This is a genomic window from Pseudomonas sp. Z1-12 (assembly GCF_051132015.1).
Taxonomy (GTDB): domain Bacteria; phylum Pseudomonadota; class Gammaproteobacteria; order Pseudomonadales; family Pseudomonadaceae; genus Aquipseudomonas; species Aquipseudomonas zanjanensis.
Genome location: NZ_CP071647.1, coordinates 6706427 through 6821769, shown reverse-complemented (window position 1 = coordinate 6821769; position 115343 = coordinate 6706427). Strand labels below are relative to the sequence as shown.

Sequence of the window (115343 nt, the reverse complement as noted above, 5' to 3'; positions counted from 1 at the left end):
CGGAAACGGTGCTGTCGCGGCTGGGGTATTACGTGGTCTTGCCCCAGCGTAAACGGCGCGGTGTGTTGATCCGGCAATTCGTTGATTGGCTGATGGAAGAACAGGCCAACAGCGCCGAATCGCTCACGGGATTGCCGTTGCCGTCGATCGCTGTTTGAGTACGTGGCCGTCTTTTTGGGGCTGGGAGGCACAGGACCCAACCTGTGGGAGCGAGCTTGCTCGCGATAGCGGCCGACCAGTTGCATGGAGGCTTCGCAGCCCAGCGGGAGCAAGCTCCCTCGCCACAGGGTTTGCCTCTACATGGCGGGCACGAAGCTGACGTGCTCGCCCACGTGCAGGTTCAGGCGCAGCTCGTCGGCGATGCCGACCGCCACGCGGTTGAGCCGCTCCAAGGTTTCGGCCAGGCCGGGTTCGAGGCTGGTGCTGACCTGGCTGAAATGTTCGATACCCAGGCCAGGCGCGGCGTAGGGCGCGTTGATCAAGGTCCACTGCAAGGCACTGCTCTTCAGGGCATCGAGCATTTCTTCGGCGGCGTGGCGCTGCAAATCATCGTCGGCCTGTTCTTCGTCCAGCATCGCAAAATCACCCACCAGGAACAGCCGTGTAATGTTCACCGCCTGCATGCCGGCGATCAGGGCATCCACCGCCAAGACCTGTTCCACCGGACCGGGAACCAAGGTGCGCTCCACGTGTTCGCTGTTCATCGGCAACCCTGGTGCATTCAACAGGCACACCACGGCGCTGGCGCCGGCGACACTTTGCTTGACCCGCTCCGGGTCGAACAGATCGCCGGTCTTGGTTCGCAGGCCGGGGCGTGGGGCCAGGGCGGTGAGGTCGTCGAGAATGGCGATGACCTCATGCTGGCGTCGTAGCAGTTCAGCCATCAACGCACTGCCGAGGCTGCTCATGGCACCATAGAGCACCACTTTGATGACCGGGGTTTCGGCGTTTTTCATGGCTGTTTCCTCGTTGTCCCGCTTGTAAAGGCTCTGACCCGCGGCAAACGGCGAGGGTTCGCCTCTTTTCAAGGAGAAACAGATGCAGCGGATCAAGGGCTACCACGCCCACGTGTATTTCGATGCCAACACCCTCGACCAGGCGCGGGCGCTGTGTGAGGAAGCGGCGCAGTTGTTCCCGCTGAAAATGGGCCGCGTCCATCAACGCCCGGTCGGCCCGCATCCGGACTGGAGTTGTCAGTTGGCCTTCGATCCGCAGTATGTCGGCGTGGTCCTGCCGTGGCTGGCCCTGAATCGCAAGGGGTTGGTGATTTTCCTGCACCCGGAAACCGGCGATGACCTGGCCGATCACACCGACCATGCGATCTGGATGGGCGCGGTGCGGCCGTTGAATCTTTCAGCCTTCAAAGCAAAAACCTGACTGCTTTTGTGGCGAGGGAGCTTGCTCCCGCTCGGTTGCGCAGCGGCCGTCAGATTTTGGGGCCGCTTCGCAGCCCAGCGGGAGCAAGCTCCCTCGCCACAAAAGCACAGCAGCACAGCAACACAGCAACACAGCAACACAACAACACAACAACACAACAACACAGCAACACAACAACACAGCAACACAACAACACAGCTCGCTTGGCCGATGATCAGCCATTGCAGCGGCGAAAGGCTGCTGAAAGCTTGCGCGATTAGGATCGCCTCACCTACCGGCAACAGACCGGTGGCCTACAACGAGTCTTTCTGATGCTCGTTCGGCCTTTTTAACAACAACAATGGTGATTCTGATGTCCGCTGCTACCCGTCCCGCTGCACCCACTCCATCCGTCCGCCCCGTGCTTTGCATCCCGCGCTGACCTGTCCGGTTCGCCTTCCATAGCCGCGCCACGCCTGGAGTATTTCCCATGCTGACTTTCCTTGGCTTCGCCATGGTCATCACGTTCATGTTCCTGATCATGACCAAGCGCCTGTCCGCGCTGATTGCCCTGATCATCATCCCGATCCTGTTCGCCCTGTTCGGTGGCTTCGCGCCGAAAATCGGCCCGATGATGCTCGAAGGCATCACCAAGCTCGCCCCGACCGGGGTGATGCTGATGTTCGCGATTCTGTATTTTGCCCTGATGATCGACTCCGGCCTGTTCGACCCGGCCGTGCGCAAGATCCTCAAGCTGGTCAAGGGCGACCCGTTGAAAGTTTCGGTCGGTACCGCCGTCCTGGCGCTCGTCGTTTCCCTTGATGGTGACGGCGCGACCACTTACATGATCTGCGTGGCCGCGATGCTGCCGCTCTACAGCCGCATCGGCATGAGCCCGCGCATCATGGCTGGCCTGATCATCCTCGCCGGCGGCGTGATGAACATGACCCCGTGGGGCGGCCCGACCGCCCGGGCGGCCAGTGCGCTGCACGTGGACCCGTCCGACATCTTCGTGCCGATGATTCCCGCCATGCTGGCCGGTGTCGTGGCGATCCTGGCGATCTCCTACATGTACGGCAAACGCGAACGTGCGCGCCTGGGTGAATTGCACCTGGCGGGTGACGAGATCGACCACAGCGAAATCAGCGTGTCCCAGTTCCCGGACGCCCGCCGTCCGAAGCTGATCTGGTTCAACGGCGCGCTGACCCTGGCCCTGATGTGCACCCTGATCGCCGGCCTGTTGCCATTGCCGGTGCTGTTCATGGTGGCCTTCAGCATCGCGATGATCGTCAACTACCCGTGCCTGCAACAGCAGAAAGACCGCGTCGCGGCGCACGCCGGTAGTGTACTGGCGGTGGTCGGGCTGATTTTTGCGGCAGGGATTTTCACCGGCATCCTGTCCGGCACCGGCATGGTCGACGCCATGTCCAAGAGCCTGCTGGCGGTGATTCCGGAATTCCTCGGTCCTTACCTGGCGGTCATCACCGCACTGGTGAGCATGCCGTTCACGTTCTTCATGTCCAACGATGCATTTTATTACGGGGTGTTACCGGTTTTGGCCGAAGCCGCCAGTCATTACGGCATCACCGCCGTTGAAATGGCCCGTGCCTCCATCGTTGGCCAGCCCGTGCATCTGCTGAGTCCGCTGGTTCCGTCGACTTATCTGCTGGTGGCCCTGGCGGGAATCGAGTTCGGCGATCACCAACGCTTCACCTTGAAGTGGGCAGTACTGGTTTGCCTGTGCATAATGTTCGCCGCCTTGCTGATGGGGATTTTTCCGCTGTTCAGCACTCTATAAAAGCAACGCCCGCTGCGTCGCCCCTTTCGGGTAACCGAAGGCGCGGCGCGGCCTAACACTCGCTCAAAGGAACTCACATGGAATGGCTGACCAACCCGGAAATCTGGGTTGCCTTCTTTACCCTGACCGCCCTGGAAATCGTCCTGGGCATCGATAACATCATCATGATCTCGATCCTGGTCAGCCGCATGCCCAAGCACATGCAGGCGCGCACCCGGATTTTCGGTCTGGCCCTGGCCATGATCACGCGGATCCTGTTGCTGCTGTCCATCACCTGGGTCATGCGCCTGACGGCCGATTTGTTCGAAGTGTTCGGCCAGGGCATCTCCGGTCGCGACCTGATCCTGTTCTTCGGCGGCCTGTTCCTGCTGTGGAAAAGCTCCCAGGAGATGTACCACGCGCTGGAAGGCGAAGATGAAAGCAGCGACGCGCCTTCGGGCAAGGGCGGCAATTTCATCTACACCATCATCCAGATCGCGATCATCGACATCGTGTTCTCCCTGGATTCGGTCATTACCGCGGTCGGCATGGTTTCCCACGTGCCGGTCATGGTCGCGGCAATCGTCGTCGCCGTACTGGTGATGATGCTGGCTTCGGGCACCATCAGCACGTTCATCGACAAGCACCCGTCGCTGAAAATGCTGGCGCTGTCGTTCCTGCTGGTGGTCGGTACCGTGCTGATCGCCGAGTCGTTCGACGTGCACGTGCCAAAAGGCTACGTCTACTTCGCCATGGCGTTCTCCCTGGCGGTGGAAGCAGTCAACATCAAGATGCGCACCGCGATTGCGCGCAAGCGCAAGCAACAGGATCCGGTGAAACTGCGCAAGGACATGCCGGGTCAGTAAGGTAGAGGGCAGTGAATGAAAGGGGCTCTTGGAGCCCCTTTTTCATGCCTGCGGGAAAGCGGCCGGATGCAATACCTGTGGGAGCGAGCTTGCTCGCGATAGCGGCCTGACAGTCGAAGAAGATGTTGGATGTTATGGCCTCATCGCGAGCAAGCTCGCTCCCACAGGGGTGTTTGAGGAATATGTTTCATGACAGTTTTGTTTCAATCAATTCTTTAGCTGTGCAATGCTGGCGCCCGTACCGTTCGCCAACTACAGCTTAAGTACAAGAACGAAGAATGTCGCATCAGCCATTTGTTCCTTTGGGACGCTAACAGGGGGCCTCTCATGCTGACCCTGCTCAATTTGCTCTCCGCCGTGGCTCTGCTGATCTGGGGCACGCATATCGTGCGTACCGGCATCCTGCGGGTCTATGGTTCGAACCTGCGCCACGTCATCAGCCAGAACATGTCCCGGCGCTGGCTGGCGTTCATCGCCGGCATCATGGTCACGGCCATGGTTCAGAGCAGCAACGCCACGGCCATGCTCGTCACCTCGTTCGTCGGCCAGGGCCTGATGGCGCTGACCCCGGCCCTGGCGACCATGCTCGGCGCCGATGTCGGCACCGCGCTGATGGCACGGGTGCTGACCCTCGACCTGTCGTGGTTGTCACCACTACTGATTTTCCTCGGGGTGATTTTTTTCCTCTCGCGCAAACAGACGCGCGTCGGGCAAATGGGCCGGGTCAGCATCGGCCTGGGTCTGATCATCCTCGCCTTGCAGTTAATCGTCGAAGCCGCCGCGCCCATCACCCACGCCCAAGGCGTGAAAGTGATCTTCGCTTCACTGACCGGCGACATCCTGCTCGATGCGCTGGTCGGCGCGCTGTTCGCGATGGTTTCCTATTCCAGCCTCGCGGCCGTGCTGCTGACCGCGACACTGGCCGGCGCTGCGGTGATCAGCCTGCCGGTGGCCATCGGCCTGGTGATCGGCGCCAACATCGGCAGCGGCATCCTGGCGTTCCTCAGCACCAGCATGCAGAACACCGCCGGACGCCAGGTGGCGCTGGGCAGCCTGCTGTACAAGCTGATCGGGCTGGTGTTGATCATTCCGGTGCTCGATCCGCTGGTGGGCTGGCTCGATAGCCTGGATTTCAGCCCCCAGGAAACCGTGATCGGCTTCCATCTGCTCTACAACGCCGTGCGGTGCCTGGTGTTGCTGCCCAGCGTCGGCCCGATGGCCAGGCTTTGTGCCTGGCTGCTGCCGGAGCGGCCCGAGACCAACGGCACGGCCAAGCCCCGCCACCTGGACGCCACCGCCCTCGCCACTCCGAGCCTGGCCCTGGCGAACGCGGCCCGGGAAACCTTGCGCATCGGCGACCTGATCGAAAACATGCTCGAAGCCATGCTGGACGTGCTGCGCGGAGCGCAAACGGCGGTGACCCAGGACGTCCGGCGCATGAGCGATGACGTCGAAGCGCTGTGCAGTGCCATCAAGTTGTACATGGCGCAAATGCCCCGTGAGGACCTCAGCGAACAGGACAGCCGCCGCTGGGCGGAGATCATCGAACTGGCGATCAACCTCAAGCTGGCCAGCGACCTCATCGAGCGCATGTTGCGCAAGGTCCAGCAGCAGAAAACCTCGCAACGTCGTTCCTTTTCCGAGGTCGGCCTGGAGGAATTGGCGGGGCTGCACAGCCACTTGATCGCCAACCTGCGATTGGGCCTGTCGGTATTCCTCAGCGCCGACCGGGAAAGCGCCCGGCAGTTGCTGCGTGAGAAACGTCGCTTTCGGGCGCAGGAGCGGCGCATGGCCCATGCCCATGTCAGCCGTTTGCAACGTAAAGTCGTACAAAGCATGGAGACCAGTTCCCTGCACCTGGAGCTGATCGCTGACATGCGACGCCTCAATTCGCTGTTTTGCGGCAGTGCCTACGTGGTGCTGGAGACGTCCGAGATCGGCGCGCTGGCGGTCGATGAAATTTCCGACATCACCCATTCGCCGTGAACGACTGGCGCATTGGTCAGTCAGTAACAATGTCAGTCAAAAACAATGGCTAGGGCCTGAAACCGTTCACCGGCCCGCCTGCTCCCGTTGTCATGAACACCGCATAGATTCGATAGGGGGAGCGAGCCGACTCCGGGCGACACTCCGCCGTTGACGGCCCGCCCGGCACCATGGACCTCCACTCAGCCGCCAGGAAGCCTTTATGCGTTGTCTGTTGCTCGCCGTTCTTTTGCTCGGTTCACTGCCCGTGGTTGCCCTGGACCGGTTCCAGGTCGAAGGCTATACGCTGCCCAACGGCCTGCAACTGCTGCTCAAGCCGGGCACCGAGCGCGGGCATGTGGCGATCCGGCTGGTGGTGGGCGTGGGCCTGGACGACTTCAGTTGCGCCGACAAGGAACTGCCGCACCTGCTCGAACACCTGCTGTTCAGCGGCGTCGACGAAAGCGGCGAAGGCGGCCTGGAAGAGCGCATGCAAGCCTTGGGTGGCGAGTGGAACGCGTTCACCAGCAACGCCGACACCACGTTCGTCATCGAGGCGCCGGCACGCAATCAACGCAAGATCCTGGACCTGCTGCTGGCGCTGTTGACCCGCACCCGCATCGATGAAAAAGCCCTGGAAGCGGCCAAGCGGGTGGTGGAGCGCGAAGACGGCGGCCACTACACCCACCTGCAACGCTGGCTCGATCGCCAAGACCTGGGCCACAAGGCCAGCAATCAGTTGGCGGTTGAGTTGGGCCTGCGCTGCGCGGAACGGCCCGAGGTCCAGCGCCATACCCTCGCCCGCCTCGAACAAGTGCGCAAGGACTGGTATGCGCCGAACAACATGACGCTGATCATGGTCGGCGATCTCGACCGACTGCTGCCGGCCTACCTGGAACGCGCCTTTGGCGAGCTCGAACCGGTGGAGCCCAGTGTCCACGAGGCGCTGCCGCAGATCCGCTACAAGGCGGTCACCAAGCGCAATCTGATCCGTGGCCTGGTCGGCGACAGCGCCAAGCTGCATTGGCTGTTCCCCGAGCCGGTGCTGGACGAGCAACATGACGAGACGTTCGACCTGCTCAAGGATTACCTGGATTGGGCGCTCTACCGCCAATTGCGCCTGGACCGCAGCCTGTCCTACGGGCCGTGGACCGAGCGCGAAGTGTTCGGCGGCGTTGGTTTCTTCAGCCTGAACGCCGACCTGTCCCGCGAGGACCTGCCCGAAGCCGAACAAGCCCTCGAAGAACTGCGCAAGACCTTGCTCAAGGATGGCCTGGACCCAGCCAGTTTCGTGCGCATCAAACGCGCGGCCATCGCCCATCAGTCCTGGGCGGTTCAAGGCAACAGCGCATTGGCCGACTACTACTGGAGCGCCCTGGGTGACTACGAAGACGGCCGCTTCGCCAACCCGGCGGTCCGCCTGCAGGGAGTGAGCCTGGAACAGGCCAACGCGGCCCTGCGCGAACTGCTCAAGGACCCGGGGTATTTGCGCATCGAGAAGCCGTTGCTCAGTGATGATGAGCTTGTCTGGGGGCTGGGCGGTTTGCTGGGGTTGCTGCTGGTGGGGATTGGGTGGCGATGGAGTCGCAGGGCGCGACCGACGTCTGATTGAGCGAGCTTGCTCGCGATGACCCTCGCTCAGGAGCACTCAAATCCCGTGGCGAGGGAGCTTGCTCCCGCTCGGCTGCGCAGCAGTCGCAACCCCGGGCAATGCGGTCTGTCTGAAGAAATGCAGGGGCCTGCTTCGCAGGCCAGCGGGAGCAAGCTCCCTCGCCACAAAAGATAGCCACGGTAGGCGTCGCGCTCCTCGCCTTGTCATCGTCCTGGCGATACTCTGTCAGGGATATTTCCTACGACTTACTGTGAAACCACTGAATGCAAAACCTGACGGTCTATCTCCAGCGCATCCTTGAATTGATGAAGCGCTATCCAGGGGTCATTGCGCTCGGTGGTTTCATCTCCGGGGTCGGCAGTTTCATGCTGGTGGACCGCCAGCAGGGCCTGGCGACCTGGATCGCCATCATGATGCTGGTGAGCTGGCTCTGGCTGATGGTGGAGAACAGCATGACCCGGCTGTTCACGCGGATTTTCAAGCGGGAAATCCCTCAGCCGCTGTTGCGCTATGCCACCCAAATGATTCACCAGGAAAGCCTGTTTTTTGTCCTGCCGTTCTTCTTTATCACCACCACTTGGAACAGCAGCCAGCTGCTTTTCACCGGGCTGCTGACCATCGCGGCGCTGATTTCGATCACCGATCCGCTGTACTACAAATGGCTGGCGCCCCGGCGCTGGGCGTTCCTGGCGCTGCACACGCTGACGCTGTTCGCCGCCCTGCTCACCGCGTTGCCGGTGATCCTGCACCTGACCACCGACCAGAGCTTCAAGCTGGCGCTGGGCACTGCCATGTTGCTGTCGTTTCCCAGCCTGGCCTCGATCTTCCCGATCCGCACCGTGCGCAACGCCCTGGCGATCCTCTGCATCACCGTGGGGATTGGGGCCGCTGGGTGGATGCTGCGCTCCTGGGTGCCACCGGCCACGCTGTGGATGACCGAAGTGGCCATCAGCACCCAGCTGGAGGACCGCACGCCGGGCGCCAGCCTCAAGCAGGTCAGCGCGGCGCAGATTCGCGGCAACGGCCTGTACGCCTACACGGCCATCAATGCGCCGCGGGGGCTCGACGAGCGGATTTATCACGTCTGGCAGTTCAACGGCAAAGAAGTCGACCGCATCGCCCTGGACATCCATGGCGGGCGCAAGGAAGGCTATCGCGCCTGGACCCACAAGCAGAACTTCCCGGAAAATTCGACCGGCAAGTGGCAAGTGCGAGTGCTCACGGAAAACGGCCAGATGATCGGCGTGCTGCGTTTCGAGGTGACGGACTGAAGGTCCTTCGGACCTTATCGCGAGCAAGCTCGCTCCCACAGGGATTCGCGGTGACCTGTGGGAGCCGAGCTTGCTCGCGATGGCATCGCCTGGATCTATCCGCTACACCGAGGTGTTTGCATCGCGGGCAAGCCTTGCTCCCACAAGCTCAGCTTCCACAGTGGTTCTGAGGGTGTAGCCAATATTTATGTCCAGCTCTGACCCCTGTGGGAGCCGAGCTTGCTCGCGATGGCATCGCCTGGATCTATCCGCTACACCGAGGTGTTTGCATCGCGGGCAAGCCTTGCTCCCACAAGCTCAGCTTCCACAGTGGTTCTGAGGGTGTAGCCAATATTTATGTCCGGCTCTGACCCCTGTGGGAGCCGAGCTTGCTCGCGATGACGGCGGCACATCCAGCAGCGCTGTCGACTGAACCACCGCTATCGCGAGCAAACTCACTCCCACCGCTTAGCCAAAGAACCAGTAGCACACACCAATCGCCGCCACGACCCCGGCCAATTCCGCCAGCAGCGCACACCCCACGGCATGGCGCGCCCGCTGGATGCCCACGGCGCCGAAATACACCGCCAGCACGTAGAACGTGGTCTCGGTGCTGCCCTGGATGGTCGCCGCCACCAAGGCCGGGAAGCTGTCCACGCCGGAGGTCTTCATGGTCTCGATCAACATGGCCCGGGCGGCGCTGCCAGAGAACGGCTTGACCATGGCGGTCGGCAAGGCATCGACGAACCGCGTGTCCAGGCCGGCCCACTGCACCAGGTGGCGGATACCGTCCAGGCCGAAATCCAGCGCGCCCGAAGCCCGCAGCACGCCGACGGCGCAGAGCATGGCCACCAGGTACGGCAACAGGCTCTTGGCAACGTCGAACCCTTCTTTCGCGCCTTCGACAAAGGCCTCATACACCTTGACCTTGCGCAGTGAGCCCACCACCAGGAACAAGATGATCAGGCCGAACAGCGTCAGGTTGCCGAGGATCGATGACAGCCCTGCCAGCGCCGTGGCCGAGAGCGTCGCCAACAGCGCCATGAAGCCGCCCAGCACCAGCGCACCCGGAATCAGGTAAGCCAGCACCACCGGGTCCCACAGGCGCAGGCGTTGCATGAACGCCACGGACAGTAGCCCCACCAGGGTCGAGGCGCTGGTGGCGAGCAGGATCGGCAGGAACACCAGGGTCGGATCCGGCGCGCCTTGCTGGGCGCGGTACATGAAGATGGTCACCGGCAGCAGGGTCAGCGACGAGGCATTGAGCACCAGAAACAGGATTTGCGCGTTGCTGGCGATGGTCGGGCTGGGGTTGAGGTCTTGCAGGGCGCGCATGGCCTTGAGGCCGATGGGGGTGGCCGCGTTGTCCAGCCCCAGGCCGTTGGCGGCAAAGTTGAGGGTGATCAGGCCGATCGCCGGATGGCCGGCAGGCACTTCCGGCATCAAGCGCAAGAACAGCGGGCCGAGGGCCTTGGCCAGCCAGTCGACGATGCCGGCCTTTTCGGCGATGCGCAGGAAGCCCAGCCACAGGGTCAGGGTGCCGAACAGCAGGACCATCACCTCCACCGACAGCTTGGCCATGGCGAAAATGCTTTCCACCATGGCGGCGAAGATCCCGGCGTTGCCGCCAATCAGCCACTGCGCCAGCGCCGATACGGCTGCCACGATAAAGAAGCCAAGCCACAGGCCATTGAGCATCGGTTAAGTCCCCCGGAAGATGCCGCGAATGATAGCGGGGCTGGCAGAAACGACAAACCCCGGATTGCTCCGGGGTTTGGTTGGCACTGCACAGGGATCACAAAGATCTTGTGGGAGGCATCGCTGTGTGAGGCATCCTGTGGGAGCCGAGCTTGCTCGCGATGGCGGCGGATCAGTCAATATTGAGGTTGGCTGACACACCGCAATCGCGAGCAAGCTCGGCTCCCACAGTGACCGGGGGTTGTTCAGGCACTTTGCTGCCGGCCCAACCTCCCTCAGCGATTAGCGGCTGGAAGTTTCCCCCGCCGGCAACGGCTCCTTGCTGCGCCAGTGCGGCAGGGAGTTCCAGTAGCGCTGGCCCTTGGCATCGTCGTACATGCCTTCCCAACGCGCGATGACCAACACCGCCAGGGCATTGCCAATAACGTTCAGCGCAGTACGGGCCATGTCCATGATGCGGTCGACACCGGCGATGAAGGCCAGGCCTTCCAGCGGAATGCCCACGCTGCCCAGGGTGGCCAGCAGCACCACGAACGACACGCCCGGCACGCCGGCAATGCCCTTGGACGTGACCATCAGGGTCAGTACCAGCAGCAATTGCTGGCTGATGGACAGGTCGATGCCGTACAGCTGGGCGATGAAAATCGCCGCGATGCTCTGGTACAGGGTCGAGCCATCAAGGTTGAACGAATAACCGGTCGGCACCACGAAGCTGCAGATGGCTTTCGGCGCACCGTAGGCTTCCATCTTCTCGATCACGCGCGGCAGCACGGTTTCGGAACTGGCGGTGGAGTAGGCCAGCACCAGCTCATCCTTGAAGATGCGCATCAGCTTGAGCACCGAGAAGCCGAACAGGCGAGCGATCAGGCCCAGCACCACGAAGGCGAAGAAGGCGATGGCGACGTAAACCAGGATCACCAGTTTCGCCAACGGCAGCAGGGAGGCGAAGCCGAAGTTGGCGACTGTCACCGCGATCAGGGCAAACACACCGATCGGGGCGTATTGCATGATCATGTGGGTGACTTTGAACATGCTTTCCGACACGCCCTGGAACATTTTCACCAGCGGCTCGCGCAGGTCCGATTGCAGGCTGGACAGGCCCAGGCCGAACAAGACGGAGAAGAAAATGATCGGCAGCATCTCGCCACGGGCGACGGCGGCAAAGATGTTCGACGGGATCAGGTTGAGGATGGTCTCGATGAACGCATGTTCATGCTGGACTTCCGCCGCCGTGGCCTGGTACTTGGAAATATCCACCGTACCCAGGGTGCTCATGTCGATGCCACTGCCCGGCTGGAAGAAGTTGGCCAACAGCAGGCCGACGACGATGGCGATGGTGGTGACGATTTCGAAGTAAAGGATGGTCTTGAGACCGATACGCCCGAGCTTCTTGGCATCACCCACCCCGGCGATGCCGACGATCAGCGAGGAAATCACGATCGGGATCACGATCATCTTGATCAGACGGATAAAGATATCGCCCGCCGGTTGCAGCACGTTGCTGATCCACCAGGCCTTCTCGGCACTGAAATGGTTGAGCAGCGCGCCCAATGCAATCCCTAGCACCAGACCGATGAGGATCTGCCAGGCGAGGCTTAGTCGTGCCTTCTTCATATCGTTACCCTTACTTCAGTTGGACTCGGACAGTGGCGCGAATGGCTCGTCGATGACGAAAACATTCGCGCCCCTGTCCCCGTATAAGGTCACCCCGAGCACGCGCGAGCGGCTTACTGGCAGGCGAAAAAAGGCGCAACTATTGCGATGCCAGGGGGGATCGTCTAATGCTGTAAACGCCTACCCCATGCCGAATCGGCATGAGATTTTCCAAACGAAACCCGCCTTGCAAGCGGCTCGAATGCGCCATTTGTGCAGGCATAAGTGCCGTGGAGCGGCCATTTCAGCGTAGCTGGGCTGAATCAGCCTGGGTCGGTAAACCGATGAAATGGCAACGCATCGAGGCGCAGCCCACGAGACAATTTATCTCGGCATTCTCCGATATACGGTCAGGGAAAGGGCAATAAATTCGTGGGAGGAGACAAAATGCCGCATCGCGGCCGGCGTATGACGCCAGAAGAACCCAATCGCTCTGGCTCACGCATTGTGCGACACGAAGCTCTACGCAAGTTCGCCAAGCCGTGAGGGCTTTGCGAACTTGCGTCGCAGCTTTTACCTGACCCGGCCCTTTCGCAGGCACCCCTTGTGCCCGTAGGTCACTCCGACGCTCATCCGTCAGAACGTCCCGGCCCCCTGGTCATGCACCGGCCCTCCTCGGGCTGTGCAGCAGGAAAAAGCAGGGCTGCTTTTCCCATTTTCAGAATCAGTACCAGTTCGGATCTTTCTTGAGTTGTTCCATCAACAGTTCTTGCATACCTTCATTGGGATTACCGAGGAAACGGTAATCGGCATGACGGGTTGGGGACTTGTCCGCCGGCAGTCCGGCAGGGACTTCCACCAACATGGCATAGGCCTCGTCCTTGTCGAAACTGAAGGCAACGATCAGACGCTGATTAAGACACGACGCCTCGAGCTCACAGAGCGGGCCCACCAGATACTTGTCGCCGTCTTCCTCGACCGCATTCATCTGTTGTTCCGACTTGCCTGAGAGGTTCATCACCCATTCCGGCAAGCGTTCTTCTTTTTTCACGACGTGCTGCCATGTCTCGCGGTATTGCGGGTCCGCCTGAAGCACTTGGTTGACGCGCATCTGTCCGTCATTGGCAGCCATTGCCATGGCACTGCCGCCCAGCAACAGGGCGGCGGCCAGTCCTTTGAATGAAACGCTCATGGTCAGCCTCGGCCACGACGGCCAAAGAAGAAGGAAGCAATGAACATCACCAGGAACACGACAAAGAGAATCTTGGCGATGCCCGTGGCGGTGCCTGCGATACCACCGAAGCCCAGTACGGCGGCGATGATGGCAATGATCAGGAAGGTAATTGCCCAGCTCAACATGGTGATTCTCCTTACGCTTTTCTATTTAGTGAGGGTCTGGCGGTGATGGTTCCGGCGCAGTGGACGACCGGTACATCGGGTTAAAACACCCAGCGCTCTTCACGCGGCATGTCGGCCACTGGCTGAACCTGATCGACATCCATCATGCGCATGGCGGAGGAAGCTTCCTTGAGGTTGCTGACGGCGCTGAAGTGGGTTTGTGGGGCGCGATGAATCGAAACTTGCGGCGCTTCTGGTTGCTGACGCTCCTGCCAGAGCAACCATTGCTGGCCAATCACGAGCGTGACCAACAGGGCCAGGGCTGCCCACAAGCCCTGCTGGAAGTGCAGAGAAGAGAGTCGAAATTGGGCAGCGCTTTTAAATTGGGCGGCACTTTGACGATTCATCCTGAAATTCCTCCCCACCCGGGTGTGGTGTCTGGTTGAGGCGCTTATACGCCAACGTTGACCAGAGCATTGCAGCCGCCGTGCCAGGATTTTATCCAGATAAATCTCTTTAAAATCAATATGTTGAAGAATCACCACAAAACGCAGGGAACGCATCCTGCACGATGGCCCGCGCGCCTGTCGTGCGTATTGCACGAGTGGAAAAAGAAAACGCGTCAAGTTGTTTTGGAACTGCCTGTCAGACGCAACCGTCGGAATCAGCGATACGAACCGTCCGACCCGTAGGAAGCAGAAAAAAAGGAACTCAAATCAGGCTTTTAGGAGTCAGACATCCACAGAGGCACGCTCGGTGGGTAATATCCCCTCAGAATCGACCATGCAACTTGCCCGATTTTTCTGACACTAACCAACATCATTCATTAAAGGAGCGTAGGAAAAATGGAATCCGCCACTGAGCACCAAGGCCGCATTCTGCTGGTAGACGACGAGTCCGCCATCCTGCGTACGTTCCGTTACTGCCTGGAAGACGAAGGCTATACCGTCGCCACGGCCAACAGCGCTGCCCAAGCCGACGCACTGCTGCAACGCCAGGTGTTCGACCTGTGTTTTCTCGACCTGCGTCTGGGGGAAGACAACGGCTTGGATGTCCTGGCACAAATGCGTATCCAGGCCCCGTGGATGCGAGTGGTGATCGTCACCGCCCACTCGGCCGTCGACACCGCGGTCGATGCCATCCAGGCCGGCGCCGCCGACTACCTGGTCAAGCCTTGCAGCCCGGATCAGCTGCGCCTGGCCACCGCCAAGCAACTGGAAGTGCGCCAACTGTCGGCAAGGCTCGAAGCCTTGGAAGGCGAGGTGCGCAAACCCAAGGACGGCCTCGACTCCCACAGTCCGGCGATGAAAGTCGTGCTGGAGACCGCGCGCCAAGTGGCCAGCACCGACGCCAACATCCTGATCCTCGGCGAATCCGGCACCGGTAAAGGCGAGCTGGCTCGAGCGATCCACGGCTGGAGCAAGCGCGCGAAGAAATCCTGCGTCACCATCAATTGCCCGTCACTGACCGCCGAATTGATGGAAAGCGAGTTGTTTGGCCATAGCCGAGGGGCGTTCACCGGCGCCAGCGAAAGTACCTTGGGACGGGTCAACCAGGCCGACGGCGGCACACTGTTTCTCGACGAGATCGGCGATTTTCCCCTGACTTTGCAACCCAAGTTGTTGCGTTTCATCCAAGACAAGGAGTATGAGCGGGTAGGGGACCCGGTCACTCGCCGCGCCGATGTGCGAATTCTCGCCGCCACCAATCTCAACCTCGAAGACATGGTGCGCGACGGGCGCTTTCGCGAAGACCTGCTGTATCGCCTGAACGTCATTACCCTGCACCTGCCGCCGCTGCGTGAGCGCGCCGAAGACATCCTGACCCTGGCCGATCGCTTCCTGGCCCGCTTCGTCAAGGAATACGCGCGCCCGGCCCGGGGCTTCAGCGACGAGGCGCGCGAAGCGCTGCTAGGCTATCGCTGGCCCGGCAACATCCGCGAACTGCGCAACGTGGTCGAGCGCGCCAGCATCATCTGCCCACAGGAAAAAGTCGAAATCAGTCACTTGGGCATGGCCGAGCAGCCGGTCAGCAATGCGCCGCGCATCGGTGCCGCTTTGAGCCTCGACGAACTGGAAAAGGCCCACATCGGTGCGGTGCTGGCCACGGCCGATACCCTCGACCAGGCGGCCAAGACCCTGGGTATCGATGCTTCCACGCTGTATCGCAAACGCAAGCAGTACAACCTGTGAGCGACACCTTATGAAACTGGCGATGAAGCTGCGCACGCGACTGTTTCTCAGCATCTCGGCGCTGATCACCGTGGCGTTGCTGGGGCTGGTGCTTGGCCTGGTCGGCGTGATGCAGATGGCCAACACCCAGGAACAATCGGTACGCGACAACTTCATCCTGCTGGACCTGGGCCTCAAGCTGCGCCAGACCCTGGGCGATCAGTTGATGATCATGCTCGACGACAAGCCCGACCTGGCTGCGCTGGAGGCATCCAAGCAGCAATACCTGGCGTTGATCGACGAGGGGATTGCCCACGAACGGAAACTGGACGATACCGCTGCCAGCTTCAGCCGGGCCAAGGCCGACTATGTCGAGTTTCTCGAGGCTTTCACCGCGTCTCGCCAGCAGGCGAGCCAGCTCACCGGTATCAAGGCGCTCACCGAAAAATTCAACGTGCTGCGTAACGGGTTGATCGAGGGTTATCGCGAGGCCTTGACCAACATCAGTGAAACCCAGGACCGCGCCCGGAAACGTGCGATGTGGATTTCCGGGCTGCTGGGCCTGGTGGGGCTGGCGGTGCTGATCATCGGCTTTATCACGGCCCACGGCATTGCCCGGCGTTTCGGCGCGCCGATCGAGGCGCTGGCCGCGGCGGCGGATGACATCGGCCAGGGCAATTTCGAGGTCACGCTGCCCATTTCTTCCGCCGCGGAGTTGAATCTGCTGACCCGTCGTTTCGGGGTCATGGCCCAGGCACTGCGCGAACACCAGGCCACCAATGTCGATGAACTGCTCGCCGGCCAGCAGCGTTTGCAAGCCGTGCTCGACAGCATCGACGACGGCTTGCTGATGATTGACCGCCAAGGCCAGTTGGAACACCTCAACCCGGTGGCCCAGCGCCAATTGGGCTGGGATGAGGCGCGCCTGGGCCAAGGGCTGGGCGAGGCCTTGGGACGCCTGGAACTGGATGAAGAATTGCACCTGGTATTGCGCGGTGGAACCCTGGAGCGCGCGCCGGAAGACCTGAGCATCGAGGTCGACGGCGAGTCGCGGGTGCTGACCTACAGCCTCACGCCGGTCAGTCATACCCAGGGCCACATCCTCGGCGCGGTCATGGTGCTGCATGACGTCACCGAACAGCGCGCCTTCGAACGGGTGCGCAGCGAGTTCGTCCTGCGTGCCTCCCACGAGCTGCGCACGCCGGTGACGGGCATGCACATGGCATTCGGCCTGTTGCAGGAACGCCTGCACTTCCCGCCGGAGTCCCGCGAGGCGGACCTGCTTAACACCGTCACGGAAGAAATGCAGCGGCTGATGCAACTGATCAATGACCTGCTGAATTTCTCTCGCTACCAGAACGGCCTGCAAAAGCTGACCCTGGCGCCTTGCTCCATCGACGACCTGCTGGAGGACGCCCGGTTGCGGTTCGCCGAACAGGCCCACGCCAAGGGTATCGAGCTGCTCGTGGCCATCCAGGGTCCGTTGCCACGGCTGCATGCCGACGCCGGGCAACTGGATCGCGTGCTCGACAACCTGATCGACAACGCCATGCGCCACACCGGCGAAGACGGCCAGATCCGCTTGCAGGCCCGACGCCATGGCGAGCGGGTGATCATCAGCGTGGAAGACAACGGTGAAGGCATTGCCTACGGCCAACAGGGACGGATCTTCGAGCCTTTCGTCCAAGTCGGACGCAAGAAGGGTGGCGCCGGCCTCGGCCTGGCCCTGTGCAAGGAAATCGTCCAGCTCCACGGCGGCCGCATGGGCGTGTATTCAAGGCCGGGGCAGGGCACGCAGTTCTACATGGCGCTGACGGTCTGACTCACGGCTTAGGCTTCATCATCAAGGCGACGTCCGCGCAGGCGTCGGCCGCGGGTAATCAATTCGATGAGCTGCACCGCGCTAAGGGCATGGGCGAACAGCCAGCCCTGGCCGAACCTCACCCCTTCGCTGCTCAAATAGGAGGCCTGGGCTTCATGCTCGATGCCTTCGGCGATCACCTTGAGTTGCAGGGCATGGGCCATGCGGATGATGTGCGGGGCCACACCGCTGCTGGCGGCGTCGTGGCCCAAGGCGTCGATGAAAGCCTTGTCGATTTTCAGGCAGTCCACCGGCAGGGTTTGCAGGTAGGCCAGGCTGCAATAACCGGTGCCAAAATCGTCGATCAGCACCTGGTGCCCGACATCACGCAGCGATTGCAGGTTATCCCGGGCGACCAACACATCGACCAGCCCGCGCTCGGTCACCTCGAAGGCAATCTGGTTCGCCGAAACCCGATGCAACGCCAGCAGGCGCGCGATGACTTCGCCTATACGCGGCACCATTACATCGCAGGCCGCCAGGTTCACCGAGATATACAGCTGCGGATTGGCTCGCAACAGCTGGCCCAATTGGTCGAACAGCCGCTGCAGCACGAAATCGGTGATCTGGCGGATCTGCCCGGTGTTCTCGGCCATCGGGATAAACAAGTCCGGGCTGGTCAGGGTGCCGTCCGGCCGGCGCCAGCGCAGCAAGGCTTCGGCACCGACGCAGTTGCGGCTGTCGAGGTCGAAAATCGGCTGGTACAACACCTGTAGTTCACCGCGCCGAATGGCCCCGTGCAGTTCGGCATCCATCGACTGGCGGTGGCGTGCCAGCAGAAACACCTGGAAACCAATCCCCAGGCCCAGCACCAGGCTGACGGGCAACATCCACCAAGCATAGGGCGGAACCTTGAAACCGTTGCGCTGGGCAATCAGCACTAGCTGATATTCCGGGCTGTCGGTGGGCATCCGATAGATCAGCCGGGTCTGCGTTACCTGCAAGGCATTTTGGCTTTTCGGCGGCCAAGGCTCCGCGGGCGGCCAGCGTTGTTGGGTGCCCAACACGGGAATGGCCCGCTCGCCATTATCCAGGACCACTAGCAGGCTGCTGCCGGGTGGCAGGTCGACCACGTCGGCCAAATGTCCACGGGAGGTCGCGACGCGGAAATTGCCACGCCCTAGCATCAACGCCGCGCGGTCTTCATCGGGTTCGGTGGTGGTATTGAGCCAATAACTGTAGGTCGGGCCCCGGAGGTCGGGTGGGCGGGTCACCGACAATCCACTCGGGCGCGGGCGATTGGTACAAACGCCGCTGCCATCGATGTACACCGCCTCATAAACGAAACGGTAGTTGAAGCTGACCTCGCGCAAGGTCGCGATCATGTCATCGTCGCAGCCGCGCAAGGGCTGGTTTTGCAGGTCGTCGAGGCTTTCACGCAGTTGCCCGAAGAGCTGTTCCAGCCGGAGCAGGAAGCGCTCGCCCTGGGCATTCATCTGGTCGCTTTCACGCTGCTGGATCTGCTGCACCACCACGAACAGACTGCCCGCCAGCAGCAGGACGGTACTCAGGGCAGCCGCTATCATCGCCAGGAAAAGGGGGCGATGGAGCCAGCTCTGTAGGTTTTCGCGGGCAGCCGTCATCATCGGTAATCCGAAAGTTACCAATGAGTTATAGCCTCTGATTTGGATTTGGCCCGATTCGTCGGACGGGCGTCATTATTTTGTCTGGTTGAGCACTTGCAGAATCGCCGCGCTTTGCGCGTCCGGTGTGCCGTCGAAGCGGGTCGGACGGTAGTGCATCTGGAAGGCGGCCAGCACCTGATGAGTGGCCACATCCCATTCGCCGGTCTGGGGCGTTGGGTAGCCCAGGCGGGCCAGTTCGGCCTGGAACCAACTGGCGGACGGTAGCTGCGCGGCGAAGAGTACCTGCTGGCGCGCGACTGCCTGCTCGTCCGGCCATACTCCCAAGCCCGCCTGCGCCAGGCGCTTCCATGGAAACAGCGGGCCTGGATCGAGCTTGCGCAGGGGCGCGATGTCGCTGTGGCCGATGATGCTGCGCGGGTTGAGCCCGTTGCGCTTCAGGATGTCCTTGAGCAACACGGTCAGCGCCTGGACCTGGGCTTCGCTGTAGGGATACCAGAGACGCCCGGTGGGCGTGTCGATGAAACCCGGATTGACGATTTCGATGCCGATGGAGCTGGAATTGAGCCAGGTCCGACCTTCCCATTCACTTTCCCCGGCGTGCCAGGCACGTCGGCTTTCATCTACCAACTTGTAGATGGTTGCGTCTTTATCGTCGCCAATCAGGTAATGGGCACTGACTTCGCCATGGGTCAGCAGGGCCAGGGAACGTTCCAGGGAGGCCGAGGTGTAATGCACCACCACGAATTGGATGCGGTTGTCATGGTTGACGGAAGGGTGACTGGTGTCGAACCGCGGGCCGCTGGCGCAGCCGGCGAGGACAATTAAAGCAACGATGAGCGAAAGAAATTTCATGGCGGAAGGCATTACGCGCTGGAAGTAATGCAACAGTGTAACGTATCGCCCCGCGATGATCCGGTGCGCGGGACGATAATAAACAAATTGGAACAATTAGCCCTCAGCCCAACTCCACGCGGTTGCGCCCGGCATTTTTCGCCCGGTAGAGCGCCTGATCGGCTCTTTTAAGCACTGAATCGCTGTGTTCGCCCGGCTTGAAGGCCGTCATGCCCACCGATACCGTCACGGTCACTGGCTCGCCCTTGAAATGGAATGGGCAAGCTTCGATGGCCAGGCGCAGCGCCTCGGCCAGCTTGGCGCCAGCGGCCAGGGGCGTATCCGGCACCAGCAGGACAAACTCTTCGCCACCGAAACGCGCGATGAAATCGCTGCCACGAAGGCGCTTGCGCAGGACTGAAGCGATCAGTTTCAACACCCGGTCGCCGGCCAGATGGCCGTAGTTGTCATTGATGCGTTTGAAATGATCGAGGTCGAGCATGGCCAGCAGCAAGCTGTTGCCGTGTTGCTGCCACTGGCCAACTTCATGTTCCAGCCGCTCGGACCAGGCAGCACGGTTGGGCAACCCGGTGAGCGGATCGACCAGCGCTTTTTGCCGTTGCTCTTCGAGATTTTCCCGCACGACCTGGGCATCCTGCTCCATCAGTGCGACCCGATCGGCCAGACTTTTCAGGCGCGTCGACACTTCCTGCTCGCGCTGATCCCGTTGCTGACGGTGTTGGTCCATTGTGCCGAGCAAGCCTTCGAGATGATTCTCCAGCACCTGCTTGAGGCCTTCCAGGTCATCGGCTTGTTGCACGCTGCTTTGCAGCCCGTCCACCTGTTCGCGAATCTGGGTGTCCATTTCCCGGGAGGCCGACAGGTTGTCGGCGTGGTCTTCACTGGCGGCTTGCAGGCTGCTCTGGAAGGACTCCAGCCGATCGTTGAGGCGCTGCAAGTACGCTTCGAATTCATGCTGGCCGGTGTCAGTGATGGCCAGCATCAATACCGCCAGATCATCGAGGATCGGCAGCAGTTCGTACCAATTCAGCCCATTTCGCAGCCGCTCGCGCATGGCTTCGGCTTGTGGGCGATGACGTTCGGGCAAGGTCAGGTCGCCCAACAGGCCCAACAAGGTGTCTTCAATGTGTTTGGCGACCGAGCTGTAGGACGGCTCCGGCGAGTCGGGCAGGGCGTACTGGGCGTCCACGATATCGGCGGCGGCCAGGGGGTCGTCGGGCTCGACTTCTGCTGGAGGCGGCGAGGAGGCGGGAAGGGCCTGAGGCTCCTCCTCGGGCATCAGTTCATCGGGATTCTCCGGGCTGGACGCCGCTACCGGGAGCTCGTGGGCGACCGGGGTTTGCGGCGGGGCGGGCTCGGTTGCTTCGTCCAGCTCGCTGGTTGGCTGAACCACTTCGGCGACAGGTGTCGGAGTGGGGGACGGCGCGACTTGGACCTGCGGCGCAATCGGGCCGACCGGTTCGGGCATCGCCTCGGGTGCTTGCTCCGCGACCAATGGCTGCGGTGCTGGCCCTGGTGCGACGGAGGCTGCATCATCTGCCGGCTCAACGGCTACCGGCAGAGTCGTTTCTGACGCAGGCGCCACGCTGGCCTGGGCGGGCTCGTGGGACTGGGGTGCCGCTTCCTCATGGCCTTGGCCGCCAAACAGCCGTTGCAGCAGACCGGGTCGATTCGGTTCGACAGGGGCGTCCAAGGCGCTCAGTGCCTTGCCTTGCAAACCGCTCAGTTCGCTGAGCAGCAGCGGAATCTCCCGGGCCTGGCCGGCCCGGTCCTCCAGTTGTTTGGCAAACTTCTTCAGCGGCCGGCTGACTTCTTTGGGTAACGGCAGCCTCTGCAACTGGGCGACCAGGGCCGTCAACGCAGCGCTCGTCTGCTCGACTCGGGTTTCGCGGCGTTGCTCGGAATCGAGTACGGCTTTCTCCAGGCGCGGCAGCAGGGCCGCGAGGCCGGCATCCATGTCATCGGTGCGCACCACCTCGCGCATCTCTTTCATGCATTGATCGACAGCCCGGTCAGTGCCCTCGGCGGCCAGGGTGCTGCGCACCAGGCCACGACGCAGCAAGTCGAGCCGGGCATCCCAACGGCGCTCGAGCTTTTCCTGCTGTTCGATGCTCTTGAGGTATTTCTCTCTCCAGCGTTCGGCGTCGTCGCTCATTCATTCGGATCCGCGAGGGGCAGTACTCAGCGCAGGGAATGCATCGGCCGTGAGCGAACCCGGCAAACGAATTTCTACCGCGACCGGCAGGTGATCGGAAATGGGTTGGGCCAGCACCTCGACGCGTTCGAGGGTCAGGGTCGGGCTCAATAGAATATGGTCCAGGCAGCGCTGGGGGCGCCAGCTGGGGAATGTCGCTTCCAGTTGCGGGGCGAGCAGGCCGAGATCGCGCAAGGGCGAGGTCTGCAGCAAGTCGGTGGCGTGAGTGTTCATGTCGCCCATCAGGATCTGATGTTTGTAGCCGCCGATCAGCTCGCGAATGTAGGCCAGCTGCATTGTCCGGGTACGCGCCCCGAGGGCCAGGTGCATCATGACCACGATCAGCGCCTCCGGACCTTCGCCGAAACGCGCCAGGATCGCCCCGCGGCCCTTGGGGCCCGGCAGCGGATGATCTTCGATCGCCCATGGGCGCAGGCGACTCAACACGCCATTGCTGTGCTGGCCGAGGCGTCCGAGGTTGCGATTGAGTTGCTGGTACCAATAGGGAAAAGCGCCCAGTTGGGCCAGGTGTTCCACCTGATTGACGTAGCCTGACCTCAAGCTCCCGCCGTCGGCCTCTTGCAGGGCCACCAGGTCGAAGTCCTTGAGCAGGTCGCCGATTTTCTGCAGGTTGCCGGCACGCCCGGTGTGCGGCAGCAAATGTTGCCAGCCGCGGGTCAGGTAATGCCGGTAGCGCTCGGTGCTGATGCCCACCTGGATATTGAAGCTGAGCAGCCGCAAGCGGCTGTCGCCAGGCAGGCCCGTGGACGTGACATGATGCTCGTTGACCCGTGGTTCATGCAGGCCAACGATGCGTTCGGTACTCCAGCGGGCCATGGGCGTGGGCCGCGCTTAGTTGGCGACAGCCTTGGTGGCCGCTCGCTCTTTGGCGATCAACTGGTCGGCCAGTTGCAGGGCTTGTTCGGCACCGCCGGCAGAGCCGATGTCAAAGCGGTACTTGCCGTTGACGACCATGGTCGGTACGCCGGTGATTTCGTATTTCTTCGCCAGCTCCTTGGCCTTGTTGATCTGGCCCTTGATGGCAAAGGAATCGAACGTGGCGAGGAACTTGTCCTTATCGACACCTTGGGTGGCGAGGAAGTCGGCCATGTCCTCTTTGTCGGTCAATTTCTTGCGTTCTTCCTGGATCGCCTTGAATACCGCGGCGTGAACCTTGTGCTCGACGCCCATGGCTTCGAGGGTCAGGAACATCTGGCCGTGGGCGTCCCATGGGCCACCGAACATGGCGGGAATGCGGACGAAATTGACGTCCGAAGGCAGTTTTTCAGCCCATGGGTTGATCACCGGTTCAAAAGCGTAGCAATGCGGGCAGCCGTACCAGAACAGCTCCACGACTTCGATCTTGCCAGGCGCTGCCACCGGAACGGGGTTGGCCAGTTCGACATAGGGGGCGGCGGGCTTTTCAGCCGCTTGGGCAGTCACGCCGAACAGGCTGGCGGCGACGAGCGCGGCGCTGATGATCAGATTACGCATGCTTTACTCCTGGACAATGAGGGGGCCCGGCAAGGCCTGTTTCTAAGACAGACCGTGGCGGGTTCAAGTTCTCTAGTGTAACGGCAGCGGCCACAAAAAAGGGCGGCCAAAGCCACCCTTTTGATGCTCGCATCGACAGATTAATCGAGCGTTAACGTTGCAAGAGGTGTATCCCCTCGCAACGGCCTTAGTGCAGGCCCTGGATGTAGCTGGAAACGGCGGCGATATCTTCGTCGCTCAACTTGCGGGCAATGGTGCGCATGGTCATCGCGTCACCGTCGTTGGCACGACCGCCTTCTTCCTTGCGGAAATCGGTCAGTTGCTTGGTGATGTACTGGGCATGCTGGCCGCCCAAGTGTGGGAAACCGGCAGCGGCGTTGCCCTTGCCGTCAGGGGAATGGCAGCCAGTGCAGGAGGGCAGGCCCTTGGCCAGGTCACCGCCGCGGAACAGCGCTTCACCGCGAGCCACGAGCTTTGGATCGGCGGCGCCGACGCTGCCCTTCTGGCTGGCGAAATAGGCTGCGATGTCCGCCAGGTCCTGATCGTTCAGGTTGGTCAGCAGGCCAGTCATTTCCAGCACGACACGCTTGCCGTCCTTGATTTCCTTCAGCTGCTTGGTCAAGTAGCGCTCGCCCTGGCCCGCCAGTTTCGGAAAGTTGGGCGCCATGCTATTGCCATCCGGGCCGTGGCAGGCCCCGCATACGGCCGCTTTCGCCTGACCGGCAGCGGCATCGCCAGCGGCGTGGGCTACGCCGGATATCCCCAAGGTCAACAGCAGACTCACGATCAGTTTGTTCATCAGCTAATCCAACTACGGCTAAGGGTTAAAGAGTTATGGACCGGGTTCACTCGCTCATCCACTGGATGATGGCTCGGTAATCCTCGGCACTGCAGTCCATGCACAAACCACGCGGCGGCATCGCCTTGAAACCCTGGGTCACGTGTTGCACCAGCGTCTCCATACCTTTCGCCAACCTCGGCGTCCAAGCTTCCTGATCGCCCTTGCGGGGCGCCATGGGGAGTTGGCCGGAATGACAGGCACCACAAACACGGTTGTACACAGCTTCCGGATCCTGTGTAGCCTGAGCGCTGTAAAGCGGCATCAAGACACCGGCAGCTAGCAGCCATTTCGTCATAAAACGACCTTTTCAGGGTTGGGAACGAGCTGCGTTCTAATGCGCAATTTCGGTCGGTCGCTCCCGTGAGCTTCATCCTACGCTGGGACAAAGCGCACACAAAATCTGCGGCATTATATACTGGCGTCACTGAAACGGAAACGACACAGCTTGCCGCGTCCATTCCCGACGCCGCCCACATCGGAAATCCCATGCAACTGAAGAACCCTATCCTTGGCCTGTGCCAACAGTCCACTTTCATGCTCAGCGCCGCCAAAGTCGATCAGTGCCCAGACGACGAAGGCTTCGAAGTGGCGTTTGCCGGCCGTTCCAACGCCGGCAAATCCAGCGCGCTGAACACCTTGACCCATGCGAGCCTGGCACGCACCTCGAAAACCCCGGGTCGCACGCAGCTCTTGAACTTCTTCAAGCTAGACGATGAACGGCGTTTGGTCGACCTGCCCGGCTACGGCTACGCCAAGGTACCGATCCCGCTCAAGCAACACTGGCAGCGTCACTTGGAAGCCTACCTGGGCAGCCGCGAGAGTCTGAAAGGTCTGATTCTGATGATGGATATTCGCCATCCGATGACCGACTTCGACCTGTTGATGCTCGATTGGGCGGTCGCCAGCGGCATGCCGATGCACATCCTGCTGACCAAGGCCGACAAGCTCACCTACGGCGCGGCGAAAAATACCTTGCTCAAAGTCCAGTCGGACATTCGCAAGGGCTGGGGCGACGCGATCACCATCCAACTGTTCTCGGCACCCAAGCGCATGGGCTTGGAAGAAGCCTATACCGTGCTGGCGGACTGGATGGAATTGGCGGACAAGGGCAGCGAAGAGGCCGAATAAGCCAAATCGCAGGCAAAAAAAAACCCCGGACTTCTTATGGGGAGGGGGAAGTTCGGGGTCCAAGTTCCGGACCGCTAGGGCGGGGTCCAGATATCTGCCAACACTTAACACAACATAGGAGCATTGAAGGGCTTCACCAGCCATTCAGAATCTCTGAGTGGCGATTCACGGGTTTAGTTCAGATTTTTTTGGAAATAACCGTAGGAATTTTCCGAGCTAACGAAGCCATACATGGGTTTGCGGTGATTCAATGCGGTATCGATTGCCGGGCTGACGCTATCGCGAGCAAGCTCGCTCCCACAGTGGGATGGGTGTTGGGCTCGATCTTCGGCTCGACACAAACCCCATGTGGGAGCGAGCTTGCTCGCGATGGCCATCTCCCTATCCTGACAACAATCCCCTGTGGCGAGGGAGCTTGCTCCCGCTGGCCTGCGCAGCAGGCCCCTGCATTTTTCCAGGCAGACCGCATCGCCCGGTTTACGACTGCTGCGCAGCCGAGCGGGAGCAAGCTCCCTCGCCACAAGAGCCCTAGGCCTCAGGACGTGGGAATCAGTGCGCCTCGTCCCAGTTATTGCCCACGCCCACTTCCACCAGCAGCGGCACGTCCAGCGTGGCGGCGGCGCTCATGTGCTGGCGGATCTCTTCGCGCACCTGGTCGACCAAGTCTTCACGCACTTCCAGCACCAGTTCGTCGTGGACCTGCAGGATGACTTTCGCATCCAGCCCTGACGCCGTCAGCCAGCCATCCACGGCAACCATGGCTTTCTTGATGATGTCAGCCGCCGTGCCTTGCATCGGCGCGTTGATGGCGGTGCGCTCGGCGCCTTTGCGCAGGGCCGGGTTTTTCGCGTTGATGTCCGGCAGGTACAGGCGACGACCGAAAATGGTTTCGACGAAACCTTGCTCGGCCGCCTGGGCGCGGGTGCGCTCCATGTAGGCCAGCACACCCGGGTAGCGGGCGAAGTAGCGGTCGATGTAGGCCTGGGATTGCTTGCGATCGACGCCAATCTGCTTGGCCAGGCCGAACGCGCTCATGCCGTAGATCAAGCCGAAGTTGATCGCCTTGGCGCTGCGGCGTTGGTCATGGGTGACGGATTCCAGGTCAACACCGAACACCTCGGCGGCCGTGGCCCGGTGCACGTCCAGGTCATTGCGAAAGGCGTGGAGCAACCCTTCATCCTTGGCCAGGTGCGCCATGATCCGCAGTTCGATCTGCGAATAGTCCGCTGCCAGCAGCTTGTAGCCTTTCGGCGCGACGAAAGCCTGGCGGATGCGCCGGCCTTCGGCGGTCCGAATCGGAATGTTCTGCAAGTTCGGGTCGATGGACGACAGGCGCCCGGTCGCGGCGACGGCTTGCTGGTAATTGGTATGGACGCGGCCGGTGCGGCTGTTGATCTGTTCCGGCAGGCGATCGGTGTAGGTGCTCTTGAGCTTGCTCAGGGAACGGTACTGCATCAGCACCTTGGGCAGTGGGTAATCCTGCTCCGCCAGTTCGGCGAGTACCGCTTCGGCGGTGGAGGCTTGGCCCTTGGCGGTTTTGCTGAGCACCGGCAAGCCGAGCTTTTCGTACAGGATCACGCCCAATTGCTTCGGCGAACCGAGGTTGAATTCCTCACCGGCGATGGCAAACGCCTCACGCTCCAGCGCCACCAACTTCTCGCCCAACTCGACACTTTGTACGCCCAGCAGGTTGGCATCCACCAGCGCGCCCTGGCGCTCGATGCGCGCCAGGACTGGCATCAGCGGCATCTCGATGTCGTTGAGCACCGGGCCCAGGCTTGGCGTGGCGGCCAGCTTTTCCTGCAAGGCCTGGTGCAGGCGGAAGGTTACATCGGCGTCTTCGGCGGCGTAAGGGCCTGCCAATTCCAGGGAGATCTGGTCGAAGGTCAGTTGCTTGACCCCTTTGCCGGCGATGTCCTGGAAATCGGTCTTGCTTTGGCCCAGGTATTTGAGCGCCAGGCTGTCCATGTCGTGACGGGTCGCAGTGGAGTCCAGCACGTAGGATTCCAGCATGGTGTCGAAGGCGATGCCCTGGACCAGAATGCCGTTGTTCTGGTCACCGCCAATGGCGCAGTTGGCCAGGATGTTGGTTTCGAACTTGGCGTGCTGGCCGACCTTGAGCTTGTCCGGGTTTTCCAGCAGCGGCTTGAGCGCCTTGAGCACCGTGTCGCGGTCCAGTTGCTCCGGCACGCCCATGTAGGAATGGGTCAGCGGGATGTAGGCCGCTTCGAACGGGGCCACGGCGAACGACAGGCCAACGAGTTGCGAATGCTGGGCATCGCCGCCGTTGGTTTCGGTGACGAAGGCAAACAGCGGCGCTTTTTCCAGTTTCGCCAGCCACGCGTCAAAGCGCGCCTGGTCGAGGATGACTTCGTACTTGGCCTCGGCAGCGCCGGGCTGTTCGTCGGCCACTTCGACGATCTCCTGGCCGGCACGCTTGGCGTCCCGCTGGTTTTCTTCGAACCAGCTCTTGAACTCCAGCAACGTATACAGCTCGGCCAGTTTCTCGTGGTCGGGCGTGCCCATTTGCAGATCGTCGAGGCCGACATCCAACGGCACGTCGGTCTTGATGGTCGCCAGTTCGTAGGACAGGAACGCCATTTCCTTGTGCTCTTCGAGCTTGGCGGCGAGGGTCTTGGCGCCACGGATCGGCAAGGTGGCGACGATGTCCAGTTGCGCGTACAGCTCGGTCAGGCCGCCGTTGACGCCCACCAGCAGGCCGGAAGCGGTCTTCGGTCCGATACCCGGGACGCCCGGGATGTTGTCGGACGAATCGCCCATCAACGCCAGGTAATCGATGATCTGCTCGGGAGCGACGCCAAACTTCTCCTTCACGCCAGCCACGTCCAGGGCGCTACCGGTCATGGTATTGACCAAGGTAATGTGCCCGTCAACCAACTGCGCCATGTCCTTGTCGCCCGTGGAGATCACCACCGGACGGTCGGCTGCCGCGCTGCTGCGGGCCAGTGTGCCGATCACGTCATCGGCCTCGACGTTGTCCACGCACAGCAACGGGAAGCCGAGGGCCTTGACGCTGGCGTGCAGCGGTTCGATCTGCACGCGCATGTCGTCGGGCATGCTCGGGCGGTTGGCCTTGTATTCGGCGTACAGTGCATCGCGAAACGTCCCACCCTTGGCGTCGAACACCACGGCGAACGGACTGTCCGGATACTGCTTGCGCAGGCTCTTGAGCATGTTCAGCACGCCCTTGACCGCACCGGTGGGCAGGCCTTTGGACGTGGTCAGCGGTGGCAGCGCGTGGAAGGCGCGGTACAGATAAGAAGAACCGTCCACCAGGACGAGGGGGGCTTGGCTCATGAGCAGGATCAACCTTTTCGGCGGGTCCGGGGCTAGAATAGCGGGACCGTTGACGACAAAGGGACAAGGTTATCATGCGTACACTAAATCGCCTGTTACTGGCTGGCTTGTTTGCATTCACCCCGCTGGCCGTCATGGCGGCGGATGACGCGCCCTCGGCGGACCCGGATGTCACCATCCGCACCGAAGGCGATAAAACCATTCAGGAATATCGGCAAAACGGCTTTTTGTACGCGATCAAGGTCACGCCCAAGAACGGCAAGCCTTATTTCCTGGTACGCGCCGACGGCACTGATGCAAACTTCATCCGCTCGGACCAGCCGGATATGCTGATCCCTTCGTGGAAAATCTTTGAGTGGTAATACCGCTCGCGACTTCAACCGGCGCCCGCTGAAGGGCGCCCGTACTGGCAGTTTAACCATGTCTGTGTTCACGCCCCTGGCTCGGCCCGAGCTGGAAACCTTTCTCGCCCCTTACGGGCTCGGCCGCTTGCTTGATTTCCAGGGGATCGCCGCTGGCAGCGAAAACACCAATTTCTTTATCAGCCTGGAGCAGGGCGAGTTCGTCTTGACCCTGGTCGAGCGCGGCCCGGTGCAGGAAATGCCGTTCTTCATCGAGCTGCTGGACGTGCTGCACGACGCCAACCTGCCGGTGCCTTACGCCTTGCGCACCACCGACGGCGTCGCGCTGCGGGAGCTGGCGGGCAAACCGGCGCTGCTGCAGCCGCGCCTGGCCGGCAAGCACATCAAGCAGGCCAACGCCCAGCATTGCGCCCAGGTCGGCGAATTGCTCGCCCATCTGCACCTGGCGACCAAAGGCAACATGATCAAGCGCAAGACCGATCGCGGCCTGGACTGGATGGAGGAGGAGGGCGGCAAACTGCTTTCGCACCTCGACGCCGAACCGCGTCAGCTGCTGGAGGCTGCGCTGGAGGAAATTTCGTTGAAGAGGGTCGGCATCCTGGCGCTGCCCCGGGCCAACATCCATGCCGATCTGTTCCGCGACAATGCGATGTTTGAAGGCACGCACCTGACCGGGCTGATCGACTTCTATAACGCCTGCTCCGGGCCGATGCTGTATGACGTCGCCATCGCCCTGAATGACTGGTGCTCGGATGACGACGGCGTGCTCGATGGCGCTCGGGCCCGGGCGTTGCTGGATGCTTATGCAGCGTTGCGGCCGTTCACGGCTGCCGAGGCCGAGCTATGGCCGACCCTGTTGCGCGTGGCATGCGTGCGGTTCTGGTTGTCGCGGTTGATCGCCGCCGAATCGTTTGCCGGGCAGGATGTATTGATCCATGACCCAAGGGAGTTCCAGCAGCGGTTGGCGCAGCGGCAGACGGTTCATACGATGTTGCCGTTCGCCCTATAACAGCAGGCCGGCGCGAAGGCTTTTGTGGCGAGGGAGCTTGCTCCCGCTCGGTTGCGCAGCGACCGCAAGATTTTAGGGCCGCTTCGCGGCCCAGCGGGAGCAAGCTCCCTCGCCACAAGAGCAGCGGGGTTATAACGACTCCAGGCACCCCGCCAAATCATTCCCCAACTTCTCCAACAACTGCTCATACCCCTGCGCCGTCGCCGGGGTATAGCCGCCCAGCGCATCCAGCTCCGCCAGTTTCACCGGCAACCCGGCCACCAGGGTTTCGGCCAGGCGCGGGCGCAGAGGCGGTTCGCTGAAGACGCAGGTCTTGCCCACCGCCTGCAAGCGCGTGCGCATCGCCGCCACATGCTGGGCGCCGGGCTGGACTTCGGCGGCCACGGCGAACACCCCGGCGTGCTTGAGGCCATAGTTGTCTTCGAAATAATCGAACGCCTCGTGGAAGACGAAGTACGGCTTGCCCGCGACCCCGGCCAGGCGCGTCTTGAGGCGCGTGTCCAAGGCATCGAGGCGCTGATTGAAGCCCTTGAGGTTGTTTTGATAGCGGGCCGCATTCGCTGGATCCGCCGCGCTCAGGTCAGCCGCCATCCTGGCGGCGATCACCCGCGCATTGTGCGGCGACAGCCACAGGTGGGCGTCCACGGTGCCGGGGCGATGGTCGTGATCGTGATCATCGCCCTCATCATGGTCATGATCCTCGTGGGACGCGCTGTCCTGGGCGAAGTGACGCAACTTGAGCCCGGGCAGCTCCTGCACCGCAATGGAGGGCAGGGTACGACCGTTCAACACGCGCGGTAGGAAACCTTCCATGTCCGGCCCAATCCAGTACAGCAGGTCCACCGACTGCACCTTGCGTACATCGGAGGGCCGCAATGCGTAATGATGCGGCGAAGCCCCCGGGGGCAGCAACACTTCCGGAACGGCCACGCCGTCCTGCACGGCGGCGGCGATCAGCTGCAGCGGCTTGATGCTGGTGAGGACCTTGACGTCGGCCTGGGCCGGGCCGATCAGTAGAAAACTTGCGACAAAAGCGACAAAGAGCGAAAAAAATCGGGACACGATGACCACTCGTAGAGGCGAGAACGGGTAACATAATAACGTCTCTCACTAAACTCGTCGCTGCCCATGCCTATTACACCCCTTGCCAGTCGTCCCCACGATCACTCCCACTGCGTGCACAGCGCGCTGTCCGAGGCCGACGCCATCTGCGCGCGCCAAGGGTTGCGCCTGACCGCCCTGCGGCGGCGCGTGCTGGAACTGGTCTGGCAAAGCCACAAGCCACTGGGCGCCTACGACATCCTCGCAGTGCTCAGCGAGCAGGACGGCCGCCGCGCCGCCCCGCCAACCGTCTATCGGGCGCTGGATTTCCTCCTGGAAAATGGTCTGGTGCATCGGATTTCGTCGCTCAACGCCTTCGTCGGCTGCAACCATCCGGAGCACGCCCACCAAGGCCAATTCCTGATTTGCCGCGAATGCCACGCCGCCATCGAGCTGGAACAGAAATCCATCAGCGATGCCATCGTCGCCAGCGCCAGGGAGGTCGGTTTCGTGGTCGACACCCAGACCGTCGAAGTCGTCGGCCTCTGCTCCGGCTGCCAGGGGGCCTGATGAGCAACGCGCTGATCCGCCTCGAGCAGGTGGCCGTGACGTTCGCCGGGCAGAACGTGCTGGACAACATCCACCTGAGCGTCGAGCCGGGGCAGATCGTGACCTTGATCGGCCCCAACGGCGCCGGCAAGACCACCCTGGTGCGCGCCGTGCTGGGTTTGCTCAAGCCCGACAGCGGCATCGTCTGGCGCAAGCCCAGGTTGCGCGTCGGCTACATGCCGCAAAAACTCCACGTCGACCCGACGCTGCCACTGTCGGTGCTGCGTTTCCTGCGCCTGGTGCCTGGGGTGGACCGCGCCCGGGCCTTGGCTGCGCTCAACGAGGTCGGCGCCGAACAGGTGATTGACAGCCCGGTGCAAAGTGTCTCCGGCGGCGAGATGCAACGCGTGCTGCTGGCCCGCGCCCTGCTGCGCGAACCTGAACTTTTGGTGCTCGATGAGCCGGTGCAAGGGGTCGATGTGGCGGGGCAGGCCGAGCTGTACAGCCTGATCACGCGCCTGCGCGACCGCCATGGCTGCGGCGTGTTGATGGTCTCCCACGATTTACACTTGGTGATGAGTACTACCGACCAGGTGGTCTGCCTCAACCGCCACGTCTGCTGCTCCGGGCATCCCGAGCAAGTCAGCGGCGATCCGGCCTTCGTCGAGTTGTTCGGAAAGAACGCACAAAGCCTGGCGATTTATCACCACCACCATGACCACGCCCATGACCTGCATGGCTCGGTGGTCAGCGCCCCTTCTGCTTCCAATCATGTTCATGGAGACGGCTGCAAGCATGGCTGATTTTCTGCTGTACGCCCTGCTCGCAGGCTTGGCACTCGCCCTGGTCGCCGGTCCGTTGGGTTCGTTCGTGGTCTGGCGGCGCATGGCCTATTTCGGCGACACCTTGTCCCACGCGGCACTGCTGGGCGTGGCCCTGGGTTTTCTGCTGGATGTCAGCCCGGCCATCGCGGTGACCGTCGGCTGCCTGTTGCTGGCGGTGGTGCTGGTCACCCTGCAACAGCGCCAGCCACTGGCGTCCGACACGCTGCTGGGCATCCTCGCGCCGAGCACGTTGTCCCTCGGGCTGGTGGTGCTGAGCTTCATGCGCGACGTGCGGATCGACCTGATGGCCTATCTGTTCGGCGACCTGCTGGCGATCAGTCCGACGGATCTTGCCTGGATCCTGGGCGGCAGCGCGGCGGTGTTGCTGTTGCTGGTGGCGCTGTGGCGACCGTTGCTGGCGGTCACCGTCCATGAAGAACTGGCGCGGGTCGAGGGTTTGCCCGTGGTCAGCCTGCGCTTGGCGCTGATGCTGCTGATTGCGGTGGTCATCGCCGTGGCGATGAAGATTGTCGGCGTGTTGCTGATTACTTCATTGCTGATCATTCCGGCGGCTGCGGCACAGCGTCACGCCCGCTCGCCCGAACAAATGGCCCTGGGCGCAAGCCTGCTGGGCATGCTCGCGGTGTGTGGCGGCCTGGCCCTTTCCTGGTTCAAGGACACCCCGGCCGGCCCGTCGATCGTGGTCAGCGCCGCTGCGTTGTTTCTGCTGAGTTTTGTCCTGCCCCGTCGAGGGGTGTAGACTTGCTCGCTTTTTGCGCAAATAGAGAGTCGCAGGAATGAAGCCGTTCGCCTCCCGTTATCTGCTCCTTGTCGCATTTTCCCTGCTGCTGGGCGCGTGCCAGAGTACTCCGCCGGTCACCCAGGCCCCCGATACGCGGGGCCCGGCCATCGCGCAGCTCGAACAAAGCCTGGCCAGCAATGAGCTGGCCACCGCTGAAGGCCAGTTGGCCGCCTTGCAAGCCCAGTCGCCCGAAGACCCGACGCTGGAACCCTACCAGCGGCAATTGGCCGAGGCGTATCTACGCCGCAGCCAGATCGACCTGCAAAAAGGCGATGTCAACGCCGCCGCCACCGCCCTGAGCCGTGCCCGAGCGTTGATGCCCAAGGCCCCAGCGCTCACTGGCGAGGTCAACAGCGCCATCGCCGAAGCCCGCAAGGCCGACCTGGAAAAAGCCGAGGCCGACCTCAAGGCCGCCGAAGCCAAACCGGTCGCCAAGGTGATCGACCCGAGCGCACCCAGCACTACCGTTGCGCTCAACATAGCCGATATTCAGCAAATGCGTCGGCAATTGGACGCCATCGCCGCCGATGTGGTGAACTATCAATGCGACGTCAGCATCCAGGCGCCGCGTACCGATGATTATCCGTGGTTGGCGACGTTGCTGAGCAAGCGGGTCAAGAAGCTGGATCCGGGGTTTGACCTGAAGCTGCAGAAGCAGATTTTGCGCAGTGTGCCGGCGCAGGTTGTGCTGACTCCGCGTAGGCCCTAAAAGCATCGCGAGCAAGCTCGCTCCCACATGAGATTTTGTGATCGACACAAAACCACTGTGGGAGCGAGCTTGCTCGCGATAGCGCCCTACCAGACAACAAATCCCTTTCAGGCAGCCATCAAGCCGGAACCGCCTTCGCCTTGGGCTCCCGCGCCCAAACCCGATGCTGGGCAATCGCCGCGAAAAACCGCGAAAAACCGCTCGCATCCGCATCTTCGATCAACCCCGCATCCACCTCCAGCTTCAACTCCACCAACAACTGCCGGGCCTCACCATGAAGCCCGATGGCTTTCAGATGCTTGTAGGCCTCCAGCACGTAATGCAACGCCACGCCGTCGCGACTCAAGGCCTTGATCGACTCCGCGCCACCGGGCACGAACACCGCGTCAAAGGCAATCGACGGCAAGCCTTCCATGGACGCATCCACCGCCAGGGTTTTCCCATCGACCGTGGTGACCGGCGCAGAAGTCGGCCCTAGCACTTTGGCGTGGGCGCCCTCAGCCTCCAGAGACTGCTTGAGCACATCGATGATCGCGCCATCGACACCGTTGGCCACCAACACCGCCACTTTGCGCGTCTTGATGTCGCCGGACAGCAGGTTCGCCTGGCTCAAGGCCGGGGATTGCTCCAGCGATGGCGTCGGAACATCGACAGTTCCAGCGGTCGGTGCCGGCAAGCCGAGGTTTTTCGCTACCCGCCCGGCCAATTCCAGGTCGACGTTGGCCAGGATCTCATTGACCTGCCGCGCCCGGATGAACTCACGTTCGACCTTGCCCAGCTCGAAGCTGTAGGCGGCGATGATGTGCTCTTTTTCGTGGGGGCTCATGCTCTTGTAGAACAGCCGCGCCTGGGAGAAATGATCGGCGAACGAATCGCTGCGTTGGCGGATCTTGTAGGCATCGATACGCTCTGGGTAACTTTCGAAGCCGCCGTCCTGCGGGCCGGGCGGAGTTTCCTTCGGCCAGCCGCCGTCGATGGAGTTCGGCTCGTAGGACGCCCGCCCCTTGTCGATGGTGGTACGGTGCATGGCATCGCGCTGGCCGTTGTGCACCGGCGTAATCGCCCGGTTGATCGGCAGCTCATGAAAATTCGGCCCACCGAGTCGGCTGATCTGCGTATCGGTGTAGGAAAACAGCCGGCCTTGCAGCAGCGGGTCGTTGGAGAAGTCGATGCCTGGAACGATGTGCCCAGGGCAGAAGGCGATTTGCTCGACTTCGGCGAAGAAGTTGTCCGGGTTGCGGTTCAGCACCATCTTGCCCAACGGGGTGATAGGCACAAGTTCTTCGGGAATGATCTTGGTCGGGTCAAGCAGGTCGAAGTCGAAGTTGTGCTCGTCCTCCTCGGCAACGATCTGCACGCCGAACTCCCATTCCGGGTAGTCGCCCATCTCAATGGATTCCCACAGGTCGCGACGATGGTAGTCGGTGTCCTTGCCCGCGAGTTTCTGGGCTTCGTCCCACACCAGGGAACAGGTCCCGGCCTTGGGTCGCCAGTGAAACTTGACGAAGCTACTGCGGTCTTTCGGCATTGATCATACGGAAGGTGTGCACCCCAAAGCCCTGCATCGTGCGTAGGCTTTTTGGAATGGCCCGGTCAGACATCGCCCAGATCACCATGTGGGCCGATTCCGGCACCAGCGAGACGAAATCCCAGAAGGTGTCGTGGGCCGAGCCGCCCGTAGGAATTTCGTTATGGGGCTCGGGTTTTACCGCGTGGACAAAGTCCGGAAACTTCACCGCGTCCTGAATGAAAAACACCGGCATGTTGTTGCCCACCAGGTCGAAGTTGCCTTCGTCGGTGAAGAACTTCACCGCAAAGCCGCGCACGTCCCGCACGGTGTCACCGGAACCCCGTGGGCCTTGCACGGTGGAAAAGCGCACGAACACTGGCGTCTTTTTACTCGGGTCTTGTAGGAAACCAGCCTTGGTCAGGGCCGCATGGGATTCATAGGCCTGAAAGTAGCCATGGGCGCCCGTGCCGCGGGCGTGAACGATGCGCTCCGGGATCCGTTCATGGTCAAAGTGCGTGATTTTTTCACGCATGATGAAGTCTTCCAGCAGCGAGGGCCCGCGTGGGCCGGCGCGCAAGGTGTTCTGGTTATCGGCGATCTTCACGCCCTGGTTGGTGCGCAGCGCCTGCTCGGTGGCGTCGGAGCGAAACTGTTCCAGGCTTTCGAGCTTGGCGTTGGTGTTACCGCGGTCCAGGGTGTCGGTCCCGGCCAGTTGGCTCTTGTCGACCGTGGGCTTGTTGATACTCATCAGGCATGACTCCTCTTTGCGTTCCCTGTGGCGAGGGAGCTTGCTCCCGCTTGAGCGCAAAGCGCTCACAAAGGGCTGCTACGCATCCCAGCGGGAGCAAGCTCCCTCGCCACGGTCATTTCATTCAATGAACAACGTCTACGCCGTAGACTGGACTCTGGAGTTCGACGCAGTTTCGAGTGGCTTAATGAGTGACCCATGCCGTTTGGCTGTGTTCCTTTTTTATGGCCTTTGATCGCGTTATTGCCAAATGACTGGTCCGATCGCAAATAAATGCTAAGAACCTCTATACGGACAGGCTAAAATGCGCGCCCGGCTAACCGCTGATCCTTTTCCAACGCGCCCCACAAGGTTCGCTACGTGATCGAGTTTCAAAACGTCCATAAAACCTACCGGGTTGCCGGTAGGGATATCCCCGCCCTGCATCCGACCAGTCTGACGATTGAGAACGGTCAGGTCTTCGGCCTGATTGGCCATTCCGGTGCAGGAAAAAGTACCCTGCTGCGCCTGATCAATCGCCTGGAAGATTCCACGGGCGGCAAGATCATCGTCGACGGCGAAGAAGTCACTGCCCTGGATGCCAGCGGCCTGCGCCGTTTTCGCCAACAGGTCGGGATGATCTTCCAGCACTTCAACCTGCTGGCGTCCAAGACCGTGGCCGACAACGTGGCCCTGCCGCTGACCCTGGCCGGCGAGTTGTCCCGTAGTGACATCGACCGCCGCGTCGCCGAGTTGCTGGCACGGGTAGGGCTGTCCGACCACGCCCGCAAATACCCGGCGCAGCTGTCCGGTGGCCAGAAGCAGCGCGTCGGCATCGCCCGCGCCCTGGCGACCAAACCCAAAATCCTGCTGTGCGACGAGGCCACCAGCGCCCTCGACCCGCAGACCACTGCCTCGGTGCTGCAACTGCTGGCAGAGATCAACCGCGAGCTGAAACTGACCATCGTGCTGATCACCCATGAAATGGACGTGATCCGCCGCGTTTGCGACCAAGTGGCCGTGATGGACGCCGGCGTGATCGTCGAGCAAGGCCCGGTGGCCGAGGTGTTCCTGCATCCGAAGCACCCGACCACCAAGCGTTTCGTCCAGGAAGACGAGCAGATCGACGAAAGCGAACAGCGCGACGATTTCGCCCACGTCCCAGGACGCATCGTGCGTCTGACGTTCCAAGGCGACGCGACCTACGCGCCATTGCTCGGCACCGTCGCCCGGGAAACCGGTGTGGACTACAGCATCCTGGCCGGTCGCATCGATCGCATCAAAGACACCCCCTACGGGCAACTGACCCTCGCCATCACCGGCGGTGACATGGAGGCGGCCTTCGCCCGCTTCACCGCGGCCGATGTCCACATGGAGGTGCTGCGCTGATGGAATTTTTTGCAAACGTCGACTGGCTGGAAATCTGGCTGGCCACCGGCGACACCTTCCTGATGCTGTTCGGCTCGTTGCTGTTCACCGTGCTGCTCGGCTTGCCCCTGGGCGTGTTGCTGTTCCTCTGCAGCCCGCGCCAACTGCTCGAAGCCCGCGGTGTTTATGCGCTGCTGTCGCTGATTGTGAACATCCTGCGTTCGCTGCCGTTCATCATCCTGTTGATCGTGATGATCCCGTTCACGGTACTCATCACCGGCACCTCCCTGGGCGTGGCCGGCGCGATTCCACCGCTGGTGGTCGGCGCGACACCGTTCTTCGCCCGCCTGGTGGAAACCGCCCTGCGCGAAGTCGACCGCGGCATCATCGAAGCCACCCAGGCCATGGGCGCGACCACGCGGCAAATCATCGTCAACGCCTTGCTGCCAGAAGCCCGCCCGGGCATTTTTGCCGCGATTACGGTGACAGCGATTACGCTGGTGTCCTACACGGCCATGGCCGGTGTAGTCGGCGCCGGTGGTCTGGGCGACCTGGCGATCCGCTTCGGCTACCAGCGTTTCCAGACCGATGTGATGGTGGTCACGGTGGTGTTGCTGCTGGTGCTGGTGCAAGTCCTACAGACCGTGGGCGACAAACTGGTTGTGCATTTCTCTAGAAAATAAGGCCTCGGGCCAATAAACATGAGCCGGCCATTCGCTGGCAGGCGCCAAGAGCAGGCGCCCCACAAGGAGTTAGCTGAATGAAAAAACTACTGGTTGCCTTCGCTGCCGTCGCAGCGTTCTCTGCCCACGCCGCCGACACCCTCACCGTCGCGGCTACCCCGGTGCCCCACGCGGAAATCCTCGAATTCGTCAAACCAGCCCTGGCGAAGGAAGGCGTGGACCTCAAGGTCAAAGTCTTCACCGACTACATCCAGCCCAACGTACAGGTGGCGGAAAAGCGCCTGGACGCCAACTTCTTCCAGCACCAGCCGTACCTGGATGAGTTCAACAAGGCCAAGGGCACGCACCTGGTGAGCGTGGCGGGTGTGCACCTGGAACCCCTGGGCGCGTATTCCAGCAAGTACAAGGCACTGACCGAACTGCCGGGCGGCGCCAACGTGGTGATCCCGAACGACGCGACTAACGGTGGCCGTGCGCTGTTGTTGCTGGCGAAGGCTGGGGTGATCAAGCTCAAGGATTCGAACAACATTCTGTCGACGACCAAGGACATCACCGAGAACTCGAAGGATTTGAAGTTCCGTGAGCTGGAAGCGGCGACCATTCCGCGGGTGCTGACTCAGGTGGATCTGGCGTTGATCAATACCAACTATGCGTTGGAAGCCAAGCTTGATCCTTCCAAGGATGCGTTGGTGATCGAAGGTAACGACTCGCCTTATGTGAACATCTTGGTGGCCCGTCCGGACGACAAGGACAGCGAGGCGATGAAGAAGCTGGTGGCGGCGCTGCATACGCCGGAAGTGAAGGCTTTTATTCTTGAGAAGTACCAAGGCGCGGTTTTGCCGGCGTTTTGAGCTGATCAGGTGGTGAAAAAACGGGGCTGCGTGGGAATGCAGACCCGTTTTTTTATGCTCGGAATATGCGGCGTCACGGAAAGACCCGCAAGATCACGGGCTATCGCGGATCAACGTTATCCAACACCCGATTCGCCAGCAACGAACTCAATTCAATCAACTGCTGAATGCCTAGGAGGATATGGCGCCGCTGGCCTTCCAAGTCGAAGGCCAGGTTGCTGACCATCGCATCAGCTGCCGCCAGGGTTTCACTGAGGTTGGCGAGGAGGGATTCGTTGTCGGCGTTTTTTGCGACGGTGAAGAGCTGGTCCGGTTGGGACGCCTCTTCGGACTTTTCCGGTTTTGGTCGCAGGTAATAATCCAAGGCGCGATTGGTGGCTTCGTCGTGTTTCTTGGCTTTGGATTTGGTTCTCGGGGTAGCTTGGTCCGCCTCTGGCGGATTCGGGGTAGGCTTGAACATATACTAAGTCCTGTAAGTGATGCCGCAACCCTCTAGCTACTAAACAAGGGGTGGCAGCTGTACGCAGGTTAGTAGACCGGGGACTTAGCAAGCCGGCGCGCCCGAGGGCGCCCTGCGCACAACCGCCATCAAATACAGGCATGGAAATACCTGACTGATAGGAGCCTTGCACCTTACTAAATACCAACGGGCTACTAAACCCGACCACTGATGGGCAGTGGCAGGAAAACAATAGAACCCATGGTCAAGGCGCACAAGCGGGCGGATTCTGGCGTAGTTGTAGGCAATGGCGCAAGGATTCGTAGCTTGATGGAAGGATCGCGCCAGCGGAATAAACAGGGCTTGGTTTTGGCCCGTAAATCGGGCTAGACGGGTTTGCGGTTGGGGTTCGAAGTGGGTAATACGGTTTTGTCTGTAGGTATTTTTCGGGGTGGGTGAGGGCTGCTTTGCAGCCCAGCGGGAGCAAGCTCCCTCGCCACGTTTGACCGGTTGGGGATTCGGCGAGGGCGGCGGGAACGACGCGGGCTTTTTCAGCAATCACTGGCTCCCGAACCTCTATCCGCATTTGCCCAGTGTTCGGGCCGAATGAACCCTAGGATCTGCTTCATTGTTCTACGACCCTCATGATAAATTCCCGCCGCGACCTCTAATCAATAGAGGGCATTCAGGGAGAGAAATCAGTGATCAAGTCTTTGTTGGTTGGGGCGTTGCTGGCAATGGCATCCGCATCGGCATCCGCGATGAGTTGCGATAACCCTAGAAACGCCTATGACAGAACCTATTGCGCGTCGCTGAAAATGGTTCAGTCGGATCAGGACATCAACGATCAATACAAGAAGACGATGAGTGCCCTGAACCCGGATCAAAAGAAAAAAGTGAAAGCCGCTCAAATCCAGTGGATCAAAAATCGTGACAGCGCCTGTTCCAACGATGGCCTGCTCTACCTGGACTGTGCCAACGAGAAGACCGAGGCGCGTATCGTCATACTCAAGGCTGTCGAGCGCGAGTGCCGTGCTGCCGGTTGCGACGACGCCAAGCTGTCGCAAGTCGAGTAACCCGGAAACAACTTGCCCTCGCGGAAAAACCCGACGTAACGCGTCGGGTTTTTCTTTGGCGGGTTCGATGATCTGATTTTGAGCTACCGGGAGGCAGGATTGATCCCGGCCTGATTCCTGTAAAGAAGATGATGCAGTTTGTTTGTAGGAATGGTTGGGGCTGCTGCGCAGCCCAGCGGGAGCAAGCTCCCTCGCCACGGGGTTTCGGTTCAATCGGGGCCTTGGGTGTAATTCAGTTGTTTGCGTTGGTGGCAGGGTGCCACAATCGCCGTTTTCGTTGCGTCACGATCAGGTGGATCAAATGGATGGCCCAAGATCTCGGAACGGCCAGGCTTCTTTCATAGCCGAGCAGGTGCGAACGGACCGATTGCAGCAACTGTTTCGCCAGTCCGTTTCTGCGGTTTTCGGCAGTTACCTGGCGGCCATCATGCTGAGTTGGCTGTGTTGGGACCGGTTTGAGCACAGCGTCATTCTTTGGTGGATTGCCATCCTGACCGCATCGACGCTGTTGCGTATCGCGATGTTTGTCGCCTATTTCCGCAGCGACGAAAGTGAGCGCACGCCGCAACGCTGGGAGCGCCGATACTGGGTCACGCTGGTGCTGTCCGCCAGCATCTGGGGCGGCGGGGCGTTTGTGCTCATGCCGGCGGATGATCTGTTATCCCAGGCGTTGGTCATGCTCTTCACCGTCGGAATGTCCGTCAGCGCGGTGTCCTGCTATTCGGCTTACCGCGACATGACGCTGGCTTCCATTGGCGTGGTGCTGTTCCCGTGCACCGCCTGGCTGCTGTTTCAACCGTCGCCGATCCAAGTCGGCATGGCCCTTTCGATCCTGGTGTTTGCGGCATTTGCCGCCCGGGCCACGCACAAGATGTCCCAGGCACTGGAAATCGCCTTTCGACTCACCCGTGAAATGGAACAGGCGAACAGCATTTCGACCCGTGCCGCACAAACCGATGAACTGACCGGCCTGAAGAGTCGGCGGGCTTTTTTCGAGCATGCCCAGCAGCTTTATGACGAATGTAAGAGCAGCCGGTTAGGGTTGTGCGCCGTCATGTTGGACATGGATCACTTCAAGCACATCAACGACACCTACGGCCATCAAGTGGGAGATCAGGTTTTACGCGAGATGGGGGCGGTGATCAGTTCATCGTTTCGGGCAACCGATATCCACGGACGGCTCGGTGGGGAAGAGTTCGCCATCCTGCTTCCGGATACGTCCCTCGAAGTTGCGACCCAAATTGCAGAACAGCTCATCGATACGATTTCGGGTTTGATGATCGAGCCCGTTCAGGGCATATCCGCCAGCCTTGGCGTGGCGTCGACGGGGGCCTGTAATAAGGACCTTCACAGCTTGATGAACGACGCGGATAAGGCCCTGTATCGAGCGAAGGCGTTGGGGCGTAATCGAGTGGCGGTTGCTTAGTTGGGTTGGCTTTGCCCAGAGCGAAACCAAAAAAGAACCGCCATACGGCTAATGCCTGTCAGTTAAGCAGCAAACCTGTGGGAGCAAAGCTTGCTCGCGATTGCGGTAAGCCAGCCGACAACGATGTTGGCGACTCTGCCGCTATCGCGAGCAAGCTTTGCTCCCACAGGATTTATGTCGTTTGCTCTTAACTGACAGGCATTAGCCAATTCGGCGTTTTTTTATCAGCAGAAAAATCAGGGTGTGGCACCGGCCATACGGCCCACAGGTTCAAGCTCCTTACCCTTGGCGAGGCTAACCGACAAGAACTGGCGCTCAATAGTGGTCGCGCAGCCAGCCAGACGGCGGGCCTCCGCTTGGTATTGAGTTGCAAGCGATGATTTTGGAGTGCGCTTGGAAGCCTTCATGGAAAACTCACAATAGAACTGGGATTCATGGGCAGGGCGAAAAGACAATAGAGTCCGTGGGCGAGGCACACAAGCAGGTGGGTTCTGGTGTGGTTGTAGGCAAAGGCGCAAGGATGTGTGGGCTGGTGGAGGCGTGGTGGTCGGGCGTTGATCGTACCCACGCTCTGCGTGGGCATGCATCCCGTGGCGCCTCTGCGTCACCCTTCAGAAGCGGAACGCGGAGCGTCCCTGGCAGCACTCCTGCGTAGAGCGTGGGAACGATCGAAAAAACCATCATTCTGCTTTATGAATTTTCCCCTCTATGAAGGCCTGCCACTGCGCTGGCCTTGCTGATTTCCCTGGAAACTCCTTCCCCTTGGCTTACCTCGCGGCCCCGCAGGCTAGCGATACCGAACCGCCTAAAAATAAATTTCCTTTTAGATCAATCGTTTAATTCAAAAACGGCAAATCTTTGAAAATTTATCTTGCGCGCTAATTATTCATCCGTTAACTTTATCTCAACTTGTTAGCGCGCAAACATTTAGCGCCAAACTAAATCGATCAAACCCATCAGCAAGCGAGGAAACACCATGAACGTTCTCTACACCGCAGTCGCAACCTCCACCGGTGGCCGTGATGGCCGTGCTGTTTCCAGCGACAAGATTCTCGACGTGAAACTGGCCACTCCAAAAGCCCTGGGCGGCGCTGGTGGTGAAGCCACCAACCCTGAGCAATTGTTCGCCGCCGGCTACTCGGCCTGCTTCATCGGCGCATTGAAGTTTGTCGCCAGCCAGAGCAAACGCAGCATTCCTGCTGATGCCTCGATCACGGCACACGTCGGCATCGGCCAGATCCCTGGCGGTTTCGGCCTGGACATCGACCTGCACATCAGCCTGCCAGGCCTGGATCAAGCCGATGCTCAAGCGCTGGTCGACGCGGCTCACCAGGTTTGCCCGTACTCCAACGCGACTCGCGGCAACGTCGACGTCCGTTTGCACGTCACCGTCTAACTCACTTCATCTACGAATAAAAAGGATCAGGACATGAACACTCTCGGCAAAACTCTCGTTGGCTCGCTTCTGGCTCTGTCGCTCAGCAACGCGTTTGCGACTTCTTTTGTTCAACCTACGTTCGCTGAGGGTGGTTCGGATCGCCTGATCGAAAGCCGTGTCGCTGAAGGTGGCTCGGATCGACTGATCCAGAACCGTGTCGCCGAAGGTGGCTCGGATCGACTGATCCAAAACCGTGTCGCTGAAGGTGGCTCGGATCGACTGATCCAAAACCGCGTAGCCGAGGGCGGCTCGGATCGCCTGATCCAGAACCGTGTCGCCGAAGGTGGCTCGGATCGATTGATCCAAAACCGTGTCGCCGAAGGTGGCTCGGATCGACTGATCCAAAACCGTGTCGCTGAAGGTGGCTCGGATCGACTGATCCAAAACCGCGTAGCCGAGGGCGGCTCGGATCGACTGATCCAGAACCGTGTCGCTGAAGGTGGCTCGGATCGACTGATCCAAAACCGCGTGGCCGAAGGCGGCTCGGATCGTCTGATGGAAAACAGAGTGAGCTGAACGATCCCTTCACCACTCCGAAAGCCGGTCGAACCCACCCATGTTGCTTCCAAAACAAAAGCGCCGCTTATCTCTCACGAGGAAGCGGCGTTTTTTTACGTGTCATAAGTCCTAAACGATGCTATCCACCACACCGCCATCGACACGCAACGCCGCTCCGGTGGTGGCCGAGGCCTGCTCCGAACTGGCGTAGATGATCATGTTGGCGACTTCCTCGACGCGCGCCGCGCGCTGGATGATCGAGGTGCTGCGGTGCTCGTTGACGAAATCTGCCGCGACCTTTTCCAGGCTTTCCCCGCTGCGCTCGACGTCTGCCTGGAGCATCTGGGCAACGCCTTCGGAAAGGGTCGGCCCTGGCAACACCGAGTTCACCGTCACACCCGTGCCGGCGAGGCGCTTGGCCAGGCCGCGAGCGATGGACAGTTGCGCGGTTTTGGTGAAGCCGTAGTGGATCATGTCGGCAGGAATGTTCACGCCCGACTCCGACGAGACAAACACAATCCGCCCCCAACCGCGCTCGACCATGCCCTGGGCGTAGGCCCTGGAAATTCGCACGCCGGACATCACGTTGGTTTCGAAGAAGCGCTGCCATTCGCTGTCTGGCGTTTCGAAGAAGTCTTGCTGTTTGAAAATGCCCAGGTTGTTGATGACGATATCGAAGCTTGGGTGCTGGGCGATGAGTGCCTGGCAGCCGGACTCATGGCTGAGATCGCCGACAAAGCCAGTCGCCCTTGAAGAGAGGGCGCCCAAGCGTTGCAACGCATCCTCCACGCTGCTCTCGCTGCGACCGTTGATGACCACGTGGGCGCCGGCTTCCAGGAAGCCTTTGGCGGTCGCAAAGCCGATACCGCTGGTGGAACCGGTGACCAGGACGTGACGTCCGGTGAAGTCGATGTTCATGAGGGGACTCCTTGATGAATGGACCAGAGGAAGTGCGATCGTTCTGGCTGGACAGTCATCCAACGGACGTAGAGAGGGCGTTGCCATCCCGACGTCGCCGATATCGCAGGTCTTTAATCATGGACACGATTGAGGCTTTGCGCCTCTTTGTGCTCAGTCAGTCATCAGGAAGTCGACCACACGGCCAGTTCATAGCCATCCGGATCGATAAAGTGGAAACGTCGGCCACCCGGGAAAGCGAACTCTTCACGGCAGATGGTCGCCCCTGCGGCTTCGAGCCTGGATTGGGTCGCTTCGAGGTCATCGGCGTACAGGATGATCAACGGACCGCCCGTGCGCACCGGTTCACCGGTGGTGAAGCCACCGGTCAGGCGACCGTCGCTGAATTCGGTGTAGGTCGGGCCGTAGTCGACGAAATTCCAGCCAAACACACCGCCATAGAAGGCTTTGCTTCGGGCGATGTCGTTGACATTGAGCTCGATGTTATCGATCTGACGGTCTTTTCCGCGAATTCCCATTGATGCTTCCTTGGCGAGTGGGGGACAAGCAAGCTTAGGGCATCAGCCGACATTCATGTAAATGTGCCGGCCTCTTCGCGAGCAAGCTCGCTCCCACAGGGGTTGGTGGTGTTTTTTGCTCATGGGGTGGGGCTGCTGCGCAGCCCGACGGGAGCAAGCTCCCTCGCCACAAGATTCGGTAGACCCAACCTTTCAGGCCTGCGCGCTGAATCGCTGCGCAGCACGCCGTGCAAGCATCGCGGCTTCCGTCTCTCGCGTTGCCCGTTCGCCCTTGTAGGCCAATTGGTTGAAAAACAACCCGTCCGAAAACTCCTGGGGCGGCACCGAGCCGATGCGTTTGAGCATCGGCGCCAAGTCGATGGTGTTGGCGAAGTTTTCCTTGGTCAGGTTGTAGCGGCCCAGGTAGCTGCCGGACCAGGGCGAGTCGGCGTCGACCATGTCGATAGAGGCGTCGCGGAACGCAACGGCTGCGGTTTTCAGGTCGCTGGATTCGTTGAGCAAATCGGTCAGCCGCTGGGTGTCTGCGCTGCTGAGTTGGCCGGCCGTGTTGAGCACCTTGAGTCGGCCATCGGCCTCGACGGTGAAGCCGTATTTCTTGCCGGCCAGGTCCGGATGGGTTGCCGACAGCGTTGACTGGAAGGTCTCGAAAGAGGTCTTCAGGGTGTTTTTCGCGCTCTCGGCAAGTGCGGCGAATCGAGGGAAGTCCGGCGATTGGGAGCGACCGACCCAGGTTTCGATGACCACTGGCGATTCCACCATGATCTGTGCGTCGTCGCTGGGGTGGTAGATCGCTGCAGGGCCGGCGTTTGCCAACTGCTTTACGGCGTCTGCTGGCGGATGGGTTACCAGCTTCTGGTCGGAGCGGGTGAGGTTGGTGTTGGCGGGAGCGATAGCGGCAGAGCTAACAGAGAATTCCATTTCATCGGTCCATGATTGGCGGATACATTGGGTTATCGACAGCGGGGGACCGAGCTTTAGGAGCGAGGGCTGCTGCGCAGCCCAGCGGGAGAGTGGCGTCTGTGGGTGATGCGGCGGCTGACGGGGCGCTTTCGCGAGCAGGCTCGCTCCCACAGGGATTTGGGATGGATGCGATGCCTGTGAATGACCTGGAAAAATTGTGGGAGCCGAGCTTGCTCGCGATGGCGGCGGCACATTCAACATCGATGCAAGCAGACCCACCGCTATCGCGAGCAAACTCGGTTCCCGCCGGGGCTTGGGTGTTCACAGTTTCTGCATCCACCACAAATCCCAAGCAGCCTCGCTCATAGGAAGCAACAGGCCTTCAGTACCACCGCGCCTCGCCCGGCGGGCGTTTCTTGAAGCGTTTCATGCTCCACATGTACTGGCTTGGATAGGCCCGTACATAGCGCTCCACCACTTGGCTCATGGCGGCGCACGAGGTTTCGGTGTCGGTGCTGTACATCGCGTCCGGGGCGGCTTCGAGGATGACTTTGTAGCCCGAGCCATCCGGCAGGCGCAGGGCATGAAGGAACACGCCGACTGCTTTACCGCCAGCCAGCATGTTCGGCACGAACTTGCTGGTCAGGGCCTGGGTGGCGAAGAAGGGCACGAAGATGCCGGCGGATTCGGACGGTTCCGGGTCGGCGGGAATGCCCACCTGGCCGCCTTTGCGCACTTCCTTGATGACGCTGAGGATGCCTTCCTTGGTCGACGCCGCGACTTTGTTGCCCAACTGTACGCGTTGTTTTTGCAGCAGTTCATCCACCGCCTTGAGCTTGGGCGGACGGTAGAAAATGATCGGTTTGCACTGGCTGCAATAGAAGTGGTTGAGCACTTCCCAATTGCCCAGGTGGCTGGTGATGCCAACCACGCCTTTGCCGGAAGCCAGGGCTTCTTTCAGCACTTCCAGGCCTTCGACTTCGCGCACCAGTTCGATGGAGCGCTGGGCCGGCCAGATCCAGGCGCAGGCGCTTTCGGTCAGGGATTTGCCGATGTCCTTGAGGCTCTGGCCCACCAGGCGTTCGCGCTCGGCCGGGTCCATCTCGGGAAAGCACTTGGCGAGGTTGATCCGCACCACGTCGCGGGAACGGTTGGGAAATTTCCACATGAGCCAGCCAATCGCCGAACCCACTGCCTGCACCGCTCGCCAGGGCAGCAGCGCAAACAACCGCAGAGCGCCGACCAGCAAGGCGCCTTTCAACTTATCCACAGGTCACTCCTGAATGTATGGGCCGTGTTGCGAGCCGGCTATTCTAACCGCCGTTTACCAACTCGGCGTAGCGGTCGCAGTCCTGGGTGTGGTCCATGACCATGCCCGAGGCCTGCATCAACGCATAACAAATGGTCGGGCCGACGAAAGTGAATCCGGCTTTCTTCAGGCCTTTGCTCATCGCCACTGCCTCGGGCGTGATGGCCGGCACTTCGGTGCGGTCCTTGAAATGATTGATGATGGGTGTGCCGCCTACGTACGACCAAAGGAACGCCACCGGGTCTTCCAGGGCCAGCCAGGCCTGCGCATTGCGGCGGGCGGCCTTGAGCTTGAGACGGTTGCGGATGATGCCGGGGTCGAGCATCAGTTCATCGATTTCCGCATCGCTCATCTGCGCCACCCGCTGCACATCGAAGCCGTACAACACTTCCCGGTAGCGCTCGCGTTTGCGCAAAACGGTGATCCAGGACAACCCGGCCTGGAACCCTTCGAGCAAAAGCAACTCGAACAAACCCTGCGCATCGCGCAGCGGCGTGCCCCACTCCTGATCGTGATAAGCCATGTACAACGGATCGTCAGAACACCAAAAGCAGCGTGGCATAAGGCTCCAGGGGGCGTGCGCACGAACGAATCGGGTATACTCCCGCTCTTTAAATCGCAGCCCAAGAAACAGGTGAATTTCGTGAGCCAGCCTACGCCAGCCGTGCGTACCTTCCAAGACTTGATCCTCGCCCTCCAGCAATACTGGGCCGAGCAAGGTTGCGTGGTACTTCAGCCCTACGATATGGAAGTAGGCGCCGGCACTTTCCACACTGCCACGTTTCTGCGTGCCATCGGCCCGGAAACCTGGAACGCCGCTTATGTGCAGCCCAGCCGCCGCCCGACTGACGGCCGCTACGGCGAAAACCCGAACCGCCTGCAGCACTACTACCAGTTCCAGGTCGTGCTGAAGCCGAACCCGGAAAACTTCCAGGAACTGTACCTGGGCTCCCTCAAGCACGTCGGCCTCGACCCGCTGGTGCACGACATTCGTTTCGTCGAAGACAACTGGGAATCGCCAACCCTGGGCGCCTGGGGCCTGGGCTGGGAAGTCTGGCTCAACGGCATGGAAGTGACTCAGTTCACTTACTTCCAGCAAGCGGGCGGCATCGAGTGCTACCCGGTCACCGGCGAGATCACCTATGGCCTGGAACGCCTGGCCATGTACCTGCAAGGCGTGGATTCGGTCTACGACCTGGTGTGGGCCGACGGCCCGTTCGGCAAAGTGACCTACGGCGACGTGTTCCACCAGAACGAAGTGGAGCAGTCCACCTACAATTTCGAACACGCCAACGTCGAGAAGCTGTTCGAGCTGTTCGATTTCTATGAGAGCGAAGCCAAGCGCCTGATCGAGCTGGACCAGCCGCTGCCGTTGCCGAGCTATGAAATGGTGTTGAAGGCGTCCCATACCTTCAACCTGCTGGACGCCCGCCGGGCGATTTCCGTGACCGCGCGCCAGCAATACATCCTGCGTGTACGCACCCTGGCGCGTTCCGTTGCGCAAGCCTACCTGCTGGCCCGTGCCAAGCTGGGCTTCCCGATGGCGACCCCGGACCTGCGTGATGAAGTGTTGGCTAAGCTGGAGGCTGCACAATGAGTGCTCAAGATTTTCTGGTTGAACTGGGCACCGAAGAACTGCCACCCAAAGCCCTGAACACCCTGGCCGATGCGTTCCTGGCCGGTATCGACAAGGGCCTGCAAGCCGCCAGCCTGAGCTACGAAGCCAAACAGGTGTACGCCGCGCCGCGCCGCCTGGCCGTGCTGATCACCGCCCTGGCGACTCAACAGCCGGACCGCAGCATCAACCTCGATGGCCCGCCACGCCAGGCCGCGTTCGATGCCGAAGGCAACCCGACCCAGGCCGCCCTGGGCTTCGCCAAGAAGTGCGGCGTGGACCTGAGCGAAATCGACCAGAGCGGTCCGAAGCTGCGCTACAGCCAGAGCATCAAGGGCAAGCCGACCGCCAGCCTGTTGCCGACCATCGTCGAAGACTCGCTCAATGACTTGCCGATCCCCAAGCGCATGCGCTGGGCTGCGCGCAAGGAAGAGTTCGTACGTCCAACTCAGTGGCTGGTCATGCTGCTCGGTGACCAGGTCATCGATTGCACGATCCTGGCCCAGAAGGCCGGTCGCGATTCCCGCGGTCACCGCTTCCATCACCCGCAAAGCGTGCGCATCACCTCGCCGGCCAACTACCTGGCCGACCTGCGTGCCGCCTACGTGCTGGCCGACGCCAACGAGCGCCGCGAGCTGATCAGCAAGCGCACCGAAGAGCTGGCCACCCTGCAGGAAGGCACCGCCATCGTGCCGGCCAACTTGCTGGACGAGGTGACCGCGCTGGTGGAATGGCCAGTGCCGCTGGTGTGCTCGTTCGAGGAACGTTTCCTTGAAGTGCCCCAGGAAGCACTGATCACCACCATGCAGGACAACCAGAAGTACTTCTGCCTGCTGGACGCCGAAGGCAAGTTGCTGCCGCGCTTCATCACGGTCGCCAACATCGAAAGCAAGGACCCGCAGCAGATCATCGCCGGTAACGAAAAAGTCGTTCGCCCGCGCCTGACCGATGCCGAGTTCTTCTTCAAGCAAGATAAGAAACAACCCCTGGAAAGCTTCAACGAGCGCCTGCGCAACGTGGTGTTCCAGGAGAAACTCGGCAGCGTCTACGACAAGGCCGAGCGCGTGTCCAAGCTGGCCGCGTTCATCGCCCCACGCATCGGCGGCGATGCCCAGCGCGCCGCCCGTGCCGGCATCCTGTCCAAGTGCGACCTGTCCACCGAAATGGTCGGTGAGTTCCCGGAGATGCAAGGCGTCGCCGGTTACTACTACGCCCTCAACGATGGCGAGCCGCAAGATGTGGCCCTGGCACTGAACGAGCAGTACATGCCCCGCGGTGCCGGCGCTGAGCTGCCGACCACCCTGACCGGTGCGGCCGTAGCGATCGCCGACAAGCTCGACACCCTGGTCGGCATCTTCGGCATCGGCATGCTGCCCACTGGCAGCAAAGACCCATATGCCTTGCGTCGCGCGGCGCTGGGCGTGTTGCGGATCCTGATCGACAAGCAATTGGACCTGGACCTGAACGACGCCGTGGCGTTCGCCGTCAATGCGTTCGGCAGCAAGGTCAAGGCCGCCGGCCTGGCCGATGCGGTGCTGGAGTTCATCTTCGACCGTCTGCGTGCGCGTTATGAAGATGAAGGCGTCGACGTTGCGACCTACCTGTCGGTGCGTGCCCTGAAGCCGGGCTCCGCCCTGGACTTCGACCAGCGCGTACAAGCGGTGCAGGCGTTCCGCAAATTGCCGGAAGCGGCAGCGTTGGCGGCGGTGAACAAGCGCGTGTCGAACCTGCTGGGCAAGGCCGAAGGCAACATCGCGGCCACCGTCGAAGCCAAGTACTTCGACAATGCCAACGAGTTCTCCCTGTATTCGGCGATCCAGCAGGCGGACCAGGCGGTCCAGCCGATGGCGGCAGCGCGTCAGTACAGCGAAACCCTGGCACGCCTGGCGGCACTGCGCGAGCCGGTGGATGCGTTTTTCGAGGCAGTGATGGTCAATGCCGAAGACGCCAAAGTACGGGCCAACCGCTATGCGCTGCTGGCGCGTCTGCGTGGGCTGTTCCTCGGCGTCGCCGATATTTCGCTGCTGGGGTAACGCTTGAAACTGCTGATTCTCGATCGGGACGGGGTGATCAATCACGACTCCGACGCTTACATCAAATCGGTGGAGGAGTGGCTGCCGCTGCCCGGTTCGATCGAAGCCATCGCGCAGTTGAGCAAGGCCGGCTGGACGGTGGCGGTGGCCACCAACCAGTCGGGCATTGCCCGCGGTTACTATGACCTCGCCGTCCTCGATGCCATGCACGAGCGCTTGCGCGCCCTCGTGGCGGAGCAGGGCGGGGAAGTCGGCTTGATCGTCTATTGCCCGCACGGGCCGGACGACGGCTGCGATTGCCGCAAGCCCAAGCCGGGCATGTTGAAAACCATTGCCGCGCGTTACGATGTGGCTTTGGCAGGTGTGTGGTTCGTCGGTGACAGTCTCGGTGACCTGGAGGCGGCCAAGGCCGTCGATTGTCAGCCAGTTTTGGTAAAGACCGGGAAAGGCGAGAAGACTCTGGGCAAGACCCTGCCGGTGGGCACCTTGATTTTTGACGACCTGGCGGCGATTGCCGCTGAACTTATCCACAATTAGAGCTCCCAAGACATCCTGATCAAGGACTGTTCGGGAAGCGCTTAAACAGGCGGGCAGTGCCCGCAACGGTAAACGCCGCTATGTCGATATTGCAGGCCATCAGAAGCTTCCTCTTTTACCTGCTGCTGGGCACCAGTTCCTTGTTGTGGTGTTCGTTGAGTTTTTTTATCGCGCCTTTTTTGTCGTTCCGGGCGCGCTACCGTTTCATCAACGTGTACTGGTGCCGCTGCGCACTGTGGCTGAGCAAGGTGTTCCTGGGCATTCGCTATGAGGTGAAGGGCGCCGAGAACGTGCCGGATCGGCCCTGCGTCATTCAGTCCAACCACCAGAGCACCTGGGAGACGTTCTTTCTCTCGGCCTATTTCGAGCCGTTGAGTCAGGTTCTCAAGCGTGAACTGCTGTTCGTACCGTTCTTCGGCTGGGCCATGGCGATGCTGCGCCCGATTGCCATCGATCGCGACAACCCCAAACTGGCGCTCAAGCAAGTGGCGAAGAAGGGTGACGAGCTGCTGAGGGACAATACCTGGGTGCTGATCTTTCCCGAGGGCACCCGTGTTCCTTACGGGACGGTTGGAAAGTTCTCCCGCAGCGGTTCCGCATTGGCGGTGAACGCTGAACTGCCGGTGCTGCCGATTGCACACAATGCCGGCAAATTCTGGCCAAAGGCTGGCTGGATCAGGACGCCGGGGGTCATCACCGTGGTGATCGGCGCGCCGATGTATGCCGAAGGCACTGGCCCCCGCGCCATCGCCGAGCTCAATGACCGCGTACAAGCCTGGAATGAACAGGCACAACGGGACATGGGCTCGCTTCCTCCCGGCCCTGTGGCGGAAGTCCCCACGGAACAAGCCGCTGTTTGAGATCTGTGGATAACCTGTGTACCGTTTTTTCGAAATTCGTTGTTTTTATGCTTTATGTGTTTGTTTTTAATACATATTTCCTAAACACATAAAAGCTGTGTTCAGGTGCATAAGTTTTTATAGCATTCAAAAGATCGCAGCCCTCGGCAGCGCCTACAGGTTGTAATCCAATCCTGTAGGAGCTGCCGAAGGCTGCGATCTTCATTCTTCCAACAGCGGGAATCGCAGGCTGAACGTCGTGCCTTTACCCACCACGCTATGGCACTCGATTTTCCCCTCGTGATGGTCCACCACGGCCTTGACCATGGATAATCCCAGGCCAATGCCATCCACCCCTTGGGCCGACGAAAATCGTCGGTACTGGCTGAACAGGTCCGGCAGTTCTTCGGCGCTGATGCCTTTGCCCTGGTCGGCGACATTGCAGATCAACCAGCCCGATGCGCAATGCACCTGCAGGGAAATGCAGGCGTCGGGCGGGCTGTATTTGATGGCATTTTCCAGCAGATTGAACAGCGCACGGGTCAGCAACGATTGATCCGCCCTCACCATCGCCTCTTCATCTTCCAGTTCATGAACCAACTGGATGCGCTTTGCCTGGGCGATGGGTAGCGCTTGGTCGAGCACATCCAGCACCAGCATCGCGAACAGCGTGGGTTGGAACTGATACGCCTCGGATTCCGCCTTGGCCAATTGCACGAAGCCCTCGGTCAAGTCCAGCGCACGACGTACCTGGCGCTCGATCTGGTCGAACAACGGATGATCGCCGCCCGCCTGGTGCCGCTGCACATCGAGCAGCGCAAGGATTGCCGAGTGAGGCGCGCGCAAATCATGGGAGAGGAAACGCAGCATGACGCTACGCTGTTCTTCCGCCTCACGTTCGGCGCTCAGATCCGTGAGGCTCAGCAACCAGCCAATCGGCGCATCGCCATCAACCGGGAACAGCGCCGCCCGTTCCAGGCGCAAGCTGCGCTCGCGAATATCGCGAAACTCCACCAAGGGCAGTGTGGATAACCGGTGATGCGCCCCATGCTCCAACCCGGGATAACCCAATTGCGCGAGATGCTCGAGCACATCGCCGCCCGCCAGGCCATGGCCGAACAGCTCACGGGCCTTGCGATTACCGAGCAGCAACTTGCCTTGAGGATCGCTGATCATGGTCGCCACGGGCAGGTATTCCAGGCCATCGGCGATGAAGCGCCGGGTGTCGCGGGTTCGGCTCATGGCTTGTTCCAAGGCCATGATCTGCCCCTGCAAACGATCGCTGCCGGTGTACGAAGTACGACGACGTTCCGGAAAAACCTTGGGCTCCGCGTCCAGACGCGCCAGCTCCCAGCCGAAATAGGCCAGCACGACACTCAGGCGTCGCCAATTCCAGATCAAGTAACCGAACATGATGCCCAGCACACTGGCCATGGGCGACCACCACCAACCCTGCGCGCCCAGTACGGCACTGATCAGCAGGGCCAGGCTCATGCCGCCCACGGTTGTCCACAGGGCCAGGCGCGGGCGCAACAGCAACAAACCCAACACTCCTCCCACCAGGCACACCGACAACAACGCAGCACCTGAATGGTCGCCCGTTGATTGGCTGCTCAATGACAGCAAGGCCGTCAACGGCAACAGCAGCAGACTTATCCACAACCACTCCCGCACCAACTGGCGGAACAACCGCTGGACCTGGGTGGGCTCACGACTCTCACGGCGACGCTGGTTACTCATAGGCCTCCTGGCCGAACTCAAGAACTGGGATCTCTTCACAGGTCTGTATCAAGCCCGCGACTATAACGAACTCGATGGGTGGCGCGCTGCTGCCTTTCCCTGCGTGCGGCGAGCCGGTATTGTCGCAGCCAGCGACAGGTCAATGCATCAGCCCCTGGCGGCCTTTCATTGCCACCTGAAGATGTCCGTTATTTTCGAGATCAAGGAATCGCATTCCATGCGTGTCGCCATACTGGACGATGAACCGGCCGAGCTGCGCCGGGTAGAGCAGACCTTGCAACAAATCCCCGGCAGGAACGAGCCAGCCTGGACCCTGCACAGCTTTGAGCGAGGCGAAGACCTGTTGCGGCAATTGCGCCGGGAAACCTTCGACTTGTTGATCCTTGACTGGCAACTGCCCGACCTCAGCGGGCTCTCGCTACTGCGTTGGACCCGCGAACACATGGATTCGCCACCGGCCGCCATCATGCTGACCAGCCGCGACGGCGAACACGACATCGTCCAGGCCCTCAATGCCGGTGCCGACGACTACGTGAGCAAACCCTTCAGGCCCAACGAGCTCAAGGCCCGGGTCACCGCTGTGCTGCGCCGTCATAACCTGCAACGCGCGCCCGCCAGCGACGTGCTGGTGTTCAACGACCTGGCGTTCGACGACGCCGAACTGACCATCACCCGCGCCGGCATTCCCATCAGCCTGACCGAACGGGAATACCGCCTGGCCCGGTGCCTGTTCGCCAACCTCGGCCGACCGCTGTCCCGGGAATACTTCTACGAACGTTTCTGGACCCACGAGGAAATGACCTCGTCCCGCCCGCTCGACACCCACATCTACCGTCTGCGCAACAAACTCGGGCTGACCGCGGATCGGGGTTGGCAGTTGCTGACGATTTATGGGTATGGGTATCGGTTGGAGAGTGTCGCGGCGGGGAGTGAGGCGTCTGTCGCAAGTTAAAAAAGGTCAGTTGGATACCTCTGTGGCGAGGGAGCTTGCTCCCGCTGGGCTGCGCAGCAGCCCCTTTTTGTGAGTGCTCCGTCCTCAAGCGGGAGCAAGCTCCCTCGCCACAATGGATATCAGCTGACCGTCCGCACCAGGCTCCCAGCCTTTGCGATCCGACGGCGCTGTATCAGCAATCCGGACACGACCACCAGCCCGCTGAGCAGCCCCGTCGCCAGGATCTCCACACGGTGGGCTTCCTGGAACAGCATGATGGTCAAGGCCCCGACGATGAAGAGAATCACCGCGTAGGTCAGGCCGGGGAACAGCCACATGCTGAAGGCGATTTTTTCACCACGGGCTATACGTTGCTTGCGCATACGCAGCTGCGAAACCGCGATGACAAGGTACACCAACAACGCAATGGCACCCGAACTGGCCAGCAGGAATTCGAAGACCGCCGCCGGTGCCACGTAGTTGGCAAATACCGCGAGGAAGGCCGCACCGGTCGACAGCATCACGGCCCAATACGGCGTACCACTCTTGTTGGTGCGCTGGGAAACGGCCGGCGCATCACCGCGCTTGCCTAACGAGAACATCATCCGGGAGGCCGTGTAGAGCGCCGAGTTCAAGCAACTGGTGACCGCCACCAACACCACGATGTCGACGATCAGCTTGGCATTGGGAATGCCCATGCGTTCCAGCACCGTCTGGTAGGAGCCGACGCTGGCCAGGAGTGGGTCGTTCCACGGCACCAGGGCCACGACGATGAAGATGGAGACGAGGTAGAACAAGCCAATCCGCCAAATCACCGAGTTGGTCGCCTTGGAAATCTGCTGGCCTGGGTTCTTCGATTCGGCCGCAGCGATGGTCACGATCTCGGTGCCCATGAACGAAAACATGGTGGTCAGAATCGCCCCCAGCACCGCGCCCATACCGTTGGGCAGGAAGCCCTGGGTGTCGAACAGGTGCGAAACGCCGCTGACCTGGCTGGAGGGCAGGAAACCAAAGATCGCCATCACACCCAGGCCGATGAAGCCAATGATCGCCAGCACCTTGACCAGGGCGAACCAGAATTCGAACTCGCCGTAATTCTTCACGCTGAACAGGTTGGTGACCGTCAACAGCAGGGTAATAACCAGCGTGAAGGCCCAGATTGCAATGTTTGGGAACCACGCATGAAGAATCGTTGCGGCAGCGTTGGCCTCCAGCGGAATCACCAGGACCCAGAACCACCAGTAAAGCCAGCCGATGGTGAAACCGGCCCAGTGCCCAATCGCTCGGTCCGCATACGTCGAGAAGGAGCCGGTGTCCGGCGAGGCCACCGCCATTTCGCCGAGCATCCGCATCACCAGCACCACCAAGGCACCTGCGGCGGCGTAGGCCAGCAGCACGGCGGGACCGGCCGCGGCGATCGCGTGGCCGGAGCCGACGAACAGGCCGGCGCCAATCACACCGGCGATGGAGAGCATCGTCACATGACGGGGCTTGAGCCCTTGCGTCAGATTATCGGAAGTTTGCGTACCACTCATTGAGACAACCCTTGGCATTTGGATTTATTCGTACCACCTCGATTCCATCGTTTCCTGTCAATTTAAAAAAACGATGTGTAAGTTATTAAACACGCAAGTTTTACGCCAGAAAACCCGAGGCCCCCGGTAGCCGGGGCTCTTCACAGATTCCTAACCCATTGAGAATGAAGGCTTTATGCCAGGATGTTACCCAGCTACCCCGTTTGTGCCGTTGGGTCCGAGAGGAAGCCGACATTTTCAAGTGTAAAAAAAAAGCCAACGCAGGTGCGTTGGCTTTTTGTTGGAGCGGAGCGCTGCAGAAGAATCAGAAATCCAGGTTGGATACCGCCAGCGCGTTGCTCTCGATGAAGTCACGACGTGGCTCAACCGCATCACCCATCAGGGTGTTGAAGATCTGGTCCGCGCCAATGGCGTCTTCGATGGTCACTTTCAGCATGCGGCGCGAGCCCGGGTCCATGGTGGTTTCCCACAGCTGATCCGGGTTCATCTCACCCAGACCTTTGTATCGCTGGATGGTGTGGCGCTTGGTGCTTTCGGCCATCAGCCATTCAAGGGCTTCCTTGAACTCGGTCACGGCTTTCTTGCGTTCGCCACGTTGGATGTAGGCACCTTCGTCCAGCAGCGTGCTCAATTGCGCGCCGAGGGATACGACGGTCTTGTAGTCGTTGCTGCCGAAGAAGTCGCGGTTGAAGGTGACGTAGTTCGACAGGCCGTGGGAGATCAATTCGACCTCCGGCAGCCAGACGTTACGCTCACGGTCTTCACGCAGGCTGGCTTTGTAGACCAGGCCGGATTTCTCGACAGTGCGCAGGCGTACTTCGTACTGGGCCAGCCAATCCTGCATCGCTGCGTGATCGGACAGTTGCTCCAGGCTCACGGCTGGCAGGTAGATGAAGTGCTCGGTCAGTTCCTGTGGGTACAGGCGCGACAGGCGCTTGAGAGTCTTCATCACCAGGCGGAAGTCGTTGACCAGACGCTCAAGGGCTTCGCCGGAAATGCCTGGGGCATCTTCGTTGAGGTGCAGGCTCGCGTCTTCCAGGGCCGACTGCGTCATGTATTCTTCCATGGCGTCGTCGTCTTTGATGTATTGCTCTTGCTTGCCTTTCTTGACCTTGTACAGCGGCGGCTGGGCGATGTAGATGTAGCCGCGCTCGATCAGCTCCGGCAACTGACGGAAGAAGAACGTCAGCAGCAGGGTACGGATGTGCGAACCGTCGACGTCAGCATCGGTCATGATGATGATGTTGTGATAGCGCAGCTTGTCGATGTTGTACTCTTCGCGGCCTATGCCACAGCCCAACGCGGTAATCAAGGTGCCGACTTCCTGGGAGGAAATCATCTTGTCGAAGCGCGCCTTCTCCACGTTGAGGATCTTGCCCTTGAGCGGGAGGATGGCCTGGGTGCGGCGGTTACGGCCCTGCTTGGCGGAACCGCCAGCAGAGTCACCTTCCACGAGGTACAGCTCGGACAGGGCAGGGTCCTTTTCCTGGCAGTCAGCCAGTTTGCCCGGCAGGCCGGCGATGTCCAGCGCGCCTTTACGGCGGGTCATCTCACGGGCCTTGCGCGCGGCTTCACGGGCACGGGCGGCGTCGATCATCTTGCCGACCACCAGCTTGGCTTCGTTCGGGTTCTCCAGCAGGAAGTCGGAGAAGTACTTGCCCATCTCCTGTTCAACCGCGGTCTTCACTTCGGAAGACACCAGCTTGTCCTTGGTCTGGGAACTGAACTTCGGATCCGGCACCTTCACCGAAATGATCGCGGTCAGGCCTTCACGGGCATCGTCACCGGTGGTGGCGACTTTATGCTTCTTCGCCAGGCCTTCCTGTTCGATGTAGTTGTTCAGGTTACGGGTCAGCGCCGAACGGAAGCCCACCAGGTGGGTACCGCCGTCACGCTGGGGAATGTTGTTGGTGAAGCACAACAGGTTCTCGTTGAAGCTGTCGTTCCACTGCAGGGCGATTTCCACGCCGATGCCGTCTTCACGCTGGACGTTGAAGTGGAACACCTGGTTGACCGCGGTCTTGTTGGTGTTCAGGTATTCAACGAACGCACGCAGGCCACCTTCGTACTTGAACAGTTCTTCCTTGCCGCTGCGCTCGTCCTTGAGGACGATGCCGACACCGGAGTTGAGGAAGGACAGTTCGCGAATCCGCTTGGCCAGGATGTCCCAGCTGAAGTGGATGTTCTTGAAGGTTTCGCTCGAGGCCTTGAAATGGATCTGGGTGCCGGTGGACTCGCTGTCGCCAACCATTGCCATCGGTGCCTGGGGCACGCCGTGGACGTAGGTCTGTTCCCAGATCTTGCCGCTACGGCGAACCGTAAGAACAAGCTGTTCGGACAGTGCGTTCACCACCGATACACCGACGCCGTGCAGACCGCCGGAGACCTTGTAGGAGTTGTCGTCGAACTTACCGCCTGCGTGGAGGACGGTCATGATGACCTCGGCGGCGGAAACGCCTTCCTCTTTGTGCACGTCTACCGGGATGCCACGGCCGTTGTCGCGAACGGTGATGGACTCATCCGGGTGGATGATGATGCTGATGTCGTCGCAATGGCCGGCGAGGGCTTCGTCGATGGAGTTGTCGACCACCTCGAACACCATGTGGTGCAGACCGCTGCCATCGTCGGTGTCACCAATGTACATACCGGGACGTTTGCGTACGGCATCCAGGCCTTTCAGCACTTTAATGCTCGTTGAGTCGTACGTATTTTCTTCGCTCAATGCCTTCACTCCCGATGGTCGTGGGTCTGGGTGATACGGCCCTGTTCCACGTGGAACAGGGCGACTGGCGTTTCCATCTGCCAGCCTTCCCTCAATAATTCGTGGTCTACACAGGTAATGAACACCTGGCAGCGTAAGTCTTCCAGCAAGCGGCACAGGGCGCGACGGTGGGCTTCGTCCAGTTCGGACGGCAAGTCATCCACCAGATAAATACACTGACCGCGACGGGCCTGGCTGACCAGATGCCCCTGGGCGATACGCAAGGCACACACCACCAACTTCTGCTGCCCCCGGGACAAGATGTCCGCGGCGTTATGTGCGCCCAATCTGAGGCGCAAGTCAGCGCGTTGTGGTCCAGCCTGGGTATGGCCCATCTGCTGGTCTCGCTGCAGCGAGCCAGCCAGCACGGCGCTCAGTTCCCGGTCCTTGTCCCAGCCTCGGTAATAGCTGAGCGTCAGGCCCTCAAGCTCAACCAGTTCGCTCAAGGTCTGCTCGAAGACCGGTTTCAAGGCTTTGATGTAAGCGCGGCGGTATTCATCGATTTCAGCGCTGGCCTGACACAGTTCCCTGTCCCAAACCGCTTGCGAAACGGCGTCAAGTGTACCATGCCGCAGCCAAGAGTTTCGCTGGCGCAGCGCCTTCTGCAAGCGTTGCCACGTCGACATGAAACGCGGTTCCACGTGGAACACGCCCCAATCGAGAAACTGCCGGCGAATCTTCGGTGCGCCTTCCAGCAGACGGAAGCTGTCCGGGTTGATCAACTGCAATGGCAGGATCTCGGCCAGCTGTGCCGCACTGCGAGCGTTCTGCCCATCGATGCGGATCTGAAACTCGCCTTGCCGATCTCGCGATATCCCCAGGGCGCTGTGGCCGCCCTCCGCCAGCTCCACCTGGCCAAACACCGTGCACGCCAACTGATCGTACTGGATGACCGGTAGCAGGCGGGTGCTGCGAAACGAACGAGCAAGCCCGAGCAGGTGCACGGCTTCCAGGACGCTGGTTTTACCGCTGCCGTTGGCGCCGTAAAGGATATTGATGCGGGGGGAAGGGGAGAAGGTCACCGGGTGCAAATTGCGCACCGCGGTGACCGAGACGCGACTTAAGGACATCTAGCTGATTCTGATTACAGACGCATCGGCATGACAACGTAAGCCGAATCGTCGTTGTCGGACTCTTGCACCAGCGCACTGCTGTTGGAGTCGGACAGGATCAGACGCACTTGCTCGGTGGTCATCACGCCCAGCACGTCCAGCAGATAGCTAACGTTGAAGCCGATTTCCAGGGAGCCGCCGTTGTACTCAACGCCTACTTCTTCTTCCGCTTCTTCCTGCTCCGGGTTGTTCGCCTGGATCTTCAACTGACCATTGGCCAGTTGCAGGCGAATGCCACGGTACTTCTCGTTGGACAAGATCGCGGTACGGCTGAAGGCTTCGCGCAGCGCTTGGCGATCGCCCAGCACCAGCTTGTCGCCGCCTTTTGGCAGAACACGTTCGTAGTCCGGGAACTTGCCGTCCACCAGTTTCGACGTGAAAGTGAACTCGCCCGTGGTGGCGCGGATGTGGTGCTGGCCCAGCACGATGCTGACATTGCCGTCCGGCTCGGTCAGCAGGCGGGCCAGCTCCAGGATACCTTTACGCGGCACGATCACCTGGTGGCGATCCGGCTGACCGATATCGGCCTGCATCGAGCACATCGCCAGGCGGTGCCCGTCGGTGGCAACAGCGCGGATAACGCCAGCCGACACTTCCAGCAGCATGCCGTTGAGGTAATAACGCACGTCCTGCTGGGCCATGGCGAAACTGGTGCGTTCGATCAAGCGACGCAGTTTGCTCTGGTCCAGGCTGCAAGTCAGCGAACCCGGGCCTTCTTCAACGGTCGGGAAATCGTTGGCTGGCAGTGTGGACAAAGTGAAGCGGCTGCGACCGGCCTTGACCACGAGCTTCTGCTCATCGACCTTGATGTCGATCAGCGCGTCGTTGGGCAGGCTCTTGCAGATGTCCATCAGCTTGCGCGCCGGCACGGTGATGGAACCCGGATCAGCCGGTTCCTCAAGTTGCACACGACCGACCAGCTCGACTTCCAGGTCGGTACCGGTCAGCGACAATTGCTGGCCTTCGACAACCAGCAGCACGTTGGAAAGTACCGGCAAGGTCTGGCGGCGTTCGACGACGCCTGCGACCAGTTGCAGGGGTTTCAACAGGGCTTCGCGTTGAATGGTGAAATGCATGGTCTAGTCCCTTGCCTTAAAAGCTGCGCTGGTGGTCATCAAGTGGTCAGTGTACGCAGCAGGTTCTTGTAGTCCTCGCGGATGTCCGCGTCGGATTCCTTAAGTTCGTTGATCTTGCGGCAGGCGTGCAACACGGTGGTGTGGTCGCGTCCGCCAAACACATCGCCGATTTCCGGCAGGCTGTGGTTGGTCAGTTCCTTGGACAGGGCCATGGCCACCTGGCGTGGACGTGCCACCGAACGCGAACGGCGTTTGGACAGCAGGTCGGAGATCTTGATTTTGTAGTATTCGGCAACTGTTCGCTGAATGTTATCCACAGAAACCAATTTGTCCTGGAGGGCCAGCAGATCCTTCAAGGATTCGCGAATCAGCTCGATGGTGATATCGCGGCCCATGAAGTGCGAGTGAGCGATCACCCGCTTGAGGGCACCTTCGAGTTCACGCACGTTCGAGCGAATACGCTGGGCGATGAAGAAGGCGGCGTCGTGAGGCAGCTCGACCTTGGCCTGGTCGGCTTTCTTCATCAGGATCGCGACCCGGGTTTCCAGTTCCGGCGGCTCGACGGCCACCGTCAGGCCCCAGCCGAAACGCGACTTGAGGCGTTCCTCGAGGCCCTCGATCTCTTTCGGGTAACGGTCACTGGTGAGAATGACCTGCTGCCCGCCTTCAAGCAATGCGTTGAAGGTGTGGAAAAACTCTTCCTGGGAACGTTCCTTGCGGGCGAAGAACTGAATGTCGTCGATCAGCAAGGCATCCACCGAACGGTAGAAACGCTTGAATTCGTTGATGGCGTTCAATTGCAGCGCCTTGACCATGTCGGCCACGAAACGCTCGGAATGCAGGTACACGACCTTGGCATTCGGGTTCTTCTTTAATAAGTGGTTGCCCACGGCATGCATCAAGTGGGTCTTACCCAAGCCTACGCCGCCATACAGGAAGAGCGGGTTGTAGCCGTGCTTGGGGTTGTCCGCCACCTGCCAGGCCGCCGCGCGGGCCAGTTGGTTGGATTTACCTTCGACGAAGTTCTCGAAGGTAAAGGTCCGGTTCAGGTAGCTGGTGTGCTTGAGCGCGCCTTCGACCTGGACGGTGCGCTGTTCGGCCCGCACTGGCGCCTGCTGGGAGCTGGCGCCGGCCATAGGGTCGAAGCTGTCCCGGGAAGGCTCTTCGCTGACTTCGGCAACCTTTTGTGTATTGCGCTTGCTCGAAGCAGGCGCGGGCGCCGGGGCGGCATGGTTGTTGACCGGTGCCGGCGCAGCTTGCTGGGCCTGTGACGCGGCGGCAGCCAGCGGCGCATTGGGCGCGGCGCGGGGTGCCGAGCTGCGTTTGCTGCCTATTAATAAGGACAGCGCAGGCGCCATGCCATTGCCATGCTCGTCCAGCAGTTCCATGACCCGGCCCAGGTACTTTTCGTTGACCCAGTCGAGAACGAAACGGTTCGGTGCATAGACACGCAACTCGTCGCCTTCGGCTTCGACCTGTAGTGGACGGATCCAAGTGTTGAATTGTTGGGCAGGCAGCTCATCGCGCAAAAGCTCCACGCACTGCTGCCAAAGTTCCACTGACACGGATATCCCCTAAGTTGAAAGCCGGTGAGGCAAAAACAAGCGGCCATTGTAGCGAGCAGACGTGCACTTATCCACACGCAGCTTGCTCATCGGCCATGATTTATCAGTACGTTAACCGAGAGAAAGACGACCAGCGGTCGGTGGATAAGCTCTGTGGATAACCGGGCCTGAGGTCGTTGCACAACTCGGGGCGAAACTCGGTGGATAACCGCCCTGTGGATAACCAGCCATTCCACCCACAGCTTATCCGACAGCGCAGCACAGGCTGGCCACCGCTTTCCCGTGTAGTTGTCATTCTCTGTACAGCGCGGATTACAAGGCCTTGGCATGGTTATCCACAGACAAGTGGCGGCCTAGCTTTTATAAGCTTTACAGAAAAGCTTTAAATAATTCCCTTCTTTATATCTATATCTAGCGCTCGGTGATGAATCCGCGAAAAACGCCTGGATATCTATTTAAAGGAAACGCTGGTTGGAAATTGACCTAGAGGCTTGCTTTCTCTAGAATCCCCGGTCTCTTAAAACGGGGGCCATTCCGGCCCGTTGTGGACGAACCAGGTAACACGACAATGAAACGTACTTTCCAACCAAGCACTATCAAACGCGCTCGTACCCACGGTTTCCGTGCTCGCATGGCTACCAAGAACGGTCGTGCCGTCCTGTCGCGTCGTCGCGCCAAAGGTCGTGCGCGTCTGGCAGTTTGATAATCCGGCACTGGAGGTGAGTCAGGACTTCAGTCGGGAAAAGCGTCTGCTTACCCCCCGGCATTTCAAGGCGGTCTTTGACTCCCCTACCGGCAAGGTTCCGGGGAAAAATCTCCTGCTCCTTGCGCGCAGTAACGATCTCGATCACCCCCGACTAGGGCTGGTCATCGGGAAAAAGAGCGTCAAGCTCTCCGTTCAGCGCAATCGCCTCAAACGTCTGATGCGCGAATCGTTTCGCCTGAACCAGGATTCACTGGTCGGATGGGACATCGTTATCGTCGCGCGCAAAGGTTTGGGTGACGTAGAAAACCCCGAATTGATTCAGCATTTCGGCAAGCTCTGGAAGCGTCTGGCACGCAACAAGCCAGTACCAGCAGTCAACACCGAAACTGTAGGGGTAGACAGTCCCGATGCGTAAACTGGCACTCGTTCCGATCCAGTTTTATCGCTATGCCATTAGTCCTTTGATGGCCAGTCACTGTCGTTTCTACCCCAGTTGTTCCTGCTACGCGTACGAAGCCATAGAAAATCATGGCCTCCTGCGCGGTGGCTGGCTGACCTTTCGTCGTTTAGGTCGCTGTCATCCGTGGAATCCCGGCGGTTATGACCCGGTTCCGCCTATCCCTACCTCCCGTTCTTCTTCGATGGCCGAGTAATCATGGATATCAAACGCACGATCCTGATCGTCGCCCTGGCAATCGTGTCCTACGTCATGGTCCTTAAATGGAACCAGGACTATGGCCAGGCTGCCCTGCCGACTCAGAATGTTGCAGCCAGCAATACCGCACCGAGCCTGCCGGATGCTCCAGTTGGCAACAACGCTGCCAGCAATGACGACATCCCACGCGCGGCAAGCGATACCAGCGCTCCTGCCGAAGCCCCAGTGGCCGTAAGCAAAGATCTCATCCAGATCAAGACGGACGTGCTCGAGCTGGCAATCGATCCACAAGGTGGTGACGTCGCCCAGCTGAAGCTGCCGCTGTACCCACGTCGCCAGGATCATCCGGAAATCCCGTTCCAGTTGTTCGACAACGGTAACGAGCGCACCTATCTGGCCCAAAGTGGCCTGATCGGTACCAACGGTCCGGATTCGAACCCGGCCGGTCGCCCGATCTACTCTGCCGAGAAGAAGACTTATCAACTGGCTGATGGTCAGGACCAACTGGTCGTGGACCTGAAGTTCAGCAAGGATGGCGTCAACTACATCAAGCGTTTCACTGTGAAACGTGGCATGTACGACGTAACCGTCTCTTACCTGATCGACAACCAGAGCGCCCAGCCTTGGTCCGGTGCGATGTTCGCGCAACTCAAGCGTGACGCCAGCGACGATCCTTCTTCCAGCACCGCCACCGGCACCGCGACTTACCTGGGCGCTGCCCTGTGGACAAGTTCGGAACCGTACAAAAAAGTGTCCATGAAGGACATGGACAAGGCTCAGCTGAAGGAAACCGTCCAAGGTGGCTGGGTTGCCTGGCTGCAGCACTATTTTGTAACAGCCTGGATCCCGCAGAAAGGCGACAGCAACGTCGTCCAGACGCGTAAAGACAGCAAAGGCAACTTCATCATCGGTTACACCGGCCCGACATTGACTGCCGCGCCCGGTGCAAAAGCCGAAACCAGTGCCGTCCTGTACGCCGGTCCAAAAAGCCAGGCCGTGCTGAAAGAGTTGTCCCCAGGCCTGGAACTGACTGTTGACTATGGCTTCCTGTGGTTCATCGCCCAGCCTATCTTCTGGCTGCTGCAACATATCCACAGCCTTGTCGGCAACTGGGGTTGGTCGATCATTTTCCTGACCATGCTGATCAAGGGGATCTTCTTCCCGTTGTCTGCCGCCAGCTACAAGTCGATGGCGCGCATGCGTGCAGTGGCACCGAAACTGGCCGCCCTGAAAGAACAACATGGCGATGACCGGCAGAAAATGTCCCAGGCCATGATGGAGCTGTACAAGAAAGAGAAGATCAACCCGCTGGGTGGTTGCTTGCCGATTCTTGTCCAGATGCCGGTTTTCCTCGCGCTTTACTGGGTTCTGCTGGAAAGCGTGGAGATGCGCCAGGCGCCGTTCATGCTGTGGATTACCGACCTGTCGATCAAGGATCCGTTCTTCATCCTGCCGATCATCATGGGCGCGACCATGTTCATCCAGCAGCAGCTGAACCCAACGCCTCCGGATCCGATGCAGGCGAAGGTCATGAAAATGATGCCAATCATCTTCACCTTCTTCTTCCTGTGGTTCCCGGCGGGTCTTGTGCTGTACTGGGTTGTGAACAACGTGTTGTCCATCACTCAGCAGTGGTACATCACGCGTAAGATCGAAGCGGCGACGAAAAAAGCCGAGGCGTAACTTGCTCTGTGGATAACCACACAAAACGCCCCCTAGTGGGGCGTTTTGCTATCTGCCACTTTTGTCTGGATACCGGTTTATGAGCACACCGCGTGAAACCATCGCCGCTGTTGCCACCGCCCAAGGTCGCGGTGGTGTCGGCATCGTCCGTATTTCCGGGCCGTTGGCCAGCGTCGCGGCCAAGGCCATCAGCGGCCGTGAACTCAAGCCGCGGTTCGCCCATTACGGCCCGTTTTTCAGTGATGATCAACAGGTGCTCGACGAAGGACTGGCCTTGTATTTCCCAGGGCCGAATTCGTTCACGGGCGAAGACGTGTTGGAACTGCAAGGGCATGGCGGCCCTATCGTGCTGGACATGCTGCTCAAGCGTTGCCTTGAACTGGGCTGCCGCCTGGCCCGGCCAGGGGAATTCAGTGAACGCGCCTTTCTCAACGACAAGCTCGACCTGGCCCAGGCCGAGGCGATTGCCGATTTGATCGAAGCCAGTTCCGCACAGGCCGCCCGCAACGCCTTGCGTTCCTTACAGGGAGCGTTTTCCCAGCGTGTGCATAACCTCACCGAACAATTGATCGGCCTGCGGATCTACGTCGAAGCCGCCATTGACTTTCCGGAGGAGGAAATCGACTTCCTCGCCGATGGCCACGTGCTGAGCATGCTTGATAACGTGCGGGATGAGTTATCCACAGTACTGCGCGAAGCCGGGCAGGGTGCCTTGTTGCGCGATGGTATGACCGTGGTGATCGCTGGACGGCCGAATGCCGGCAAATCCAGCCTGTTGAATGCCCTGGCCGGTCGCGAGGCGGCAATTGTCACCGAGATCGCCGGCACCACCCGGGACATCCTCCGTGAACATATCCACATCGACGGTATGCCGTTGCACGTGGTGGATACCGCTGGTTTGCGCGATACCGAGGACCAGGTGGAAAAAATCGGTGTTGAACGGGCACTCAAGGCCATTGGCGAAGCCGATCGGGTATTGCTGGTGGTGGATGCCACGGCACCGGAAGCTGACGATCCCTTTGCCTTGTGGCCGGAATTCCTCGAGGTGCGCCCGGATCCGGCGAAAGTTACCCTGATTCGCAACAAGGCCGATTTGACCGGGGAAGCGATTGCCCTCGACGTCAGTGATGACGGACACGTGACCATCAGCCTGAGCGCGAAGTCGGCGGGTGAAGGCTTGGAACTGCTGCGCGAGCATCTCAAGGCCTGCATGGGCTATGAGCAGACCTCGGAAAGCAGCTTCAGTGCCCGCCGGCGGCACCTTGAAGCGTTGCGCCATGCCAGCGCGGCCCTCGAACACGGTCGCGCGCAGCTGACCTTGGCAGGGGCTGGGGAGTTGTTGGCTGAAGATCTGCGCCAGGCGCAACAGTCCCTGGGGGAAATTACCGGCGCCTTCAGCTCCGATGACCTGCTGGGACGAATCTTTTCCAGCTTCTGCATCGGTAAATAATCCCACCGGACTGACGACGTACCCGTGGCGAGGGAGCTTGCTCCCGCTGGGTCGCGAAGCGGCCCCAAAAGCTGTCGAATGCGGAATATCTGATACACCGCACCCGCCGGTTTACGACTGCTTCGCAGCCGAGCGGGAGCAAGCTCCCTCGTCACAGGCCTATCGAGCGCAACACAAACCCGCTACCTCCTCTCTTTTTTGAACGGATTGCCCTTAATGGCGGCTTGCCTGTGGACGCTTCGGCGACCCTTGTCGGCGGTTTTCTGTGGATTAAGCCCTGTGAATAACTGCCATTGAGGTCGGTTGATAAACCGCCCTCAAAACTGGAGATAACCGCCTCTGTGGATAACCACCTCATTCATCCACAGGCTTACACCGGTTATCCAAGCCCCTCAGTGGCACATGACCACAGGGTTTTGAATCTCTGTACACATTGAAAATAAAGGTCTGTAGAACGTTATCCACAGATAGGGGGCTCAGTAAGAATAAACATAAAAACAAAGATTTTATAAATTTCTTTCTTTTTTATTTTTTTAACCGCGAGTTCTCCACAGCTGGTTAAATTTTGTGCAAAGGGTTCTTTAGAAAGGGCGAAGTCCCTATACTTGCCGACCTGGTTCGAAAAACGCCCAGGGCCAGACTCAAAACCTAATTCCGAATTACCTGAATAAAGCAGGCACGAGGTGCGTGGTGGATTTCCCTTCCCGTTTTGAAGTGATCGTCATCGGCGGCGGTCATGCCGGTACCGAGGCAGCACTTGCATCAGCACGCATGGGGGCAAAAACCCTGTTGCTGACGCATAACGTGGAAACCCTCGGCGCCATGAGCTGCAACCCCGCTATTGGCGGGATCGGCAAAAGCCACCTGGTCAAGGAGATCGATGCCCTTGGGGGCGCGATGGCCATGGCCACCGATAAGGGTGGTATCCAGTTTCGCGTATTGAACAGCCGCAAAGGCCCGGCCGTGCGCGCTACTCGCGCCCAGGCCGACCGAGTCCTCTACAAGGCCGCTGTCCGCGAAATCCTGGAAAACCAGCCGAACCTGTGGATATTTCAACAAGCGGCCGATGACCTGATCGTCGAGCAGGACCGGGTACGTGGTGTCGTCACACAGATGGGCCTGCGTTTCTTCGCCGATTGCGTGGTATTGACCACCGGGACCTTCCTCGGCGGACTTATCCACATCGGTTTGCAGAATTTTTCCGGCGGTCGCGCCGGTGATCCGCCGTCGATTGCTCTGGCTCACCGTCTGCGTGAGTTGCCATTGCGTGTCGGCCGCCTGAAAACCGGTACGCCACCTCGCATCGATGGCAAGTCCGTGGATTTCTCGGTGATGACCGAGCAGCCTGGCGATACACCGATCCCGGTGATGTCGTTCATGGGCAACAAGGAACAGCATCCACGGCAAGTCAGTTGCTGGATCACCCATACCAACGCCCGCACCCACGAAATCATCGCGGCGAACCTCGATCGTTCGCCGATGTACTCCGCTGCCGGTGAAATCGAAGGTGTCGGCCCGCGCTATTGCCCGTCGATCGAGGACAAGATCCATCGCTTTGCCGACAAGGAAAGCCATCAGGTGTTCATCGAACCGGAAGGTTTGACCACCCATGAGCTGTATCCGAACGGGATATCCACAAGCCTGCCGTTCGACGTGCAGTTGCAGATCGTGCAATCGATCCGTGGCATGGAGAACGCGCACATCGTGCGTCCGGGTTATGCGATCGAGTACGACTACTTCGATCCGCGCGACCTGAAGTACAGCCTGGAAACCAAGGTTATCGGCGGTTTGTTCTTTGCCGGGCAGATCAACGGCACCACCGGTTACGAAGAAGCGGGTGCCCAGGGTTTGCTCGCCGGCGCCAACGCCGCACTGCTCGCCAAGGGCAAAGAAGCCTGGTGCCCGCGCCGCGATGAGGCGTACATCGGTGTGCTGGTGGACGACCTGATTACCTTGGGTACCCAGGAACCGTATCGGATGTTCACCTCCCGCGCGGAATATCGCCTGATCCTGCGGGAAGACAACGCCGACCTGCGCCTGACCGAGAAAGGTCGCGAACTAGGGTTGGTGGATGACGCGCGCTGGGCCGCGTTCTGCCAGAAACGCGAAAGTATCGAGCTGGAAGAGCAGCGCCTGAAAAGCACCTGGGTGCGTCCCGGTACCGAACAGGGCGATGCCATCGCGGCGAAATTCGGCACGCCGCTGACCCACGAATACAATTTGCTCAATCTCTTGAGCCGCCCGGAAATCGATTACGCCGGGCTGGTGGAATTGACCGGCCAGGGCGCAGAAAATCCACAGGTCGCCGAACAGGTCGAGATCAAGACCAAATACGCCGGTTACATCGACCGCCAGCAGGACGAAATCGCCCGTCTGCGTGCCAGTGAAGACACCAGGCTGCCTGTGGATATCGATTACACCGGCATTTCCGGGTTGTCGAAAGAAATCCAGGGCAAGCTCGGTGCGACCCGTCCAGAGACCTTGGGCCAGGCTTCGCGCATTCCCGGCGTCACGCCGGCGGCGATTTCGCTGTTGATGATTCATTTGAAAAAACGCGGCGCGGGCCGCCAGTTGGAGCAAAGCGCTTGAGTTCGATGGTCACCTCGCAACACGCTGAAGAGTTATCCACAGGTGCCCGTCAGCTCGGTATCAGCCTGACCGAAGCCCAGCACGCCCAATTGCTGGGCTATCTGGCGCTGTTGATCAAGTGGAACAAGGCCTACAACCTGACCGCCGTGCGCGATCCGGATGAAATGGTCTCGCGGCATTTGCTCGACAGTCTCAGTGTCATGGCCTTCATCGAAAACGGTCGCTGGCTGGATGTCGGCAGTGGCGGCGGCATGCCGGGGATCCCGCTGGCAATCCTGTTTCCCGACTCGCAAGTGACCTGTCTGGACAGCAACGGCAAGAAAACCCGCTTCCTGACCCAGGTCAAACTCGAACTCAAACTGGATAACCTGCAAGTTATCCACAGCCGCGTCGAAGCGTTCCAGCCTGCCGAGCCGTTCAACGGGATCATCTCCCGGGCGTTCAGCAGCATGGAGAACTTCAGCAACTGGACTCGCCACCTGGGCGATACCAATACGCGCTGGCTGGCAATGAAGGGCGTTCATCCGGCCGATGAGCTGGTAGCATTGCCGGCAGACTTCCACCTCGATAGCGAACACGCCTTGGCCGTACCCGGTTGCCAAGGCCAACGCCATCTGCTGATACTGCGCCGCACGGCATGATTGGGAACACAAGCAAGAATGGCTAAGGTATTCGCGATAGCGAACCAGAAAGGTGGTGTGGGCAAGACCACCACCTGCATCAACCTCGCAGCATCCCTGGTCGCGACCAAGCGCCGGGTGCTGTTGATCGATCTCGATCCACAGGGCAACGCCACCATGGGCAGCGGTGTGGATAAGCATGGCCTGGAAAACTCCATCTACGACGTCCTGATCGGCGAATGCGATCTGGGCCAGGCCATGCACTTCTCGGAACACGGCGGTTATCAACTGCTGCCGGCCAACCGTGACCTGACGGCAGCCGAAGTGGTGCTGCTGGAAATGCAGATGAAGGAAAGCCGCCTGCGCAGCGCCTTGGCACCGATCCGGGAAAACTACGACTACATCCTGATCGATTGCCCGCCGTCGCTGTCGATGCTGACCCTCAACGCCCTGGTGGCCGCCGATGGGGTCATTATCCCCATGCAGTGCGAGTACTTCGCCCTGGAAGGGTTGAGCGACCTTGTGGATAACATCAAGCGCATCGCCGAACTGCTGAACCCGGAACTGAAGGTCGAAGGCCTGTTGCGGACCATGTACGACCCGCGCCTTAGCCTGATGAACGACGTTTCGGCCCAGCTCAAGGAACATTTCGGCGAGCAGCTCTACGACACCGTCATCCCGCGAAACATCCGTCTGGCCGAAGCACCGAGCTACGGCATGCCGGCCCTGGCCTACGACAAACAATCCCGTGGTGCGCTGGCTTACCTGGCCCTGGCGGGCGAGATGGTTCGCCGTCAGCGCCGCAACCCACGCACCGCTGCAGCCCAGCCAACTTAAGGAAACCCCATGGCCGTCAAGAAACGAGGTCTCGGACGTGGACTGGATGCACTGCTCAGCGGTCCGACTGTCAGCTCGCTGGAAGAACAGGCCGTGCAGGCCGACCAGCGCGAGTTGCAGCACCTGCCCCTGGACCTGATCCAGCGCGGCAAATACCAGCCGCGCCGGGACATGGACCCGCAGGCGCTGGAAGAACTGGCCCAGTCGATCAAGAGCCAGGGCGTGATGCAGCCGATCGTGGTCCGGCCGATCGCCAATGGCCGCTTCGAGATCATCGCCGGAGAACGTCGCTGGCGCGCCAGCCAGCAGGCCGGCCAGGAAACCATCCCGGCAATGGTCCGCGACGTCCCGGATGAAACGGCCATCGCCATGGCGTTGATCGAGAACATCCAGCGCGAAGACCTCAACCCGATCGAGGAAGCCGTGGCCCTGCAGCGCTTGCAGCAGGAATTCCAGCTGACCCAGCAACAAGTTGCCGAGGCGGTGGGCAAGTCCCGCGTGACCGTGGCCAACCTGTTGCGCTTGATTGCGTTGCCGGAAGTCATCAAGACGATGCTGTCCCATGGCGACCTGGAAATGGGTCATGCCCGGGCATTGCTCGGTTTGCCGGAAAATCAACAGGTTGAAGGGGCGCGACATGTTGTCGCACGCGGCCTTACTGTGCGCCAAACCGAGGCACTGGTTCGTCAATGGTTGAGCGGTAAACCCGCCCCTGTCGAAGCGCCAAAACCTGATCCGGATATCGCCCGTCTTGAACAGCGCCTGGCCGAGCGCCTGGGCTCTGCGGTGCAGATTCGCCACGGAAAGAAGGGCAAAGGGCAATTGGTGATTGGCTATAACTCTCTCGATGAGCTGCAAGGTGTTCTTGCGCACATTCGCTGAAACAATTGCTCTTGTAGCGCGCAGTCGGAAATCACTACCTGAAGGTTGAATAGGGGCAGAACCGCCCCTATACTCTGCGCGCATTTTGTCGGCACAAATTATGCCAAGTTATTGAATTATGGCGGCCGACTATTGGAGAGCAAAAGCGATGGAAACCCGCACGCCAAACCGCTTGCCGTTCCATCGTCTGGCAGTTTTCCCGGTTCTGATGGCTCAATTTACCGTCGTACTGATCGCCACATTGGCGCTCTGGCAATGGAAAGGAGTCGTCGCCGGATACTCAGGGCTTTGCGGAGGCCTGATAGCCTTGCTTCCCAATATTTACTTTGCTCACAGGGCCTTTCGGTTTTCCGGCGCCCGAGCAGCCCAGGCTATCGTCCGGTCTTTTTATGCCGGCGAGGCGGGGAAACTGATTTTGACGGCAGTGCTGTTTGCATTGACGTTCGCAGGTGTGAAGCCATTGGCGCCGCTGGCTGTATTCGGCGTCTTCGTGCTGACCCAACTGGTCAGCTGGTTCGCTCCCCTGCTAATGAGAACAAGACTTTCGAGACCTTAGGGCGTTTGAGGCAACCATGGCAGAGACAACCGCTTCGGGCTATATCCAGCACCACTTGCAGAACCTGACCTTCGGTCAGCTACCCAACGGCGGCTGGGGCTTCGCCCATACCGCAGCAGAAGCCAAGGAAATGGGCTTCTGGGCTTTCCACGTCGATACCCTCGGCTGGTCGGTCGCACTGGGCCTGATCTTCGTTCTTCTTTTCCGCATGGCGGCCAAGAAGGCGACTTCCGGTCAGCCAGGTGCACTGCAGAACTTCGTTGAAGTACTGGTCGAATTCGTCGATGGCAGCGTGAAAGACAGCTTCCATGGCCGCAGCCCGGTGATCGCACCGCTGGCACTGACCATCTTCGTCTGGGTGTTCCTGATGAACGCCATCGACCTGGTACCGGTCGACTGGATTCCTCAGTTGGCCATCCTGATCTCCGGCGATGCACACATCCCATTCCGCGCCGTGTCGACCACCGACCCGAACGCGACCCTGGGCATGGCGTTCTCGGTTTTCGCACTGATCATTTTCTATAGCATCAAGGTCAAGGGCATCGGCGGCTTCATCGGCGAACTGACCCTGCACCCGTTCGGCAGCAAGAACATCCTCGTTCAAGCCCTGCTGATCCCGGTGAACTTCCTGTTGGAATTCGTGACCCTGATCGCCAAACCGATTTCTCTGGCACTGCGTCTGTTCGGCAACATGTATGCCGGCGAACTGGTGTTCATCCTGATCGCTGTGATGTTCGGCAGCGGCCTGCTGTGGCTCAGCGGCCTGGGTGTAGTCCTGCAATGGGCGTGGGCTGTGTTCCACATCCTGATCATCACCCTGCAGGCGTTCATCTTCATGATGCTGACCATCGTCTACCTGTCGATGGCGCACGAAGAAAACCATTAAGGCCAGTCTCGACTAGTCTGATGTCCTTCCCGGTCAAACGGGAAGGAGCCCGAACCGGGCTGAGAAACGATTTGTTTTACCGCTTTAATCTAAAAAACCTAAACCATACGACGTAAAAGTCGGGAGGAAAGATGGAAACTGTAGTTGGTCTAACCGCTATCGCTGTTGCACTGTTGATCGGCCTGGGCGCACTGGGTACCGCAATTGGTTTCGGCCTGTTGGGCGGCAAGTTCCTGGAAGGCGCAGCGCGTCAGCCAGAAATGGTTCCAATGCTGCAAGTCAAAATGTTCATCGTGGCCGGTCTGCTCGACGCCGTGACCATGATCGGTGTTGGTATCGCGCTGTTCTTCACCTTTGCGAACCCGTTCGTTGGTCAAATCGCTGGCTAATTACTCGGATGTCTCGAGTAGATTGGTGTGATGGACAACGTAACTGCGAGGTGTTGGCGTGAACATTAATGCGACCCTGATTGGCCAGTCCGTTGCGTTCCTGATTTTTGTACTGTTCTGCATGAAGTTCGTATGGCCTCCGGTCATTGCGGCATTGCACGAACGTCAAAAGAAGATCGCTGATGGTCTGGACGCTGCCAGCCGTGCAGCTCGCGACCTGGAGTTGGCCCATGAGAAAGTGGGTCAGCAACTGCGCGAAGCGAAAGCTCAGGCAGCTGAAATCATCGAGCAAGCCAAGAAACGCGGTACCCAGATTGTCGACGAAGCCCGTGAACAGGCTCGCGTCGAAGCTGACCGTGTGAAGGCTCAGGCTCAAGCCGAGATCGAACAGGAACTCAACAGTGTCAAAGACGCGCTGCGTGCCCAAGTGGGTGCCCTGGCCGTTGGCGGTGCTTCGAAGATCCTGGGTGCCACAATCGATCAAAACGCGCACGCAGAGCTGGTTAACCAACTGGCTGCTGAAATCTAAGCGAGGGCGATCATGGCAGAACTGACCACGTTGGCCCGACCTTACGCTAAGGCGGCCTTCGAGCACGCTCAGGCCCACCAGCAACTGGCCAATTGGTCAGCCATGCTCGGCCTGGCTGCAGCGGTGTCGCAAGACGACACCATGCAGCGCGTGCTCAAGGCCCCGCGACTGACGAGCGCAGAAAAGGCCGCCACGTTCATTGACGTGTGCGGCGACAAGTTCGATGCCAAGGCACAGAATTTCATTCACGTCGTTGCCGAAAACGACCGTCTCCTGCTTCTGCCGGAGATCGCCACTCTTTTCGACCTGTACAAGGCCGAGCAAGAGAAGTCGGTAGACGTGGAAGTGACCAGTGCTTTCGCATTGAACCAAGAACAGCAAGACAAACTCGCCAAGGTTCTCAGTGCACGACTCAACCGGGAAGTGCGCCTGCAAGTCGAGGAAGACAAGTCCCTGATAGGGGGCGTTGTAATCCGCGCCGGCGACCTGGTTATCGATGGCTCGATTCGCGGCAAAATCGCGAAACTTGCCGAAGCATTGAAATCTTGAGTTTGAAGGGGCAGCAGAGCAATGCAGCAACTCAATCCTTCCGAAATAAGTGAAATTATCAAGGGCCGCATCGACAAGCTCGATGTGACCTCCCAAGCCCGTAACGAAGGCACTGTCGTCAGCGTATCTGACGGTATCGTGCGGATTCACGGTCTGGCCGACGTCATGTACGGCGAGATGATCGAGTTTCCGGGCGGCGTCTACGGTATGGCCCTCAACCTGGAGCAAGACTCCGTAGGTGCCGTTGTACTGGGTTCCTACCAGTCGCTGGCCGAAGGCATGAGCGCCAAGTGCACCGGCCGCATCCTCGAAGTTCCGGTTGGTAAGGAACTGCTGGGTCGTGTCGTCGACGCACTGGGTAACCCTGTTGACGGCAAAGGTCCGCTGAACAACACCGAGACCGACGCGGTCGAGAAAGTTGCTCCTGGCGTGATCTGGCGTAAGTCGGTAGACCAGCCTGTACAGACTGGCTACAAGGCTGTCGATGCCATGATCCCTGTCGGCCGTGGCCAGCGTGAGCTGATCATCGGTGACCGTCAGATCGGTAAGACCGCTCTGGCGATCGACGCGATCATCAACCAGAAGAACAGCGGCATTTTCTGCGTCTACGTAGCCATTGGTCAGAAGCAATCGACCATCGCCAACGTGGTTCGCAAGCTGGAAGAAAACGGCGCCCTGGCCAACACCATCATCGTGGCGGCCAGCGCATCGGAATCTCCTGCGCTGCAGTTCCTGGCACCGTACTCCGGTTGCACCATGGGCGAATACTTCCGCGACCGCGGTGAAGACGCGCTGATCGTTTATGACGATCTGTCCAAGCAGGCAGTGGCTTACCGCCAGATCTCCCTGCTGCTGCGCCGTCCACCAGGCCGTGAAGCCTACCCAGGCGACGTGTTCTATCTCCACTCCCGTCTCCTGGAGCGCGCATCCCGCGTTTCGGAAGAGTACGTAGAGAAGTTCACCAACGGCGCAGTGACCGGCAAGACCGGCTCCCTGACCGCTCTGCCGATCATCGAAACCCAGGCTGGCGACGTTTCCGCGTTCGTTCCGACCAACGTGATTTCCATCACCGACGGTCAGATCTTCCTGGAATCGGCCATGTTCAACTCCGGGATCCGTCCTGCTGTGAACGCCGGTGTTTCGGTATCCCGTGTGGGTGGTGCCGCTCAGACCAAGATCATCAAGAAGCTGTCCGGTGGTATCCGTACCGCCCTGGCCCAGTATCGTGAACTGGCGGCATTCGCCCAGTTCGCTTCTGACCTGGACGAAGCGACCCGTAAGCAACTTGAGCATGGTCAGCGCGTTACCGAGCTGATGAAGCAGAAGCAATACGCACCAATGTCGATCGCTGACATGGCGCTGTCGCTGTATGCCGCTGAGCGTGGGTTCCTGACTGACGTTGAAATCGCCAAGGTCGGCAGCTTTGAACAAGCGCTGATTGCTTACTTCAACCGCGATCACGCCGACTTGTTGGCCAAGATCAACGTGAAGGGTGACTTCAATGACGAAATCGACGCTGGCATGAAAGCCGGTATCGAGAAGTTCAAGGCCACCCAAACCTGGTAAGCCGCAGCGGGAGTCGCAAGGCTCCCGCTTGCTAACCTGATAGGTGTTACATGGCAGGCGCAAAAGAGATTCGCAGTAAGATTGCGAGCATCAAAAGCACGCAAAAAATTACCAGCGCCATGGAAAAAGTGGCGGTCAGCAAAATGCGCAAGGCTCAAATGCGCATGGCTGCTAGCCGCCCTTATGCGGAGCGCATCCGCCAGGTTATTGGTCATCTGGCCAACGCCAACCCGGAATATCGCCACCCGTTCATGATCGACCGTGCCATCAAGCGCGTCGGTTACGTCGTGGTGAGCAGTGACCGTGGTCTGTGTGGTGGCTTGAACACCAACCTGTTCAAGGCCCTGGTCAAGGACATGGCTGTAAACCGCGAACAAGGCGTCGAGATCGATCTGTGCGTGATTGGTAGCAAGGGTGCGGCTTTCTTCCGCAACTTCGGCGGCAACGTCGTCGCTGCTATCAGCCACCTGGGTGAAGAGCCGTCGATCAATGACCTGATCGGCAGCGTCAAGGTGATGCTGGATGCTTACCTGGAAGGCCGGATTGACCGTCTTTCCGTGGTATCCAACAAGTTCATCAACACCATGACGCAACTGCCAACCGTGGAGCAATTGGTCCCACTGGTGGCGACCCCGGAACAGGAACTCAAGCACCACTGGGACTACCTCTACGAACCGGATGCCAAGGAGCTGCTCGACGGCTTGATGGTCCGCTACGTGGAGTCGCAGGTCTACCAGGCGGTGGTCGAGAACAACGCAGCTGAACAAGCGGCGCGGATGATCGCGATGAAGAACGCTACCGACAACGCCGGTGATTTGATCAGCGATTTGCAGCTGATCTACAACAAGGCGCGTCAGGCTGCGATCACCCAAGAGATCTCGGAAATCGTCGGCGGCGCTGCCGCGGTTTAACGGTTCAAATATTCAGAGGATCCAGCTATGAGTAGCGGACGTATCGTTCAAATCATCGGCGCCGTTATCGACGTGGAATTCCCACGCGACAGCGTACCGAGCATCTACAACGCGCTGAAAGTACAAGGCGCGGAAACTACCCTGGAAGTTCAGCAGCAGCTGGGCGACGGCATCGTTCGTACCATTGCGATGGGTTCTACCGAAGGCTTGAAGCGCGGTCTGGACGTTGTCGACTCTGGCGCTGCCATCTCCGTACCGGTCGGTAAAGCGACCCTGGGCCGGATCATGGACGTCCTGGGTAACCCGATCGACGAAGCGGGTCCGATCGACACCGAAGAGCGCTGGGGCATTCACCGTCCTGCGCCATCCTTCGCTGAACAGGCGGGCGGCAACGACCTGCTGGAAACCGGCATCAAGGTTATCGACCTGGTTTGCCCGTTCGCCAAGGGCGGTAAAGTCGGTCTGTTCGGTGGTGCCGGTGTAGGCAAGACCGTAAACATGATGGAACTGATCCGTAACATCGCCATCGAGCACAGCGGTTATTCCGTGTTCGCGGGTGTGGGTGAGCGTACTCGTGAGGGTAACGACTTCTACCACGAGATGAAGGATTCCAACGTTCTGGACAAAGTGGCACTGGTCTACGGCCAGATGAACGAGCCGCCGGGAAACCGTCTGCGCGTAGCCCTGACCGGCCTGACCATGGCCGAGAAGTTCCGTGACGAAGGTAACGACGTTCTGCTGTTCGTCGACAACATCTACCGTTACACCCTGGCCGGTACCGAAGTTTCCGCACTGCTGGGCCGTATGCCTTCGGCAGTAGGTTACCAGCCGACCCTGGCTGAAGAGATGGGCGTTCTGCAAGAACGTATCACTTCGACCAAGGAAGGTTCGATCACTTCGATCCAAGCGGTATACGTACCTGCGGATGACTTGACCGACCCGTCGCCAGCGACCACCTTCGCCCACTTGGACGCCACCGTCGTTCTGTCCCGTGACATCGCTTCCCTGGGTATCTACCCAGCGGTTGACCCACTGGACTCGACTTCGCGCCAGCTGGACCCGAACGTGATCGGCCAGGAGCACTACGACACCGCTCGCGGCGTACAGTACGTGCTGCAGCGCTACAAAGAGCTGAAGGACATCATTGCGATCCTGGGTATGGACGAGCTGTCGGAAGCCGACAAGCAGTTGGTATCCCGCGCTCGTAAGATCCAGCGCTTCTTGTCGCAGCCGTTCTTCGTGGCTGAAGTCTTCACCGGTGCCTCGGGTAAATACGTTTCCCTGAAAGACACCATTGCTGGCTTCAAAGGCATCCTCAACGGTGACTACGACCACCTGCCAGAACAAGCGTTCTACATGGTCGGCGGCATCGAAGAAGCGATCGAGAAAGCCAAGAAACTGTAATCCCGGCGCCCGGCAACGGGCGCTAATTTAGGTTGAGGCAATCAGATGGCTATGACAGTCCATTGCGATATCGTCAGTGCGGAAGGGGAAATCTTCTCCGGTCTGGTCGAGATGGTGATTGCGCATGGTGAGCTGGGGGATCTTGGTATCGCTCTGGGTCACGCACCGCTGATCACTAATCTGAAACCGGGTCCGATCCGCTTGATCAAGCAGGGCGGGGAAGCCGAGGTGTATTACATCTCCGGCGGTTTCCTCGAGGTTCAGCCGAACATGGTCAAGGTCCTTGCCGACACTGTGCAACGTGCTGCCGACCTGGACGAAGCCTCCGCTCAGGAGGCCGTCAAGGCCGCCGAGAAGGCCCTGCACGAGCGAGGCGCGGAGTTCGACTACGGTTCTGCTGCTGCACGTCTGGCAGAAGCCGCAGCCCAGCTGCGTACGCTTCAGCAGATCCGCAAGAAGTAAGCGGCTAAGCCGTCTGCTTTCTGTGCGATTGATTAAAAAGGGTAGCCTCGGCTACCCTTTTTTCTTTTTCCCGACATTCATTACCTGGTCGCAGCCGCTGACCACCCAGGATTGGTAGCCAGTCATGTCTCTTGAAATCGTTATCCTCGCGGCCGGCCAAGGCACCCGCATGCGTTCGGCGTTGCCCAAGGTCTTGCACCCGATCGCCGGCAATTCCATGCTCGGTCATGTTATCCACAGCGCCCGGCAACTTGATCCACAGCGCATTCACGTGGTGATCGGCCATGGTGCCGATGCGGTGCGCGAGCGCCTGGCGGCGGATGACCTGAATTTCGTCCTGCAGGACAAGCAACTGGGCACTGGCCATGCCGTGGCCCAAGCCGTGCCGTTCATCACGGCCAATACGGTGCTGATTCTCTACGGCGATGTGCCGCTGATCGAAGTCGAGACCTTGCAGCGCTTGCTCAAGCACGTCGCGCCACAGCAGTTGGGTTTGCTGACCGTCGAACTGGATGATCCCACCGGTTATGGCCGCATTGTGCGCAACGCCGACGGCCAAGTGACGGCAATCGTCGAGCAAAAAGACGCCAACGAAGCCCAGCGCGCGATCACCGAGGGCAACACCGGTATTCTCGCGGTGCCGGCCGAGCGCCTGGGTGATTGGATGAGTCGTCTGTCGAACAACAATGCCCAAGGCGAGTACTACCTGACCGATGTGATTGCCATGGCCGTTGCCGACGGTCTGGTCGTCGCCACCGAGCAGCCGCTGGACGCCATGGAAGTGCAGGGCGCCAACGATCGCCGACAACTGGCCGAGCTGGAGCGCCACTACCAGCTGCGCGCCGCCCGCCGCCTGATGGCCCAAGGCGTGACCCTGCGCGACCCCGCCCGTTTTGACGTACGCGGTGAAGTCAGCGTAGGTCGCGACGTGGTCATCGACATCAACGTCATTCTCGAAGGCAAGGTCGTTATCGAAGACGACGTGATCATCGGCCCGAACTGCGTGATCAAGGACAGCACCCTGCGCAAAGGCGTGGTGATCAAGGCCAACAGCCATCTCGACGGCGCGGTTATGGGCGAAGGCAGCGATGCCGGCCCGTTTGCCCGCTTGCGGCCAGGCTCGGTGCTGGAAGCCCGGGCCCATGTGGGTAACTTCGTCGAGCTCAAGAACGCTCATCTGGGCGAAGACGCCAAGGCTGGCCACCTGACCTACCTGGGTGACGCTGAAGTCGGTGCGCGGACCAACATCGGCGCCGGCACTATCACCTGCAACTACGATGGCGCCAACAAGTGGAAAACCGTTCTAGGCGAAGATGTTTTTATCGGTTCCAACAACTCCTTGGTAGCGCCTGTGGATATCTCCAATGGTGCAACCACGGCCGCCGGGTCCACCCTGACCCAGAATGTGGATAACGGCCAATTGGCAGTCGGACGCGCCCGCCAGCGCAACATCGACGGCTGGAAGCGACCAGAGAAAATCAAGAAGCCCTGAAGTTATCCACAACCTCCTGTGGGAGCGAGCTTGCTCGCGATAGCGGTGTATCAGGTAAAGCAGCTTTGCCTGACCTGGCCCCTTCGCGAGCAAGCTCGCTCCCACAGTGATTTAAGGAGTTTCTGAATTTTTCTGCTGGCGCCTTGACGATACCGCTGCAATAGGTTTTGATTGCTTACGTTATCTTTCGAATCGAAACTTAAGCCGCCATGTCGAAACGCAACACGCCACAGCGCCGTCACAACATCCTTGCTTTGCTCCAAGAGCAGGGCGAGGTCAGTGTGGATGAGTTGGCCAAGCGCTTCGAAACCTCGGAGGTTACGATTCGCAAGGACCTTGCCGCCCTGGAGACCAATGGCCTGCTGCTGCGTCGCTACGGTGGCGCGGTGCCGATGCCGCAGGAGTTGGTGGCCGATAACGGGCAAACCGTCTCCAAGTACAAACTCGCCATTGCCCGGGCCGCTGTGAAGCGGATCCGCGAACATGCGCGGATCATCATCGACAGCGGCAGCACCACCGCCGCCATGATCCCTCAACTCGGCCAACAGCCGGGCCTGGTGGTGATGACCAATTCCCTGCATGTCGCCAATGCCTTGAGCGAACTGGAGCACGAACCGGTGCTGTTGATGACCGGCGGTACCTGGGACCCTCACTCCGAGTCGTTCCAGGGGCAGGTGGCCGAGCAAGTGCTGCGTTCCTACGATTTCGACCAGTTGTTCATCGGCGCCGACGGCATCGATCTGGTTCGAGGTACCACCACCTTCAACGAATTGCTGGGCTTGAGCCGTGTGATGGCTGAGGTGGCCCGGGAAGTGATCGTGATGGTGGAGGCCGACAAGATCGGCCGCAAGATCCCCAACCTGGAACTGCCGTGGAGCAGCGTCCATACCCTCATTACCGATGATCGCCTGCCCGTAGAGGCCCGCGATCAGATTCAGGCCCGCGGCATTACCGTGATCTGCGCGCCTGTCAGCCAGGAGAAGTAGCATGTGTGGAATTGTCGGCGCCGTTGCTGAACGCAACATCACTGCCATCTTGCTTGAAGGTCTCAAGCGTCTCGAATACCGCGGCTACGACAGCGCGGGTGTAGCGGTGTTCACCCAAGACGAGAAGCTCGAGCGCATGCGTCGCCCAGGCAAGGTCAGCGAGCTGGAACAGGCGCTGGACGCCGAACCGCTGCTCGGTCGCCTGGGCATCGCTCACACCCGTTGGGCCACCCATGGCGCGCCATGCGAGCGTAACGCTCACCCGCATTTCTCCGGCGACCTGGCGGTGGTGCACAACGGCATCATCGAAAACCATGAAGCCCTGCGTGAACAGCTCAAGGCGCTCGGTTATGTGTTCACTTCGGACACTGACACTGAAGTCATCGCCCATCTGCTCAACCACAAGCTCAAGGACCTGGCAGACCTGACTGTCGCCCTCAAGGCCACCGTCAAGGAACTGCACGGTGCCTACGGCCTGGCGGTCATCAGCGCGAAACAACCCGATCGCCTGGTGGCGGCCCGCAGCGGCAGCCCCTTGGTCATCGGCCTGGGCCTGGGGGAAAACTTCCTCGCTTCCGATCAGTTGGCGCTGCGCCAGGTCACCGACCGCTTCATGTACCTGGAAGAAGGCGACATCGCCGAGATTCGCCGCGACAGTGTGCAGATCTGGGACCTGGATGGCAAAAGCGTGGAACGTGAAACCGTCCAGTACCGCGACGGGGCCGAAGCCGCCGACAAGGGCGAGTTCCGCCACTTCATGCTCAAGGAAATCCATGAGCAACCGGCCGTGGTGCAACGCACCCTGGAAGGCCGCATGAGCCAGAGCCAGGTGTTGGTCCAGGCGTTCGGTCCACAGGCGGCCGAGTTGTTCGCCAAGGTCCGCAACGTGCAGATCGTCGCCTGCGGCACCAGTTACCACGCCGGCATGGTCGCCCGTTACTGGCTGGAAGAGCTGGCCGGTATTCCGTGCCAGGTCGAAGTCGCCAGCGAGTTCCGTTATCGCAAAGTGGTGGTGCAACCCGACACGCTGTTCGTCACCATTTCCCAATCCGGCGAAACCGCCGACACCCTGGCTGCCCTGCGCAACGCCAAGGAACTGGGTTTCCTCGCCAGCCTGGCGATCTGCAACGTCGGTATCAGCTCGCTGGTGCGGGAGTCGGATCTGACGTTGCTGACGCAGGCCGGCCGTGAGATCGGCGTGGCGTCGACCAAGGCGTTCACCACGCAACTGGTGGGCCTGCTGTTGCTGACATTGTCCCTGGGCCAGGTCCGCGGCACGCTGGGCGAGGGCGTCGAGGCCAAGCTGGTGGAAGAACTGCGTCGCCTGCCGGCCCGCCTGGGCGAAGCCTTGGCCATGGACAGCACCGTGGAAAAAATCGCCGAGCTGTTCGCCGAGAAGAACCACACCCTGTTCCTGGGCCGTGGTGCGCAATTCCCGGTGGCGATGGAAGGAGCCTTGAAACTCAAGGAAATCTCCTACATCCACGCCGAGGCCTACCCGGCCGGCGAGCTCAAGCACGGCCCGCTGGCGCTTGTGGATAACGACATGCCTGTCGTCACCGTCGCGCCGAACAACGAGCTGCTGGAAAAGCTCAAGTCCAACCTGCAGGAAGTCCGCGCCCGTGGCGGCCAGTTGATTGTCTTTGCCGACGAGAAGGCCGGCATGACCAACGGCGAAGGCACCCACGTGGTGCACATGCCGCACATCCACGACATCCTGTCGCCGATTCTCTACACCATCCCGCTGCAGTTGTTGTCGTACTACGTCGCCGTGCTCAAGGGCACCGATGTGGACCAGCCGCGTAACCTGGCGAAATCGGTCACGGTCGAGTAAGGCCGGAGCGCGGGCCAGGGAGCTAGCCTGTCGGCTAGGATCCGAAACGCTCTAAAACCAACCCCCTGAAATTCAGGGGGTTTTTTATTGGGGCAAATAAACTTCAAGAGAGCGGGGCACATGCTGGCATCTATGTGGCTGGGCTACCGCTATCGCGAGCAAGCTCGCTCCCACATTGGATTTTCGGCAGCCACAAAATGCACCTACGCCGCGGAACCCTGTGGGAGCGAGCTTGCTCGCGATGAGGTCGGCACACCGACATCACCGCAAACCGACGCACCGCTTTCGCGAGCTTCAGGCCGACTTCGCCCAAGGAGCAACGATTCGATACGCCTGGTTCACCCGCCCTGTTCGTCGTATTCATGCGAGCCGCTGAACAACTGCGTTGACAACGTGAGGCATAGGTGATGATATCGAGTCATACGACAACGTATGACATCAAAAATAATAAAAACGAAAGGCGCAGTCATGTTTTCTACATTTGCCGCCCAGCGAATTTGCAGTCCATCGGCCCCACGCGTTATCGCCGTGCGCCAGCCATCTTATTTACCTTCCGAAAAACCCTGCCCCCCAGTGCAGTCGAATTCCACGATCTCAACGCTCAATCAATCTCGCCTGGCGTTAGTGCTGGGCCTGTTCGTTTCCTGCTCAACTTCAAACCCACAATGAATGGCTGTACCCGGAGAACAATAATGAAGAAAACACTCTGCGCCTCTTTGATCGCCTCGTTCCTGAGCCTGACCGCCGGCACGGCAATGGCCGCCGACGCAAGCAATTGGCCAAGCCGTCCGGTACAGGTCGTAGTGATCGCCAACGCTGGCGGTGACACTGATTTCAACGCACGGATGATGGCCAAGTACTTCACCAAGGTCACTGGCAAGACCATGGTGGTCACCAACATGGCCGGTGGGGGCGGCACCATCGCCGCCGATGCGGTCAAGAGCGCAGCGCCGGATGGCAATACCATCCTGTTCACTCACACCGGCCAGTTGATCGTCAACGAGGTCGCAGGGCTGTCCGAAGACCGTTTCGATGCGTTCGATATTTCCTGCATCGCTGGCGTCGACAAGGGCGCGGTGTTCGTCTCGGCGAAAAGCTCGGGCATCGACAGCCTCGACCAGTTGATCGAGAAGGCCAAGGCCAAGCCGGGCACCATCACCTACGGCACCGAGATGGGCAACTTCTCGCACCTGCAAGGCTTGATGTTCGAGAAGCTCGCCGGCGTGAAACTGAAAATGGTCGACAGCGGCACCGTCTCGGAAAAAATCGTTGCCTTGCTGGGCAAGCGCATCGACCTTGGCGCCATCAGCTATGGCTCGGTCCAGGACTACATTTCCAGCGGCAAAATGACCGCCCTGGGCCAGCCTAACGCCGAGCGCAACGCGCTGCTGGGCGACGTCAAGACCTTCAAGGAACAAGGCGTGGACCTGGTCCTGGACAAGCCTTACGTCGTCGCTTTCCCGAAAGGCACCGACCCGGCCATCGTCAGGAAAATGGCCGACACCATGAAGAAAATCACCGAAGAGCCGGAATATGCCGAAGAACTGAAGAAGTCCTTCAAGCAGCCGGTCAGCTTCCAGGGCCCCGAAGAAGCCGTTGCTACGTTGAACAAAACCCGCGACAGCTTCATGCAGTTCAAGGACGAGATGCGTAAAGCCAAATAATTTTGCGTAACGGTTCGGGTGCGCGCCGCGCTGGCCAGCACCCGACAACCTGTCCTTCCCAGCAAGAGGAGCCTGTATGGATTCCTATAAAAGAAACGAGTTGATCGCCGGCCTGGCCATGCTCGGCGCCGGCATCGCTTACCTGATATTGACCATGAACCTGCCGCGTCGTGGGACGGTCGATGCCGCATTTGTCCCTTGGGTGCTCGCCGTGGCGTTGTGCCTGTTGGGTGCGTTGCAGTTGTGGGCCTGGCGAAAGCTGCCGGACAAAAGTGCCGAACCGGCGGAAAAGCCCGAGGCGATCGATTACCCAACGGTCATCAAATCCGTGGCATTGGTGCTGCTTTATACGGCGCTGATGGAGCCGGTGGGTTTCGTGATCACCACTGTGCTTTATCTCTATGCCCAGTTCATCGTACTCACTCCGGCGGATGAAAAGGTCAAGCACCTGCGATACGCGCTGATCGCGGTCGTCTCGTCTGTCCTGATCTTTTACATCTTTCGTCATGGCTTCGACTTGCTCCTGCCTGTCGGTTTATTGGATTTCTAGGGGACGGCCATGATTGAGCTCATGCAAACAGGCTTCGCAGCCGTACTGACACCCTACGTTTTTCTGCTGATCACCCTTGGCGTTGCGGTGGGGATCGTTTTTGGCGCGGTGCCCGGCCTCTCGGCCACCATGGCGATCGCGCTGTGCTTGCCGCTGACATACTCGATGGGCCCCGGGCCTGGCCTGGCGCTGTTGGTTGCGCTGTTCGTTGGCGCCACCTCGGGAGGGCTGATATCGGCGATATTGCTCAACATACCGGGAACGCCGGCCTCCATCGCGACGACGTTCGATGGTTGGCCGCTGATGAAACAAGGTCATGGCGTCAAGGCCCTTGGCATTGGCGTGGTGTTCTCGTTCCTCGGCACTATCTTCAGTATCGCCGCGCTGATGTTCATCGCCCCGATCCTGGCGGAACTGGCCCTGAGCTTTGGCCCGCACGAATACTTCTCCATCGCGATCTTTTCGCTGACGTTGATTGCCACGCTGTCCACCGGCTCGCTGGTCAAAGGCTTGTTTGCCGGTGCCTTGGGCTTTGCTTTCTCCACCGTGGGGATCGCCCCGGTCGAGGCGATCCGTCGGTTCACCTTTGACCTGCCGAGCCTCAACGGCGGCTTCGCCATGCTCACGGTCATGATCGGTATGTTCGCGGTCGCCGAAGTGCTGAAGTTCGCGGAAAGCGCGCGCCTGAGCCATCGGGCCAAACCCCAGCACGTCAGCATGAAAGGCGTGAAAGGTTTTGGTTTTTCGATGAAGGAATTCGTTGGCCAGTTGCCCAACGCCACTCGTTCATCGCTGATCGGCCTGGGCATCGGCATCCTGCCCGGCATCGGTGCCGGTACGTCGAATATCGTCTCCTACATCGTGGCGAAGAAACGTTCCAAGACCCCGGAGGAATTCGGCAAAGGCAAGATCGACGGCGTGGTCGCCAGCGAGACGGCGAACAATGCCGGTATTGGCGGTGCGATGATTCCCCTGCTGACGCTAGGTATTCCTGGCGACACCACCACGGCGGTGATGCTCGGTGGTTTCATGATCCACGGCATCCAGCCCGGGCCTCTGCTGTTCATCAGCCAGGCACCGTTGGTCTATACGATCTTCGCCGCGCTGATCCTCGCTTCCGTGCTCATGCTGGTGCTGGAGTTCTACGGCCTGCGCATGTTCATCAAGTTGCTGGCGGTGCCCAAGCACATTCTGTTGCCGATCATCCTGGTGCTTTGTGTGGTCGGCGCTTTTGGCCTGAACAGCCGGATCTTCGACGTCTGGGCGGTGCTGCTGTTTGGCTTGCTGGGGTATGGGTTCGTCAAGGCCGGTTTGCCGATTGCACCGTTCATCATCGGTTTCATCCTCGGTCCGATGGCTGAAACCAATTTGCGTCGCGGCTTGATGCTGTCCGATGGCAATTTCGGCGGCTTCCTGACCAATCCCATCTCGGCGGGCTTCCTAATCCTGGCCGCCGCGTCCATCTCCTGGCACTTGGTGACGGTCATTCGCAACCGCAAAAGTGCGGCGATTGAATTGATGCGCAGCTAGCCCACTGCATTCGCTGCTGTAACACGACGCCGTGTTGCAGCAGCCGAACCCAAACGTTCGGAGCACAGTCATGCAAGACACGCCTCAAACGCCTTCGGCCGACGACGACCGCATTGCCTGGGTGCGCGTGGCCTCGGTCTTCCTGCCGTTGGCCAACCCCATCAGCGACGCCAAGGTGTTGACCGGTCGGCAAAAGCCAATGACCGAAATCGCCATTCTGTTCGTGGAAATCGAAACCAGGGACGGCCACCGTGGCCTGGGGTTCAGCTATTCCAAGCGCGCCGGTGGCCCCGGGCAATTTGCCCATGCCCAGGAAGTCGCCCCCAGCCTGCTTGGCGAAAACCCCAGCGACATTTCCAAGCTATGGGACAAGCTCTGCTGGGCAGGTGCCTCGGTGGGACGCAGCGGCCTGGCAACCCAGGCGATCGGTGCGTTTGATGTCGCCTTGTGGGATTTGAAAGCCAAGCGGGCCAATCTTTCCCTGGCTCGCTTGCTGGGTGCCCATCGCGATTCTGTCCAGTGCTACAACACATCGGGTGGATTCCTGCATACACCGCTTGATCAATTAATGATCAATACTGACCTCTCTCGGGAGAAGGGTATCGGCGGGATCAAGCTCAAGGTCGGCCAGCCTGACCAGGCGCTGGATCTGCACCGGGTCAGCACCATCCGCAAACACCTGGGGGATGACTTCCCTTTGATGGTCGACGCCAACCAGCAATGGGACCGGCCCACTGCGCAGCGCATGTGCCGACGCCTTGAGCCGCTCAACCTGGTCTGGATCGAGGAACCGCTGGATTGCTACGACGCCGAAGGTCATGCCGCGCTGGCGCAGCAATTCGATACGCCGATCGCGACCGGTGAAATGCTCACCAGCGTTGCCGAGCACTGGGAATTCATCAAGCTGCGTGCGGCGGATTATCTGATGCCCGACGCGCCTCGTGTCGGTGGCATCACCCCTTATCTCAAGGTCCAGGCATTGGCCGAGCAAGCGGGGCTGATGATCGCGCCGCACTTTGCCATGGAATTGCACATCCATTTGGCCGCCACTTACAGCCGCGAGCCTTGGGTGGAACATTTCGAATGGCTGGAGCCGTTGTTCAACGAACGCATGCAAACCCGCGATGGACGCATGTTGGTGCCCACCCGGCCTGGCCTTGGGCTGTCCTTGAGCGAGCGCGTGGCGGGCTGGACGGCCGGTCAGGCCGAGTTCGGGCAACGTCCGTAATCGGAGAAGAGGGATGCCATCGTTGAGCGATGAAGTGCTCCAGCGGATCGAGCAAGTGGTCGGGCAGGCAGGGTTGGTGCGCGACCCTGACCTGATGCACCGCTATCTGACGGACTGGCGTAACGCCTATCAAGGCCGGGCTGCGTTGGTGGTGCGCCCGGCAACGACCGAAGAAGTCGCCGAGGTTGTCCGCATCTGCCATGACGCCCAGGTTGCCTTGGTGCCGCAGGGCGGCAACACCGGGTTATGTGGCGGCTCGATCCCTGATGCCTCCGGCAACCAGGTGGTGTTGTCCTTGACCCGTATGCGGCGCATCCGTGAAATCGACCTGGCCAATGAAACCATCACGGTCGAGGCCGGGGTGATCCTGCAGCAGCTACAGGACGCCGCCAGCCAGGCCGGTCGCCTGTTCCCGCTGTCGTTGGGGGCGGAGGGCAGTTGCACGGTGGGCGGCAATCTGGCGACCAATGCCGGCGGCACGGCGGTGCTGCGCTACGGCAACATGCGTGAGCTGACCCTCGGGCTGGAAGTGGTGCTGCCTGACGGTCGTGTCTGGAATGGCTTGCGAGGCTTGCGCAAGGACAACACCGGTTACGATCTCAAGCATTTGTTCATCGGCTCGGAGGGCTCGCTGGGCATCATCACGGCGGCGGTGCTGAAACTGTTTCCGGCGACCCACAGCACCGCGACAGCCTGGGTGGCGCTGCCTTCGCCGCAAGCGGCGGTGGACTTGATCGGCCATGTGCGCAGCCTGTGCGCCGACCGCCTGACGGGCTTCGAGATGATGTCGCGCCAGAGCCTGGAGTTTGTCCTGGACCATGTGGCGGGTTGTACGGATCCCTTGGAAGCGAAGCACCCTTGGTATGCCTTGATAGAACTGCGCGACACAGTGCCCGACGCGCCCTTGGCCCTGTTGCTGGAAAACGGCCTGGCCCATGCTTTCGAATGCGGTTGGGTCATCGACGCGGTATTGGCCAGCAGCCAGGCACAGGCCGCGGCGTTGTGGGCGCTGCGCGAAGGTATTTCCGAGGCGCAAAACCATGAAGGCCCCAGCCTCAAGCACGACATCAGCGTGCCCGTGAGCCGGATACCGGAATTCATTGAATGCACCGACGAAGCCCTGCAACAGGACTTTCCCGGCGTGCGCATCGTTTCCTATGGCCACATGGGCGACGGCAACCTGCACTACAACATCAGCAAGCCAGTTGGCGATGAAGACGCCTCGTTCAAGGCCCGCGAACACGCGATCATGCAGATCATCTACCGGATGACCAGTGCCTTCAATGGCAGCATCAGTGCTGAACATGGGCTGGGACAAGCCAAGCCCCATGCCGCAGCCCAGTTCAAGGACCCGCTGGAGATCGAGCTGATGCGCGCCATCAAACGCACGCTGGACCCGGCGGGGCTGATGAACCCCGGCAAGGTCTTTACTGCCGGGCTGGAGTGATTGAAAGTATTAATCAATTTTTCCGCAGTAAATGAAAAAATACTTTCATATATGTCAATTTTCCTAGCCTCTACTATGGATGCCTATGCTAGTATTTTTTCAAATTAACGAAGAAATTGAAAAAATACTGACATGCCAAAAAAAACAGCACCTCTCATGCCATCAACTGACCGGCTCCTGCGCCAGTTTGGCGAACGGATCGAGCTGGCTCGTAAGCGCCGTAAGATAACTGCGGCGCAAATGGCAGCACGAGCGGGTATGAGCGCACCCACGTTGAGGGCGCTGGAGAGTGGCAGTCCTGCTGTGACCATCGGCGCTTATGTGTCGGTGTTAGTAGTCTTGGGTTTGGAGAAGGATCTTGAGTTGCTCGCACGCACGGATGAGTTAGGCCGTGATCTGCAAGATTCTGAATTGAAGAGGCGCTCCACAGTCGAGCACATCAAGCCGAAGGCACAGCTGCCTGGTCAGTTTCATCGAGATAACTTGATCAGCATCTCAGCGGAAGAGAACCTCGCTATGTCGAGTGCCACCGTCAGTCGGAGCCAGACAAGCTCTGAACTGGCCAAGAAGCTTCTAGGGGACGACGATGCCTGAAAGGATTTTCGTCTACGCAGACTGGAATGACACAGCACCGGTACTGTTAGGAACCCTTCATTCCCGAAGATTGGCAGGATCCGAACGTATGGAGTTCGAATACGCGCGGGCTGTCCTTCAAACCATTCACACTCGAATCGCGATCGATCCTCGGATTCAGCCTTACGAAGGACGGCAATATCCAGCAAGAAACTGCTTTGGGTGGGTATCGGATTCATCGCCTGATCGATGGGGGCGACTGCTCATGGATCGTCGATTGGAGCGAGACAAGAGAGCAGGAGTCGTACCGCAGGACGCACGGTTATTTGATTCGGACTATCTCATCGGTGTTCATGACGCCTACCGGGTAGGGGGGCTGCGTTTCAAGGTTGCGGAAGAGGAAGCGTTCCTTGACGACCATGTGGAACAAGCCGCCCCACCGATGGCCCGTATGCGTGAGCTTGAAGAGGCTTCGCGTCGATTTGAAGCTGGAGAGGACCGGGGGCCCGATGGTCAGGACTGGATTCGAATGCTCATTGCTCCTGGTGGCTCACTGGGTGGAGCAAGACCCAAGGCAAGTGTAGTAGACGACGATCAAGCCCTCTGGATAGGGAAGTTCCCCAGTAATAGAGACACCCACGACGTGGGAGGGTGGGAGATGGTCGTCAATACATTGGCCCAAGGCTGTGGGCTAAATGTTGCTGAAGGAAAAGCGCAACGGTATGCGAGTGAGCATCACTGTTTCATGGTCAAGCGCTTTGACAGAACAGCCAAGGGTGGGCGATTTCACTTTGCTTCAGCGATGACCCTGACGGACCACCAGGATGGTGATGGGCATGAGACAGGGGCGAGCTATCTGGAAATTGCAGAGGTGTTGGTGAGGGAGGGGGCAGCTCCCGACGTGGATCTTCCCGAGCTTTGGCGAAGAGTTGTCTTCAACATGCTGGTTTCGAATACTGACGATCATCTACGCAACCATGGTTTCCTGTTGGAGCCAGGACGCGGTTGGCGTCTTTCGCCTGCATATGACATGAACCCTGTCCCCGGTGACACTGGCTTGAGGCTCAACGTTTCAGAGGCAGATAACGCCATAGACCTGGACTTGGCAATGAGCGTGGCCGGCTATTTCCGCGTTTCTGTCGACGATGCCAGACAAACCATCGAGAGGTTCCAGGGCGTCGTCAGGAAATGGCCCAAGGTTGCGCGCTATCTTGGAATCTCAGGCAATGAACAGGAGAGGATGGCGCCAGCATTCGCGCTTGCCCGCTAAGCGCTACTCCAGAAAACACCGATCAAAAAGATAAACGCTAGCCGGTTTGAGATTTTCCACCGTGCGTTGCGGGCGTCCGCCGTCGCCAGCTTTTTTGCGGCCGGTTTCCTGCAAATAGCCCGCCTCGGTCATCTTCAGCAAACGCTGGCGCATGCTGGTCTTGAGCACCGGGCGGTCGAGTACTACGGAGAAGATGTTCACCGCTTCCGGCGCGCTGAATTCCGGGCCCAGGAACATCAGCGGCAGGCTGCTGTAGAGGGCTTTGGAAAGCAACCGCTCCTGGACCGCCGCCACCAGGCTGTTGTGATCGAAAGGGAGTTTGATCGAGGCGTTCGCGACGTCCTTGAATGGGAAAAACCCTTGGTGTTCGGCGAGCTGGACCGCTTCGCTGACAATCGCCAGGTAGAACGTCGAGGACGACCAGCAGCGCGGATCGCGGAACGCGTCGCCGACGGTGCCGACCTGTTCGATCCAGGCCAGCGGCATGCCGACCTTGTTTGAATTGCGCAGGCGCTCCACGGCATCGTTCAGCGTGAGGTCTTCGACGTCGCCATTGACCACGATCCCGGGCAGCGCCCAATGGCCGGCGAACGGCTCGGCTTCCCGTCGGTTCAGGAGGATTTCCAGCGCCTGGGTCTCCCGGCAAAAGCGCAGCACACAGAGGTCGATGGTGTGCAGATAACCGCGCGCAGGGGCTGTGCTAGTGGGCATGTCGATTTCCGTGGGTAGCGTAAAGGTCATAGTTTAACGGGTTCATGCCGGGTGCCATCCAGTCGTTGGGAAGCGGCTGGCCCAAGGCCAGGCGTTCGCGAACCCCCGTGCTGCGCACGTGGATCTTTTCCTCCACGCGAAGGATGGAAAATCGCTCCAGCAATTCCTGACCGCGATAGAAGGTCGGCAGCGAATCCGCGACATCCTGGCCCACCACCAACGCGATCCGCTTGCCGTCCAAGGCCAGGCTGTCGGCGAGGTGGGCGAGCAGGGTGTAGCTGTAGATAGCGCCTTCGACGCCACGGGCCACGACTTGCTCCACCCGGCTTGCACGCACTTCGGCGCAACACAGCGGCTGGACGTTCTCGACGATCGATTCCAGCCAGTTCAGGCGCACCTCATAGTCGACCATTTGCTTGCCATAAGGATGCCGGAAGCTGGGGACCACCAGCACGCGCCTGGCCTGGCGTGAGGCCTCGATCATCACTTGGGCGTGGCCGGCGTGAGGGGGATTGAAGGCGCCGCCATACAGGGCAATCTCGAACATGGCTTATTCTCTTTTGGTACATGACATGTACTCTAGCAGCAAAGTCTTTTTGATGGAAACCTGCTTTTTGGGCTCGTCTTCATTAGATAGGAATGAATCATCAAAAATATTTCTCCGAGTGGCTTGTTATGAAAGTACACCTTATGTACTCTCGTGGACATGAAGAGGAGAAACCCAGCATGAACAGCCTGACCCGGAAAACCGCTTCCTTCGATGTCGATGCGCAAAAGAGCTTCACGCCGCTATGCCCCGATGAGCTCCCGGTGCCGGGTGGTGACCAGATTGCCGGTGAGCTGAATTTCATCGCGTCCCTGGCCAGCCTCCGCATCGGCAGCAAGGACGCCCATTCGCCCAAGGCCCCTTGGGTGGTCGCCAATCACGCACAGATGTTCGTGCCGACCGGGCTGGAGCACGCCGACATCACCTGGGTCAGCCACTGCGTTCCCGGCACCGAAGGTTTCGCCTTGCTGGACCAACTGCCGACCCCCTACGACTACGACTATTTCGTCTGGAAGGGCGTCGAGCCGGATTTGCACCCGTACGGCGCCTGCTACCACGACTTGCACGGCAAGCTGTCCACCGGGGTGATCGAGTACCTCAAAGGCCAGGCTGTGGAGCAGGTCATCGTTGGCGGGCTGGCGCTGGATTTCTGCGTCAAGACCACCGCGCTGCAACTGGCCGCCGCTGGCTTCAAGGTGATCGTTCACCTTCCGGCCTGCCGGGCCATCAGTGAGCAGGGGGCCGTTCAAGCCATTGCCGACATGCAGCAAGCGGGCATCTCGGTCGCCGCGACACGCGAAGACATCCTCCGCCTGGCAAACGCATAAGGAATAGACATGGACAGCGCATTCGATACAAACAGCGGCACCATCCAGAGTCTTCTGGATACCGACTACTACACCTTCACCATGATGCAGGCGGTCTTGCACCAGCACCCGAACGTCGAGGTGGAATACCAGTTCATCGTGCGTTCCAAGGAGCGGCTCGGTCACCTGATCCCGGACATTCGTGTCGAACTGGAAAAACTCGCCGGGTTGCAATTGCGCGAGGGAGAGCAGCGGTTTTTGTTCAACAAGCGTTTCCGTGAGTACCTGACACCGGACTTCGAACAGTTTCTCGGCCTGTTTCGCTTCAATTTGCGCTACATCCACGTTTCGGAAGTCGACGGCCAACTGCACATCCGCGTCCGTGGGCCGATGCTGCACTGCATCATGTTCGAGCAACCGGTATTGGCGATGGTCAGCGAACTGCGCAACCGCGAGAAGTACCCCGAAGTCGAGTTGGCCGACGTCACTCGCAAGCTGTACCAAAAGTTCGAATGGCTGGAGAAGCATGCCAGCCGGGAAGAACTCGCCGAGTTTCGCGTTTCAGACTTCTCCACCCGGCGGCGGCTGTCGTTCAGGGCCCAGCGTGAAGTGGTGAACGTCATGCGCAGCGATTTCCCTGGCGTCTTTGTCGGCACCAGTAACGCGCACTTGGCTTACGAGTTCGATCTCCCCCTGATCGGCACCATGGCCCACCAATGGCTGATGGTGCACCAGCAACTCGGGCGTTTGCGCGAGAGCCAGAACGCGGCGTTGGAAAACTGGGTGCGCGAGTATCGCGGCCGGCTCGGTATCGCCTTGACGGACTGCATCAGCACCGATTTTTTTCTCAAGGATTTCGACCTGTACTTTGCCAAGCTCTATGACGGCCTGCGCCAGGATTCCGGTGACCCGATCGTCTGGGCGGACAAGGTGCTGGGGCGTTACCAGGAGCTGGGCATCGACCCGCGCACCAAGGACCTGATGTTCTCCGATGGCCTCAATTTCGAGAAGTGCCTGCCGATCCTGCGTCATGTTCGCGGCAAGGCCAAATTCGGTTTTGGCATGGGCACCAGCCTGGCCTGTGATGTCGACGGTGTCGAACCGCTGAGCATTGTCATGAAACTGGTGCGGGTCCACGGCGAGCCGGTGGTGAAGTTCTCCGACGATCCGATCAAGAACGTCTGCGAGGATGCCTCGTTCCTGCGCTACGCCGCCCAGGTGTTCAACGTCGCCCTGATCAATCCACAAATGGGAGCCTGATATGACTACGCTCGCGCAAGAACGCATTGCCCGGGAACTGGGCATCGACCGCCAACTTACTCGGGGCGGCGAAGCCACTGAGATTGCCCGCCGGGTCGGGTTCATCAAGCAGATCCTGCGCGAGTCGGGCTGCCAGTCCCTGGTGCTGGGGATCAGCGGCGGCGTCGACTCGCTCACCGCCGGCCGCCTATGCCAGTTGGCGGTGGAGCAACTGCGAGGGGAGGACTACGCGGCGCGGTTTATCGCCGTCCGACTGCCGTACAAGGCCCAGGCCGATGAGCAGGACGCCCAGGCTTCCCTGGATTTCATCCGACCGGACGCGATCACCACCAGCAACATCGCCGCGTGTGTCGACGGGCTGATGGACAGTATCGCCATCGACGGCTTGCAGCCTTCGGCCGGACTCACCGACTTTACCAAAGGCAACGCGAAGGCCCGGGCACGGATGCTGGCGCAATACGCCATTGCCAACCTGAGCAACGGATTGGTGGTGGGAACCGATCATGGGGCGGAGGCGGTGATGGGGTTCTTCACCAAGTTTGGCGACGGCGCGTGCGACCTGGCACCGCTGTCCGGGCTGACCAAAACCCAGGTGCGATGGTTGGCGGACGCGATGGGTGCCCCCGCGCACCTGGTGCGCAAGGCGCCGACCGCAGACTTGGAGGACCTGGCACCCGGTAAGTTGGATGAAGTGGCGTATGGCTGTAGCTATGAGGAAATCGATGCGTACCTGATGGGCGAAGAGGTGTCGCCGCAGGCGCGACAGATCATTGAAGGCGCCTACCTCAAGACAGCCCACAAACGAGCATTGCCACGCGTCCCTGCATCGTTGTAATAGGGTTCTAAATGCAATGCCGTTCACTTAAGGCAATCGACCAGCCCGTGGCGAGGGAGCTTGCTCCCGCTGGGCCGCGAAGCGGCCCCAAAACCTGCCCAATGCGGAGCATCAGGCATACCGCCCCCGCCGGTTTACGACTGCTTCGCAGCCGAGCGGGAGCAAGCTCCCTCGCCACAGGTCCATCATTTCTCTTAAGTGAACAGCATTGGGTTCCAAAGGGGACCTTTGACCTTGAACGGAGTGGGTAAATGACACAGGCAATCGGCATCAAGGACCGTGTACGCATCAAGCACGTCGAAGTCCTCTCGGACGACTGGTACGTGCTGCGCAAGACCACCTATGACTACCTCGGTCGCAATGGCCAATGGCGCGAACTGACGCGCGAAACCTATGACCGCGGCAACGGCGCCACCATCCTGCTGTACAGCAAGGCCAAGCAAACGGTGGTGTTGACCCGGCAATTCCGTTTCCCGGCCTTCGTCAACGGGCACGATGACCTGCTGATAGAAACCTGCGCCGGCCTGTTGGACAACGACGATCCGCACACCTGCATCCGCAAGGAAACCCAGGAGGAAACCGGCTATATCATCCAGGACGTGCGCAAGGTGTTCGACGCCTTCATGAGCCCGGGTTCAGTGACTGAGCGGGTGCATTTTTTCGTCGGCGAATATTTTGACGAAGACAAGCAGCACGAAGGCGGTGGCCTGGAAGCCGAAGGCGAGGAGATCGAAGTGTTGGAGCTGTCCCTCGACCAGGCTTTGGGCATGATCGAGACCGGAGAGATTTGCGACGGCAAGACCATCATGCTGTTGCAGTACGCCAAGCTGCATCGGTTGCTGGATTAGCCCCGGGCCTTTTCGCGATAGAGGGGCAGAACGCATTCAAAACCCTGCGATGATCAAGCCGGATCCTGAGCATAAAATGGGCAGCCATGCTCCATGGCTGCGCGTTTTTTGTTCAGCTGGATTGGACCTCGCTGTCTTCCTGCATATCGTCCAGGTATTGCGGCTGGTCCGTCTGGCTTGCCTGATCCGGCAGTTCGGTCACGACGCTGAAGTCGCTGATCTCGATGGCGCCGACCCCATGACCGAGCAGATGGAAGGAAAACGCCTTGCGCTGCTGCGGGTTGTCGAAACTGATGTTCATCACCAGCGGCTGGTCGGGTGTCACCGCCACCTCGGTCGGCAGGTCCATCGGCACATCCTGCTCGAACTCCTTGGCCTTGAGGGAAATGTAGGCAGCATGGTCAGCTTCCACGGCTCGGATGGTCAGGCTGACGCGGGTCTGCGAGCCCTTGGGCATTTCCAGGTATTGGGCACCGATCAGGTTGTCGGCCCAGTCGTCGATGACCTGGGCCGGCAGTGGGATTTTATCGGCGCTGCCGAACTGATAATGCTGGTTCAAGGGCGTGCGCAACAGTGTCTGGTCCAGGGCGGTGGCCCGGGCGCTGATCAATCGGGCGCGCTGGCCGCTGTATTGCCCGCCATAGATGGCGCGGTCGGCGATGAAGCCTTCGCTGGTGTAGTCACGGCAATGCTGGAGGAAATCGCATTCGGTAAACGTGCCCTTGCCATCGTGGTAGCGCAGCTTGCCGTTGGTGAACGACATGATTTCCCGACCCGTCGGGTAGTCCCTGAACATCGAGCGACCGGACAACGATTTGGGCACCGCAAAGCCGAAGTAATCGAGGATCGAGGCGGTCAGGTCCACATGCCCGTAGGTGCCTGACTTGATCCGAGGCAAGGGTTCCGGCGCCAGCGTCAGGTTGAACCCCCAGGACGAGGCCAGCCGCACATCGTCGATGCCATGGGATTCGTCCGAGGTGATGACCACCAGGGTGTTATCCAGGATGCCCTGGCGTTCCAGGCCCGCCAGGAAGTTCGCCAGTGCGTCGTCCAGGTAACCCACCGCCGCCTGCTTGGCCGTGTCGTAGCGTTGCAGGTAGTCGTCCGGCGCGGAGTAGGGTTGGTGCGTGCCCACGGTCAGCAGGGTCAGCATCCAGGGCTTGTCCGCCTGTTGCAGTTGCCCGACGTAGTCCAGCGCGCCTTCGAAGAACGTCTTGTCGTCCTTGCCCCAAGGAAATTCCAGATAAGCGGGGCGTGTGAACCACTCCATGCCCAGGGTCGTGTCGAAGCCGATGTGCGGCATGATCCGGTCCTTGGCCATGAAGCGCAGGCCTGCGCCTTGCAGGAAATGAGTGGAAAAGCCGTTCTGGCGCAACTGGGCCGGCAGGCAGGCTTGGTTGCGCTGGGTCTGGTTGAGCATTTCGACGCCTTTGGGCGTGCCGTCGTCGAGCTTGTCGTAATCGCCACACAGCATCGCGTACAAGCCACGAATGGTCTGGTGGCTGTGCAGGACGTAATCGGGGGTGTTCATGCCGCGCTCGGCCCAGGCGCTGAGGTGTGGCATCAGGTTTTCCTGGTAGCTGCTTCTCAAGGCCTGGCGATTGGCGCTCACATAGGCGCCGGGAATGCCTTCCAGGGCGATAACCAGCACGTTGCGCGCACGCCCCGGTTCGGCCAGCAATTTGCGGCCATCGAGGTCCAGGCGGGTCAGCCCTTCCATGGGCGGGATTGGGTCAACGGTGTCGCCATCGAGCCATTGCCGGGCTTGGTCCTGCCCGGCGGCGATCCCCGCCGTGACGAGTTGGTGGGGCAGGTTGAACACATTCCATTGGTCCGCCTCACTGGGGCGCCAGGCTTGCAGTGCGCCGTGGCTCAGCAAGAGCAACACCGGCACGGCCCAGGCGCGGCGCGGCAAGCGTGGCGCCTGGTGAGGGCGGCAGGTCCATTGGCTCACCAGCCACAACGCCAGTGCTGCCAACTGGATCGCGGCCAGCCACGGATGGGCGAAGCCGCCGCTGGTGGAGTTTTCAACGAACTGCGGGTCGGTCAGGTAATGAATATCCGAAGGACTGGGCATCCGTCCCACCGCGCTGACCAGCTCGATGCTGGCCAGGGTCAATGCGCTCCAGGCCAGTAATACCGGGAATGCCAGCCACCCGGGACGGCGATGGAGCAGCACGATCAACAACCCGCCGATACCCAGGTCCGAGAGATAACCCAGCGGGTCGGACCAACCCAGGGCGAGACGCAGGCCCATGGGGACCATCAATACGCAGCCAATCAGGGCGATGAGCGAGGCGCGGGGATGGGTTGAAGCGCGATAAAGAATATTCACAAGCAGCAGGCCTTTCAGTTGAAGCCAATCCATTGAACAACACACCTACCCTGTGGGAGCGAGCTTGCTCGCGATAGCGTCAGGTCAGCCGTGTTTATAAGGACTGACACACCGCTATCGCGAGCAAGCTCGCTCCCACAGGGGTTCTTTGTTTGGTCATGAAACTGTCATGAAGAGAGATGGTAGCAAGGGCTGTCGCCCCTGGCCGGGCCAATGGCCCGGTGTCCGGCTGCGCTACGCTGTGGTTCACTGGCGCAGGCCCCTACAATGGCCGTGTCGCGCTGCTTTGAGGCGCGCAGAAAACTTGTATCAGGATTTCTCATCGGGGGATGGATGGACAGGTTCCAGGAAATGCAGGTTTTCCTCGCCGTGGCCCAGGCGTCGGGGTTTTCGTCGGCGGCGCGGCGCCTGGGCCTGTCGGCGGCCAGCGTCACGCGGGCGGTGGCGGCGTTGGAGCAACGCATCGGCACGCCACTGCTGGTCCGTACCACTCGCAACGTGTACCTGAGCGAAGCCGGCCAGCGCTTTCTCGAAGACTGTCGGCGGATCCTGAGCGATTTGCAGGAAGCCGAGGATTCGGCGGCTGGCAGTCACGTCCAGCCCCGCGGGCAGTTGACGATTACCGCGCCGGTCCTGTTCGGGCAATTGTTCGTCACGCCGCTGCTGGTGGATTACCTGCACCGATTCCCCGAGGTCAGCATCAACGCTTTGTTGTTGGACCGCACGGTCAGTCTGGTAGAGGAGGGCATCGACGTTGCCCTGCGCATTGGCGAGCTGCCGGACAGCAACCTGCACGCCGTGCGGGTCGGTGAAGTGCGGCGGGTGGTGTGCGGCTCCCCGGATTTCTTCGCGCGCCACGGGCGGCCCCGGCATCCGGATGACCTGGAGCGAATGCCCGTGGTGGCGTCATCGGCCATTGGCCAGGTCAAAAGCTGGACCTTCATCGATTCAGGCCAACCGTTGGCCGTCCGGCCCGTGCCGCGGTTGGTAGTGACGGCCAACCAGGCGGCGATTACCGCCGCTTGCCAGGGACTGGGGATGACGCGAATCCTGTCTTATCAGGTGGCGGGCAACGTGGCCGCCGGTGAGCTGGAAATCGTCCTGGCCGATTTCGAATTGCCGCCGCTGCCGATCCATGTGGTGTACCAAGGCGGGCGCAACGCGCCGGCGCGGGTCCGCAGTTTTGTCGATTTTGTTGTCAGTGCATTGCGCGAACATCCCGCCTTGAGCGGCTGATGCATTGTTTCTCTGGCTGAAACAATGGATTGCATCTGCAGGTGATTCTCTTGTTTTTGCCTTGGGCGGAAGATGACCCCATCGACGCCGTTGTGCTGATGGCGTCACTTCCAGCGGAGTCGACCATGAACCCTATCAAGCACTATCACTTCCCGCTTTCCGGCCATTCCCATCGCGTTCAACTGATGCTGTCGTTACTCGAACTGCCGGTCGAGGAGATCTTTGTCGACTTGGCCAAGGGCGCGCACAAACAGGCGGATTTCCTTGCGCTCAATGCGTTTGGCCAAGTACCGGTCATCGATGATGACGGTGTGGTGCTGGCGGACTCCAACGCGATCCTCGTGTACCTGGCGCACAAATATGGCCAGGGCCGCTGGCTGCCCACCGACCCAGTCGGTGCCGCGCGGGTGCAGCGCTGGTTGTCGGCGGCGGCCGGGCCGATCCATGCGGGGCCGGCCACGGCGCGGCTGATCACGGTGTTTGGCGCGGCCTACAACGCTGAGGACGTGATTGCCCGGTCCCACACTGTGTTGAACGTCATTGATCAAGAATTGAGCGACCGTGCTTTTCTGGCGGGTGATGCTGTGACCGTCGCGGACATCGCCGGCTACAGCTACATCGCCCATGCACCGGAAGGCAATGTGTCGTTGGAGGACTACGCCCATGTGCGGGCCTGGCTGGCGCGGATCGAAGCCTTGCCCGGGTTCGTGGGCATGCCGCGTACGGTTGTCGGGTTGCAAAAGCACGCCTGAAACGACAAGTAGGTAACCTTGTGGCGAGGGAGCTTGCTCCCGCTGGGTTGCGAAGCAACCCCTTGAAAAGGGCGCGCGGTGTGCCTGGCATGGCTGCGGTGTCGGTTCTGGGGCTGCTGCGCAGCCCAGCGGGAGCAAGCTCCCTCGCCACAGAGTGGGTCATGTCCCGGTAAAAGACACGGATCCAGTTGGGGGATCAGGCGTAGGAAAGCGCCTTTTCCTCCAGTAGTTCCTCATACAACTGCACCCACTTGCGGCCCATCTCTTCGGACGTGAACAACTGGCGGTAACGGGCTTCGGCCCTGGCACCCATTACCTGGGCCTGCGCCGGGTTTTCCCACAGGGTACGCATCGCCTCGCGGAAGGCCTCTGGGTTGCTCGGTGGCACCACCAGGCCGGTTTCGTCGTGGATGTTGATGTAGCTGGTGCCGGTGCCGATTTCGCTGCAGATCATCGGCTTGCCGAACATCGCGCCTTCAAGCAGTGAAATGCCAAAGGCTTCAGAGCGCAAATGCGAAGGGAATACGATGGCATAACTCAGTTCCAGCAATGCAACCTTGTCTTCGTCCCCGAGGCGGCCGAGGAAATGCAAATTGCGCAAGCCCAGTGCCGCGGCTTGGGCATGCAGTTGTTTTTCCAGGGGCCCGGCGCCCACGATGACCACGGGGTAATCCACGCCTTTGAGGGCGTCGAGCAGAATGTGCAGGCCTTTGTAATAACGCATCACCCCCACGAACAAAAAGAACCGCTCACCCAGTTTTGCCTTCCATCCCACCATGCGCTCGGCATCAGGCTGTGGATAACTCGTCTTGTTCAGGCCGTAGGTGATAATCCGGGTCTTGGCGCTGTATTCCTTGAGCACATCGCTGGTATGCACATAGTTAGGCGAGGCCGCGACGATGCGATCGGCGCCGTCCAGGAAACGTTTCATCAGCGGCCGATAAAGCTTGAGCAATTGCCGCTGGCGAACAATGTCCGAATGGTAGGTTACGACGTAGGGCTTTTTCACGGCACTGAAAAAGTGCACCAGGTCCATGAACGGCCAAGGAAAGTGGAAATTAATGATGTCCGCTTCGGCGGCCAGCTCACGGAATTTCTTGAAAACGCTGTAGGAGAAACCCGTGGACGCCAGTTGGAAGTCCATTCGGGCTTGATGGACGACATGCTGTCGAAGCTGGATCGGACCCGGTGCGGGATGTTCGCTCAACGTGAGCACGGTGTTATCGATACCCAGTTGGTCACTGCTGTCGCACAGCTGGAAAATGACCTGTGCGATACCGCCCATGGAGTCAGTCAAATAACTTTTGTAAAAGTGCAGGACTCGCATTCAACCTCCCAAGACCTGGCGATACGCGTGGGCAGTGACCTTTGCACAGCGCTCCCAGGAAAACAGCGCTGCCTGTTGTAAGCCTGCTTCCCGACACGCCTGCCAGTGCGGGCGATCCTCAATCAACCGCTGCATGGCGTCGCGCATGCCTTGTGGATCGTCGGGCTCGCAATAAATGCCCGCCGCCCCGGCCACTTCCGGCATCGCCGAGCAGCGGGTGGTCATCACCGGCGTGCCGCTGGCCATGGCTTCAAGCACCGGTAGGCCAAAGCCTTCGTAGTACGACGGGAAAACCAATGCCCGTGCCCCCGCCAACAACTGGGCGACGTGTTCGTCAGGCAGGTAACCCGCCAGACAGACATGACCATCAGCCAGGGCGCGTTTCAACTCATCATTGAGCTGTGCCTGTTGCCATCCGCTCATTCCTACAATGAACAAAGGAAAAGCCTGACGTATGGACTCAGGAAGCCCGGCATGGGCGCGCAAGGCCAATGACAGGTTCTTGCGTGGCTCCAGGGTGCCGACACAGAGAAAATATCGGCCGTGCTCCAGCCCATGGGCCTTGAGCACGCTGTCGATCGCTTCCGGTTCGCGCGGGTGGAAACGTGCCGCCACCCCAAGCGGCGCGACCCGCAGGCGCTCGGCGGGAACGCCGAAATATTGCTGGGCTTCATCGGCGATGAATTGCGAGTCGGTCAGAATCAATTGGGCCTGTTCCACTGCGCGGCTGAGCCGTCGCTCGATTTCCTTCAGGCGTGCCGGTGGCTGCGTCTCGGGGTAGCGCAGGTGCGTGAGGTCATGAAGGGTGATCACCGTCGGCCCTTCGAAAGCCAACGGCCACAGGCTGGGTTCGTGATACAGGTCGATAGCCTTTGAACGGCCTTGATCGAAGCGTTTCTGCTCCAGCCAGCGCCGCGCCTGATAGGCCCCCGGAACCCGTCGCAGCAACGGGCTCAGCTTGGAATAGCCTGGCCTGGCTGTTGGTGGCAACTGCGGGCTCCAGCCCCAACCGTGGAACAGCGACAGCTGGACGTCCGGCTCCCGCGCCAAGGCAGTCGCCAGTTCCGCTACGTAGTGGCCGATGCCGGTGCGGGGCGCCTGGAGAATGCGTGCGTTGAGGGCTATCCGCATGTTGTTTCCCTGCCGACGATCGTTGCACCAATAATGTGGCCCTCGATTCGCTCCACCAATTGCGCACTGGCCTGGCGCCAGCTCAGCCATTGCCATTGATCCAGATTGCGCTTGGCCGGGAATAGCCCGGTGTGTTCCATGTCGATGACCAGGTTCGCCAGGCTTTGGGGATCGTCGAGATCGAAATAGGCCATGAACTCTCCGCCGATTTCCCGAAACACTGCAATGTCGCTGCCCATCGCTGGCAAGCCGCGTTGCATGGCCTCTACCAATGGCAGGCCGAAACCCTCCACATAGGACGGGAACACCAGCGCAGTGGCGTGTCGGTAGGCGTGTTCCAGGCTTTGGTCCGCCAGGTTGTTGAACATGAACAGGCGGCTGTCGAGCTGCGGATGGCGTTGAATGCGCTCGATCAGGGCTTCGCATTTCCAGCCGATCTTGCCGACGATGCAGAGCCGCGCTTGTGAACCGGCGGCCCAGGCCCGCTCGAATGCATCGATCAGGTAGGCGTGGTTTTTCCGCGGCTCGATGGTGCTGACCATCAAGAACACTGGCTCGGGGCGCTTGAACAGCCGCAGCAAGTCCGGGTCGACGGCCTGAGTGGCGTCAACCAGGTCCAGTTCGCTGCCTAGATGGAAATAGTCGAACCAGCGCTTGCGCACCTCTTGCTCGCCAATGCGCCGGACCATTTCCTGGCGAAGCTGGTCGCGGATGGTGGTGGAGATGGCGACGTAGCCGTCGGCGGTGCGGGCGATCCAGTCGAACCAATGGTTGAACACCTTGACCAGTCCGGCGTCGCAGAATTGCGGATGGGTCAGGGGAATCAGGTCGTAGACCACTGAGATGATCCCGACGCCATCACGCTTGAGCTGTTCGGCCAGGGGGAAGAAACCTGAGTGCCAGGAAGAGTCCAGCAACACCAGTTGATCGCCGGCCCGATGTGCCAGCGGTACGCTGCGTGCCGGGACTGGCTTGCGTGTGAGGAGACGATCGAGGATTCGAATGGGGAGGCTCAAGCACGCCAGGGCAAACAGTCGGCAAGCGATGTACAAGAAGCGGCGAGCCCAGATCGACTGGCTGAAGGGGCGCCGTTGTTCGAGGGTCCGCTGCCTGAGCCAGAACAGGTTGGCGAACTGTACCAGCCGTGCTCGCAGATTGGCCAGATCCAGTCCGTTCGTGGGCAGAGGGGCCAGGCTTTTCACTTCGTACAGCTTGCCCTGCAGCATCACCACGGGAATGCATTCGCGCTCCCGATCCTTGGCCGGCAATTCACGAATGACGTTGCGCACCACTCGCTGGATGCCGGAGTTGTCATTCGGGTGGTCGTATACGTAGGTGCAATCCACCAACAGACGGCTCATGGCAACTCCTTTTGCGGCACCGCCTCGACGGCCGTCTGGCTCGAACGCTGGATACTGGTCCGGGCCTGGAGCCAGGAACAGCCGACGAAATCTTCCTGGCGATTATTGATCACGTGGAACACCAATCCGTAGTCGCGCCATTCGAAATTACGGTCCAGGTGCGAGTCCAGCCGCGACAGGCTGAGCGCGACGGAGTAATTGCCCTTGCCCAGGCGCATGTCGAAACTGAAACGGAAGGTAATCTGTTCGCCGGCCTTGAGGTCGGTCACGGCCTTGTCCTGGCGATGGGTGTTGATGCCGTACATGGGCTGGCCAAGGCGGTCCTTGATCAGAAAGCCCAATACCAGCCGCTCGATGTCTTGGCGGATTTCAACCCGCACTTGCAACACCATCGGCTGGCCGATCTCGGCCACTTCCACCGATTGCCCCTGGTTGTTGAGCAACTGCACATCGACGATGCCGGCCTCGCCGGTGCCGGAAATGGTCCGTACCTGACCGTTGGCGAGCATTTCCTGGCGGACCACTTGGCCTTCGCGCTGGGCCAGCATCGCATTGTAGTAATCCATCACCTCTTCCGGCTTGCCGCGCATGGCCATGCGCCCGTGTTCGAGCAGGATCGCGGTGTCGCAGATCGACTGGATCGCCGAGCGATCATGGGACACGATCAGCAGCGTGGTGCCGGCCTTGCGGAAGCTGCGGATGCGCTCGAAGCTCTTGTGCTGGAAGTAGGCATCGCCCACCGACAGCGCTTCGTCGACGATCAGGATGTCCGGGCGCCGGGCGGTGGCGACACTGAACGCCAAGCGCATCTGCATGCCGCTGGAATAGGTGCGTACCGGCTGGTCGATGGCCTCGCCGATTTCGGCGAAGCCCTCTATCTCGGGCATCAGGGCTTCGATTTCCTCCACCTGCATACCCAGCAACTGACCGGCCATGAACGCGTTCTGGCGACCGGTGAAGTCCGGATGAAAGCCCATGCCCAGTTCCAGCAACGCGGCAACGCGGCCTTGTAGCTGGATGTGACCGCAGGTGGGTTGGGTGGTGCCGGTGATCATCTTGAGCAACGTACTTTTGCCGGCGCCGTTGACCCCGACGATGCCGACGGCTTCCCCGGGCTGGATCTCGAAATCCACACCCTGGAGGATCCAGTGCAGTTGATGGCGCTGGCGGGAAAAGGGAACCAACCACTCCAGCAGCCGGCTCCAGCGGTTCGGATACTGCTTGTAGGCCTTGCCCAGGCCGGTGACACGCAAATGTCCCATCAGAGTTCATCCACCATTTCACCGCCGCGCCGGCGAAACATGCGCAAGCCCAATACGCACAACAGCAGGGCGAGCACCAGCAACGGCACCAGCGAACTCCAGACCGGCCACTGGTTATAGAGGAACAGGTTCTGGTAACTCTGCATCAGGGCGGTCATGGGGTTGAAAGCGAGCAGTTGCTGGATCGACGGCGGCAGGATCGACATCGGGTAGACGATCGGCGTGAGCCAGAACCAGAATTGCAGGCAAATGCCGAACAGTTGCCCGACATCGCGGAAAAACACATTGAGGATCCCCAGCAGCATGCCCAGCCCGGCGGCGAACATCACTTGCAGGGCCAGCAGCGGCACCAGCGCCAGCAAGGTCATGCCTGGCCAGCGTCCGGTGATCAACAGGAAACCGAGAAACAGCCCAAGGATGATCGCGAAGTTGATGCCCGCGTTGAAGAGCACGATCACCGGCAGGCAGATCCGGGGGAAGCTGATCTTTTTCAGCAGGTTGGCGTTTTCCAGGAACATGCCCTGGCTGCGGGTGGTGATCTCCGCGAACAAGCCCCAGGTCAGCAGCCCGGCGCAGAGGTAGACGCTGTAGGCCATGCCGTCTTCCACCCCGGGCAGGCGGGCACGCATGATGTGGGAAAAAATCACCGTGTAGACGAGGATCATCGACAACGGGTTGAGCACCGTCCACAACGCGCCGAACAACGAGTTGCGATACCGCGCCTGGAACTCGCGCTTGACGCTGCCCAGGACGAAGCCGCGGTAATTCCACAGGGAGTGGGGCAAGCTCAGCAACATGCGTCGACCCTGCCGTAGTGGTCTTCGAAGCGAACGATGTCGTCTTCCCCCAGATATTCGCCACTTTGCACTTCGATGATCACCAGATCGATCACGCCGGGATTCTCCAGGCGATGCTTGTGTCCGGCCGGGATGAAGGTCGATTCATTCTTGGCGACCAAGTGCGAACCCGAGCCATTGTTGGTGACCTTGGCCATGCCTTCGACCACCACCCAGTGTTCGTTGCGATGGTGGTGCATTTGCAGCGACAGCGACGCGCCAGGCTTGACCACGATGCGCTTGATCTTGAAGCGTGGCCCTTCTTCGAGCACGGTATAACTGCCCCATGGGCGGCTGACCGTGCGATGCAGGCGATAGGCTTCGTGCGCCTTGTCCTTGAGTTGCCGGGCGACGCGGCGCACATCCTGGGCGCGGTCGGCATGGGCCACCAGCACGGCGTCGGCGGTGTCGATGATGATCAGGTTTTCCACGCCCAGGGCCGCCACCAGACGGCCTTCGCTCTGGACGAAGTTGTGCTGGCTGTCGATGAACAGGGCCTCGCCGGTGGCGCGGTTGTTCTGCGCGTCGGCGGGCACCAGGCCGGCGACGGCGCTCCAGGAGCCGATATCGCTCCAATCGAATGTGGCCGGGATCACCACGACATTGGCGGAGCGCTCCATCAGGGCATAGTCGATGGAGATGTCTGGCATGTCGGCGAAATGCACCGCGGACAATTCCTGCTGCACGCACCCTGAGGTTTCCACCGCCGTGCTGGCCGTGACACAGGCGCGCGCCTGTTCCAGCAGCTCGGGGGCGTGGGCTTGCAACTCCGCCAAGAGGGTCTTGACCGAGAAGCAGAACATCCCTGAGTTCCACAAGAAACGGCCGCTTTCCAGATACTGCGTAGCGGTCGGCAAGTCGGGCTTTTCGACGAAGCGAACGACCTTGGCTGCGCCCTTGGTGTCCAGCGGCAGGCCCCGTTCGATATAGCCGAATCCGGTTTCCGGCGCCGAGGGCAGCACGCCGAAGGTCACCAGGTGACCACTCTTGGCCAGTTCCACGGCGTGCGCCACCGATGCCTGAAACGCCGCCTCGTCCTGGATCAGGTGATCGGCCGGCATGACCACCAGGATCGCCTCGTCACCATGCAACGCCTGAATGGCGAGGGTGGCCGTGGCAATGGCCGGCGCGGTGTTGCGGCCCGTGGGTTCGAGGACGAAGTGACCACGGTGACGCTCCAGGTGAGCACTTTGATAGTGATCGCGGCTCTGGAAATAGTATTCGCGATTGGTGACCGTGACGATATCGCCCCGGCCATCGAACAACCCCGCGGCACGCCGGTAGGTTTTGCCCAGCAACGATTGGCCGTCGGGCAAGCGCATGAAAGGCTTGGGATGACCCTCGCGGGACACCGGCCACAACCTCGTCCCGGCTCCGCCGGAGAGAATCACAGGAATGAGCATGGCCTACTCCTTGGCGACGCGTTTCATGTCCGCATCCATCATCATGCGGATCAGGGTGTCGAGGTCAGTCCGGGGCTTCCAGCCCAGGACCCGTTGGGCCTTGGCCGGGTTGCCGAGCAACACCTCGACTTCGGCCGGGCGGAAAAACGCCGGGTCGATCTTGACGAAGTCACGGTAGTCCAGCCCCACATGTTCGAAAGCGATCCTGCACATCTCGCGCACGGTGGTGGTGACGCCAGTGGCCACTACGTAATCGTCGGGGGTGTCTTGTTGCAACATCAGCCACATGGCCTCGACGTAATCGCCGGCAAAGCCCCAATCGCGCTTGGCGTCGATATTGCCCAGGCGCAACTCCTGCTGCTTGCCCTGCTTGATACGCGCGGCGGCGTCGGTGACCTTGCGGGTCACGAACTCGATGCCGCGCAGCGGTGATTCGTGGTTGAACAGGATGCCGCTGCTGGCATGCAGGCCGAAGCTTTCCCGGTAATTGACGGTGATCCAGTGGCCGTACAGTTTCGCGACGCCATAGGGACTGCGTGGGTAAAACGGGGTGTGCTCGTCCTGTTGCTCGGCCTGGATCAGGCCGAACATTTCGCTGGTGGAGGCCTGGTAGAAACGGGTCTGCGTACGGAACTGGCGAATGGCTTCGAGCAGATGGGTGACCCCCAGCCCGTCGACGATGCCGGTGGTCACCGGTTGGTCCCAGGAGGCCGCGACGAAACTTTGCGCGGCCAGGTTATACACCTCGTCCGGCGCCGACTTGATCACGGCCCGCTGCACCGAGCAGGCGTCGGCCATGTCACCGTCCAAGTAGACGATGTCTTGTTCGATGCCCATCTCTCGCAGCCGCCAGCGCGAGTCGCTGCTGCGTCGCGCCACCAGACCGTGGACTTTGTAACCCTTGTCGAGCAGCAACTTGGCCAGATACGCGCCGTCCTGGCCGGTGATCCCTGTGATCAATGCACTTTTCATTCTTGTCGTACCCGTATCTCCCAGTCGGACAGGATCGCCCGCAAGGATTGTTGTGTTGTTGTTTCGGGCGTCCATCCGGTGGCCTGTCGTAGCTTGGCAGGGCTACCACAGACGCGACGCTGTTCTGCACGGCGAAGACGCGCAGGGTCCTGGATCAGTTGCACATCGACCTGGGCGATATCGCCCAGTTGTTCGATCAGGCTGCGAATGCTCTGCTCGCGACCCGAACAGATGTTGTAGACCTGCCCCGGGGCGCCTTTTTCCAGCAGGCTCAGGTAGGCCGAAATCACATCGCCGACATCGAGGAAGTCGCGGGTCACGTCGATATCGCCCACCTGCAACCGGGCCGGTTGCAGGCCCAGCTTGATCCGGCTGATTTGCCGGGCGGCGCTGGCAATGACGAAGCTGTCCTTCTGGCCGGGGCCGATGTGATTGAACGGGCGAGCCACCAGCACCGGCCAGCCTTCGCTCATGCCCCATTGCAGGCTCAGCAGTTCGGCCGACAGCTTGCTCACGGCGTACGGGTTGCGCGGGGCGGGTGCTTGCAGTTCGGTAATCGGCAGCCGGTCTTCGCTGACCTGACCATAGACGTCACCGGAGCTGACATACAGGAACGTGCCGGTGAACCCCCGGGCCTTGAGGGCCTGAAGCAGGTTCAAGGTGCCCAACAGGTTGATGTTCAGGGTGCGTGCCGGGTCGCGGAAGGCTTCAGGGACAAAGGTCTGGCCCGCCAGGTGGATCACGGCGTCGGGAACCTCGGGCCAGAGGCCCTCCAGGGTCTTGGCATCCGTCAGGTCGTAGCGCGCGGCGACAGGCATCACCTGCCAGGCCGAATCATGACCGCTCAGTCGAAATCCGAGGTGACGTCCAACGAAACCGCTGAGGCCCGTAACGAACAGACGTTTTTTCAAGCACCAGCCCCCTTGACGGTGACCTCGTCTATCGCGAATTGAGTAGGAAATTTCCGTAAGATCGGGGAAATGTCACTCAACAATCAGCTTAGCGAAGCATTTGTTGTAGTTGTTTGGTTGCCAATCTGTGCCAATTTCACAGCAATTTCAACAGCGCAAACCGTGACTGACCAGTTCTCATATTTATAGCGGGTTTATTCACATCGAGCGGTTCACGAACCCTTGGCGGATGTGTTTAGAATGCCCCTCGTCACACTTGCCCCTGGTTCCGATCTTCGGATCGAACCGCAAGGGACGGGACCATAAAAAAACAAGAACGAGACGGGTAGCAAGATTAACGACGCGTGGCGGCTCCCGGGCCGGCTCGATGCGTGACTCGACCGTCATGAAGTTGGGGCTGCCGGGATGGCGGCGCCATGATGGGATGCCATGAATTTCATTCTTTACTCGGATGTAAACGATCACTCCATCAGTCAGAGCCTCGGTCGCCCTGAGTACAGCTATTACTTCGTGCTCAAGGCCTATCGCCCCGTGCTGGAAAGCCTAGGGCCAGTGCATGTGGTGTCGTCGGTCGCAGAGGTCGATCCGCTTTATCAAACGTTGCGGCAGGCCGGACAGGACTGCTTGTTCCTTTCGTTTTCCCCCCCGCACAAGACCCCGCTCGACCTGCTGTGCCCGATGGTCTGCGTGGTGGCCTGGGAGTTCGATTCGATCCCGGCCGAGCACTGGGATGACGACCCGCGGCATGACTGGAGCCGCACGCTGGCCCGTCATGGCCGGGTGATTACCCTGTCCAGCCACACGGCCGAGGCGATCCGTCGGACGTTGGGTGAGGATTTCCCAGTGCTGGTGTTGCCCACGCCACTGTGGGAGCGTTTCGCGGCGGTTCGTGAGCAACACCCAAGCCGGCCAATCAACCCCGGAACGACCTTGCAGATCAAGGGTTGCATCATCGACAGTCGGCCCCTCGGGTTGTCGGCGGATGGCTTGATCGCGCCGATTTTCGAAGGTGAGCCGGAACCAGAGCCTAGCGTTGATCCAGACATCGTACCGCCGCCGCTGACTTGGCGGCGGCGGGCATTCATTTCCCGTCATTACCTGCGCGAAGTCGTCCGCGCCTTCACCGGCGGGAGCGAGCAGGGCCCCGTCTGGCTGTTCAAGCACAACCTGCTGTGCTGGTATCGCGAGGCGGTCCGCGACCTGATTCCGGTGCCGGTACGCGTTGCCACCAGCCGGGTCCTGAGGGGGCCAGCGCCGCCGTTAGTCGTCGAGCCCGTTCCTGAGCCCGCTCCACCGGAACATCCCCAAGCCGTCCTGCCGGACACCAGCCAGATGGCGGAAACCGACGTCAGCGGGGTGGTGTACGTCAGCGTGTTCAACCCCGATGACGGTCGCAAGAACTGGCATCAGTTGATCACCGCCTTCTGTTGGGCGCTACGCGACGTCGAAGACGCCACGCTGGTGCTGAAGATGACCCAGAACGATCTGTCGACCTACTACGTCGAGCTGCTGACGCTGCTGTCCCAGCTGTCGCCGTTCAGTTGCCGGGTGGTGGTGATGCACGGTTACCTGGAGGACGAACAATTCGCCCGGCTGTATGGCGCGGCGAGTTTCTACGTCAACGCGTCCCGTTGCGAAGGCCTGTGCCTGCCGCTGATGGAATTCATGTCCTGCGCGCGCCCGGTCATCGCGCCGGACCACACGGCGATGCGCGACTACATCGACGCGCAAGTGGCCTTCATCGTCAAGTCCAGCCGCGAACCCACGATCTGGCCGGAAGACTCGCGCATCTTGTATCGCACCCTGCGCCATCGGCCCGACTGGGGTTCATTGAAACTCGCCTATGAGCAGAGCTACGCCATGGCCAAGCACCAGCCGCAGGTCTACCAGGCCATGGCCGTTGCCGCGAGCGAGCGGATGCGCCGCTTTTGCGGGTTCGCCCCGGTGCAGCAGCGCCTGGCGGATTTCCTGGCGGCGCCAGGCTGTGATGAAGGGCTGTCGCGGGTGGCCCAGGCAGGTACCGCCTCATGTTGATCATCATTTATTCGGAAACCAACCAGAGCAACATCCTGGAAAACCTCGGCAAGCCCGAGTACAGCTATTACTTCGTGCTCAAGGAGTTCCGCCCGGTGCTGGAGCGGTTGGGGCAGGTCGTCGAAGTGACTCGACCTGACGAAGAGGTCGACGAGCTTTATGCCGATTGCCTGGGGCGCGGCGAGGATTGCGTATTCCTGTCGTTTTCTCCGCCGCACCGCACCGCCGCCCACTACGCCTGTCCGACGATCCCGGTGTTCGCCTGGGAGTTCAGCACCATTCCCACCGAAAGCTGGCAGGGCGAGCCCCGGCACGATTGGCGGGTGGTCCTGGGCGCAACCGGCATGGCGATCACCCATTCCAGCTTCACGGTCAAAACCGTTCGCGAGGTGATGGGGGCGGACTTCCCCATCGCCGCCGTCGCCGCGCCGGTATGGGATCGCTTTGCCGCCCGTGGGGCGGCGCTGGCCCAGCGGCCGACAGTGGATCACATGCGCCTGCAATTGCACGGCCTGTTGATCGACAGCCGCACCACCGACCTGCGGCCGTATGGCCCACCGGCGCATCAGGCCGGTATGCCGCTGGTGCTGGACGGCCCGGCCGAGGATTGCGAGTTAATGCTGGACGGTGTGATCTACACCTCCGTGTTCAATCCTTACGACGGTCGCAAGAACTGGAAGGACATGATCAGCGCATTTTGCACGACGTTTCGCGACGTTGCCGACGCAACCCTGGTGCTCAAGCTGACTCATCACGACGTCAGCGCCGCGCTTGCCGACATGCTCCACCATGTCTACAAGAACCAGTCGTACCGCTGTCGCATCGTGCTGATACACGGTTACCTGGCGGACGCGGACTACGAGCGGCTGGTGGAAGCCACCCGGTACGTGGTCAACAGTTCCTACGGCGAAGGGCAGTGCCTGCCGTTGATGGAGTTCATGTCGTGCGGCCGTCCGGCGATTGCGCCGCTGAACACGGCGATGGCCGACTACATCGACCCTGACAACGCCTTCATCGTGGAGTCGACCGAGGAATTGACCGCCTGGCCCCACGACCCGCGTGCCGCGTACCGCACCCTGCGGTATGTCACTGATTGGGACTCGCTGTGTTTGGCCTATCGCGCCAGTTATGACGTGGCCAAGAACGACCCCGAGCGTTATCGCCGGATGTCGGCCCACGCCGTGCGCAGCCTGGAAAAATTCTGCAGCCAGGCCAACGCCGAGCAGCGTTTGCGGGCGTTTTTCGAAGCCATACCCGAGCGGCGCCGGAACGCGCAGCAGCCATGATCCGCCGATGGCTGGCCGGGCTCAGGCCACCGGTCGAACCCTCGCCACCGCCGACGGCGGCCGTTTCGCCCCGGGATGCCGGCCTCTACGACGCGATGCTCGACGGTTGGTTTTGCAGTGAAACCGGTGAATTGCTCAAGGGCTTTGCCATCACGGCCGAGGATACTTTGCTGGATGTCGGCTGCGGCGAAGGCGTGGCAACCCTGTTTGCAATGCGCCAGGGCGCGTCCGTGATCTTTACCGACAGCGAACAGGACAAGGTGCGCGACCTCGCCCGCCAGGTCGAAGCCCAAGCCGCTGCGCCGTTCCTGGGCCTGGTCAGCAACAGCCTGCCGCTGCCCTTGGCCGATGGCTGTGCGAACAAGATCGTCTGCATGGAAGTGCTCGAGCATATCCCTGATCCAGCGCCGTTCATGGCCGAACTGGTGCGCATGGGCCGGCCCGGGGCGCAGTACCTGCTCAGCGTGCCGGCCTCGGTGGGCGAGCATTTGCAGCAAGGCATCGCGCCGCCGGGCTACTTTCAAGCGCCCAACCATGTGCAGATTTTCACTGCCGAACGATTCGCTGCGCTGGTGGAAGACGCCGGGCTGGTGATCGAGCATCGTCAGGCCAGCGGATTTTTCTGGGTCATGGGCATGATT

The 115343-nt window shown here is 60.4% G+C and carries 103 protein-coding genes and 1 pseudogene (2 of these 104 running past the window's edge); 65 read left to right on the top strand and 39 right to left on the bottom strand.

The window, feature by feature from the left end:
• Window positions 1-158, top strand: partial view of a choline sulfate utilization transcriptional regulator gene (locus J3P85_RS29880; protein WP_434704440.1) — the 3' end only. It extends 793 nt beyond the left edge of the window; only the last 158 of its 951 coding nucleotides appear in the window; its start codon lies beyond the left edge, outside the window; the stop codon is at window positions 156-158.
• 138 nt (window positions 159-296) lie between these two features.
• Here J3P85_RS29880 and J3P85_RS29875 read toward each other — a convergent pair whose 3' ends face one another.
• Entirely contained in the window at window positions 297-956 is a 660-nt protein-coding gene (locus tag J3P85_RS29875) for an NAD(P)-dependent oxidoreductase (protein ID WP_434704439.1), read from the bottom strand.
• 82 nt (window positions 957-1038) lie between these two features.
• On the opposite strand from J3P85_RS29875, the gene J3P85_RS29870 reads away from it, so the two are divergent.
• The 6 genes from J3P85_RS29870 (at window position 1039) to J3P85_RS29845 (ending at window position 8847) form a co-directional block, all read left to right on the top strand.
• Window positions 1039-1377 (top strand): DOPA 4,5-dioxygenase family protein, encoded by a 339-nt coding sequence (locus J3P85_RS29870; RefSeq protein WP_434704438.1) that lies wholly within the window; start codon window positions 1039-1041, stop codon window positions 1375-1377.
• Window positions 1378-1846: 469 nt separating this feature from the next.
• On the top strand, window positions 1847-3154 hold the full coding sequence (locus J3P85_RS29865; RefSeq protein WP_060739862.1) for a CitMHS family transporter: 1308 nt from the start codon (window positions 1847-1849) through the stop codon (window positions 3152-3154).
• Window positions 3155-3231: 77 nt separating this feature from the next.
• A complete protein-coding gene (locus tag J3P85_RS29860) occupies window positions 3232-3999 on the top strand; it encodes a TerC family protein (RefSeq protein ID WP_434704437.1) in 768 nt (255 codons plus the stop codon).
• 327 nt (window positions 4000-4326) lie between these two features.
• On the top strand, window positions 4327-5985 hold the full coding sequence (locus J3P85_RS29855) for a Na/Pi cotransporter family protein (RefSeq protein ID WP_434704436.1): 1659 nt from the start codon (window positions 4327-4329) through the stop codon (window positions 5983-5985).
• Window positions 5986-6187: 202 nt separating this feature from the next.
• Complete coding sequence (locus tag J3P85_RS29850) at window positions 6188-7576, top strand: M16 family metallopeptidase (RefSeq protein ID WP_434704435.1); 1389 nt, start codon at window positions 6188-6190, stop codon at window positions 7574-7576.
• A 263-nt stretch (window positions 7577-7839) separates the two neighbouring features.
• Window positions 7840-8847 (top strand): DUF5924 family protein, encoded by a 1008-nt coding sequence (locus J3P85_RS29845; protein WP_186706417.1) that lies wholly within the window; start codon window positions 7840-7842, stop codon window positions 8845-8847.
• 447 nt (window positions 8848-9294) lie between these two features.
• Here the strand turns inward: J3P85_RS29845 and J3P85_RS29840 are convergent, their stop codons facing one another.
• The 5 genes from J3P85_RS29840 to J3P85_RS29820 form a co-directional block, all read right to left on the bottom strand.
• Window positions 9295-10524, bottom strand: a complete 1230-nt coding sequence (locus J3P85_RS29840; protein WP_434704434.1) for a nucleoside recognition domain-containing protein — start codon at window positions 10522-10524, stop codon at window positions 9295-9297.
• Between the two features lie 282 nt (window positions 10525-10806).
• Window positions 10807-12138, bottom strand: a complete 1332-nt coding sequence (gene gltP, locus J3P85_RS29835) for a glutamate/aspartate:proton symporter GltP (RefSeq protein WP_434573328.1) — start codon at window positions 12136-12138, stop codon at window positions 10807-10809.
• A 703-nt stretch (window positions 12139-12841) separates the two neighbouring features.
• Window positions 12842-13309 (bottom strand): inhibitor of vertebrate lysozyme family protein, encoded by a 468-nt coding sequence (locus tag J3P85_RS29830; protein ID WP_434704433.1) that lies wholly within the window; start codon window positions 13307-13309, stop codon window positions 12842-12844.
• A 2-nt stretch (window positions 13310-13311) separates the two neighbouring features.
• Complete coding sequence (locus tag J3P85_RS29825) at window positions 13312-13476, bottom strand: DUF1328 domain-containing protein (protein WP_003177151.1); 165 nt, start codon at window positions 13474-13476, stop codon at window positions 13312-13314.
• An 80-nt stretch (window positions 13477-13556) separates the two neighbouring features.
• Window positions 13557-13862, bottom strand: a complete 306-nt coding sequence (locus tag J3P85_RS29820) for a hypothetical protein (RefSeq protein ID WP_434706444.1) — start codon at window positions 13860-13862, stop codon at window positions 13557-13559.
• Window positions 13863-14300: 438 nt separating this feature from the next.
• Here J3P85_RS29820 and algB point away from each other — a divergent pair, with 438 nt between their 5' ends.
• Together algB and J3P85_RS29810 are read left to right on the top strand one after the other, a co-directional pair.
• On the top strand, window positions 14301-15647 hold the full coding sequence (gene algB, locus J3P85_RS29815; protein WP_434704432.1) for a sigma-54-dependent response regulator transcription factor AlgB: 1347 nt from the start codon (window positions 14301-14303) through the stop codon (window positions 15645-15647).
• A 10-nt stretch (window positions 15648-15657) separates the two neighbouring features.
• Complete coding sequence (locus J3P85_RS29810; RefSeq protein WP_434704431.1) at window positions 15658-17448, top strand: ATP-binding protein; 1791 nt, start codon at window positions 15658-15660, stop codon at window positions 17446-17448.
• Between the two features lie 8 nt (window positions 17449-17456).
• On the opposite strand, the gene J3P85_RS29805 is transcribed toward J3P85_RS29810, so the two are convergent.
• The 7 genes from J3P85_RS29805 to J3P85_RS29775 all read right to left on the bottom strand — a co-directional run bounded on the left by J3P85_RS29805 (window position 17457) and on the right by J3P85_RS29775 (window position 24749).
• On the bottom strand, window positions 17457-19070 hold the full coding sequence (locus J3P85_RS29805) for an EAL domain-containing protein (RefSeq protein WP_434706443.1): 1614 nt from the start codon (window positions 19068-19070) through the stop codon (window positions 17457-17459).
• Window positions 19071-19145: 75 nt separating this feature from the next.
• Window positions 19146-19925 (bottom strand): N-acetylmuramoyl-L-alanine amidase, encoded by a 780-nt coding sequence (locus J3P85_RS29800; RefSeq protein WP_434704430.1) that lies wholly within the window; start codon window positions 19923-19925, stop codon window positions 19146-19148.
• 103 nt (window positions 19926-20028) lie between these two features.
• Window positions 20029-22080 carry a diguanylate cyclase gene (locus J3P85_RS29795; RefSeq protein ID WP_434704429.1) on the bottom strand — a complete coding sequence of 684 codons (2052 nt, stop codon included), beginning with the start codon at window positions 22078-22080 and terminating at the stop codon, window positions 20029-20031.
• Complete coding sequence (locus J3P85_RS29790; protein ID WP_434704428.1) at window positions 22081-22956, bottom strand: endonuclease/exonuclease/phosphatase family protein; 876 nt, start codon at window positions 22954-22956, stop codon at window positions 22081-22083.
• 15 nt (window positions 22957-22971) lie between these two features.
• A complete protein-coding gene (gene dsbA / locus J3P85_RS29785; RefSeq protein ID WP_434704427.1) occupies window positions 22972-23613 on the bottom strand; it encodes a thiol:disulfide interchange protein DsbA in 642 nt (213 codons plus the stop codon).
• A gap of 187 nt (window positions 23614-23800) precedes the next feature.
• Window positions 23801-24412 carry a c-type cytochrome gene (locus tag J3P85_RS29780; protein WP_434704426.1) on the bottom strand — a complete coding sequence of 204 codons (612 nt, stop codon included), beginning with the start codon at window positions 24410-24412 and terminating at the stop codon, window positions 23801-23803.
• Between the two features lie 46 nt (window positions 24413-24458).
• A complete protein-coding gene (locus tag J3P85_RS29775) occupies window positions 24459-24749 on the bottom strand; it encodes a c-type cytochrome (RefSeq protein ID WP_003196231.1) in 291 nt (96 codons plus the stop codon).
• A gap of 191 nt (window positions 24750-24940) precedes the next feature.
• Here J3P85_RS29775 and yihA point away from each other — a divergent pair, with 191 nt between their 5' ends.
• Window positions 24941-25582, top strand: a complete 642-nt coding sequence (gene yihA / locus J3P85_RS29770) for a ribosome biogenesis GTP-binding protein YihA/YsxC (protein ID WP_186706429.1) — start codon at window positions 24941-24943, stop codon at window positions 25580-25582.
• Between the two features lie 549 nt (window positions 25583-26131).
• On the opposite strand, the gene polA is transcribed toward yihA, so the two are convergent.
• Window positions 26132-28900, bottom strand: coding sequence for a DNA polymerase I (gene polA / locus J3P85_RS29765; RefSeq protein ID WP_434704425.1), 2769 nt, complete (start codon window positions 28898-28900; stop codon window positions 26132-26134).
• A 74-nt stretch (window positions 28901-28974) separates the two neighbouring features.
• Between polA and J3P85_RS29760 the strand changes: the two genes are divergently transcribed.
• Complete coding sequence (locus J3P85_RS29760; protein WP_053126892.1) at window positions 28975-29262, top strand: DUF2782 domain-containing protein; 288 nt, start codon at window positions 28975-28977, stop codon at window positions 29260-29262.
• 58 nt (window positions 29263-29320) lie between these two features.
• Complete coding sequence (locus tag J3P85_RS29755; RefSeq protein WP_434704424.1) at window positions 29321-30271, top strand: homoserine kinase; 951 nt, start codon at window positions 29321-29323, stop codon at window positions 30269-30271.
• A gap of 129 nt (window positions 30272-30400) precedes the next feature.
• Here J3P85_RS29755 and znuA read toward each other — a convergent pair whose 3' ends face one another.
• Window positions 30401-31333: a zinc ABC transporter substrate-binding protein ZnuA gene (gene znuA / locus J3P85_RS29750; RefSeq protein WP_434704423.1), complete on the bottom strand. Its 933-nt coding sequence runs from the start codon at window positions 31331-31333 to the stop codon at window positions 30401-30403.
• A gap of 66 nt (window positions 31334-31399) precedes the next feature.
• On the opposite strand from znuA, the gene zur reads away from it, so the two are divergent.
• From zur to J3P85_RS29730, 4 genes are read left to right on the top strand one after another with little or no spacing between them, the layout of a single operon-like run.
• Complete coding sequence (zur, locus tag J3P85_RS29745) at window positions 31400-31882, top strand: zinc uptake transcriptional repressor Zur (protein WP_186706433.1); 483 nt, start codon at window positions 31400-31402, stop codon at window positions 31880-31882.
• Entirely contained in the window at window positions 31882-32664 is a 783-nt protein-coding gene (gene znuC, locus J3P85_RS29740; RefSeq protein WP_434704422.1) for a zinc ABC transporter ATP-binding protein ZnuC, read from the top strand. The genes zur and znuC overlap by 1 nt, the downstream gene beginning before the upstream one ends.
• The gene (gene znuB / locus J3P85_RS29735; RefSeq protein ID WP_186728483.1) at window positions 32657-33445 is read left to right on the top strand and encodes a zinc ABC transporter permease subunit ZnuB; all 789 of its coding nucleotides are present in this window, start codon (window positions 32657-32659) and stop codon (window positions 33443-33445) included. The genes znuC and znuB overlap by 8 nt, the downstream gene beginning before the upstream one ends.
• A 37-nt stretch (window positions 33446-33482) precedes the next feature.
• Window positions 33483-34196 (top strand): PA5502 family lipoprotein, encoded by a 714-nt coding sequence (locus tag J3P85_RS29730; protein WP_434704421.1) that lies wholly within the window; start codon window positions 33483-33485, stop codon window positions 34194-34196.
• A 118-nt stretch (window positions 34197-34314) separates the two neighbouring features.
• Here the strand turns inward: J3P85_RS29730 and katE are convergent.
• Window positions 34315-36454: pseudogene (gene katE, locus J3P85_RS29725) on the bottom strand (catalase HPII).
• 360 nt (window positions 36455-36814) lie between these two features.
• Between katE and J3P85_RS29720 the strand changes: the two are divergent.
• From J3P85_RS29720 to J3P85_RS29710, 3 genes are all read left to right on the top strand, one after another.
• Entirely contained in the window at window positions 36815-37822 is a 1008-nt protein-coding gene (locus J3P85_RS29720; protein ID WP_186706437.1) for an ATP-binding cassette domain-containing protein, read from the top strand.
• Entirely contained in the window at window positions 37822-38484 is a 663-nt protein-coding gene (locus J3P85_RS29715; RefSeq protein ID WP_030139002.1) for a methionine ABC transporter permease, read from the top strand. Before J3P85_RS29720 ends, J3P85_RS29715 begins: the two co-directional genes overlap by 1 nt.
• 77 nt (window positions 38485-38561) lie before the next feature.
• Window positions 38562-39335, top strand: a complete 774-nt coding sequence (locus J3P85_RS29710; protein ID WP_434704420.1) for a MetQ/NlpA family ABC transporter substrate-binding protein — start codon at window positions 38562-38564, stop codon at window positions 39333-39335.
• 100 nt (window positions 39336-39435) lie between these two features.
• Here the strand turns inward: J3P85_RS29710 and J3P85_RS29705 are convergent, their stop codons facing one another.
• Window positions 39436-39795, bottom strand: a complete 360-nt coding sequence (locus tag J3P85_RS29705; RefSeq protein WP_434704419.1) for a DUF6124 family protein — start codon at window positions 39793-39795, stop codon at window positions 39436-39438.
• A 680-nt stretch (window positions 39796-40475) separates the two neighbouring features.
• Here J3P85_RS29705 and J3P85_RS29700 point away from each other — a divergent pair.
• From J3P85_RS29700 to J3P85_RS29685, 4 genes are all read left to right on the top strand, one after another.
• On the top strand, window positions 40476-40850 hold the full coding sequence (locus J3P85_RS29700; protein WP_033062452.1) for a lysozyme inhibitor LprI family protein: 375 nt from the start codon (window positions 40476-40478) through the stop codon (window positions 40848-40850).
• A 301-nt stretch (window positions 40851-41151) separates the two neighbouring features.
• On the top strand, window positions 41152-42276 hold the full coding sequence (locus tag J3P85_RS29695) for a diguanylate cyclase (RefSeq protein ID WP_434704418.1): 1125 nt from the start codon (window positions 41152-41154) through the stop codon (window positions 42274-42276).
• Between the two features lie 976 nt (window positions 42277-43252).
• Window positions 43253-43672 (top strand): organic hydroperoxide resistance protein, encoded by a 420-nt coding sequence (locus J3P85_RS29690; RefSeq protein ID WP_030139009.1) that lies wholly within the window; start codon window positions 43253-43255, stop codon window positions 43670-43672.
• Window positions 43673-43705: 33 nt separating this feature from the next.
• Window positions 43706-44230, top strand: coding sequence for a phage infection protein (locus J3P85_RS29685; RefSeq protein ID WP_434704417.1), 525 nt, complete (start codon window positions 43706-43708; stop codon window positions 44228-44230).
• Window positions 44231-44341: 111 nt separating this feature from the next.
• On the opposite strand, the gene J3P85_RS29680 is transcribed toward J3P85_RS29685, so the two are convergent.
• The 5 genes from J3P85_RS29680 to J3P85_RS29660 all read right to left on the bottom strand — a co-directional run bounded on the left by J3P85_RS29680 (window position 44342) and on the right by J3P85_RS29660 (window position 48419).
• Window positions 44342-45130 (bottom strand): SDR family NAD(P)-dependent oxidoreductase, encoded by a 789-nt coding sequence (locus tag J3P85_RS29680; protein WP_250961591.1) that lies wholly within the window; start codon window positions 45128-45130, stop codon window positions 44342-44344.
• Between the two features lie 164 nt (window positions 45131-45294).
• A complete protein-coding gene (locus J3P85_RS29675) occupies window positions 45295-45648 on the bottom strand; it encodes a VOC family protein (RefSeq protein WP_434704416.1) in 354 nt (117 codons plus the stop codon).
• A 192-nt stretch (window positions 45649-45840) separates the two neighbouring features.
• Complete coding sequence (locus tag J3P85_RS29670) at window positions 45841-46566, bottom strand: hypothetical protein (protein ID WP_434704415.1); 726 nt, start codon at window positions 46564-46566, stop codon at window positions 45841-45843.
• A 364-nt stretch (window positions 46567-46930) separates the two neighbouring features.
• On the bottom strand, window positions 46931-47818 hold the full coding sequence (locus J3P85_RS29665; protein ID WP_207963584.1) for a lysophospholipid acyltransferase: 888 nt from the start codon (window positions 47816-47818) through the stop codon (window positions 46931-46933).
• Between the two features lie 43 nt (window positions 47819-47861).
• The gene (locus tag J3P85_RS29660; protein ID WP_250961595.1) at window positions 47862-48419 is read right to left on the bottom strand and encodes a DNA-3-methyladenine glycosylase I; all 558 of its coding nucleotides are present in this window, start codon (window positions 48417-48419) and stop codon (window positions 47862-47864) included.
• An 81-nt stretch (window positions 48420-48500) separates the two neighbouring features.
• Between J3P85_RS29660 and glyQ the strand changes: the two genes are divergently transcribed.
• From glyQ to J3P85_RS29640, 4 genes are all read left to right on the top strand, one after another.
• Window positions 48501-49454, top strand: coding sequence for a glycine--tRNA ligase subunit alpha (gene glyQ / locus J3P85_RS29655; protein ID WP_003177094.1), 954 nt, complete (start codon window positions 48501-48503; stop codon window positions 49452-49454).
• Window positions 49451-51505 carry a glycine--tRNA ligase subunit beta gene (gene glyS / locus J3P85_RS29650; protein WP_434704414.1) on the top strand — a complete coding sequence of 685 codons (2055 nt, stop codon included), beginning with the start codon at window positions 49451-49453 and terminating at the stop codon, window positions 51503-51505. Before glyQ ends, glyS begins: the two co-directional genes overlap by 4 nt.
• A gap of 3 nt (window positions 51506-51508) precedes the next feature.
• Window positions 51509-52042: a D-glycero-beta-D-manno-heptose 1,7-bisphosphate 7-phosphatase gene (gmhB, locus tag J3P85_RS29645; RefSeq protein ID WP_434704413.1), complete on the top strand. Its 534-nt coding sequence runs from the start codon at window positions 51509-51511 to the stop codon at window positions 52040-52042.
• An 80-nt stretch (window positions 52043-52122) separates the two neighbouring features.
• Complete coding sequence (locus J3P85_RS29640) at window positions 52123-52902, top strand: lysophospholipid acyltransferase family protein (protein ID WP_186706453.1); 780 nt, start codon at window positions 52123-52125, stop codon at window positions 52900-52902.
• A gap of 201 nt (window positions 52903-53103) precedes the next feature.
• Here J3P85_RS29640 and J3P85_RS29635 read toward each other — a convergent pair whose 3' ends face one another.
• Window positions 53104-54621, bottom strand: coding sequence for an ATP-binding protein (locus tag J3P85_RS29635; protein WP_434704412.1), 1518 nt, complete (start codon window positions 54619-54621; stop codon window positions 53104-53106).
• A gap of 217 nt (window positions 54622-54838) precedes the next feature.
• Here J3P85_RS29635 and J3P85_RS29630 point away from each other — a divergent pair, with 217 nt between their 5' ends.
• Window positions 54839-55573 carry a response regulator transcription factor gene (locus tag J3P85_RS29630; RefSeq protein WP_186706455.1) on the top strand — a complete coding sequence of 245 codons (735 nt, stop codon included), beginning with the start codon at window positions 54839-54841 and terminating at the stop codon, window positions 55571-55573.
• Between the two features lie 119 nt (window positions 55574-55692).
• Here J3P85_RS29630 and gabP read toward each other — a convergent pair whose 3' ends face one another.
• From gabP to dnaA, 5 genes are all read right to left on the bottom strand, one after another.
• A complete protein-coding gene (gene gabP / locus J3P85_RS29625) occupies window positions 55693-57087 on the bottom strand; it encodes a GABA permease (RefSeq protein ID WP_434704411.1) in 1395 nt (464 codons plus the stop codon).
• Window positions 57088-57391: 304 nt separating this feature from the next.
• A complete protein-coding gene (gyrB, locus tag J3P85_RS29620; RefSeq protein ID WP_434704410.1) occupies window positions 57392-59809 on the bottom strand; it encodes a DNA topoisomerase (ATP-hydrolyzing) subunit B in 2418 nt (805 codons plus the stop codon).
• A 5-nt stretch (window positions 59810-59814) separates the two neighbouring features.
• Window positions 59815-60918, bottom strand: a complete 1104-nt coding sequence (gene recF, locus J3P85_RS29615; protein ID WP_434704409.1) for a DNA replication/repair protein RecF — start codon at window positions 60916-60918, stop codon at window positions 59815-59817.
• A gap of 14 nt (window positions 60919-60932) precedes the next feature.
• Window positions 60933-62036, bottom strand: coding sequence for a DNA polymerase III subunit beta (dnaN, locus tag J3P85_RS29610; RefSeq protein ID WP_003196145.1), 1104 nt, complete (start codon window positions 62034-62036; stop codon window positions 60933-60935).
• Between the two features lie 38 nt (window positions 62037-62074).
• A complete protein-coding gene (gene dnaA / locus J3P85_RS29605; RefSeq protein ID WP_186728442.1) occupies window positions 62075-63601 on the bottom strand; it encodes a chromosomal replication initiator protein DnaA in 1527 nt (508 codons plus the stop codon).
• A gap of 568 nt (window positions 63602-64169) precedes the next feature.
• Between dnaA and rpmH the strand changes: the two genes are divergently transcribed.
• From rpmH to J3P85_RS29465, 28 genes are all read left to right on the top strand, one after another.
• Window positions 64170-64304 carry a 50S ribosomal protein L34 gene (gene rpmH / locus J3P85_RS29600; protein WP_003213577.1) on the top strand — a complete coding sequence of 45 codons (135 nt, stop codon included), beginning with the start codon at window positions 64170-64172 and terminating at the stop codon, window positions 64302-64304.
• Window positions 64305-64320: 16 nt separating this feature from the next.
• The gene (gene rnpA, locus J3P85_RS29595) at window positions 64321-64722 is read left to right on the top strand and encodes a ribonuclease P protein component (protein WP_003207107.1); all 402 of its coding nucleotides are present in this window, start codon (window positions 64321-64323) and stop codon (window positions 64720-64722) included.
• Entirely contained in the window at window positions 64715-64960 is a 246-nt protein-coding gene (gene yidD / locus J3P85_RS29590) for a membrane protein insertion efficiency factor YidD (RefSeq protein ID WP_010465488.1), read from the top strand. Before rnpA ends, yidD begins: the two co-directional genes overlap by 8 nt.
• A gap of 2 nt (window positions 64961-64962) precedes the next feature.
• Window positions 64963-66645 carry a membrane protein insertase YidC gene (yidC, locus tag J3P85_RS29585; protein ID WP_186706459.1) on the top strand — a complete coding sequence of 561 codons (1683 nt, stop codon included), beginning with the start codon at window positions 64963-64965 and terminating at the stop codon, window positions 66643-66645.
• A 79-nt stretch (window positions 66646-66724) separates the two neighbouring features.
• Complete coding sequence (gene mnmE / locus J3P85_RS29580) at window positions 66725-68095, top strand: tRNA uridine-5-carboxymethylaminomethyl(34) synthesis GTPase MnmE (RefSeq protein WP_434704408.1); 1371 nt, start codon at window positions 66725-66727, stop codon at window positions 68093-68095.
• Window positions 68096-68785: 690 nt separating this feature from the next.
• Window positions 68786-70684 carry a tRNA uridine-5-carboxymethylaminomethyl(34) synthesis enzyme MnmG gene (gene mnmG / locus J3P85_RS29575; protein WP_434704407.1) on the top strand — a complete coding sequence of 633 codons (1899 nt, stop codon included), beginning with the start codon at window positions 68786-68788 and terminating at the stop codon, window positions 70682-70684.
• Window positions 70685-70689: 5 nt separating this feature from the next.
• On the top strand, window positions 70690-71325 hold the full coding sequence (gene rsmG, locus J3P85_RS29570; protein WP_434706442.1) for a 16S rRNA (guanine(527)-N(7))-methyltransferase RsmG: 636 nt from the start codon (window positions 70690-70692) through the stop codon (window positions 71323-71325).
• 18 nt (window positions 71326-71343) lie between these two features.
• On the top strand, window positions 71344-72141 hold the full coding sequence (locus J3P85_RS29565; protein ID WP_003187199.1) for a ParA family protein: 798 nt from the start codon (window positions 71344-71346) through the stop codon (window positions 72139-72141).
• Between the two features lie 9 nt (window positions 72142-72150).
• Window positions 72151-73023 (top strand): ParB/RepB/Spo0J family partition protein, encoded by an 873-nt coding sequence (locus tag J3P85_RS29560; RefSeq protein ID WP_053126822.1) that lies wholly within the window; start codon window positions 72151-72153, stop codon window positions 73021-73023.
• Between the two features lie 148 nt (window positions 73024-73171).
• Window positions 73172-73579: a F0F1 ATP synthase subunit I gene (locus J3P85_RS29555; protein ID WP_053126821.1), complete on the top strand. Its 408-nt coding sequence runs from the start codon at window positions 73172-73174 to the stop codon at window positions 73577-73579.
• A 16-nt stretch (window positions 73580-73595) separates the two neighbouring features.
• On the top strand, window positions 73596-74465 hold the full coding sequence (gene atpB, locus J3P85_RS29550) for a F0F1 ATP synthase subunit A (protein ID WP_039593180.1): 870 nt from the start codon (window positions 73596-73598) through the stop codon (window positions 74463-74465).
• Between the two features lie 131 nt (window positions 74466-74596).
• Window positions 74597-74854, top strand: coding sequence for a F0F1 ATP synthase subunit C (gene atpE / locus J3P85_RS29545; RefSeq protein ID WP_003097235.1), 258 nt, complete (start codon window positions 74597-74599; stop codon window positions 74852-74854).
• Window positions 74855-74912: 58 nt separating this feature from the next.
• Window positions 74913-75383, top strand: coding sequence for a F0F1 ATP synthase subunit B (locus J3P85_RS29540; RefSeq protein WP_003187193.1), 471 nt, complete (start codon window positions 74913-74915; stop codon window positions 75381-75383).
• A gap of 12 nt (window positions 75384-75395) precedes the next feature.
• The gene (locus tag J3P85_RS29535) at window positions 75396-75932 is read left to right on the top strand and encodes a F0F1 ATP synthase subunit delta (RefSeq protein WP_003207094.1); all 537 of its coding nucleotides are present in this window, start codon (window positions 75396-75398) and stop codon (window positions 75930-75932) included.
• 21 nt (window positions 75933-75953) lie between these two features.
• Window positions 75954-77498, top strand: coding sequence for a F0F1 ATP synthase subunit alpha (gene atpA, locus J3P85_RS29530; RefSeq protein ID WP_003207093.1), 1545 nt, complete (start codon window positions 75954-75956; stop codon window positions 77496-77498).
• A gap of 50 nt (window positions 77499-77548) precedes the next feature.
• Window positions 77549-78409: a F0F1 ATP synthase subunit gamma gene (gene atpG / locus J3P85_RS29525; protein ID WP_411386040.1), complete on the top strand. Its 861-nt coding sequence runs from the start codon at window positions 77549-77551 to the stop codon at window positions 78407-78409.
• A 27-nt stretch (window positions 78410-78436) separates the two neighbouring features.
• Window positions 78437-79813: a F0F1 ATP synthase subunit beta gene (atpD, locus tag J3P85_RS29520; RefSeq protein WP_014340987.1), complete on the top strand. Its 1377-nt coding sequence runs from the start codon at window positions 78437-78439 to the stop codon at window positions 79811-79813.
• A 45-nt stretch (window positions 79814-79858) separates the two neighbouring features.
• Window positions 79859-80275, top strand: a complete 417-nt coding sequence (locus J3P85_RS29515; protein ID WP_186706462.1) for a F0F1 ATP synthase subunit epsilon — start codon at window positions 79859-79861, stop codon at window positions 80273-80275.
• A gap of 124 nt (window positions 80276-80399) precedes the next feature.
• Complete coding sequence (gene glmU / locus J3P85_RS29510) at window positions 80400-81767, top strand: bifunctional UDP-N-acetylglucosamine diphosphorylase/glucosamine-1-phosphate N-acetyltransferase GlmU (protein ID WP_434704406.1); 1368 nt, start codon at window positions 80400-80402, stop codon at window positions 81765-81767.
• A 209-nt stretch (window positions 81768-81976) separates the two neighbouring features.
• A complete protein-coding gene (locus tag J3P85_RS29505; protein ID WP_060739917.1) occupies window positions 81977-82753 on the top strand; it encodes a DeoR/GlpR family DNA-binding transcription regulator in 777 nt (258 codons plus the stop codon).
• A 1-nt stretch (window position 82754) separates the two neighbouring features.
• Window positions 82755-84587, top strand: coding sequence for a glutamine--fructose-6-phosphate transaminase (isomerizing) (gene glmS, locus J3P85_RS29500; RefSeq protein WP_434704405.1), 1833 nt, complete (start codon window positions 82755-82757; stop codon window positions 84585-84587).
• 692 nt (window positions 84588-85279) lie between these two features.
• Entirely contained in the window at window positions 85280-86251 is a 972-nt protein-coding gene (locus tag J3P85_RS29495; RefSeq protein WP_434704404.1) for a tripartite tricarboxylate transporter substrate binding protein, read from the top strand.
• Window positions 86252-86327: 76 nt separating this feature from the next.
• A complete protein-coding gene (locus tag J3P85_RS29490) occupies window positions 86328-86801 on the top strand; it encodes a tripartite tricarboxylate transporter TctB family protein (protein WP_434704403.1) in 474 nt (157 codons plus the stop codon).
• A gap of 9 nt (window positions 86802-86810) precedes the next feature.
• Window positions 86811-88331 carry a tripartite tricarboxylate transporter permease gene (locus tag J3P85_RS29485; protein ID WP_014340981.1) on the top strand — a complete coding sequence of 507 codons (1521 nt, stop codon included), beginning with the start codon at window positions 86811-86813 and terminating at the stop codon, window positions 88329-88331.
• A 70-nt stretch (window positions 88332-88401) separates the two neighbouring features.
• Entirely contained in the window at window positions 88402-89559 is a 1158-nt protein-coding gene (locus J3P85_RS29480) for an L-talarate/galactarate dehydratase (protein ID WP_434704402.1), read from the top strand.
• Between the two features lie 13 nt (window positions 89560-89572).
• Window positions 89573-91006: an FAD-binding oxidoreductase gene (locus J3P85_RS29475; RefSeq protein WP_434704401.1), complete on the top strand. Its 1434-nt coding sequence runs from the start codon at window positions 89573-89575 to the stop codon at window positions 91004-91006.
• A 132-nt stretch (window positions 91007-91138) separates the two neighbouring features.
• Window positions 91139-91600 carry a helix-turn-helix domain-containing protein gene (locus J3P85_RS29470; RefSeq protein WP_434704400.1) on the top strand — a complete coding sequence of 154 codons (462 nt, stop codon included), beginning with the start codon at window positions 91139-91141 and terminating at the stop codon, window positions 91598-91600.
• Window positions 91593-92849: a type II toxin-antitoxin system HipA family toxin gene (locus tag J3P85_RS29465; RefSeq protein ID WP_434704399.1), complete on the top strand. Its 1257-nt coding sequence runs from the start codon at window positions 91593-91595 to the stop codon at window positions 92847-92849. Before J3P85_RS29470 ends, J3P85_RS29465 begins: the two co-directional genes overlap by 8 nt.
• Before the next feature lie 3 nt (window positions 92850-92852).
• On the opposite strand, the gene J3P85_RS29460 is transcribed toward J3P85_RS29465, so the two are convergent.
• Window positions 92853-93560, bottom strand: coding sequence for an NUDIX hydrolase (locus J3P85_RS29460; protein ID WP_434704398.1), 708 nt, complete (start codon window positions 93558-93560; stop codon window positions 92853-92855).
• Complete coding sequence (locus tag J3P85_RS29455; RefSeq protein WP_434704397.1) at window positions 93550-94107, bottom strand: adenylyltransferase/cytidyltransferase family protein; 558 nt, start codon at window positions 94105-94107, stop codon at window positions 93550-93552. Before J3P85_RS29455 ends, J3P85_RS29460 begins: the two co-directional genes overlap by 11 nt.
• Before the next feature lie 179 nt (window positions 94108-94286).
• Here J3P85_RS29455 and J3P85_RS29450 point away from each other — a divergent pair, with 179 nt between their 5' ends.
• From J3P85_RS29450 to nudK, 4 genes are all read left to right on the top strand, one after another.
• On the top strand, window positions 94287-94934 hold the full coding sequence (locus tag J3P85_RS29450; protein ID WP_434704396.1) for a nicotinamidase: 648 nt from the start codon (window positions 94287-94289) through the stop codon (window positions 94932-94934).
• A 9-nt stretch (window positions 94935-94943) separates the two neighbouring features.
• Window positions 94944-96173 carry a nicotinate phosphoribosyltransferase gene (pncB, locus tag J3P85_RS29445; RefSeq protein WP_250961627.1) on the top strand — a complete coding sequence of 410 codons (1230 nt, stop codon included), beginning with the start codon at window positions 94944-94946 and terminating at the stop codon, window positions 96171-96173.
• Between the two features lies 1 nt (window position 96174).
• Window positions 96175-97008, top strand: a complete 834-nt coding sequence (gene nadE, locus J3P85_RS29440; RefSeq protein WP_434704395.1) for an ammonia-dependent NAD(+) synthetase — start codon at window positions 96175-96177, stop codon at window positions 97006-97008.
• A gap of 251 nt (window positions 97009-97259) precedes the next feature.
• A complete protein-coding gene (nudK, locus tag J3P85_RS29435; protein WP_186706474.1) occupies window positions 97260-97856 on the top strand; it encodes a GDP-mannose pyrophosphatase NudK in 597 nt (198 codons plus the stop codon).
• Between the two features lie 112 nt (window positions 97857-97968).
• Here the strand turns inward: nudK and J3P85_RS29430 are convergent, their stop codons facing one another.
• Entirely contained in the window at window positions 97969-100191 is a 2223-nt protein-coding gene (locus tag J3P85_RS29430) for an LTA synthase family protein (RefSeq protein WP_434706441.1), read from the bottom strand.
• Window positions 100192-100524: 333 nt separating this feature from the next.
• Between J3P85_RS29430 and J3P85_RS29425 the strand changes: the two genes are divergently transcribed.
• Window positions 100525-101427 (top strand): LysR family transcriptional regulator, encoded by a 903-nt coding sequence (locus J3P85_RS29425; RefSeq protein WP_434704394.1) that lies wholly within the window; start codon window positions 100525-100527, stop codon window positions 101425-101427.
• A gap of 125 nt (window positions 101428-101552) precedes the next feature.
• Window positions 101553-102179, top strand: coding sequence for a glutathione S-transferase family protein (locus J3P85_RS29420; protein ID WP_434704393.1), 627 nt, complete (start codon window positions 101553-101555; stop codon window positions 102177-102179).
• A gap of 196 nt (window positions 102180-102375) precedes the next feature.
• Here the strand turns inward: J3P85_RS29420 and J3P85_RS29415 are convergent, their stop codons facing one another.
• Genes J3P85_RS29415 through J3P85_RS29380 form a run of 8 tightly spaced genes read right to left on the bottom strand, consistent with a single transcriptional unit; the run spans window position 102376 to window position 111382 of the window.
• Window positions 102376-103506, bottom strand: coding sequence for a glycosyltransferase family 4 protein (locus J3P85_RS29415; RefSeq protein ID WP_434704391.1), 1131 nt, complete (start codon window positions 103504-103506; stop codon window positions 102376-102378).
• Window positions 103507-104637: a glycosyltransferase family 4 protein gene (locus J3P85_RS29410; RefSeq protein ID WP_434704390.1), complete on the bottom strand. Its 1131-nt coding sequence runs from the start codon at window positions 104635-104637 to the stop codon at window positions 103507-103509.
• On the bottom strand, window positions 104628-105998 hold the full coding sequence (locus tag J3P85_RS29405) for a glycosyltransferase family 4 protein (RefSeq protein ID WP_434704389.1): 1371 nt from the start codon (window positions 105996-105998) through the stop codon (window positions 104628-104630). The genes J3P85_RS29410 and J3P85_RS29405 overlap by 10 nt, the downstream gene beginning before the upstream one ends.
• Complete coding sequence (locus J3P85_RS29400; RefSeq protein ID WP_434704388.1) at window positions 105995-107260, bottom strand: ABC transporter ATP-binding protein; 1266 nt, start codon at window positions 107258-107260, stop codon at window positions 105995-105997. The genes J3P85_RS29405 and J3P85_RS29400 overlap by 4 nt, the downstream gene beginning before the upstream one ends.
• Window positions 107260-108057 carry an ABC transporter permease gene (locus tag J3P85_RS29395; protein ID WP_434704387.1) on the bottom strand — a complete coding sequence of 266 codons (798 nt, stop codon included), beginning with the start codon at window positions 108055-108057 and terminating at the stop codon, window positions 107260-107262. The genes J3P85_RS29400 and J3P85_RS29395 overlap by 1 nt, the downstream gene beginning before the upstream one ends.
• Entirely contained in the window at window positions 108048-109499 is a 1452-nt protein-coding gene (locus J3P85_RS29390) for a mannose-1-phosphate guanylyltransferase/mannose-6-phosphate isomerase (RefSeq protein ID WP_434704386.1), read from the bottom strand. The genes J3P85_RS29395 and J3P85_RS29390 overlap by 10 nt, the downstream gene beginning before the upstream one ends.
• A gap of 3 nt (window positions 109500-109502) precedes the next feature.
• Window positions 109503-110471 (bottom strand): GDP-mannose 4,6-dehydratase, encoded by a 969-nt coding sequence (gene gmd, locus J3P85_RS29385; protein ID WP_434704385.1) that lies wholly within the window; start codon window positions 110469-110471, stop codon window positions 109503-109505.
• A complete protein-coding gene (locus J3P85_RS29380) occupies window positions 110468-111382 on the bottom strand; it encodes a GDP-mannose 4,6-dehydratase (protein WP_434704384.1) in 915 nt (304 codons plus the stop codon). The genes gmd and J3P85_RS29380 overlap by 4 nt, the downstream gene beginning before the upstream one ends.
• Before the next feature lie 429 nt (window positions 111383-111811).
• Between J3P85_RS29380 and J3P85_RS29375 the strand changes: the two genes are divergently transcribed.
• The 3 genes in view from J3P85_RS29375 to J3P85_RS29365 are tightly spaced (each overlapping or abutting the next) and all read left to right on the top strand, a layout consistent with a single transcriptional unit that may run on beyond the window.
• Entirely contained in the window at window positions 111812-113416 is a 1605-nt protein-coding gene (locus tag J3P85_RS29375; RefSeq protein ID WP_434704383.1) for a glycosyltransferase, read from the top strand.
• Window positions 113410-114702, top strand: a complete 1293-nt coding sequence (locus J3P85_RS29370) for a glycosyltransferase (RefSeq protein WP_434704382.1) — start codon at window positions 113410-113412, stop codon at window positions 114700-114702. Before J3P85_RS29375 ends, J3P85_RS29370 begins: the two co-directional genes overlap by 7 nt.
• Window positions 114699-115343 carry the 5' portion of a class I SAM-dependent methyltransferase gene (locus tag J3P85_RS29365; protein WP_225917674.1) on the top strand. 228 nt of this gene lie beyond the right edge of the window, so only the first 645 of its 873 coding nucleotides appear in the window; the start codon lies at window positions 114699-114701; the stop codon falls past the right edge of the window. The genes J3P85_RS29370 and J3P85_RS29365 overlap by 4 nt, the downstream gene beginning before the upstream one ends.

What these genes read in the sequence shown, in the direction of transcription:
- J3P85_RS29670 (WP_434704415.1), bottom strand. Translation starts at nt 46,566, where the DNA reads ATGGAATTCTCTGTTAGCTCTGCCGCTATCGCTCCCGCCAACACCAAC.
- J3P85_RS29760 (WP_053126892.1), top strand. Translation starts at nt 28,975, where the DNA reads ATGCGTACACTAAATCGCCTGTTACTGGCTGGCTTGTTTGCATTCACC.
- yidD (WP_010465488.1), top strand. Translation starts at nt 64,715, where the DNA reads ATGCGTAAACTGGCACTCGTTCCGATCCAGTTTTATCGCTATGCCATT.
- rpmH (WP_003213577.1), top strand. Translation starts at nt 64,170, where the DNA reads ATGAAACGTACTTTCCAACCAAGCACTATCAAACGCGCTCGTACCCAC.
- dnaN (WP_003196145.1), bottom strand. Translation starts at nt 62,036, where the DNA reads ATGCATTTCACCATTCAACGCGAAGCCCTGTTGAAACCCCTGCAACTG.
- J3P85_RS29390 (WP_434704386.1), bottom strand. Translation starts at nt 109,499, where the DNA reads ATGCTCATTCCTGTGATTCTCTCCGGCGGAGCCGGGACGAGGTTGTGG.
- glmS (WP_434704405.1), top strand. Translation starts at nt 82,755, where the DNA reads ATGTGTGGAATTGTCGGCGCCGTTGCTGAACGCAACATCACTGCCATC.
- gltP (WP_434573328.1), bottom strand. Translation starts at nt 12,138, where the DNA reads ATGAAGAAGGCACGACTAAGCCTCGCCTGGCAGATCCTCATCGGTCTG.
- J3P85_RS29420 (WP_434704393.1), top strand. Translation starts at nt 101,553, where the DNA reads ATGAACCCTATCAAGCACTATCACTTCCCGCTTTCCGGCCATTCCCAT.
- glyS (WP_434704414.1), top strand. Translation starts at nt 49,451, where the DNA reads ATGAGTGCTCAAGATTTTCTGGTTGAACTGGGCACCGAAGAACTGCCA.
- algB (WP_434704432.1), top strand. Translation starts at nt 14,301, where the DNA reads ATGGAATCCGCCACTGAGCACCAAGGCCGCATTCTGCTGGTAGACGAC.
- J3P85_RS29630 (WP_186706455.1), top strand. Translation starts at nt 54,839, where the DNA reads ATGCGTGTCGCCATACTGGACGATGAACCGGCCGAGCTGCGCCGGGTA.
- zur (WP_186706433.1), top strand. Translation starts at nt 31,400, where the DNA reads ATGCCTATTACACCCCTTGCCAGTCGTCCCCACGATCACTCCCACTGC.
- znuB (WP_186728483.1), top strand. Translation starts at nt 32,657, where the DNA reads ATGGCTGATTTTCTGCTGTACGCCCTGCTCGCAGGCTTGGCACTCGCC.
- J3P85_RS29635 (WP_434704412.1), bottom strand. Translation starts at nt 54,621, where the DNA reads ATGAGTAACCAGCGTCGCCGTGAGAGTCGTGAGCCCACCCAGGTCCAG.
- J3P85_RS29675 (WP_434704416.1), bottom strand. Translation starts at nt 45,648, where the DNA reads ATGGGAATTCGCGGAAAAGACCGTCAGATCGATAACATCGAGCTCAAT.
- J3P85_RS29845 (WP_186706417.1), top strand. Translation starts at nt 7,840, where the DNA reads ATGCAAAACCTGACGGTCTATCTCCAGCGCATCCTTGAATTGATGAAG.
- J3P85_RS29780 (WP_434704426.1), bottom strand. Translation starts at nt 24,412, where the DNA reads ATGAACAAACTGATCGTGAGTCTGCTGTTGACCTTGGGGATATCCGGC.
- nadE (WP_434704395.1), top strand. Translation starts at nt 96,175, where the DNA reads ATGACTACGCTCGCGCAAGAACGCATTGCCCGGGAACTGGGCATCGAC.
- J3P85_RS29710 (WP_434704420.1), top strand. Translation starts at nt 38,562, where the DNA reads ATGAAAAAACTACTGGTTGCCTTCGCTGCCGTCGCAGCGTTCTCTGCC.
- J3P85_RS29755 (WP_434704424.1), top strand. Translation starts at nt 29,321, where the DNA reads ATGTCTGTGTTCACGCCCCTGGCTCGGCCCGAGCTGGAAACCTTTCTC.
- J3P85_RS29800 (WP_434704430.1), bottom strand. Translation starts at nt 19,925, where the DNA reads ATGAAATTTCTTTCGCTCATCGTTGCTTTAATTGTCCTCGCCGGCTGC.
- J3P85_RS29375 (WP_434704383.1), top strand. Translation starts at nt 111,812, where the DNA reads ATGAATTTCATTCTTTACTCGGATGTAAACGATCACTCCATCAGTCAG.
- dsbA (WP_434704427.1), bottom strand. Translation starts at nt 23,613, where the DNA reads ATGCGTAATCTGATCATCAGCGCCGCGCTCGTCGCCGCCAGCCTGTTC.
- gabP (WP_434704411.1), bottom strand. Translation starts at nt 57,087, where the DNA reads ATGAGTGGTACGCAAACTTCCGATAATCTGACGCAAGGGCTCAAGCCC.
- J3P85_RS29640 (WP_186706453.1), top strand. Translation starts at nt 52,123, where the DNA reads ATGTCGATATTGCAGGCCATCAGAAGCTTCCTCTTTTACCTGCTGCTG.
- glmU (WP_434704406.1), top strand. Translation starts at nt 80,400, where the DNA reads ATGTCTCTTGAAATCGTTATCCTCGCGGCCGGCCAAGGCACCCGCATG.
- J3P85_RS29830 (WP_434704433.1), bottom strand. Translation starts at nt 13,309, where the DNA reads ATGAGCGTTTCATTCAAAGGACTGGCCGCCGCCCTGTTGCTGGGCGGC.
- J3P85_RS29690 (WP_030139009.1), top strand. Translation starts at nt 43,253, where the DNA reads ATGAACGTTCTCTACACCGCAGTCGCAACCTCCACCGGTGGCCGTGAT.
- J3P85_RS29680 (WP_250961591.1), bottom strand. Translation starts at nt 45,130, where the DNA reads ATGAACATCGACTTCACCGGACGTCACGTCCTGGTCACCGGTTCCACC.
- J3P85_RS29810 (WP_434704431.1), top strand. Translation starts at nt 15,658, where the DNA reads ATGAAACTGGCGATGAAGCTGCGCACGCGACTGTTTCTCAGCATCTCG.
- pncB (WP_250961627.1), top strand. Translation starts at nt 94,944, where the DNA reads ATGGACAGCGCATTCGATACAAACAGCGGCACCATCCAGAGTCTTCTG.
- J3P85_RS29775 (WP_003196231.1), bottom strand. Translation starts at nt 24,749, where the DNA reads ATGACGAAATGGCTGCTAGCTGCCGGTGTCTTGATGCCGCTTTACAGC.
- J3P85_RS29660 (WP_250961595.1), bottom strand. Translation starts at nt 48,419, where the DNA reads ATGCCACGCTGCTTTTGGTGTTCTGACGATCCGTTGTACATGGCTTAT.
- nudK (WP_186706474.1), top strand. Translation starts at nt 97,260, where the DNA reads ATGACACAGGCAATCGGCATCAAGGACCGTGTACGCATCAAGCACGTC.
- atpB (WP_039593180.1), top strand. Translation starts at nt 73,596, where the DNA reads ATGGCAGAGACAACCGCTTCGGGCTATATCCAGCACCACTTGCAGAAC.
- J3P85_RS29565 (WP_003187199.1), top strand. Translation starts at nt 71,344, where the DNA reads ATGGCTAAGGTATTCGCGATAGCGAACCAGAAAGGTGGTGTGGGCAAG.
- yihA (WP_186706429.1), top strand. Translation starts at nt 24,941, where the DNA reads ATGCAACTGAAGAACCCTATCCTTGGCCTGTGCCAACAGTCCACTTTC.
- J3P85_RS29485 (WP_014340981.1), top strand. Translation starts at nt 86,811, where the DNA reads ATGATTGAGCTCATGCAAACAGGCTTCGCAGCCGTACTGACACCCTAC.
- J3P85_RS29695 (WP_434704418.1), top strand. Translation starts at nt 41,152, where the DNA reads ATGGATGGCCCAAGATCTCGGAACGGCCAGGCTTCTTTCATAGCCGAG.
- J3P85_RS29855 (WP_434704436.1), top strand. Translation starts at nt 4,327, where the DNA reads ATGCTGACCCTGCTCAATTTGCTCTCCGCCGTGGCTCTGCTGATCTGG.
- J3P85_RS29790 (WP_434704428.1), bottom strand. Translation starts at nt 22,956, where the DNA reads ATGGCCCGCTGGAGTACCGAACGCATCGTTGGCCTGCATGAACCACGG.
- atpG (WP_411386040.1), top strand. Translation starts at nt 77,549, where the DNA reads ATGGCAGGCGCAAAAGAGATTCGCAGTAAGATTGCGAGCATCAAAAGC.
- J3P85_RS29415 (WP_434704391.1), bottom strand. Translation starts at nt 103,506, where the DNA reads ATGCGAGTCCTGCACTTTTACAAAAGTTATTTGACTGACTCCATGGGC.
- J3P85_RS29715 (WP_030139002.1), top strand. Translation starts at nt 37,822, where the DNA reads ATGGAATTTTTTGCAAACGTCGACTGGCTGGAAATCTGGCTGGCCACC.
- J3P85_RS29425 (WP_434704394.1), top strand. Translation starts at nt 100,525, where the DNA reads ATGGACAGGTTCCAGGAAATGCAGGTTTTCCTCGCCGTGGCCCAGGCG.
- J3P85_RS29535 (WP_003207094.1), top strand. Translation starts at nt 75,396, where the DNA reads ATGGCAGAACTGACCACGTTGGCCCGACCTTACGCTAAGGCGGCCTTC.
- J3P85_RS29515 (WP_186706462.1), top strand. Translation starts at nt 79,859, where the DNA reads ATGGCTATGACAGTCCATTGCGATATCGTCAGTGCGGAAGGGGAAATC.
- J3P85_RS29870 (WP_434704438.1), top strand. Translation starts at nt 1,039, where the DNA reads ATGCAGCGGATCAAGGGCTACCACGCCCACGTGTATTTCGATGCCAAC.
- recF (WP_434704409.1), bottom strand. Translation starts at nt 60,918, where the DNA reads ATGTCCTTAAGTCGCGTCTCGGTCACCGCGGTGCGCAATTTGCACCCG.
- J3P85_RS29470 (WP_434704400.1), top strand. Translation starts at nt 91,139, where the DNA reads ATGCCAAAAAAAACAGCACCTCTCATGCCATCAACTGACCGGCTCCTG.
- J3P85_RS29865 (WP_060739862.1), top strand. Translation starts at nt 1,847, where the DNA reads ATGCTGACTTTCCTTGGCTTCGCCATGGTCATCACGTTCATGTTCCTG.
- J3P85_RS29705 (WP_434704419.1), bottom strand. Translation starts at nt 39,795, where the DNA reads ATGTTCAAGCCTACCCCGAATCCGCCAGAGGCGGACCAAGCTACCCCG.
- J3P85_RS29560 (WP_053126822.1), top strand. Translation starts at nt 72,151, where the DNA reads ATGGCCGTCAAGAAACGAGGTCTCGGACGTGGACTGGATGCACTGCTC.
- J3P85_RS29465 (WP_434704399.1), top strand. Translation starts at nt 91,593, where the DNA reads ATGCCTGAAAGGATTTTCGTCTACGCAGACTGGAATGACACAGCACCG.
- J3P85_RS29805 (WP_434706443.1), bottom strand. Translation starts at nt 19,070, where the DNA reads ATGACGGCTGCCCGCGAAAACCTACAGAGCTGGCTCCATCGCCCCCTT.
- J3P85_RS29730 (WP_434704421.1), top strand. Translation starts at nt 33,483, where the DNA reads ATGAAGCCGTTCGCCTCCCGTTATCTGCTCCTTGTCGCATTTTCCCTG.
- J3P85_RS29480 (WP_434704402.1), top strand. Translation starts at nt 88,402, where the DNA reads ATGCAAGACACGCCTCAAACGCCTTCGGCCGACGACGACCGCATTGCC.
- atpE (WP_003097235.1), top strand. Translation starts at nt 74,597, where the DNA reads ATGGAAACTGTAGTTGGTCTAACCGCTATCGCTGTTGCACTGTTGATC.
- yidC (WP_186706459.1), top strand. Translation starts at nt 64,963, where the DNA reads ATGGATATCAAACGCACGATCCTGATCGTCGCCCTGGCAATCGTGTCC.
- J3P85_RS29685 (WP_434704417.1), top strand. Translation starts at nt 43,706, where the DNA reads ATGAACACTCTCGGCAAAACTCTCGTTGGCTCGCTTCTGGCTCTGTCG.
- J3P85_RS29370 (WP_434704382.1), top strand. Translation starts at nt 113,410, where the DNA reads ATGTTGATCATCATTTATTCGGAAACCAACCAGAGCAACATCCTGGAA.
- J3P85_RS29405 (WP_434704389.1), bottom strand. Translation starts at nt 105,998, where the DNA reads ATGAGCCGTCTGTTGGTGGATTGCACCTACGTATACGACCACCCGAAT.
- J3P85_RS29860 (WP_434704437.1), top strand. Translation starts at nt 3,232, where the DNA reads ATGGAATGGCTGACCAACCCGGAAATCTGGGTTGCCTTCTTTACCCTG.
- J3P85_RS29450 (WP_434704396.1), top strand. Translation starts at nt 94,287, where the DNA reads ATGAACAGCCTGACCCGGAAAACCGCTTCCTTCGATGTCGATGCGCAA.
- atpA (WP_003207093.1), top strand. Translation starts at nt 75,954, where the DNA reads ATGCAGCAACTCAATCCTTCCGAAATAAGTGAAATTATCAAGGGCCGC.
- rsmG (WP_434706442.1), top strand. Translation starts at nt 70,690, where the DNA reads ATGGTCACCTCGCAACACGCTGAAGAGTTATCCACAGGTGCCCGTCAG.
- J3P85_RS29395 (WP_434704387.1), bottom strand. Translation starts at nt 108,057, where the DNA reads ATGTTGCTGAGCTTGCCCCACTCCCTGTGGAATTACCGCGGCTTCGTC.
- gmd (WP_434704385.1), bottom strand. Translation starts at nt 110,471, where the DNA reads ATGAAAAGTGCATTGATCACAGGGATCACCGGCCAGGACGGCGCGTAT.
- J3P85_RS29505 (WP_060739917.1), top strand. Translation starts at nt 81,977, where the DNA reads ATGTCGAAACGCAACACGCCACAGCGCCGTCACAACATCCTTGCTTTG.
- J3P85_RS29490 (WP_434704403.1), top strand. Translation starts at nt 86,328, where the DNA reads ATGGATTCCTATAAAAGAAACGAGTTGATCGCCGGCCTGGCCATGCTC.
- polA (WP_434704425.1), bottom strand. Translation starts at nt 28,900, where the DNA reads ATGAGCCAAGCCCCCCTCGTCCTGGTGGACGGTTCTTCTTATCTGTAC.
- J3P85_RS29400 (WP_434704388.1), bottom strand. Translation starts at nt 107,260, where the DNA reads ATGGGACATTTGCGTGTCACCGGCCTGGGCAAGGCCTACAAGCAGTAT.
- J3P85_RS29820 (WP_434706444.1), bottom strand. Translation starts at nt 13,862, where the DNA reads ATGAATCGTCAAAGTGCCGCCCAATTTAAAAGCGCTGCCCAATTTCGA.
- atpD (WP_014340987.1), top strand. Translation starts at nt 78,437, where the DNA reads ATGAGTAGCGGACGTATCGTTCAAATCATCGGCGCCGTTATCGACGTG.
- J3P85_RS29795 (WP_434704429.1), bottom strand. Translation starts at nt 22,080, where the DNA reads ATGAGCGACGACGCCGAACGCTGGAGAGAGAAATACCTCAAGAGCATC.
- J3P85_RS29555 (WP_053126821.1), top strand. Translation starts at nt 73,172, where the DNA reads ATGGAAACCCGCACGCCAAACCGCTTGCCGTTCCATCGTCTGGCAGTT.
- J3P85_RS29840 (WP_434704434.1), bottom strand. Translation starts at nt 10,524, where the DNA reads ATGCTCAATGGCCTGTGGCTTGGCTTCTTTATCGTGGCAGCCGTATCG.
- J3P85_RS29460 (WP_434704398.1), bottom strand. Translation starts at nt 93,560, where the DNA reads ATGCCCACTAGCACAGCCCCTGCGCGCGGTTATCTGCACACCATCGAC.
- J3P85_RS29475 (WP_434704401.1), top strand. Translation starts at nt 89,573, where the DNA reads ATGCCATCGTTGAGCGATGAAGTGCTCCAGCGGATCGAGCAAGTGGTC.
- J3P85_RS29875 (WP_434704439.1), bottom strand. Translation starts at nt 956, where the DNA reads ATGAAAAACGCCGAAACCCCGGTCATCAAAGTGGTGCTCTATGGTGCC.
- J3P85_RS29410 (WP_434704390.1), bottom strand. Translation starts at nt 104,637, where the DNA reads ATGCGGATAGCCCTCAACGCACGCATTCTCCAGGCGCCCCGCACCGGC.
- J3P85_RS29825 (WP_003177151.1), bottom strand. Translation starts at nt 13,476, where the DNA reads ATGTTGAGCTGGGCAATTACCTTCCTGATCATTGCCATCATCGCCGCC.
- mnmE (WP_434704408.1), top strand. Translation starts at nt 66,725, where the DNA reads ATGAGCACACCGCGTGAAACCATCGCCGCTGTTGCCACCGCCCAAGGT.
- J3P85_RS29455 (WP_434704397.1), bottom strand. Translation starts at nt 94,107, where the DNA reads ATGTTCGAGATTGCCCTGTATGGCGGCGCCTTCAATCCCCCTCACGCC.
- J3P85_RS29850 (WP_434704435.1), top strand. Translation starts at nt 6,188, where the DNA reads ATGCGTTGTCTGTTGCTCGCCGTTCTTTTGCTCGGTTCACTGCCCGTG.
- znuC (WP_434704422.1), top strand. Translation starts at nt 31,882, where the DNA reads ATGAGCAACGCGCTGATCCGCCTCGAGCAGGTGGCCGTGACGTTCGCC.
- J3P85_RS29495 (WP_434704404.1), top strand. Translation starts at nt 85,280, where the DNA reads ATGAAGAAAACACTCTGCGCCTCTTTGATCGCCTCGTTCCTGAGCCTG.